Below are 84,991 nucleotides of genomic sequence, written 5' to 3'. Positions count from 1 at the left end.
GTCTTGCCCATTATCAGTCTTACCAATACAGCCTAAATATTGTCTGGAAACACAAGCTGACATTTTTCCTTTTTTACGAAAACCTACCTCATCTATCAGTAAACCAGTAGGTTGTTTATTATTAACAAACATCTTTGAAGATTCTAAGGCTACTTGGTCCATTAAATTTCTAAACGACCAACAATCGCTATTGATAAAATGATTAATGCTTTGTTGATCCAAACAAGACAAGTGATCTGCTATATTCTGGCAGTTTACAGTCTTCTTTTCTAGTTTGAAAAGCGATTGAAAGTAATCAAAGGCGTGTTGCCTATAAGAAAACTTGACAATCTTAAAGTGCGTACTAAAATCTGAAAAGAAGGAAGTAAAACTAGAACGGACAGATTCCAAAAATTCAGGGGTTTTGGAATCATTTTTTTTGGCGGATACTATCTATTATAGCACGCTTTTGTTTAATTTGTGAAACATTTATTTTGAAGGAGCAAAATAGTGTGTTTACTATCATTCACAAAACGTTTTGCTCCTTTTTTCTAAGATGACAAAGTAGGAATAAGTCACTTTTTAAATTTTGATATAAACTTTTCTAAAATTATCAATTTACAAGAATATAAAGTAATAGAATTCAGATTTGTAGTCAAATAATCTATATTTGATCAGTTTTTATTAAACTGAGCATAATTGCTGTTCCAAGCAGAAAACTCTTTAACAGAAAGGTTTGATTTATGATACTTATTTTTCAATTCTTTGTGTGTGATTATCAAATCATCCCAGAAATAATATCCATATTTATCTTTTGCATAAGGTCCTGCCCCTTTTTGAGAGGTAAATGTGCTATAATCTACTTTTTCTAAAATACCTGCTCGTTCTCCATAGATATTATTTTTATCTTTTGCATAATGATCTCCCAATACTCTAAAAGTGGCATGATCAGCGATATCATACATATAAAAACGCCCACCATATGCCATATCATAATAATGGTAAATATGATTTTTGTCTTTATAAAAAGTACTGCCTATATGTTTAAAACTAAGTGTATCTACTAGATCTGTTAATAATCTATCGCTTTCATTGTTTTCGATATGATTTATATAATTTACAGTCCTACCAATTTCTGTAGCAAATGGAATTTGTAAAGCAATTTCTTTGTTTTTATTTATATAGAGTCCGCATCTAAGTTTTTTCCATTCTAGAGATGCATTTATACTATCTAGTCGATCTACAATATTTTGCATTCTTTCTTCTCGATTTATAGTATTGACTTGTATATTTTCTTTGGTTTCTATACTATCTACAGTTTTCGTATTATGTATTATGGGATCTTCTGTAGTATTTTGCTTGATATTACAACTAATCATAAGTATAAAGCCTAGTAGTAAACACATCGTTATTTTTATAAATTTCAGCATTTTATACTTATTTATGTATTGTTGTAACTAAATTTAAGAACGTAGCAATTGCATTCTGTTTTTCATAGGTTACCAATTTCATATTAGGCTTCCAAGTGGTGGTATCTTTTTTTACCATAAATCGTTTTTCTATATTTTGCTGTTGCAATACTGTATTGAATAAGGCTGATATGGCTACATGATTTTCATCTAATAATTTGTTTTTGTCTAACTTAATTACATAACCTTTTGTATCATTACCTAAAAACAATGTAAAATCAGTATCAGATCTTAAATATTCCTGTCTATAAAAATTTGGAAGATCTCTCTCAACCCCTTCCATAAACTTTCTCATAATTGTACTATACCCTCTAGATTTATCTAAAAAATGACCAGATCCTGCATACGGATTTGCGTTGTATGTAAATTTTACCTTTATGGTTTCTAAAAAATCTTTTTGATCCAAAAAATAATGATTGTTACAATAACTCAGTGTAATTAGATATTCTAACCGTTTAGGTATTTCTTTAGGCAACAAGCCACTGTTTTGTGCTTTTTTGATAATTGTATTTATACATTCTTTGTCTGAAACGATCTTGTTCGGGTTATCTTTAAATTCATATAGATAGAACATAATACCACTTTGTCTTGTTTGTTTTATGATATCTTTTATTGTTTGCTTGTCTATATCATGATACTGTTCTAATCGCTCTAGGATTATTGCCATATGATTAATAACACTATTTAAGTTTAAAGTTGTTTTTCGCTCTGTTCTAAAACATTCAAAAATAAATGGGATCGCTTTTTTACCCCCAACCCTAGCTAATTCTGGTAAAACAGAATAATAATAATCTGTTCGCATAAAATCATTCTCTTTAACATTACTATACATCTGCAATAATGCATTGTAATAGGCATCCGATTTTTCATCTAGTAATAAAGGAGCTATGTATGAAAAATCATTAGGTGTTCCGTCATACAGTTTTTTAATTAATGTATGTTTTATTTTTTGCTGAATTTCAGCTGTGCCATTTATCATTAAATGATCAAATACACACTCTGATTCTGATAGGGCAACAAAATTAGATATCCATATGTTTTTTCCTTTGGTAAGCAGGGATTGTATTTTTGGCAATCTTTCTTCTATATTTCCTTGCTTGCTATATTGTAATAAATCATTAGGAAAAGATAAATATTCACGACTACTTAAATTATCAAGAGATTGAAGGTTGTTTATTTTTTGTTCAAATTCTTGTATCTGAGAGGTTGTCCAGGATTCTGTGTTTTGATTTATTTCTGCTTTTTTAAGTTGAAAACGATATCCCAATGTATCCAGATGTTCTTGTTTGGTGTATTTGTATACCAGAAATCCATCTTTGGTTATGATAGGAAGTGTTTTTTTCTGTGCTTTTGTATTACAATTCCATAAGAATAAAGACAATAGTATGATTCTTGTAGTTTTCATGTTCGTTTGATATATTAATCGCAACATATATTTAATTTAGATAACTGAAATGGTCCGTGATGTAATAGCACACCAAAAACTCCAGAATCTGTATAGAGTATCTCATCAAAAATAGTTATCTCGGTTTTGGTAGTTGTTTGACAAATAAAAAAATTACCTCCATCGATACAATCCATCTTACCTTGTTTATGTAGATCTGTCCAGCCAAATTCTTCGTATCCATTATTATCTTTGTTAAACAAAAACCTTCGGATTTCTTCTTTATCATCATTTGGCTGACTTTCTAATTTGATAGTCCACCGTGTAGTATCATCTCTATATTTAACAGCTAGATTTTCTGGGTTTTCATCTTTAATTCGTTCTATTACAAAATACTGTGGTTTATATGTTGTAATACTATCATTGCTAAATGGTATTACTTTATATCTTCCTGACCATATATCAATATCTGCATTAGGGCTCTCTTGTTGTTGACCAAACGAAGTAATAGACCTGAGACAAATAATAATTAATAACAGTGTGTTTTTTGTTTTAAAAACCGATCCGTATTGCATATATCTTTGGGTTAAATTGTTGTATTAGTTTGTGAGATGAATTGATTTCGGTATCCCCTATAAATTCGTCAGGAAGTACCTCTGTATAAGATTCAGGTTCTAATCTAAGATATACTCTCTGATATTTTGCGAAATAATTTTCTAACTTCCCTTTGTTCCAATTAATAATAGCTCCCGAAAAACCCCATTCAAAACCTAGAAAGCAGAATGGCACTTTGTTTATTTTTTCTAATTGTTTAAGACTTGTAGCTATCCCGATACCATTTTTAAATTTCCATTCTGATTTTGGATGAGATACTAATATATATTTTGGGTTAGAGTGTTTATCTTGATTTTTCCATAAGATAGATAACTCGTTTTTAGTGTTAGGGAAAATTTTGGTTCCTATTTCATAATATTCTTCTTCAAAAAATATGGTATCCTGTAATATCTTTTTTTTTTCCATAACGTTTAATAAGGTCTTTTTTGGTTGTTTTTTGTGTAAAAACCTCAAGGTTTTATGGGTTTTCATCAGGCAATAGCTTGTAGTGTATTATCTGATAATTACAGTAAAACAGAAAGATAATAGAAAGTAGCCGCATATTTTTAATTTCTTAAAATTCGATTGATTATATCTGATTTACCTTCACTATACTTTTTGGTTTCTTTTATTCCTAATTCCTTCAAATAAGTAACAACATCATTATTATGGGTAGACTCTGCATAATACAGCGCATTTTCATCATCTTTATTTTTAAAATGTAGGATTGCTTTGTTTGCTACTAAGAATTTTACTGCTTCCAAGCTATTCTCTTTATTCTTTTCTTTACTCATCCCAAATTGATCATAAAAAAATTCATTGATACTAACTTGCATACCTCCGATTTCTCTATTTAAAGAATTAAAATTTTCATAAAGCTGTGCGGCATGCATTAGAGGTGTCAGTTGGGATTTTTTAGAAAGCTGATTGACATCGGCACCTTGTTTAATTAAGTAATCAAGCATAATAACATCACCTCGTATGGCAGCATAGTGAATAGCTCCATAATCATAATCTGGATCTTTATAATTAATTTTTGCTCCTCTTTTTAATAATGATTGGGATGTAACAGTATCCTTAGAAAAAATAAAAGCGTGGTTTATTAGTTTTTTTGACATCCATTTCTCTTCTAAGAGTTTGTTTAGAAATATGGTGTCATTAGAACTTCTTATTGTATTTATAAATAGTTCTTCCTTATTTTGTTTGGTCATTTTATCATAAAACAATTTCATAATCTCTGTATTACCAGATTCAATTGCTATATCAACAACCATATTCTCATTAATATCTTTTATAGTATCTGATGCATTGTTATCTATAAGAAGTTGAGCAATATTAGTATAGCCTTTATCAATGGCAAGATGAAGTGGAGTAGATTTCATAACTGATGTACTCTTAATATTGGGATTCGCTTTTTTGTCTAGTATCTTTTTTACCAAAGCAATATCATTATAATGAACAGCATAATGAAGTGCCGAATACCCATTATAATTTTCTATAGTATTAATGTTTGCTGTTTTGTCTAACAGACTGTTAATAAAAATACTAGTATTATTATTAGATTCCATTGCTGCTAACAGTGGAGTAAAATTAAGTGAGTCTAGTATGTTTAAAAGATGATTTTTTTCTATTAAATGATTGCTTATCTTTTCTGCATTAAATCTTAAAGCCTGGTGTAAAACAGTAGATCTATGTTGAAATCTAAGAGTATCTATATCAATTTTACTAGATAGTTTTACAAAGCTTTTTAGATCATCTTGCTCAATAATAAAATCGATATTTGTAGTAGTGGGTTTTGTACATGAAGAGACAAAAAATAGTATCATAAAAATGTTGCAAATATGTTTCATATAAAAAGTTTTATAAAGAACTAAAGGTGAGTTCTAAGTAAATATAAGTAACGTTACATAGTGTCTGTTACTAACAACCTTTATTTGCAATGCTTTAGTTTATATTCGCATTTTTTGTAATACAAATATTCTTTACCTATATCATCTAATAAATAGATACAATTATCATTAATAGCCATTAGTATAAACTGTTTCCTTGTCAATAAGAATACTCTGGTTCTAGAAACAATTTGTATGGCGCTCTCATGATTTACATCTTTATGGTAAAGCTTTACTCCTTAATCATAGATTGTTTTCTAAAAGCATCTACCACTGGTTACACAATTCTAGAAGTCTGTTATATTTAAATCATAGGTGCTATATATTTAGCAACAAGTAAAAAACACTTACCGATTTTGATAAAGAAGTCAATATTTGTTGATTTTTCAGGTGATATCTACACTATTTTTTGTCTTTTATTTGTGTCTTTACATTATAATGACTTGATAAGCAATACATATCTTTTGTAGTGAATTTAAAGTGTAAATGGTATTATTGTTTTGAATAAGAAATAGAGTCTCCTTTTTTTAGGTTCCATGTATCTGTAAGATTTGCATTTACTTCTAGTGTATATAAAGCAGGGCCTTCAGAAGGTAATGAAGATTCGTCTAGAGGTTTGGCATTTTTTTGTATGCTCACTACTTTGTATGCATCATCTATGTATATAATGTCTAAAGGGATTAAAGTGTTTTTCATATAAAAATATTGTACTTTTTTTTCTTCAGAAATAAACAACATAGCTTGGTTAGGTTGCATAGACTTGCGGTACATTAATCCAGTTTGAGTTTGATAGTCATCATCAGCAATTTCAATATCCAATTGGGTGATCAGTTTGGGTACAGAATCTTGCAAACTAAATAATGAGAGTTCGCCTTCTTTGGTAAATGTAATCTCTTTTGTGTCGATCTTTTTGACTTTATTATCTGTTTTGCATGAAAAAATGCTTAGTGCAGTACATGCGATGATGGAAACATAAATCCTCTTTTTCATTTGTGTATGATATAATTTTATAAGATAGTTGCGATTTGTTTATAATTATTTTACCTATCCTTTTTTGCGCGAACTAAAGTAGATAAAAAAGCCGCACTTCAAAAATATGAAGCACGACTTTTCTCAACTAACTAACCGAACCAAATTCTATAACTGTTATTTTCTATTCATTTTTCCAATCAATCTTGCGTGATATCATCATTATAGTACCTAGAATTAAGAATAAACCAATACTACCTACAAGTAATGCGTAGTTTTCTAATTGTATAATCACAAAAATAAATAAGTATAATGCGGCTAGAGAAGTAGCTACAAAAATCATAAACTTAAAACTTTTGAGTATTGCTTTTGAGTAAATAGATATTAGGGCAACCACAGCAGTACCTGCGATACTGTATGCTTGTAAAAAGCTTGCATGTTCTGAGATAGAGATAAGAAGCGTGTAGAACATGGTGAGCGCCAGTCCAATCATCAAATATTGAAAAGGATGAATATGAATTTTACTAATTGCCTGTATTAAGAAAAATACTAGAAAAGTAAGTGCAATTACAAGATAACCATATTTGGCTGCACGTTCACTTTTTTGATACTCATCAACTGGAATCAGCAACTTTACTCCAAAGGCAGAAGAATTGATCTCAGGTAACTCTCCAAAAAACTCTTGCTCGAATTCTCTGTTTATCTGTAGAACTTTCCAGTTAGCTTTAAATCCATTCTCTGTAATTGCTTTTGTCTTAGTATCTGGCAGGTAATTACCATTAAAACTAGGAGAAGCCCAATTGGAAGTCATAGATACATTGGTTTCTCTACCAACAGGTATAAATCGTAGTTGCTCACTTCCGTTTATGATTAAATCTAAGCTAAAATCAATAGTGTTTTCTTTGGGCAAGGCTGTTTCTTTTAGAAACTTGGTCTCCATAGTATTGGTATACGAATTTTGAGTATACTTTGAGCGAAGTGGGTAGTTTTCTTCTCCTATTTCTAATTCAAGATTACTTCGTATACCTTTTAGATTGGTAGAATTTACCACTATAGTAGCTTTGTTCCATAAAATATCTTTTTCTGCTACGTCCTGTGTTTCAAAATTCGGAGTAGTAAAAGACCCTTTTATTTTAATATCAGCAGTATATACCACAGATTCATAAATACTTCTACCTAAAGTTTCAGATTCTATATCTGTTTTGATGTCTAGCGTATTTGGAAAGAAAAAGGCATAGTTTATAGTGATGATATCATCTTTATGATAAGATTTTGTTTTCTCATCCCATCTTTTATGTATGTTATGAATTTGGTAAGGTACTTTTAGTACAGGACCGTATAGTAATACCTCATTACCCCATTTTTGATTAATCTCGTTTACTACTTCCTTTTGCCTGTGGGAACGTTCTTGTATTAAACTTTGAACATAAGAAAGAGGAATTAGAAGAAATAAGATGAGTACCCCCACCATTAACATTCGTACTGTAATTGATGTTTTTAGCCATTGTCCAAAGGACTTTTTTTGTTTTTGGGTTTCCATAATGATAAAAGTTTATTGTATATGTTTTTTAATAGTTTTCTTTTTTGATTTGATATTGCTGTGAAATTCTATAAATGATAATCAAGAAACAGCCAAATCCTAGTGTAAATGCCCATGTGTTGATATGTTCTATGGGAAATAAGATCCTTTTTGATATATCAGATACTATTTTCATCGGATTTTGAAGTATATCCCAACTATTCCAGCGTAAGACTCTCCCTAAATAGATGCCAAAGCCGCATAGCATTAAAATAGAATAAGAAATAAGGTTCGTGTTTTTTTTAGAAAATCGTTGTAATAGTAATGAGTGTATTAAGTTTAATGATGCAAGTCCAATGATAAGGCCGTTGATAGCAAAAGATAGAATGAGTAAAACATCAAACCATATCGATTCTAAAGTGCTTAATCGTAAATGTTGTAAATCAGTTAATATATATGGTGAGTTAGGTAGGAATACTAGCCATATAGTAAAACCAGCCCAAAAGATAAAATGATTTGTTTTTCTAATACTTAACAAAAGAGCAATTACATAAGGGATACATGCTAAGAAAAGATTCCAGATTAGAAATAAATAAAATAAAGAATCAGTTTTTAAGGCTCTTACTAGTAGTAGCAAAAAGCTAAATGCTGTAGCGAATATAAAACCTTTGATAAAAGGTATTTGGTTATAGATAGTGTTCATTATTTAAAAAATATTTTAAAAAGAATTAGTAAGAACGATATTAATATACCCTATGGTTATTGGGATATTGATAACGACCACTGCGATAGTGGTTAAATTTTCTTTGTAATGCTTATAGTTGATAATTGAATTAGCAATGAGCCCTACAAAGGTGATTACATTCAAGGTAAAAGCGACCATAACATAAAAGATACCTATGTCGATCATAGCTCGATATTGAGAAATTAGAAAAAATAATAACAAAGATGTTCCGAGTACAAAACTTATAGTAGCAATAAAAAGTGCTGTTTTGTTAATAGGTTGTATGATTTTCATAATGATGATATTAAAAATGTTGTTTGTAGCGTTTGTATAGGGTAATGAAGTAGTTTTTTATAATCTAATTGATGAAATGAGTAAGCAGCTTTCCCTTTTTGATATGCATTTTTGAAAAGGTTAATTTTATTAGGATACAACAAAGTACCTAGAAAGATCACAGAGAATAAATAAGTACTGTATTTACCATTTCCTAGAAGGTAATATTGCATAGCAATCTCCTCAGGAACTGTTATACCTGTATTGGTTAATACATGAAAAACATCATGATTCTCTAGTTTAGGTTGTGGACTAAAATCATGTTGTAGCAAAAATGATCCCAAATGAAACCCAAGACTGTCTTTAGGGTATTCTATTAAAGTTTTTACAGGAATGTCCCAAGAAGGTTGTTTTTTAAACCATTTTTGATATGGTTTTTTACTCCATTCGTATATGATCTCTAATAATAATGCTCTCATGTTGGTTGTTTAAAGTACTTTGAAATTCAAAGTAAATTGATAAAAAAATATAATTACTGTTTTAGTAATTTTTCAATAGCCTCTACGTGCTTTTTAAAAGCTTCTCGCCCTTTTTTTGTAGCGTTATATCTAGTGTTCGGTTTTCGCCCAATAAATGACTTTTCTACTTTTATATATTCTTCTTTTTCCAGAGCTTTGGTATGACTAGCAAGGTTGCCATCTGTTGCTCCTAGTAATTCTTTTAGCATTTTGAAATCAGCATATTCATTAACCATTAATATAGACATGATTCCTAGTCGGATACGGTGATCAAAGGCTTTGTTTATATTATTGATTATACTGCTCATTCGCTATTCTTTTTTGGTCAAATATAAAAATCAATTGGCTATCTGTCGTGATTTAGATATATAAGACTGCCATATATAATGTGCATTACTCCAAACCCTGCTACCCAAAACCAAAAACCATAACCAGGAAAGATAGCACAAATCAATCCTAATACAATTTCTGCATACCCTAGATATCTAACATTACCAATTGTATATTTTGAAGCATTGATTAATGCTAAACCATAAAAAATGAGCATCAATGAACCAGTAAGCCCATAGTGGTGACTTGTGATTTTTATTATAATATAGATACCACCAGTTACTAGTGGGGTCAAGAAAGCAACAAGTAATCTTCTTGAAGCACTATTCCATAATGTTTCGTTATTTCTACTAGCTTTTCTAGTGCTTAGTATAACTGCAGATATAATACTTAATAAAGCAACAACTACTAGATCAATTAATATAAATCTAAATATTTTACCATTAAGTAATAGATAGTCTCTACCACTAGTACTAACTAGATAGTAAGCTATTGCTGCACCTATAATAGCATAAATACCTGCCAATATACCAGATAGGCCACTTAATGAGAAAAAGCGAGATGATTTATTCATCATATCCTTGATCTCGGTAATGTCTTTTAAGTATTCTTCTTTGCTCATTGTTAAAGTACTTTGAAATGCAAAGTAAATGTAAAATTTTGAATTACACAAATTTCATTTCTCCAAATAGGAATTATTTGTCAAATAAAAATGTAAGAAAGTACTTTCTTGTGTTAATGTATTGATAACACATTTATGACCTTTATAGGATCGATTGGTGATGTTGTGATGTCTAGCTTTATGATATCAATAGTTTACTAAAATAAAGTGTTGCTTTTGCTTAAATATATTTTGATTTCTTTAACAAATTAGTCAAAAGTAATTTAACAAGATGTTGGTGTAAAGAGGAGTGTGAGGATTATACATTTGCGCGAAGAATAAATAACAAACTCAACTTATTACGAATTATTCAAAAACAGGTGTAATTACATAGGTAATTTTGTTAATCTGTTAACTATAATGATGAAAACCAGATAACTTTTTAAATTTTATCTAGTAAAAGAAGCACCAATTCGACCCCAAGGAATCTGGTGCTTTTTATTTAATAGAAAATGATATATAGTTATCAATTTCTTTAATTGTTTAAAAGATAGCTCTGTCAAAATGTTTTATAGATTTATATTAAAAAAAAATAGATATCTTGTTGATCAGATTATTGATCAAATGAATCCAGCAGAAGAATATATTTTAAGACAAGAGGAACCTTATAAAAGTATACTATTAGAATTACAACTTTTGATTGAATCTACGATTCCTTCTGCAGAATTATTATTTAGGTACAAGATACCTTTTTATTATATAGAAAACAGACCGTTTTGTTATCTCAATGCAACCAAAGGATATGTAGATGTAGGGTTTTGGAATGCCCAACGTATTACTGAGCATATAGAACATATGACGACAGCTGGACGTAAAGTTATGAAATCTCTGCGCTACAAGAAGGTTGAGGATGTAAACTCAACCATGTTGATAGAAGTATTACAAGATGCCTATAGCGTAAAGGATAAGAAGTTTAAAAAAAAAAACCTTCTTTGTTTACAAAGTATTTACCGTTTGTCTAATGGTAACTAGGTTACTTAATAGTTTTTCCAGATGATCAATATGCAACATATTAGCACCATCACTCTTGGCATTGGCAGGGTCAAAATGAGTTTCCATAAATAGGCCATCTACTCCAGTAACAATACCTGCGCGAGCAATAGTTTCTATCATATCAGGTCTACCTCCAGTAACACCACTAGATTGGTTGGGTTGTTGTAATGAATGTGTCACATCAAGAACAGTAGTTCCATATTGTTTCATGGTAGGAATACCTCTAAAATCAACAATCATATCTTGATACCCAAACATAGTTCCTCTATCAGTAATCATAGCCTTGGTATTACCGCTATCTGTTACTTTTTTTACAGCATGTTGCATTGCCTCTGGACTCATAAATTGCCCTTTTTTTAGATTGACAGTTTTACCAGTTTTTGCAGCAGCAACAACTAAGTCTGTCTGGCGTACTAAAAATGCAGGAATCTGTAAGATATCTACATATTCAGCAGCAAGTGCAGCATCTTCATTTTCGTGGATATCGGTAACCGTAGGAATGTCAAAAGTTTCTCCTACTTTGCGAAGAATTTTTAAAGCCTTTTCATTTCCAATTCCAGTAAAACTATCAATTCGGCTACGATTTGCTTTTTTGAAAGAACCTTTAAAAACATAAGGTATTTTAAGTTTAGAAGTAATAGTAACTACTTTTTCAGCAATACGTAGCGCCATTTCTTCACCCTCTATAGCACAAGGCCCAGCTAATAAGAAAAAGTTATTAGCATCAAGATTTTTTATGTTTTTGATTTCAGAAAGATTCATATAATTTATTTAAAGATGCAAAGATAACTAACTCTTTTATGTTTTGTGCAAAGAATTATTTATAAAAGTAGTGTATGGCAAGAAGTTTGATAAAAGTCAACCCAACGAAACAAAAAAAGGAATTAATGAAAAAAATCATTACAACGATTTTTGTTCTGAGTTGTATGTTTATTAATGCTCAGGATATGAATCATCATGTAGAAAACCACATGTTTAAAGCCAATCTATTACTAACCCCTGGAATAGAGTATGAAGTAGGGCTTACCAAAAATACCACTTCAGATTTTAGAATAGGGACGGGATTACGCTATGTAAGAACTACAAGAGATAGTGATTATGGCATATTTCTTACATTTGAGGGAGCATATAGGTATTATTACAATTTTGAAAAACGACTGAGGAAAGGAAGAAATATCACAGGAAATTCGGGGAACTATATAGCAATGACTACATATTTTGCGCACGCAGAGCCTATAATAGGTAATCTAGATACAAATATAAATTTTGTAGGACAAGTTGGTCCAGTCTGGGGTTTTCAGCGTACGTATCGATATGGGCTTAATTTAGGTTTAGAACTGGGGCTAGGGTATGCTTTTAGTGATATCGATGAATCGATGGTGGCTATAATCAATTTTAGATTAGGTTGGACGTTTGGTAAATAATGGTTATTAAGTGGTTAGTTACCAGTATCAAAGGGCTTGATGTGTTGTGTGGATAAAACAAGAGATAAAGCTTTTTTAATATTTAACTTTTCATACATAACGTGTCAAAAATATCTCGTACATTTGCACCCTTAAAAATGAGGCGTTTATGACAGCTATAAAAAACATTGCAATAATTGCACACGTAGACCACGGGAAAACTACGTTGGTAGATAAAATTATGTACCATTGCCAATTATTTCGTGAAAATGAAAATACAGGTGATTTAATTCTTGATAATAATGATCTGGAACGTGAAAGAGGAATTACAATTACTTCAAAAAATGTTTCTGTATTATACAAAGGAACCAAAATCAATATTATTGATACTCCTGGTCACGCCGATTTTGGAGGTGAAGTAGAGCGTGTATTAAATATGGCAGATGGAGTGTTACTATTGGTTGATGCTTTTGAAGGACCTATGCCACAAACACGTTTTGTATTGCAAAAGGCAATTGATCTTGGATTGAAGCCTTGTGTTGTTGTAAACAAAGTAGATAAAGAAAACTGTACACCAGATGAAGTACATGAAAAAGTATTTGATCTGATGTTTGAACTAGGAGCAGAAGAATGGCAATTAGATTTCCCAACAGTATATGGTTCAGCCAAGAATAATTGGATGAGTGATGACTGGAAGAATGAAACAGATAATATCGAGCCATTATTAGATATGGTAATTGAGCATATTCCTTTTCCAAAAATAGAAGAAGGTACTACGCAAATGTTGATTACATCATTAGATTTTTCATCATTTACAGGGCGTATTGCAATAGGACGTTTACAAAGAGGAGTCTTGACAGAAGGAATGCAAGTTTCTTTGGTTAAACGTGATGGTACTATAAAAAAATCAAGAATAAAAGAGCTTCATACTTTCGAAGGATTAGGAAGAATGAAAGTAGAAAAAGTAGAAGCTGGTGATATTTGTGCATTGGTAGGATTAGAAGGTTTTGAGATAGGAGATACTGTAGCAGATATAGAAAACCCAGAAGCCTTGAAGACAATAGCTATAGATGAGCCTACTATGAGTATGTTATTTACAATTAATGACTCACCTTTCTTTGGTAAAGATGGAAAATTTGTAACCTCAAGGCATATTAAAGAAAGACTGGCAAAAGAACTTGAGAAAAATTTAGCACTTAGAGTGAATGATACTGATAGTGCAGATAAGTTTTTGGTATTTGGTCGAGGTGTATTGCATTTATCAGTATTGATAGAAACGATGCGTCGTGAAGGGTATGAATTGCAAATTGGGCAACCACAGGTTATCATTAAAGAGGTTGATGGCGTAAAATGTGAGCCAATAGAAGAACTTACCATTGATTTACCTGAAAATGTTTCTGGTAAAGCGGTAGAAATGGTAACAATGCGTAAAGGAGAAATGCTTAGTATGGAAGCCAAAGGTGATCGTATGGTATGTGAGTTTATGATACCTTCTAGAGGAATTATAGGATTGCGTAATCAACTATTGACTGCAACTGCGGGAGAGGCGATTATGGCACACCGTTTTAAAGAGTATCAGCCACTTAAAGGTGATATCCCTGGACGTATAAATGGATCATTGGTATCTATGGAAAAAGGATCAGCAATTCCATATTCTATTGATAAATTACAAGATAGAGGTAAGTTTTTTGTAGACCCAGGAGAGGATATTTATGAAGGACAAGTAATTGGTGAAAACTCTAGAGGAGATGATATGTCAGTAAATATCACTAAAACCAAAAAACTATCAAATGTACGTTCTTCTGGAGCAGATGATAAAGCTAAGATTGTACCAGCAATCAAGTTTTCATTAGAAGAAGCTTTAGAATACATTCAAAAAGACGAATATGTAGAAGTAACACCAAATCATTTGAGGTTACGTAAGGTATATCTTACCGAAGTTGAGCGTAAGCGAAATAAGATTGTGTAAGAAAAAACTTAGTTATATATAATAAAGTGACCCCTTGTGAGATAAAACCCTCAAGGGGTTTTTTAATAAAAAAAAGTATACTACTAAAAATCAAATAAAAAAATCCCGAGTTAACTCGGGATTTTGCGTCGATATTTTGGGTATTATTTGGGGCTAATTCAATATTTTGGGGCGAATTGCCATATAAGCTATTAGTAGTTGTTTGATACAAATGTAAGGAAAATTCTGGTAACAAAACTTGTAAAAAGTGTTAAATTATCGATAAAATACATTAAAATCAGGTAAAATACGTAAAAAGCCTTGCTTTAATACGGTTTTTGTATTACTTGTTTTTTAATAAATGCGAGAAAAATGATTTTTAATACATTTCGTTATTTTTGGAAATCACTTTATGTAATTCTTAAGCAAAGTCAAAATAGATTTTAGATAGGAGATATCTAATTTTTTTTAAAAAATCAAATAATGGAAAAGAACTTACAATGGAAAGAGTTTATGAATGTAGATATGAGGGTGGGCACCATATTACATGCAGAGGTATTTGAAGAGGCAAGAAACCCTGCATATAAAATAATTGTTGATTTTGGAGACTTGGGAGAACGAAAAACATCTGCACAAATCACAACCCTATATCAACTAGAAGACCTTATAGGTAAGCAGGTAATAGCTGTTGTTAATTTTCCACCAAAACAGATAGCTAACATGATGAGTGAATGTTTGATTATGGGAGCAATAGGAGAGGGTAAAGAAGTAACTTTATTAACTCCTGATTTACAAGTGAAAAATGGATTGAGAATAGGTTGATGTAGTTCTAGCCTTTTCTTTGTACTACTTCAAAAACTTTATTTCCATCACATTTTAATGTTTTAGAAGGATATTTAAGTAACAATGCATAATCATGTGTTGCCATAAGGATAGTATTACCATTTTTATTAATATCCCGTAACACCTCCATAACTTCAACAGAAGTTTGTGGATCCAGATTTCCTGTAGGCTCATCAGCTAATATTAGTTCAGGGTCATTAAGTAGTGCTCTAGCAATAGCTACACGCTGTTGTTCTCCCCCAGATAGTTGATAAGGATATTTAAAATCTTTGGTTTTCATGCCAACCTTGTCTAATACATCGTCAATTTTACTATCCATAGCTTTTTCATCAGTCCATCCTGTAGCTTTTAGAACAAAAAGAAGATTTGCTTTTACAGTTCTATCATTTAATAATTTAAAATCTTGAAATACGATTCCTAATTTTCTGCGTAAATATGGAATTTGCTTTTCTTGTAATGTAGGAAGATCAAAATTTACAATACTACCTTCTCCCTCTAATAAAGGTAGGTCTCCGTAAAGAGTTTTCATAAAACTACTCTTTCCTGTACCAGTTTTACCAATAAGGTATACAAAATCGCCTTTATTTACTTCAACATTGACATCAGATAAAATAAGATTTTCTCGTTGATAGATAGAAGCATCTTTAAGGTTTAATACCGTGTTGGACATAGTTTATGATTCAGAAATTAATAGATGTTGTAAAAGTAAAAAGTTTCGGTTAATAAAATAAGGTACAGAAATAGTTTTTAAGTAAATAACAGGTTTTTGGGTTATATATTTTTATTCTTTAAAAAATAAAATAAAATATGATCAGTAAGTTTTTTATAATCAAGTACTTGAATTGAAGTAGTGTTCCCTTATGTTTATTTAGTGAAACATAAAGAAATCATAATTCTCGATTTATGATGTAATTAACTAGCAAATCTTTCGTTATTAGATTGAAGATTAAGCTATCTTTAACGCAAAATTTATTCACGGGAAACGATATTTACTTTTTTTAAGAATCAAGACGTATAGAATCTAGAGACTAGACCTTGATGGTATGTGTTTTTGATGATTTTATCAAATTATATTGCCAGTATTGGTCAATATAGGTTTAATACACTAAAGTTTGTTTTATGAAATACATCACTTCGATGCTTTTTGTGATTGGGATGTCTGCATATGTATCTGCACAACAATCGGCAATTTATACCAATGAATTAGTACTGTATAATCAGGCATTGGAGCTATACAATAACAAACAGTTTTTGGCAGCACAAAACCTATTTGATAAAGTCAAAGATGTTTCATACGATGAGAATATTGATGCCAATTGCACCTATTATATTGCTAATTGTGCTGTTTGGTTAAATCAAAAAGAAGCCAATCAGCTTTTAGAAGATTTTGTAGTTCAGTATCCAACCAGTATAAAACGAAATGCAGCGTATCTTGATGCAGCTACCTATTATTTTGATAATGGAAAATATGCATATGCTCGTAAATGGTATGATAAGGTTGATGAACGAAGTCTTCCACAAAGAGAAATAGATAAGTATAATTTTAATAATGGATATGCGTATTTTAAAATTCAACGATTTAATGAAGCAAAGAAATTTTTAAACAAAGTAGAAGATTCTCCTGAGTATAGTGCCAAAGCAAAGTATTATTTAGGATTTATAGCGTATGAAGGAGATAATTATAAAGAAGCAGATAAATTATTTGATGAAGTAAAAGATCTGGATCAATATAATAAAAACCTGTCTTATTTTCAGAGTGATATGAATTTTAAGTCAGGTAATTTTCAAGAAGCGATCAATGAAGGGTTGGTACAATTACCAAAATCTAAGCCCTCAGAAAAATCAGAGCTGAATAAAATTATAGGAGAAAGTTATTTTAACCTAGGAGAATATAAAAAAGCAATACCATATCTCAAAGAATATAAAGGTAGAAAAGGAAAATGGAATAATACTGATTATTACTTGCTGGGATATGCTTACTATAAGCAAGGAGAATATCAAAACGCCATTTCAGAGTTTAATAAAATTGTAGATGGCCGTAATGCAACTGCACAAAATGCATATTATCATCTTGCAGAATCATACCTTAAAACAGATCAAAAACAACAAGCATTAAATGCTTTTAAAAATGCATCGGAAATGGATTTTGAATCAAAAATCAAAGAAGATGCAACTTACAATTACGCAAAATTGAGTTATGAGATAGGGAATTCTTTTGAGAGTACTCCGAAGATTTTGCTATCCTATCTCGATCAATACCCTAATACGGAGTTTGAGGACGAAATAAAAGAGTTGCTGATAAGTTCTTATATTACCTCTAAAGCATATAAAGAAGCTATGGATTTGCTAGAGGGAAGCAGAAATTTTGCTGACAAAGAAGTATATCAAAAAGTAGCTTTTTATCGTGGTGTTGAGTTATATACACAAGGTAATTACTCAGAAGCAATCGTATATTTTGATAAATCACTAAAAGGACAGGTAGTGCCTGATTTTACAGCAAGGGCAATTTATTGGAAAGCAGAAAGTGACTACTTGCTTACTAATTTTGATGACGCTTTGATAGGGTTTAAACAGTTTGAAGGGAGCACAGGAGCATCATCTACTAATGAATATAATCATATAGACTATAATTTGGGGTATACCTATTTTAAACTAAAACAATATCCATCAGCAGCAGCACATTTTGATGCCTACTCCAAACTAAATAGAGAAGATGAGGCAAGACAAACAGATACGTATCTTAGATTGGGAGATAGTCATTTTATATCCAGAAAATATTGGCCTGCTATGGAAGCGTATAATTTGGCAATCAAAAAAAATGGCCCAGATTCTGATTATGCACATTATCAAAAAGCAATAAGCTATGGATTTGTAAAAAAGTATAACAAGAAGATTAGTGATCTTGAGATGTTTTTGAAAAAATATCCAAAATCAACCTATAGAGATGACGCTATGTTTGCATTAGGAGATGTATATGTATCCCAAAATAAGATACAGAAAGGGGTTGCTTCATATGACCGTCTTATTAGCGATATTCCTAGAAGTTCATATGTGCCAAAAGCATTGCTAAAACAAGGTTTGGTGTATTATAATAGAAATGAAGGGGATAGAGCATTGTCTAAATTCAAGAAAGTAGTAGCAGAATATCCAGGAACAGAAGAAGCAATTCAGGCAGTGAATACAGCACGATTGATCTATGTAGACCTTGGTAAAACAGATGAATATGCATCTTGGGTAAAAGGATTAAGTTTTGTAGAGGTAAGTGATGCAGATCTGGATAACACTTCTTTTGAAGCAGCAGAGAAGCAGTTTTTAGAAAACAATGATACAGGAGCAATAAATGGTTTTCAGAAATACCTTACTCAATTTCCTAATGGATTACATGCTTTAAAAAGTCATTTTCACCTAGCACAGCTATACTTTAAAAAAGGAGAAAGAGAAACAACAATTCCACATTATGAATATGTGCTTAAACAAGAGCGTACAGAATTTACCGAGCAAGCATTGGCAAGACTATCTCAAGTATATCTCGAAAATAGAGCATATGAAAAAGCACTTCCTGTGTTAGAACGATTAGAAACTGATGCAGATTACCCACAAAATGTCATATTTGCGCAATCTAATTTGATGAAATCATATTATCAATTACTTAATTATCAAAAAACGATTGAATATGCAGATAAAGTTCTGGCCAATCCAAAAATCCAGAATGATGTAAAAAGTGATGCCACTATTTTTACTGCTAGAGCAGCATTTAAAACTGTGGATATGCAACGTGCCAAAAGAGCTTACGCAGAAGTGCAAAAAATAGCAACAGGAGAGCTAGCAGCAGAAGCCTTGTATTATGAAGCTTATTTCAAAAATATAGAAGACGATTATAAAAACTCTAATCAAACGATACAACGATTATCCAAAGATTATTCAGGATATAGGTTATATGGGGCAAAAGGGCTTGTATTGATGGCTAAAAACTTCTACGGTCTCAATGATGCATATCAAGCCACTTACATATTAGAGAGTGTGATCAAAAATTTTACCGATTACCCTGAGGTAATTGATGAGGCAAAAACCGAGCTTAGAAAAATTAAAGCCGAAGAAGCAAAAACAAATTCATCTATCCAAACCGAACAGTAATCAGTTATCAAATGTTGTATTGTATGTCTATGTATTTTAAGAAGATCAATCCTTTTTTTATCAAAGAACCTTATAGATTCGGTTCAAGAATGTCACTTTTTGCTAGTGCTTTTGTTTTACTAGGTCAGATTGGTTTTGCACAGGAAACAGAAAATCTAGAAACTGAGCGTGTCGTAATTGTAAAAGCATATACACCAACTATCAGTGATGCTTTTAAAATTAAATCCACACCTACTCTTAATGATTCTATTACGCAACAAAAAAAGAAACTACGATATAGCATTTTTTCGGTTCCTGTAGCTTCTACCTATACGCCTGCAAAAGGACGAGCAGCAAATATTGATAGACCAAAACCAATAGATATCTATGATAACTATGCAACATTAGGGTTTGGTAATTTTACTTCTGTTTTAGCAGAGTTTTATAGTAATTTCCAGTTAAACAGATCAGATAATATGGGGGTATACTTACATCATAACTCCTCACAAGGAGGAATTGATGAGGTACAATTAGACGATAAATTTTATAATACATTTTTAGATCTTAATTATACATCTCGTACAAGAGATTATACATTTGGGATAGAAGCGGGAGTAGAGCATCAGTTATATAACTGGTATGGATTACCAGAATCTCCGCAACTTACACAAGAACAGATAGGAGCTATTGATCCTCAACAAAGTTATTTTGGTGTAAAACTTGGAGGAAAACTACAGTTTGATGATTTGTATTTCAAAAAAGCAACTTTGAAATATCGTTTTTTTGGCGATGCCATGAGTTCTGTAGAACATCATGTAATTGCAAAACCTACTTTTGAGTTTGAAATGGGGGATAACCTGATCGCAACCAATTTCATAGTAGATTATGTAAGCGGAAACTTTGATCGTATTCTTGATTTTAGTACACAAACACCTAATGAATATGGAGTGTTAAACTTAGGAGTGAACCCCAGTTTGGTAATATTAAGAGATAACCTTACGGTTAATCTTGGAGCTGCTGTATATTATAGTATAGATACAAAAAATAGTGATAATAATTTGTTTATATACCCTAAGGTAACAGCCTCTTATAGATTACTAGAAGAAGCTGTGATTGCATATGGAGGACTAGAGGGCGATTTGAAACAAAATACTTATCGCAATGCGGTACAAAAAAATCCATTTGTATCACCTACATTGATTATAGAACCTACCAGTATGTTATATGATGCATATATAGGATTAAAAGGACAGTTATCAGATATAGTAAGTTATAATTTTAGAGGAAGCTATATTTCAGAATCAGAAAAACCCTTGTTTGTCAATAATACCAGACCCATATTACAATTAGAAGGATACGAGTATGGTAACTCATTCTCCTACCGTTATGATGATATCAATACCCTGATAGGATATGGGGAACTTAATTTTGAAATTAATAAAAAGTTTAAACTAGGAACTTCTATAGAATACTTTAATTACAATACAGAAGATGAGCAAGAAGCATGGAATCTTCCTGAGATTAAAGCTTCTGCACTAATAGACTATCAGATCAATAGCCAATGGTATGCTGGAGCACAATTGTTTTATGTGGGAGAGCGAAAAGATATTAATACTGCGATTGCTTCATTACCAACACAGCCAGAAGCAGTAGTTACTTTAGATTCTTATTTTGATGCCAATGTAAACTTAGGATATAGGCTCAACGATCAATTATCTTTCTTTATTAAAGGAAACAATCTTGCAGGAGAAAGCTATCAACGCTGGGTGAATTTTCCAGTTCAAGGAGTACAAGTATTAGGAGGAGTTACCTATAAATTTGATTACTAGTAAGAGTTGATATCAGGTGATTTTATTGTTTATTTAGAGATAGGAACTCTATAACCTTATTGTAATTGCATAAACTTATATGGATTTTCTATAGGATTGATTTGTTGTTTCAAGGTAGGTTGAATATCCATTATAGATTCCAAATTGATTGAGGTTCAGTTTTTTTTGGTAACTTATAAACTTCAATAAGAATTAAAAGTTCAAATGACTTCTAAATAAAAACAGATGAAAACAACTCTACGATTCTTTTTTTTTATTTCTTCTATTACCATCTTCTCTCAAGATAATTTTAAACTTTATTATGAAGAGACAGAAAATGGGTTTATGATTTTGGCAGATAATAATGAATATAGTCCAGTTTCTGCAAAAATGGATTTCAGGTTAGAAAACCTTACTTCTACCAATGGTAACAATAAGGTTTTTATAGTACCAGCAAGAACTACTAGGCATATAATTACCGACTTACAAGTAGTTGATAGAAAAAATCAAATAAAACTAGGGTATGAGTCAACGTATAATTATGGGGATCATACTCAAAAGGAGTATGATAATGATTTCAATTATTACCTGCCATTTCAAAGAGGAAGTGAGTATTGGTTGTCTCAGGGATACAATGGTAAGATTTCTCATCAAAATGAGAATGCATTAGACTTTAAAATGCCAGTGGGAACCAAAATTTATGCAGCTAGAGGAGGTGTAGTTGTTGATGTAGAAGAGAGCTATAGTAAAAGTTGTACCACAGCAGAATGTGCCAAATACAATAATTATATATTGATTTATCATGAGGATGGTACTTTTGCAGAGTATACCCATATTAAGAAGAATGGAGCATCGGTAGTAATAGGGGATCAGATAAAGATAGGCCAATTTATAGGATACAGTGGAGATGTAGGTTGGGCTACTGGACCACATTTACATTTTATTGTGTTTTTTCAAAGGTTGACAGATAGAGTTACTTTAAAAACAAAATTCTTAACAGGAAAAGGAAAACAGGCAATTTCTCTTATAGAAAGAGAGAAATATATACGTGAGTATTGATAGATTTATAGGGTGCTTAAAAAAAATCAATAGCTTCAAATATTAGTCTACCTTGTGTATACTTCTGATTACAAGGTGTTTTTGTGAGATGTGAAAAATGATTTACTTCTGCTTTTTTACTGTATCCCTGTTTTCAGTGTACTAATTTTCATCGTTTACCGTGTTTTGTAGGTGTCAAAACCACTATATCTTGCGCAGTATTAGAGATCATTTTATTTACAACTTTTAATACTCACATACAGATGAAAAAGATTAACATACACACTTACTTTATCACATTTATTTTACTTTTTGTTTTGGCAGCAATATGCAGTTTGATAGGATATGCCAATGATCAAGGAACTCTGGTTTTTACTCCAGTAACAGAGTTTTTGATGAAGGTGCATTCTGTTTTTAGATTTCCAACAGATGCTATCGGGTATTCAGGATTAGTAAAAGGTATGTATGGCCTTCTAGGAGGAGTAATTTTGAACGTACTATTGTATTCTCTTGCTTTTGAACGTTTCATTTCTTGTTTAAAAAGCTTGACAAGAATAGTAATCAAAGCATAATTAAAAACTAAAACAACCTTCTGTAAGTAGGTGATTAATTTAAAATACTGAAGTAGTACATCAATAGATATCGTGTAGTTATCTAATAAGAGAAATATATTGGGGAATATATCTTATAAAGAGCACGATATGTACTATACATCGAAACCTCACATGTTTATCATAAACATGTGGGGTTTTATTTTTTTTATGAATTTCTTATTAATTTTTTAGACAATAATTAATAAGATAAGCAGTTTAGTTAGTTGGAAAAATGAATACAAGTAAATTTACAATCTAACAATTAAACTATGAAAAGATTTTTTTTTATCATAAACAGCCTATGTTTATGTATGATCCTTTTTACCACTTCATGCAGTAGTGATGATGCAGGGAATGATAAGGACCCTATTGATACTGTTGGAGGAGATGGAAATGGTGGTGATCCAGACACAGGAGGGGATACAGGAGGGGATGGCAATGAAGCAAAAAAACCTATTATTTTGGGGTATTTTCCTTCTTGGTCAGAAAATTGGGTTTCTTCTCCAGATCAAGGATCAAAATTAAGAGATATTCCATCACATGTTACCCATGTATTCTTGGCGTTTGCAAAACCTAATTTGGTGTATACAAAGGGGTCTTTGGATATTTCTAAGACAGGAATTCAAACTCCATATGATGGTCAGACTCTCAAAGAATCTGTTGCGGTATTAAAAAAGAAGGGAACCAAAGTGATATTATCGGTAGGAGGAGAAACATATTGGGGTACAGAAGAAGCTTATAATATCAATTACCAACAAATAAAAGATCTAGTAGATGATATGGGGTTTGGAGGTGTTGATTGGGATTTTGAACCCAATGGAAGTTTTCAAACCATTGGTGATGCAGTAAATGTAGAACGTTTTATTGCATTCTTTAATGAATCCAGAGCTATTATGCCTAAAGGAGAATATATATTAGCATGTGCTCCTGCTGGAGTAGGAGCTTTGGGGGGAGAAAAAAATGACGATACAAGTTCGCCATATAGTTACGCCAAAAGAAATACAGTTACAGGAGAATCAGACACAAATCTGTATAAAGCTACAGAACCTAATGAAGGAATTAGTTTATACGGTTTTTCTACAACAGGACATATGATCCCTGTGCTAGAAGCCGTAGGTGATAAAATTGACCTAATTGCTTATCAAGGATATAATACAGGAGCGGCATCAAACAGAAAAATTATGTATGATGCATATAAGTATTACGGAGATCGTTATGGATTTGATATTGCTGCGGGAATACATTTTCCTGATGAACCTTGGGGGCCTTATTATACCTATACATATGAGAATGTAGCAACACTTTTTGAGCATATAGCATCAAAAGATAATTCAGATGGAGTAATGATATGGCAGTTACTTTTGGAAAAAGAAAATAAATCTGCATACGGGTATCTAAATGTAGCAAGTAAAGTACTTAACGGATCTTCTACAACGGAAGCTATAAATACAGCTGAAAATTTTTAATAACAAATAACGTTTTCAAAGAGAAAATAATTTCAGTAAACAAAAGATCAACTAAAATACTTTAGTTGATCTTTTGTGTTTTAATAGAGTTGTCAAAAAAATAGGTGATACAAGCATGATTTTAGAGATTAAGAAAAAATTAACCATGCTACGAATTAGATATTTTTACATTTAGGCTTCAAACAAACACAACTCTAAATGAAAAAATCATTCTTACTTATAGTTTTATTCTTTTTTTTATATTCATGTCAACAGCCAATAGAGGTTGATGTGTTGGTTATTAATGCGAATGTGTACACTGTAGAAGATACAAAACCAAAAGCAGAAGCATTTGCAATAAAAGATGGTAAGTTTATAGCTGTAGGTAGTACTACTACTTTGCTACAGGAGTATACAGCACATACTACTATTGATGCAGAAGGAAAAACAATAGTGCCAGGATTGATCGATGCACATTGTCATTTTTATGGATTGGGGTTGCAACAGCAAAAAGTAGATCTTACAGGAACAAAAAGTTATGATGAAGTGTTAGCGCGTATTGTAGCATTTCAAAAAGAAAAAAAGGTATCTTTTATTACAGGTAGGGGGTGGGATCAAAATGATTGGAGTATCAAAGAGTTTCCTACAAAGGAGAAACTAGATAGCCTTTTTCCTAATACTCCAGTAGCAGTAACACGAGTGGATGGTCATGCCATGATAGCCAATCAAAAAGCATTAGATCTTGCAAAAATTACTATAGAAACCCAAGTAGAAGGAGGAGAGATTCTACAAAAAAACGGGCAACTCACAGGGGTGCTTATTGATAATCCTATGGAGTTGATACAGAGTATTATCCCTGAGCCAACAAAGGAAGAGCAGATACAGGCTTTGAAAGATGCAGAGAAGATCAATTTTGGGTATGGATTAACTACTGTTGATGATGCAGGATTGAGCCCTCGTGTAATTGACTTAGTAGATAGTTTACAAAAAATAGATGAACTCAAAATAAGGATGTATGCTATGGTAAGCAATACGCCAGAATATGTAGATCATTATCTAAAAAAAGGAGTTTATAAAACTGATAAGTTACATGTGTCTTCTTTCAAAATATATGCAGATGGAGCGTTGGGGTCAAGAGGGGCAGTATTAAAACAACCTTATTCTGATCAAGAAAATCATTTTGGAGCTATGGTAATAGGTACGGATGCATTTAAAAAATTGGCTAAACGATTAGCGGCATCTCCATTTCAAATGAATACACATGCAATCGGAGATTCTGCCAATGCAGTAGTTATAAAAACGTATTATAAGGTTTTAGAAGGTAAATCAGACAGAAGATGGCGAGTAGAACATGCTCAGGTTGTAGCGCCTGAAGAGTTTGATATACTTGATGATAATTTGGTAATGAGTGTACAGCCAACACATGCCACTAGTGATATGTATTGGGCAGATGAGCGATTGGGTACTAAGCGTATAAAAGGAGCATATGCATATAAAACACTATTGCAAAAAACAGGAAAGATAGCTTTGGGTACTGACTATCCAGTAGAGCATGTAAGTCCGTTTTATACATTTTATGCTGCAATAGCCAGAAAAGATTTAAAGCAATATCCCAAAGGAGGGTTTCAGAAAAAAGATGCACTTACCAGAGAAGAAACCCTAAAAGGAATGACACTATGGGCAGCGTATAGTAATTTTGAAGAGCATGAGAAGGGAAGTATTGCAATGGGAAAATTTGCAGACTTTGTAATTCTAGAAGACAATATTATGGAGATTCATGAAGATCAAATTCCAAATATAAAAGTAAAAGCTACCTATATCAATGGTAAAAAAGTATATTAGATACGATTCATTACTTTATTGACAAGAAGATCACATTTACTATAACCAAATTCAAATATATCAGGATGTTTTGATAGTTCATAAAGCTCTGTTTTCATCATACCTTTAGTACGATGTAACCGTACTTTTACATTAGATATAGTTAATCCCATAAGATCAGCAATCTCTGCAATACTCATACCTTCAACTTCTCGCATAATATAAACAGTGCGGTATTTTACATCCAATAGATCAATGGTTTTTTCTAGGATTTGTTTTGCTTCTTGCCGAATCATTTTTTTTCGGGGTTTAATAGATGATTGTCAGGTATCTCAATAATTTGTTTATGATTACTATCGTTTTCAGAAACATAAAGGTTTTGGTATTTTCCTTTGGTTCTTAATCGAGCCAATGTTTCGTTGATGCCAATCCGTATTAACCAAGTTGAGAATTGTGAGTTGTTTTTAAACTGGTGTAATTTTTCATATGCTTTGAGGTATGTGTTTTGCATAATATCTTGAATCTCTTCATAATCATTGATATAGCTTCTGATTACTCGAAATAGCTTTTGATTATTTCGTCTTAATAAAATCTCATATAATTCTTTTTCTCCAGCATTGATTCTGTAAATGACATCTGCATCAGATATTTTATGAGTTTTGTATTCATTAATTTTTATAGGCTCCATAGCATCTTGTTTAGTACTTAGATCAAAAGCAGTAGAAAAAGTTACAAAACTTTGTAACTAAATGAACTGTTTTTTTATCTAAAAATCAAATAATAAAATAAATGAAGTTATGAATTTACAGATTAGACAAGTTGTTACGGTATTAAAATACACCTATGGTTTGATACCTATAGTAGCAGGACTAGATAAATTTATGAACATACTTACAAACTGGAAGCAATATGTAGCTATTGGAATGGTTGAGATCTTGCCTTTTGAGATAGGAGTTTTTATGGCAATAATTGGAGTTGTAGAAGTTGTTGCTGGTATTTTGGTGCTTTATCGCCCTCAAGTGGGAGGATATGTAGTGATGGGGTGGTTATTAGTTATTGCTTTGTTGCTTATAGGAAATGGACATTATATTGATGTAGCAGTGCGAGATATAGTAATGGCTATAGGAGCATTTTCATTAGTGAAATTAGTACCTTTTGTAGATCAAAAAAATCATTAGAGAAGAGTGAAAGAGAGAGAGAGAGAGATTTTTTCTCAAAAAAGCATCATCAAAAAAAACATTTTAAATAAGAAATGGTAGAAGATGGTGCTTTTTTATTTTCCACCATTGGCTCTTAAATCAGCAATGCACTGTGAATCTAATTGAGGGATCATATCGCCAATACTCATCATTCCCATTCCAAATTTTATAGCAGACTCCATAAGGCATCCAGATACATTACAATGATTATGCTCTTCACTATCTTCATGTTGAGATTGTAAAGGGGTTCCTAAATTCACAAGTCCCATTAAATGGGCGAATTCATGATTTAAAGTGGCAGTTTCTATTGCGCTTAGTGCAGGAGAACCCGTTCTAGTACTTAGTTGAAGTAATGTTTCTTTATAAATTACGATAGAAGTGTTTAAGTAAGCAGACCCCAATGTAACCTGCTCACTAGTATCCGCTTCTCTGCGACCATCGGCAAAATAGATATATACTGTAATATCATCTTCTTTATTAAATAAAGTTCTGTTGGTATTTTCTATCTCTGCAATTTCCTCAATTGCAAACGGAGCTTTACCAGAAGATGGTATAGAACGTTGTGTTATAGTAATTCCGTTGGGTTTAAATAATCGGTCTTGCAAAAAATCTCTAAATCCTTCAATTGCATCTCTGGTGGGTTCAAAACCTTGTACTGCAACAATCTCTATAGTAAGACTATTATAATTTGTATCACTTAAGAGATCATTTGCTGAACTTCCTAGAGGTTGTCTATTACTAGCTTGTAATACGCTATTGGTAATGGTGTTATCATCATCTGAACATCCAATAAGGATGAAAGAAGAAATGAATATATACCCCAAAAGTTTTATTAGTTGCACACGATTTATTTTTTAAATAATTTCTAGCACAAAAATTATACCACCTCTGTAATAAAAAATTAGATTAATCGATAGCCAAAGTAAGTTTGGCTAGATAATCGTTATTTTCTCCTTCAAATACTAATTCAGAGATTAAACCATTGGTATTTGCAGCATTTTGTAATGTATTATAGTCTATATATAACCAATCAAACTGTTCTGATTCTTGATTTTTGTATTTGAGTTTATATTGCATTTCGCCATAATATCCAGCAGAAATATCTACCCAGAAACTACCATCGTCATCCTGAAAAAGATAAGAAATATCTGATGAGTCTATTAAAACCTGTCCATTTTTAGAAAGTAATGTCTTGATATGTGTAAAAAATAAGTCAATACGATCTAGAGAGCCAATAATACCACTACCATTCATTAAAAAAAGTATCGTATCATAGGTAGTAGAGGAATGATTAAATATATCCTGAACTATTGTTTGTTTTATTCCTCGTTCTTTACAAATCTGGATTGCACCATCAGAGATATCTAAAGCTGTTACATCTAATTTTTTTTCATTTTGAAGAAATAGGCTATGACTACCAGCACCACTACCAACATCAAGTACTTTTCCATAGGAGAGATCCAATGCTTTTTGTTCTATTTTTGGCATCTCAGTATACGTTCTGAATAAGTACGGAATAGGAATGTGATCATCATCAAAATCATCAGCAAGTACAGTGATATCTTCTGTGTATTTTTTATTGTAAAAATCTTTGATTGCAGTTCCAAAAATGTCTTTATTCATGATATATAAAATATATTCAGGTATTATTTAAAATGTTTAATAATGCTGGATTAATCTCAATTAAAACGGAATATATAGGTAATTACTATTCATAACTATCAAAAGTTTTATTTTTGCAGTATGCAAGAATTCATAGATCAATTACCACAACTGGCCAAAGATAAACATAACGAGAACAAAAAGTTCTTTGCCAAGCTCAAAAAAAAGCCTCCCAAGAAGCTAGATAATATGATGCAAGAACTACATGATGATGAATTTGCTACTACTGATTGTTTGCAATGCGCAAATTGTTGTAAAACAACAGGCCCATTATTTACAGATAAAGACGTAGAGCGTATAGCAAAATTTTTTAGGATAAAACCTAGGCAGTTTGAAGCACAATATTTACAAACAGATGAAGATGGGGATTTGGTTTTACAGCAAACACCATGTACTTTTCTTGGAGCAGATAATTATTGTTCAATTTATGAGGTTAGGCCCAAAGCTTGTCGAGAATACCCTCATACAGATCGTAAAAAATTTCAGAAAATATCTAGTTTGACTATTAAAAATGTGGCAATTTGCCCTGCTGCTTATAATATCGTAGAAAAAATGAAAGCTCAAATTCTTTGACACAAAATATGTTGTAAAATAAAAATTCCTACACTTCTTTTTATAGAAAGTGTAGGAATAATTATAAATGTGTGCTTATTGTGAATTGTGGTTAAATATTATAAACCTTTTTTTAAGTTTTCAATAGTTTTAGCCATTACAACTCCTGGTAATTTGATAGGAGCTGCTACTTGAGCTAAGAAAGTACCTTTTACTTCACCAGTTTTATAAGTAGTAAAACCGATACGGTATAATCCAACAGTTAACGCTTTTGTAGGGTTACCAATGTCACTCTTATATCTTAATAAAGAGTTATAGCTGCTACCACTTGGTTGCTTAGGCATTTCACTACTGTCATCATTACGTTCTAGTGTAACCCATTTTGCAGACTTTACACCTTCTTCTGTAATTTTGTCTTTGCTTATTATATTAGAACGCTCTAAAGTAATGTAAGTGTCAAAAAAGTCACTTGAGCTAGCATTGTCTTCATAAGCCTTAGACATAGTTGCTCCTTTAACTTTGTTTTTTCCCACTGGAGACATCATTCTTACTCCTAATTCTGGAGCTACTGCAGGTACCCATACATAGATGTAGTAAAATTTCTTATTATCTACTATTTCATCTTCATTACCTGGTGCTGCATATCCTAAATAGGTTACTATATCAGTATACGGTACTTTTATAGTTTTTGGCCCTATTTTTTTTTCTGTTAAACCACCAAACTTTTTTAATTTCTGTGCTTGAGAATCTACAGAAGTTCCTAAGGCGAATAAAATACTCAATAAAATTAAGATTCTTGTTTTCATAATAATTGATTTAGTTTAAATAAAAAGGCACACATTTTTATGTTCAAAATAGATTAATCTTTATATAAAATTTTCAGATTTTTTATTCTGTAAATTTGTTACAAATATGAGATTTTATTGTTGAAATAAACTAATTTAATATAAGAAGTGCTTTGGTGTTAATTTTGTTACTTGTTTTTCAGTGTGTTATGTGTGGTGGTAAATGTAAATACAGGACAAAAGATAAAGAAGCATAGTTTAATAAGTAAGATTAGTTGTTTGAAAGAGTGACAAAGTATACCCTGTGAGTATAGTATGTTAATACTATTTCTTTGAAGTAGGGTTAGGGGGATACTATCTGGTAGCGGATATTGAGGAGATATTTGATTTTTCTACTTTAGAAGAATAATTGTATTCATATAGGATGACCCGCTATCACCATACTAGTTCTATAGTGTTATGGGATTTCTGGTGAGTCCTGGGTCATCCGCAATCATGAATGGTTTTTTTAGAAATCTATATCATCTCCTACTTTTGCAGATGCAAATTCTGCATTGTATTTTTCCATATATTCTCCCATTTTTGGAGTCCAGTGTGCTCCAACCATTCCCCAATCACTTACACTAAGTCCATATTCTTGTAGGATTGAAGCAGCATCTTTACCTTGAGTAGATTCCATACTTTGATGACACATAATTTTGATATGTAGAGTAGAAATTGGTTATTCCTATATTTTAAACCTAAAAAAAATATAGGAATAACCATTGGGGGTAAAACTATTCAACTACAATTTTATAGCCCTTTTTTTAATTCACTGATAGTCTTAGCCATTACTACTCCTGGTAATTTGATAGGAGCTGCAACTTCTGCTAAGAAAGTACCTTTTACCACACCTCTTTTGTATGTTGTAAAACCTATACGGTATAATCCAACAGTAAGTGCTTTGGTAGGATTACCAGCTTCACTTTTGTATCTTAATAATGAGTTATAGCTACTTCCGCTTGGTTGTTTTGGCATCTCACTACTATCATCATTACGCTCTAATGTTACCCAATTAGCACTTTTTACAGCGTCTTCGCTAATGTTATCTTTGCTGATGATATCAGAACGCTCTAATGTAATGTAAGTATCAAAGTACTCAGAAGATTTAGCATTTTCTGTATATGCAGCTGATTTTATAGCTTTTTTGATTTTAGTTTTTCCTACAGGAGACATCATTCTGATACCTAATTCTGGAGCAACAGCAGGAACCCATACATAGATGTAATAGAACTTCTTATCATCTTTTACTTCATCCTCGTTACCTGGAGATGCATATCCTAAATAAGATACTACATCTGTATAAGGTACTTTTATAGTTTTAGGTCCTATCTTTTTTTCGATAGAGCTTCCAAATTTCTTTAGCTTTTGCGCTTGGCTATTAAAACTACTTCCGAAAGCTAAGATTACGGCTAAGATTACAATTTTTGTTTTCATTATTCGAATTTATATATTAATTAATTTGTGAATAAACTGTTTTATTGTTCTAGTTTAAAAGTAACTGTTATAAGTTGTTTTTGAACCTCTTGTGGTTTATACATATTGATGTATTGCATTTTACTACTAGAATCTTCAATTTTTATGATGTCTCCTAACTTTGTGTTAAGACCTTCTGCTATTTTTTGAGCTTTTTTCTTTGCGTCTTCAATTGCAGTTTGTGTAAGAGCAACCAATTCTGTATTTGTTTTTTCTTTGGCTGTAGCTTCTACCTGTGTAATTGTCAACCCATTCATTTTTTGCCCAATAATTTTAATCATTTCTTCTTCAGAGGATGTTGAGTAATTGTAATAGGATACATCGTTTACCTGAGAATAAGAAGTGTATAGCTGATAAAGCGTGTTTTTACTAAACTTACTGAAATCAACTCCTATAGCTTTTAATTTATCTGTATATAGTTGTTCTACTTCTGATAAGCTTTTGGGCTCTAGTTGTTGATAACCATCAGCAACAATTTGTTTTAGCGAAATGGTAAGGAAATAATTCTCAATTTCTACCTGTTTGCCTGCTTCTCCTACAATAGTTAGCGTTTTGCTATTTTCTTGAGAAAATACAGAAGTGACTGTAAGTAAGAGTATAAAAACTAGCTTTTTCATTGTTTTATTTTTAGTAAGGTAAGAATGATAATACAATCATTAATGCTCCTATGATTAATCCTAGAACTCCTAATTTCCCTTGTTTTGGAGCTATTTTTTCTCTTAGAGCGATTGCTTTTTCTTTAGCAGCTTCGTTTTTAGATAATACAAGCTTGTTGATCATTCCAAAACCTAGCATAAATCCTAATATTGCTTCTATTGCGTTTCCAGCTAAATAAACAGTCCATCGTATAGGAAATGAAGCAAACCAACCTAGGCCTAAAATAGAACTGATTACTCCCCATATACCCCAGAAACAGAAAACTAGTCCGATCCATCCTTGGTAAGGCTCGATTTTTTCAAGAAGTTCTTTTGCGTTTGGTTTTTTTGATAACAATAAAGATGGTACTGCTATAATACTTAATAAAATTAATGTGATTCCCCAAGTCATGATTTTTGGTTTTTAAGGGTTAGTATTTATTTTTTGCAATTTTATAGTCTTCATATATCTGTTTTTTTTGATACTTGTTTTGATGACTAATAATCACAGTGCAAAGATGAGAGAGAAGTAACCTGAGTAAAACACCTTTTATAGTGAAATGTACTACCCTGAAAACAGGGGGGTGTTTGATGAATTAAATGTGAGTAATAGAGTTATTATGTTGGTTGTTATTTGTTTAGAGTTTTTTAGAGAGGCGTTGTATTCCTATCTATAAAAAAGATTATTTATAGCAAGTTTATATTGCAATTTTGTAATAAAAGGATATTAAAATTTTTAAACAGGATTATTTATTGAAATAAAGAGATTGTAAGATTAAAAAAAAGGAAGGCTTATGATGTGTTAATTATATAATGCTCATCTTGATTATATAATTAACACATCATTTGTTATTTGATCATTTGCATAAATCACTGTTTTCAGTGGTTTTTATTAATGGAATGCAATATAGTTTTGCCCCAAAATATAAATAACATGACTTGGTTGATATGTAATTTCGGGATTAATTCAAAGATACAAGCGATATGTATTCTATTGTTTTGTAGTTCTTTTGTGTCATTTGGGCAGGGGTGTCCAGATGTACAAATATCAGATACAAACGATACTCACCATTTTAGTCAAGAAGGGAAAAATGAAACAGATGATATGGGAGAATCTGTTAGTGAGTTAGGAGATGTAAACGGAGATGGGATCTCAGATATTATTGTAGGAGCCCCTGGAGTTGATGATGGTACTGTAGAAAATATAGGTGAGGCTTATGTTGTTTTTGGAGGTACTGGTATTACTTCTGCTTCTGTCGATATTAATACGCTAGATGGTACGAATGGTTTTGTGGTAAGGGGTATTGTTACTGGTGAACGATTAGGATATAGTGTAAGTAGGGCGGGAGATATTAACAATGATGGATTGGAAGATGTTTTAATAGGTACCTACTCTAATGATGTGATCATTATATTTGGTAGCACTACTGGTTTTTTGCCACTTTACACAAGATCAGATATTGATGGTGTAAATGGTATTCTTATAGAAGATACTAATTCACATCAAAATGTAAGTAATGCAGGAGATGTAAATAGGGATGGAATTGATGATATTATAATTGGAGGTGCTTTATCTACTTCTGGTAAAGCTTATGTTGTGTATGGAAATCCTACTATTGGGAGCATAAATAGTGCAGATTTAGATGGTACAAATGGATTTGTTATACAGGGATTTTCTGGAAGTTTTAGATGGGATGGTATACAGGTAAGTAATGCAGGAGATATAAATAATGATGGGGTAGAAGATTTGGTTTTGGGGTTTCCAAGGTATAATGAAGGTGCAACTAGGGCAGCAGGAAGAGTAGCCGTTATTTTTGGGAGAAACACCAATTTTGCAGCAACTTTTGAGTTGTCTACTTTAAATGGAACTAATGGCTTTTATATAACAGAAGATATAGAATATGAGTCCTTAGGTAATTCTGTAGCTCCAGCAAAAGATTTTAATAATGATGGGGTTGATGATCTTGCTATTGCAAGTTCTAGAAAAGCATATGTGCTATACGGTAAAAATACTACTTTCTCTACTTCGTTTAGAGTATCGGATTTGCCTGATGGAGACAAATTTGTTTTTGAAGCAGGGTGGTATTTGTATCCATATAGAATTTCTGATTTAGATGGATTATCAGATGTTAATAGTGATGGGATTACAGATTTAATAGTGTCTGTTCCTCATTGGGATGGGTATGCAAGAAGCGGAGGAGCTTATATATTATACGGGGGGACTGCGCTTCCTAATAAATTACAAAGTTTAGAGCTTAAGGGAACCAACGGATATCAGATTTTTGACGATCAAAGGTATAGTTATAAGGGGTTTGGCCACTCTGTAAGTAATGCAGGAGATTTTAATAATGATGGATTCAATGATTTTATTGTAGGAGAAAAACTAAATAATAGCGATACATATAGAACAAAAGGTGCATTTCATGTTTTTTTTGGCAATACACTAGATGTTATTGATACAGAAGATCCAATAATAAACTGCCCCAATGGTGTTCAAGAATTATATACAAATACGCCTTTACCTAATTATATACAGTTTTTAGCATCAGCAACAGATAATTGTAGCTATAATACAGATATGGTATATACGCAAACTCCTCCAGAAGGAACTTTATTTACCTCAAATACAAGTGTTACCATAACAGCAACAGACAGATCTGGTAATACAGGCTTTTGCTCATTTACAGTAAATCTAGAAACCAGTTCAGAAGAAATAGATTGTAGCACCACAAATTTTTCTATCAGTAACCTTAATGGTACAAATGGTTTTACGTTATATGGAGAAGAACCTCATAGTGAGACTGGTTATGATGTGAATACTGCGGGAGATGTTAATAACGATGGGATTGATGATTTTATAGTAGTAGCAAAAGGAGATGTTGTTAATTTTACTGGCCCATATAGAGGATATCATATTAATGTTATTGGAGGTGTTTATATAGTATATGGAACAACTTCTGGGTTTCCTTCAAACATATTTTTAAAGGATTTGAGTGGTTCAGATGGTTTTAAAATAAGTAATGAATTAATCCCTTATGTTAAAACAGGTAGTGATAATCATTTTTATAAAGCAGATACTGCAGGAGATGTTAATAATGATGGTATAGACGATATTATATTGAGTGAGCCCTTTCGTAGAAGTGATAGTGGTGGGTATAGAGCAGGAGCTGTATATGTTATTTTTGGCTCGTCATCAGGGTTTACACCAATAGTAGATTTATCAACTATTGATGGTACAAATGGTTTTGTGATAAAAGGGATAAGTCAAGAATTTTTAGGAATTGATCTAGATAATTTAGGAGATATAAATGGGGATGGGATTGATGATATAATTATAGCAAATAGCTCTAATGATTCACGTAATATAAAAGGAAAATGTTTTATTGTATATGGATCAGGATCAGGTTTTCCTGCTAGTATTAAAACAGATGAAATTAATGGAGTTAATGGGTGCGTTATTACAAATAGTGGAACGTCTTTGCATGTAGTAAGCCGTTCTGTAGCTAATGTAGGAGATACAAATGGAGATGGGATCAATGATATAGTGATTGGAGGAAATACTGATAGAAAGCATGTTGTGTTTGGAAGATCATCAAATTACCCTGCAACACTAAATGTGGAAGATTTAAATGGTGCTAATGGTTTTGCAGTGACACATTCTGTTGTTGATATAACCTATGCAGAAGTAGGTGCAACAGATGATATAAATAATGATGGTTTTAAAGATATATCTTTTAGAAATCAATTTGTTTTGTTTGGGAAAAATACTTTTTCTGCTGAGGTAGATTTAGCAACTCTTGATGGCACTAACGGTTTTTCATTTTCTTCAAATTTAAGTATGCTTAATCATATAGGAGATTTTAATAATGATGGGTATCAAGATGTAATTATTAAGGGTAGCTCTTCTACAGGAGGAGTCCTTTATGGTAAAGCTACTTGGGAAGCTACTGTTCCTACAAGTTTTGGAGTTCATACGTATGGATTTAGGGTAGATGAATTTTCAAGTTATTCTATAAAAGGGGTTGGAGCCTATGCTGGAGATGTTAATAATGATGGAATCGATGATCTTATTATAGGGAGATACCGCCGATATGCGTATAACTATTTAGTGAATAGTGACCCTGGGTTTGCTCATGTTATTTTTGGAAAAAATATTCCTGATATAGAGGCTCCACAGATTACAACATGTCCAAGTAATCAAATATTAGCTTCTGGGTCTAATTTACCTGATTATAGAGGCTCTGTAGTCGCGACAGATGATTGTGATACGAATCTTGAGATTACACAAAGCCCAGATATAGGAACTTCATTTACAGCAAATACAACAATTACAATTACTGTTAGAGATAATAGCGGAAAAGAAACTCGATGTAATTTTGAGGTAACAATTCCTGGTGTCGATACCGAAGATCCAACAGCTAGTAATCCCTTACCAATTAATATACAATGTTCGACAGATATTCCAACAGCAGATCCATTGGTCGTTACAGATGAGGCAGATAATAGTGGTGATACCCCAACTGTTGCTTTTGTGAGTGATGTGAGCGATGGGGGTAGTAACCCAGAGGTTGTCACAAGAACCTATAGCGTAACAGATGGTGCTGGTAACAGTATAAATGTTACTCAAACAATCACTATTAACGATACTAGTAACCCTACAGCAAGTAACCCATCCGCAATTACAGTAAGTTGTGCTACAGATGTACCTACTCCTGATATTGCAGTAGTTACTGATGCGGCTGATAATTGCGGTACACCTGTAGTTGCATTTGTTGATGATACCCCAATTGGAACTACAATTTCACGAAGATATAGTGTAACAGATGGTGCGGGAAATAGTATAAATGTTACTCAAACAATCACTATTAACGATACTAGTAATCCTACAGCAAGTAACCCACCTACAATTACGGTAAATTGTGCTACAGATGTACTTACTCCTGATATTGCAGTAGTTACTGATGCGGCTGATAATTGCGGTACACCTGTAGTTGCATTTGTTGATGATACTCCAATTGGCACTACAATTTCACGAAGATATAGTGTAACAGATGGTGCGGGAAATAGTATAAATGTTACTCAAACAATCACTATTAACGATACTAGTAATCCTACAGCAAGTAACCCGTCTGCAATTACAGTAAGTTGTGTTACAGATGTACCTACTCCTGATATTGCAGTAGTTACTGATGCGGCTGATAATTGCGGTACGCCTGTAATTGCATTTGTTGATGATACCCCAACTGGAACTACAATTTCACGAAGATATAGTGTAACAGATGGTGCGAGAAATAGTATTGATGTGGTGCAAACTATTACTATTTCAGATACAGAACGACCAACAATAGATTGTTTGAGTAATCAATCTCTGGATAGTGGAACTGTATTGCCTGATTACACTAGCCTAGTAACTGTTTTGGATAATTGTGATAATTCTCCAGTATTAACTCAGTTACCAGTAGCTGGATCACCTTTTGTAGATGGAATGACAGTTGAAATGACTGTAACCGATACATCTGGAAATAGTAATCAATGTAGTTTTATAATTACGACAACGATTGTAGATACCGATGGCCCTGTAATATCAGGATGCCTTATAGATCAGGAGCTTTCTTGTGATGCATCTTCTGTTCTTGATTACCGTGGATTACTTACTGTGATAGATAATATAGATACTAATCCGATAATTATACAAAATCCCCCTGCAGGAAGCCCTATTATAGATGGGATGCAGATAACCATTACAGCAACCGATGCAAGTGATAATAGTTCAGATTGTGTGTTTAGAGTATATCAACAAGAAGAAACCGTAGAAGCAGGAGAAGATCAGGATATTAGAGAGGGAGAAATAGTACAACTACATGCAGAGGGAACTTCTGCAGGGACATATAGTTGGAGCCCATCTATAGGATTAAGTGCTTCTGATATAGTAAACCCAATGGCAAATCCAAATCAGACGGTTACTTATACTGTAGTGTTTACCAGTAATCAAGGGTGTATTACAGAGGATTCTATTACGGTTTATGTGGTGCCTCGACTAGAAGATCAGACAAGGTATGGGTTTTCTCCAGATGGTGATGGGGTTAATGAATACTGGGAGATCCATGGTATTGAAGAATATCCAAATAATAAGGTATCGATTTATAACCGATGGGGAGATTTGGTTTATGAAGCAGAAGGATATGATAATAACGCAAAAACCTTTAAAGGAATAGCAAATAGAAAAAGAAGTTTAGGGGGAGATGAACTGCCAGAAGGGACCTATTTCTTCAATATAAAAATAAATGGACCTCATAACTTGAAAAAAGAAACAGGGTTTCTGGTTTTAAAACGATAACTGATGAAAAAAGTGTATGTAATAATAGCAGTAACGCTATTAATGGGATTCTTATGTCCAATCTTAGGGCAGCAAACACCTGTCTTTGCAAATTATAATTACAATACGGTCGTGATAAATCCAGCTCATGCAGGGTTTTATCCAGATGCTGATGTTACTATAACCAATAGAGGGTATTTAAACCATATAGAAGGTAGCCCTAGAAATATAGGATTGACATTTAATTCATCGTTAAACTCTAGGAATATGGGGTTAGGAGTAGGAGTTATTAGTGATCAAGTAGGAGTTACTACGGCAACAAATTTATTTGCATCATATTCTTATAAGTTGGTTTTTGATCATAATTATAATAAAGCAAGATGGTGGTCTTACAATCCTAATGTCCTTTCTTTTGGGATTACGGGAGGAGTGATGCTTTATGATGAGAATTTACTAGAATTAGGTATTCAGAATGATCCTAATTTTGCAAATAATATTAATACAGTTGTTCCTACTTTGGGAGCTGGTATTTTATATAATAGAGAGCATCTCTATGCAGGTATTTCTGCTCCTAATTTATTGGGAGGTTCATTATCTTCAGAAAATAATATTAATATCAAAAGCCCTTTTTATGCATATGCGGGATATCGTTTTTTTGCGACTCGTTTTGAAGAGATTTTGATCACTCCAAGTATCTTGATCAAACATGTATCAGGAGCTCCTGTTCAAGCTGATTTTAATACAACGATAAATTACAAAAATAAAATAGAAGTTGGAGCTGGGTACAGAACGAGTACATCAATGAATTTTCTAGCAGGGTTTTATGTGTCAAACCATTTGCGACTACTTTATAATTACAATCGTACGCTACGAGATACTCCTATTAATAATACACATGGTATTGTTTTGAGTTATCGTATGGGAGACGGATTTGGAAGAAGATAAATAAGATATAAAGCATATGTATCTACGCTTTTTCTTACATCCTGACGATAAGAGTATGAATATTAATTTTTGTAAGTGAAAAAATATTAATCTCTAATATCTTTTTGAATAACACCAGTTCTTATACAAAATTACTTTGATCTCAATTGAATTATTTTTGGTTCGGTTAAGAAATAAAACTCAGGGATAGCATCGCTTGCTATCCGTGTATTTTATCTAGAAGTATGGAATAAAAAGAAACCTCTAATTATTTAATGATAAAAATAGGTTTCCTGATCCTGAAAAAACTATGCCTTTTTAGGAGTTATTTTATAGTTTGTTAACTTAAGAAAAGTGCAGTAATGTACCACAATAAGTAACTTTTTTATGACTTTATGTACTTCATTTTTATTGCATATTTCGTCAATCCTGCAAGGTTTCTTACATTGAGTTTGGCTATTAGATTTTTTCTATAACTTTCTATTGTATGTTTACTTAAGAATAACTGATCAGCAATTTCTTGTGTAGTAAACTCTTGAGCTATAAGTGTAATAACATCTATTTCTCGTTGTGTTAATTTGATTTCTTCTTGTTTCTTCTTAGAAAATTTATTTTCGAGATATATGTTTTTTATTTCTTTAGAAAAATATTTCTCTCCACCCAATATCGTCTTTATAGCTTTTAAGAGTTCTTCTTTTTCTGCATTTTTAGGTACATAACCATCAACATCATGCTCAATAAGATTGTCAATCATTTCAGCATCAGTGTGCATGCTAACTACCAGAGTTTTTGTGCTCTTGTTTCTTTCTTTTACTATCTTATTTAGAGATATTCCATCCATTTCAGGCATAGAGATGTCTGTTATGATAAGATCTATCTTTTCATCAGGGTTGATCTCTAGATATTTTGCAATATGTTTACCATCTTTGGCAGTTAGTAAGATATTGTAATCTTTTTCAGAGTTTAGAATACTTAGGAGACCATCTAAAAACATTTTATGGTCATCGGCTATTATCAGGTTATATTTCATTATTATTAATTGTTATTAATGTTGGTATTTCTATATCTATTATAGTGCCTCTATGGATTCTAGAATCAATATGTAAGGATCCAGATACTTTTTCTAATCTACTCTTTATGTTTTCAAAACCAATTCCAGAGCCATTGTTTTTTATATTAAAACCTACTCCATTATCTTCAAATAATACATTTAATACATTTTCAACCAAATTTAATTGTAATTCTATAGAAGATGCTTTAGCATGTTTGATTGTATTGGTAATTAATTCTTGGATAATTTTAAAAATTTCACTTTGCAAAACTTCATTCAAAATATCTACCTTTTTTCTTGGGTATGCATTAAACGAAGTAGTTAGGCTAGTTGCTCCGCCTATATTATTTAAATATTCTTCTAGAACATCACAAAAATTATTTTTACTAAATTTTTTAGGGACTAAGTTATGAGATAAATTTCGAACCTGTTGATACGTATCATCAATTTGAGAGTTAATAATTTTTAGAGGTTGTTTGTTGCTATTGATTAGAGTGTTATTGAGCTGTAGTTTTATAGCAGCTAGATTTCCTCCAATACTATCATGTAACTCTAGCGCAATACGTTTTCTCTCTTTGTCTTGCCCTTTTATAGAAGCCTTTATAAGTTTTAATTCTTGATCTTTTAGTAAGCTCGAAATTTTTTGTTTGCTTATTTCTTCTTGCTTTTTATTCAGTTCACTTTGAGCCTGTAATTTTTGATAGTAAGTAAATAATAGTCCAATAACAGGTACAAGTAGAATTAAAAAAGAATAAAGGAAAATATTTTTAATACTTTTTTGTCTTTCTAGTTTAGATTCTTGAATCTCTTGATCTTTTTTTAATAAAGTAATTTCATTATGTTTTTTTTCTGTAGCATTATGATATGACAAAATCCTATTTTCATTTTCTTTTTTTTGCACTTCTTGCTGTAATTGTAGGTTTTTGATCGTTTCTTGTTGATGTTTTACATCTAGAGAGCGATTGGTATTTTCAATCTGCAAAAATTTAATTTCTTTTTCTTTTTGAAGGGTTTGATATCTTACCTCTAGCTCATTAATTTCTTTATCTTTTTGTAGTTTATTAATAGAATCTTTGATACTAAAATTTTTGGTAGCAAAATATAAAGCACTTTTATAATTTTCCTGTAGTCTTGAGATTCTTTGAAGATTTTCATAAATAGTAGACAAATGCCCCAAATAACCAAGTTTGATAGCATCATTTAATGCAGTGGTAAATATAATTTCAGCTTCTTTGTATTTTTTGGAAGAGATTAATAAGTTTCCGATATCAATTTTTGCGGTTAAACCGAGTTGGTTAAGGTTAAGCTCTTTTGCAGCTTCAATGGTTTGATTGTAAAGAGATATTGCTAAATCAAGCTTGTCTTGTTCTCTTGCATTTGATGCCAGGCCATGAGTAATATAAGCATATGCATTGATATCATTATTTTTTTTTGCGAGATCAAGCCCTTTTTTTAAGTACTTATCAGAAGATTCAAAATCTTTAATCTCTGAATAAATAGTGGCTATATTGATGTAACTGCCATATGTTATTTCTTTATCACCTTTGTATTGAAGACATTTTTTAAAAAGTTCTAGAGATTTTTTTAAATCACCTAGTTTAGTATATGTATGTGCAAGCCCGTGAGTATGGGTGTAGTATAGGTTTTTTTCGTTGAATTTGTCTGCGGATTCTATTCCTTTTAGATGCCATTTTTTACTCTCTTGTAATAGCCCTTTATTTTTGTAATTAATAGCTAATATGTTGTAAGCGAGGGATAGTTTTCTGGCTTGTAAAGAATCATTACTTAATTTATATTGTAATGATTTATTTACAAAGTATATAGAAGAATCTATTAAGGTTTTTCTTTTAAAGTGATATGCTAATAACAGATTCACATTAATTAATGACTTTTTTGTTTTTAAGGTTCGAAGAAGCTTTTTAGCTGTTTTATAGGTTTTGTTACTCCTTTGATTATATAAAGTAAACGCTTCGGCTACAATTTTTTTTTCTTGCTCTTCTATAGAAGTAATTTTTACTGATTGAGATGGGGTTACCTTATTTACTTGTGCTTTTATAGTAAAAGGAAGTACTAGTAATCCATAAGTAAAAAGAATATGTAAAAATTTTAGCATAAGCAAATGTATTAATTATAAGATATACCAACATCCCTGAAAATAGGGGTTTTGTATGCTATGACTATATTATGGGTATATTAAATATTGCTTTCTTTTCAGATTAAATCTCTTAAGATCTTCTGTCCAGGTACTTCGTATTTCATCAGAGGATAGCCCTTGTTTGATTTGTTGTTGCAATTTTTTTGTTCCTGCGTGAATGGTAAATGATTCGGTTTTAAAAAACTGTGTTTTATTTGTGCTATTTTTATAAGCATTAATTAACCAATCTAGATGAACAGCATTTAATCGCTTATTTTTTCTTAGATCTTTACCATAGCATATTTTTTCATTATGCTTGGGGTGCTTAGAACCAAAATTAGGATGTGGAGTGTAAGCATAGTCATATTTTTCTTTTGTTAAGTCAGGAGAACCAAAGATTTGAAATTGTGTTTCTGTACCTCGACCCGCATTGATGGTAGTACCTTCAAAAAAACCAAGACTAGGGTATAAATTAATAGATATGTCATTAGGTAAATTAGGAGAAGGCCTTATTGGTAAGCTATATAAAGAATCATGGGTATAGTTTTTGACAGGAATTATAGTAATATCACAAGTCATATTTTTTCCTAACCACCCTTCACCATTGGCCATTTTTGCATATTCTCCTATAGTCATACCGTGAACTAGAGGTATAGGGTGCATGCCTACAAAACTAGCATGTTCTGGTTCTAGGGTAGGGCCATCAATGTAGTGTGCATTAGGATTAGGTCGATCCAGTATTAAAACAGGGATATCATTTTCTGCACATGCTTGCATTACATAATGTAATGTAGAAATATAGGTGTAAAATCGAGCACCAACATCTTGAATATCAAAAACAACAATATCTATATCAGATAACGCCTCTTTAGATGGTTTTTTGTCCTTACCATAAAGCGAAACAATAGGGATTCCTGTTTTAATATCTTTACCGTCAGCTACTAATTCTCCAGCATCAACTTTACCTCTAAAACCATGCTCTGGTGCAAATACTTTTTTAATATTGATATTTCTTGATACTAATGAGTCAACAAGATGTGTGTAGTTCTCATTAGTTACACTGTCTTTAAAAATAACTGATGTTTGATTACCTACGATAGCTACTTTTTTGTTTTTTAAAAAAGGAAGGTAACTATCTGTTTGATTAGCACCAATAAGAATAATTTTTTTGCTTTTTATTAAATTTTGAGCAATATCAGTTGTAGATAATGAGTTTTCTGTTTCTTGAGAAGAAGAGGAAGAAGTAGTTTTTATTCTATTTACACAAGAAATAAAAATTATGCAAAGGAATAAAAATGTATTTTTGAATGCATTTCTAATAAAAACCATAGGTAAGCTTGAATTTCGAGTATTTTATTGCTAAACGCCTTGTCAAAGGTAAGGAAGATAAGAGTAGTATTTCGACTCCAATAGTAAAAATTGCAATTTTTGCAATTGCTATTGGTATGGTCATGATGTTAATTACAGTAGCTACAAGTGTAGGGTTACAACGTAAGATTAGAGAAAAAGTAGCGGCTTTTAATGGTCATGTACTAATTTCTAGTTTTGATAATAATAGTAGTGTAGAGTCTCTTGTGCCGATATCTCTAGGTCAGAACTTTTTTTCTGATATAGAAGAACTGGAAGGAGTAGAACATATACAAGGTGTTGCTACCAAAATGGGGCTTATACGTACCGAATTAGATTTTGAAGGAATCGTAGTCAAAGGCGTAGATAAAGATTATAATTGGAACTATTTTAAAGAATACCTTGTAGAAGGAAGATTGCCTAATTATGAAGGAAAGCTTAATGAAGAAATCTTATTGTCTTCTCATATAGCAAATCGTTTGGGATTAACAATAGGAGATAAGGCAATCACTTATTTTTTGAAAAAAAATGCAGTCTCTAATTCTAAGCCTTTTATCAGGGCTTTTAAAATTGTAGGGATCTATAATTCTGGATTTTTAGAATTTGATAAAACTTTTCTTTTTGCAGATATCAGACATGTGATAAAAATGAATAAATGGGCTCCTGATGAAGTCGGTAGTTTTGAGGTGTTTATTGATAATTTTGATGAGATCGATCAACAAGGGCAAATAATTTATGAAAGAATCCCTTCTACATTAGATAGTCAAACGATTACATTAAAATATATGACTATTTTTGAGTGGTTGAAACTATTTGATCTTAATGTTATTGGTATTATTGGTATTATTATTCTGGTAGCAGGTATTAATATGATTACAGCTCTATTGGTTTTGATTTTAGAAAAAACACCAATGATTGGTATTTTAAAAGCTTTAGGGACCAATGATTGGAGCATTAGAAAAGTGTTTTTGTATAATGCCGCGTATCTAATTTTGATAGGTTTATTTTGGGGTAACCTTATAGGCATAGGAGTACTTTTTGTACAACAGAAATATGGGCTGTTAGAGCTTAATCCTGAAACATATTATGTGAGTACGGCTCCTGTATATATAGATATCAGTTTTGTGTTATTGCTTAATCTGGGAACTATGATGCTGTGTTTGCTAATGCTATTGATCCCATCATATATTATATCAAAAATTGCACCTACAAAATCTATCCGTTTTCAATAGTACCAAGTTATTCTCTCTTTAAAAAATTGCCAATCGATAATCTAGATTGTATCTTTACAATAATAAAACGCATGTCAAATTAGGTTGTTAAAAATATACTTGTGAAATACGCAAAAAATATACTTGAAACCATTGGTGATACACCTTTGGTAAAGATGAATACTCTAGTGAAAGATATAGATGCTTTGGTATTAGCTAAATATGAGACATTTAACCCCGGTAATTCGGTAAAAGATAGAATGGCCTTAAAAATGATTGAAGATGCAGAAGCAGATGGCCGTCTAAAACCAGGAGGAACAATCATAGAAGGTACTTCAGGAAATACAGGAATGGGACTTGCTCTGGTAGCTATTATAAAAGGATATAAGCTAATTTGTGTGATGGCAGATAAGCAATCCAAAGAGAAGATGGATATCCTTAGAGCAGTAGGAGCAAAAGTTATGGTGTGTCCTACAAATGTAGAACCAGAAGATCCTAGATCTTATTATTCTGTATCTAAACGATTAGCAGAAGAGACACCAAACTCTTGGTATGTAAATCAATATGATAACCCTTCAAATGCACAGGCTCATTATGAAAGTACTGGGCCAGAAATATGGGAACAAACAGATGGTAAGATTACGCATTTTATTGTTGGTGTAGGAACAGGAGGTACTATATCTGGAGTAGGGAAATATCTAAAAGAAAAGAATCCAAACATCAAAATTTGGGGAGTAGACACCTATGGATCTGTATTTAAAAAATATCATGAAACTGGGATTTTTGATGAAAATGAAATTTATTCATATATCACAGAAGGTATAGGAGAAGATATTCTCCCTAAAAATGTAGATTTTTCTGTTATTGATGGGTTTACCAAAGTGACCGATAAAGATGCAGCGGTTTATACCCAGAAATTAGCCAAAGAAGAAGGAATGTTTTTAGGTAATAGTGCTGGTGCTGCAATAAAAGGGCTGCTTCAACTACAACAACACTTTACCAAAGATGATGTTGTAGTAGTGTTATATCATGACCATGGTAGTAGATATGTTGGTAAAATGTTTAATGATGATTGGATGAGAGAACGTGGTTTTCTTGAAGAAGAAGCATATACTGCAGATGATCTGGTAAAAAGTCATATAGATCAGCCTTTGATTACTGTGAAAACTGAAGAATTGGTCTCTCATGCAATAGAGCGTATGCGTAAATTTAAGATTTCGCAAATACCTGTAATTGATAGCGAAGGATTTGTAGGGTCGATAGACGAAAGCGCTCTTTTTACTGCATTTATTGATGACAAGGATATGAATAGTACTCCTATTAAGAATGTAATGAAAGAACCTTTTCCTGTTGTAAATGTAAAAACATCGCTTGATGAAATATCAAAACTCATCAAAAATGGTAATCCAGCAGTTTTAGTAGCTTTAGAAAATGGAAAACATCACATTATTACAAAATATGATGTAATAAGTCATATTAAATAAATTCTTTATATTTAAGTAATAATTACCACCCCCTCTATTGACTTTGTGAAAAGTTGATAAAGGGGTTTTTATATGTTATTAATTTTCTTTTATTTATTTCTATTATATAAGAGATGGTTGTAAAAACAATACTAGTATATGCGTAAATATCTGTTTGATTTTGCTGATATTGATAGACTAAGGGATTATTTTAGGTCACAATTAAACCCAGGTAGTTCCTCTGATCGAATTTATTTTCCACCAGAAGTGGGAGAAGGGTATTTGTTGTATTATAAAATATCTCCAGAAGTTTTTTTATTGATCAATAATTACAGAGCCAATGTAGATATAGAGTATTTTAGGAAACCCATAGAAGAAAAGGATATTATCCTTCATTTCCGTAAATATGCTTTGAACCATCAGTTAGAAAAAAACCAGATAATAAGTAGGTATTCTGATTGTTATACCCCTGGAAATATGAGGTGCTTGGACGCAAGAATAGGAGAGCATGTTTTTATACCCAAAGGCGCAATGATAAGATCTACTATGGTTGTGTTGAAAAGCTCATATACAGAGCCTTTTTTTATCAAAAAGAGGGATATGGCAGAACGATTAGATTATTATGTTCGCTATTCTCATCAACATATGCATAAATTCTACCTTTCTTATAAACAGTCCAATCTTTTTGATCAAATTGTGCAACCAGATGCAGACAAAATAGAAAACCATTTATATTTTGTTTCTCGTGGAATTAGACTATTAGAAACATTTTGGAAAGATGTCTTAAAATGGGAAACAGAAAATGATCCTTTTAATATTAATAGTGGACAAGTAGGAGGTATATATAAAGTAAGTGATTATCTCAGAAACAATCTTAAGGAACCTTTTATTGGTGTAGACCAGTTAGCGGCTATGGCACATATGAGTCGTACCAATTTTTTTAATATGTTTAAGGAGATTCACAATCAGACTCCTTTAGAGTTTTTTAATAATAAAAGACTCGAGGTATCGTATAATATGATCATAGGAGAAGGGATATCTATAAAAGAAGTAATGGATACACTAAATTATTCTAATTCTTCAAAATTCAGAAAAGCATTTTATAATAAATTCGATATGTATCCAGATGTAAACTCGTAGATGCTACTGTAAATTAAGATATAGTCTGAAAAAAGTAAAAGAGGCATAAAATAAAGATGGTTGCCAATTGGCAACCATCAATAACCTAACACAAACTCAACTTAGCTTAGGGTTTTGCAATCTTTATATTGTAAAAAGAATTAGTTTTCCCTTTAATTCTTTAACAAAGAAAAGAAATGAATTCGTTGTTGAGTTTTCCATTAATACATAAAATATTACCAATAGTACATTTTTGTGTCAAATTAACAAGTTTTTAGAAGTAAAGAGTATTAATCATACTATAAATCGATTAGTAGTTCGTTTTAAGTGCCTTAAGTAATTTTTTTTTGTTAATAATTCATAAAGAATAGGTTGTTTTTTAACTAGAAAAGTTGGTCGTCAATAATTTTTATGAATATTTCTGGTTCTGGTCTTACTCTATAGTTATCTGTAAGGTCTACATAAATTAATTTACCATCTTTATCAGTAATGATCACTGTGGGAATAACGGTATCTTTATTGTAGCCCAGTGTTTGTAATCCCATGGGTAATCCATTTTTAGACAGGATTTGTAGCTGATTTGCTACTTTGTTGTTTTGATCAATGAGATAATTAAAATTTAAAGAAAACTTTTTTGCAAGAGCTTTAGTGTTTTGGTGAGGTTGAGGACTGATTAGTATTACATTTATTTTTCTTTATATAATGAAGCGATCTCTTTAACCTGAGCGATACATAAAGGGCACCAGTTTCCCCGATAAAATAAAAAAATAGAAGGTTACCCTATAAAACTAGATGTGTTGATATTGTTTTTTTTTGCCATCTTGCAGCTCTAGTTCAGGCAATAGATTTCCAACTCTAAGTATCGAATTGTTTTTTCTGTTATTAAAAACAGAATACCATTTTAGATATAATACCCACCCTAGAAATAAACCAATAGAGGGGAGTGATCCGTTGATGTTTTTTTCTGTAAAAACTCCTGTGGTAATACTTATCAAAAAACCAATAGCAATAATTAGAGTATGAGTTTTTAAACCAGCACTAGTTCGAGCAATTGGTTTTATGAAGAATGAAACAAAAAGTATTCCAATATGCCAGAAATAAGCAACCTACCTATATAACGGTAGGATATGCCATAATTGCTTAAATAGATAATGCTATCAACCGCAAAATAAATAGAAATTACAGGTAGAGCAGATATAAAAATGGATTTAATGATTGAATTCATCTATAGGTTTATTTTTTATTTGGTCAATATTAATTTATGTGACTTAGAAAAGTTGTATAAAATTTTAGTACATTCATAACCTGATTTTTAACAATGTTATTGCCATTTTCTATCCTACCCAAAATGTATAGTAGCATATTTCATCTGTTTTGTGTAAAACAGATAGGTCAATCTAAAACAATAGTAAAAAATATTTGAAATAACATGACTGAGGATTTTCTTCAGTATCTCTGGAAATATAAAAAGCTAGAGCTTACTGATCTTAAAACAACAAAAGGGGAAGAATTAATACTTCAACAGGTAGGATTACATAATACAAGACAATCAGGGCCAGATTTTTTTAATGCCAGACTTATTATTAAAGAGCAAAAATGGGCAGGTAATGTTGAAGTTCATATCAAATCCAGTGATTGGTATGTGCATAACCATGAGTGCGATCCTATGTATGATAATGTAATTCTTCATGTGGTTTGGGAAGATGATATGGATATTTACAGAAAAGATAACTCAATCATACCTACATTACAGCTTAAGGACTACATAGATCAGAAGGTGTTAATTCGTTATAAAAAAATTATCCAAACAAATAATGGACAATGGATCAAATGCGATAAGCAGTTACCTACCGTATCTGATTTCATGATAACCAATTGGCAAGAAAGGTTGTTTGTAGAACGGCTAGAGAAGAAATCTATTTTGATTTTAGAGCTTCTTAAAAACTCTGAGAATAATTGGGAGGCAGTTTTTTTTAAACTTCTAGCAAAAAATTTTGGACTTCAAATAAACGGAGAAGCTTTTTTGAGTTTGGCTAATTCAGTAGATTTTTCGATAGTAAGAAAATGTGCAAATCGCCTTAGTAATATTGAAGCTTTGTTTTTTGGGCAAGCAGGTCTTTTGGAGAATGATTCAGAAGAAGAATATGTGCAAATACTAAGAAGAGAATATTTGTTCTTGCAAAATAAATTTAAAATCAAGAGAGAAGGGGTGTTACCATTTCATTTTTTTAGATTGAGGCCAGCAAATTTTCCTACCATACGGTTAGCACAACTAGCAATGTTATATTTTAGAAATCATCACTTTTTTGATACAGTAATTCGTGTACAGACGATAAAAGAATTCTATGATTTTTTTAATGTAAGCCTTAATGGATTTTGGCAAAACCATTATACTTTTGAGAAAAAATCAAAATCAAAAACCAAAAGACTAACCAAGTCTTTTGTTGACTTACTATTGATAAACACAATTATTCCCATCAAGTTTGTATATGCTAAGAGTCTCGGGAAACCCTCAGAGGAAGAAGTTTTTAAATTAATCTCTCAGGTATCTTATGAAAAAAATAGGATCATAGATAACTTTATAGCACTAAAAGTACCAGTAGAAAACGCAATGCATTCTCAGGCTATGATTCAGCTTAAGACTATGTATTGTGATCAAAAAGCATGTTTAAAATGTGCAATAGGTAATTATTTACTAAATGGTGGATAGAATTTAGGATAATATATTTATTTTGCAATATGCTTTATAACCTAAGACAATTTTTAGAACGCAATGGGTTTTATGTCTCATCAAGGCTAGCAGATAGACTTGGTATGAGAGCCAAAAACGTGCGTTTATTTTTTATTTACCTCACATTTGCAACAGTTGGATTAGGCTTTGTCTTATACCTTAATTTAGCTTTTTGGTTAAAATTAAAGGACTTGGTGTATACTAAACGAACCTCAGTATTTGATCTATGATAGGGATTTACAAAGGAAAAATACCCAAAATATACATTGCTTTGATCCTATTAATAATAGTAGTCGCTATTGGAGTGTTAGGATTTCGTTTTTTTTCTAATTATTCATGGGTAGATGCATTATATATGACTGTCATTACTTTATCTACCGTTGGGTTTGGAGAAGTAGCGCCTCTAGATGATAATGCAAAGTTGTTTACAGTATTTTTGATTTCAACTAGTGTAGCAATATTTGCATATTCCGTATCTGTAATCACAGAATATATTGTAAGTAAAAATGATCCCAGAAGAGTTCAATATCGAAAAATACAAAAAATGATACATAAGATAGAAGACCATATTATAATAATAGGATATGGTCGTAATGGAAGACAAGCAGCAGCCAAACTACTTGCCTATAACAAACCATTTATTATTATCGAAAAAGATGAAGAAGTAATAGAAAGGTATCAGGATGAAAAATTATTTTTTCTTAAAGGAAATGCAACAGAAGATGATGTACTAATAAAAGCGGGCGTAAAGAAAGCTGTTTGTTTGATATGTACACTTCCAGAAGATGCAGATAACTTATTTATTGTACTATCTGCAAGGCAAATTAATAAGAAACTTAAAATAATTAGTAGGGCTTCTCAGGATGCATCTTATAAAAAAATACGATTGGCAGGGGCAGATAATGTTATTATGCCAGACCGTATAGGCGGTGATCATATGGCATCATTGGTAGTTGTTCCTGATTTAATAGAGTTTTTGGATAACCTTTCTATTGTAGGGAGAAAATCAATAAATATTGAAGAAATTTCTTTCGAAGATATGTTTGATGATAAAAAAGATAGAACAATTCGAACAATAGATATGAGATCTAGGACAGGATGTACCATTATTGGGTACAAATCACCAGAAGGTGAGTATATAGTAAACCCTGAAGCAGACACTCTATTGCGACCAGGCTCTAAAGTTGTAGTTTTAGGTCGTCCAGAACAAATTAACCTATTGAATAAAGAGTTCGATATTTAGGAGATAGGAAACATTTAACCTTTTAAAAATTGTAAACGAGTGTTTTTTTTAGCATCTTGCTCACTTCTTAACAATTTTAAATTCAATTAACTCAAAACATCATGAAGAGAATTCTTCTTTCATTTTTAGCACTTATAACCCCATTATTAACATTCGCACAAGAGACAACAGAAAAAGGTCTTGATCAGAAAATAGACGAAGCTTTTAAGCCGATTTCTAAATTTTTCTCTGATATAATCTTCTTTGAAGTTTTTAAAGGAGCACCATTTGTTATTATCTTGTTGGTGTTAAGTGCTTTATTTTTTACAATCTATTTTGGTTTTCCTAATATTAGATATTTTGCCAAAGCAATTAATGTGGTAAGGGGGAAATATGATGATGTAGAAGGGCATGGTATAGAAGGAAAGCCAGAGGTTAATATAGTAGATGGAGATATAAGAGATACTATAAGAGACGAGTCTAAAGAAGGAGAGGTTTCTCATTTTCAAGCATTGGCAACTGCGGTTTCTGGTACTGTTGGTAATGGTAATATAGCAGGAGTAGCTCTAGCAATTGCATTAGGAGGACCAGGAGCAACATTTTGGATGATTGTCTGCGGATTATTAGGGATGTCAACCAAGTTTGTAGAGTGTACTTTAGGAGTTCAGTATAGAGATGTAGGAGAAGATGGTACTATATATGGAGGACCAATGTATTATCTAAGCAAAGGATTAAAAGAAAAAGGATTTAAGGTTCTGGGGAAAATTACAGCAGTAGTATTTGCTGTATTTTGTATAGGAGGTTCTTTTGGAGGAGGAAATGCAGCACAGTCCAATCAAGCGACTGTAGTTTTAAAAGAACTTTTACAGATTGAAAGTACAGGAGCAGGTTTTTGGATAGGCATAATCTTGGCAATTCTTGTAGGAATTATTATTATAGGAGGAATTAAACGTATTGCTTCTGTAACAGAGAAAGTAGTTCCTTTTATGGCAGTAATGTATATAATTGCTTGTCTATATATAATCTTTGGTAATTTCTCATTAGTAGACGATGCAATAGGATTGATTATTTCTGAAGCTTTTAATCCAACAGCAATCGGAGTAGGAAGTATTATAGGAGTTTTATTAGTAGGTTTTAAGAGAGCCGCATTTTCTAACGAGGCAGGAGCTGGTTCTGCATCGATAGCACACTCTGCGGTAAAAACCAAATATTCAGCTAGTGAAGGATTGGTGGCATTACTTGAGCCTTTTATTGATACTGTAGTAATTTGTACCATGACAGCATTGGTGATTATTATCTTTAATTTCGGAGGCTATTTTGAGTACGGAGCAGATGTTAGTGCGGATGGTAGTGGTGCTGTATTGATAGGAAATGAGATTGTACAAGGAGCAGGGATCACTTCAAAAGCATTTGCGCAATATATCCCTTATTCAAATATATTTTTAACAATAGCAGTAGTGCTATTTGCAGTATCAACTATGATTTCATGGTCATACTACGGTTTACAATCATGGAAATTCTTATTTGGTAGAGGTAAAGCAGCTGATTTAGTTTATAAATTATTGTTTCTAACCTTTGTCGTAATAGGGGCAGCTGCCAGTATGGGGTCTATTTGGGCTTTTTCTGATGCGATGATATTTGCAATGGTGTTTCCTAATATGGTAGGATTAATTTTCCTTTTCCCTGTAGTAAAGAAACAATTAGGACGATATTTTGATGCAATAAAAGCATCTGAAAAATAAGAATTGTATTTTTTATGAATTCTCAGAGATTCCATTTCGAAATACATTCACGATTTCGAAATGGAATTTTTGCTTTAGCCCTGGTACTACTAGTAAGTGTATCAGGGTATTGTTTTTATACAAATGTCTTTAGTGCGAAACATAATTTTACTGAGTTAGGAGTATATAGATTACAAGTGGAATCTCTGAGATGTAAGGTCGCTCAACAAAAAAAGGAATATCAAGCATATCCTTTTAATCCTAATTTTATTTCAGATTACAAAGGATACATGCTTGGGCTTTCGACAATAGAAATAGATAAGCTTCATGCATACAGAAATAAAAATAAATGGATTAATTCTATTTCTGATTTTAAAAAAGTAACATCAATTCCAGATTCGATACTCGTTGCCATTGCTCCATTATTTAAATTTCCTGAAAAGAAGATTAATGGTAGATTTAAGAATACTAAAAAGAAATATAAGAGCCTTTCATATAGGCAAAAAAAGGATTTAAATAGTGTTTCTGTAGAAGAGCTCGTAGAGAATATTAGGTTGCCTGATTTTGTAGCAATAAAAATTATTCGATATAGAGATAGATTAGGAAAATTTATTGATGATGTACAATTACAAGATGTTGAAGGGGTGTATGCTTCACAAAAGAATAAGATTTTATCTATGTATACAGTCAAAACGCCACAAAAGATAAAAAAGATAAATATTAATAAAGCATCAGTAAAAGAACTAGTAGCTGTGCCATATTTTGATTTTGAGATGGTGTTGGATATCAGAGACTTTATAAAAAAGAGGGGTGGGATTTTAAATTTTGAGGAATTAGGAAAAATCAAAGGTTTTTCTTTAGAAAAGATAAATAGAATAGAGTTATATTTGACATTAAATTAAGAATCGGAAAAAATTGCTGTGAATTCTGATAAGCCTCTGATTAATAATTCTTGCTTTAATTAGAAGTAGATTTGTTAAGTGGTTTGGATAATCATTGTACACAGTGATATGTTAACTAAAAAACGTTAAGTTATCATATGAATAGTATGTATTTTACAGAAGAACACGAATTATTTAGACAAAGCCTTAGAGAGTTCCTGAAAAAAGAAGTCACGCCACATATAGATAAATGGGAGAAGACAGGAGACATTGACCGATTTATTTGGAAGAAGTTTGGCGAAATGGGGTATTTTGGGATAGCATATCCCGAAGCATATGGGGGGCTTGAATTAGATCTTTTTTATACCGTTATATTTCTTGAAGAATTACAGAGGATTAATTCAGGTGGTTTTGCAGCTGCGATGTGGGCACATGCATATTTAGCAATGACTCATCTTAATAAAGAAGGAGATCACAGGATTAAAGAAGAATATTTACGACCGAGTATATCTGGAGATAAAATAGGTTGTTTAGGGATAACAGAACCTTTTGGAGGTTCTGATGTTGCAGGAATGAGAACTACAGCAGTAAAAGAAGGAGAGTACTACATAATTAATGGGTCAAAAACATTTATAACCAATGGGGTGTATAGTGATTATTTAGTCATTGCAGCAAAAACAACCCCAGAACTAGGGAATAAGGGAATAAGTATCTTTGTAATAGATAGAGATACCCCAGGAGTTTCTGCTACCAAATTAGAAAAACTTGGGTGGAAAGCTTCTGATACAGGAGAAATTGCTTTTGATAATGTGAAAATTCCTGCCGATAATTTGATGGGAGAAGAAAATAAAGGCTTTTCATATATTATGCAACATTTTGCTCTCGAGAGGTTGATAATGGGGGTCAATGCACATGCTCGTACTGAATATGCATTAGAATATGCAATACAATATATCTCAGAAAGAGAAGCATTTGGGAAAACCATAAACAAATTTCAAGTATTAAGACATACCGTTGCAGATATAGCAAGTGAAGTAGAAATGTGTAAAGAATTTAATTATTCAGTTGCAAAACGTCTTGATGAAGGACAATATGTAGTTAAAGAAGCAAGTATGTCAAAATTACTTTCTACTAAAATTGCGGATGAAGCTATATATAAATGCCTTCAGTTGCTTGGAGGTTATGGTTATATGGAGGAATATCCTATGGCAAGATTACTTAGAGATAGTAGGCTTGGACCAATAGGAGGAGGTACTTCAGAAATATTAAGAGAGATTATTGCCAAAATAATAATAGACAAAAAAGAATACAGAGCAGCGACCAAATAATATGTTTTTTAATTTCTTGCTAATACAATGATTGATGAATCTATGTGAGATTTTACTAGTAAAAAACAATAATGTTTACAGTTTTATTAACACGCAAACGTTTGCGTGTTGTTTTAGGTATTTTGGATATTTTCAAAATACCTAATTTGTTATAGAAATAATGTAAACATTAATTATGAGAAGTAGCACAAATTTTTATAGATTACTTGTGATTGTTTTTTTACTAACAAGTTGTAGTAGAGATGAGGTAGTAGATCAAGGGGTAAGCGATCAGCAAGGAAAAATTTCTTCAAAAGCATTAAAACAAATAGGTACAGGAGTGATGATGCAAGCTTTTTATTGGGATGTTCCAGCAGGAGGTACATGGTGGAATGTCGTAAAAGAAAAAGTTGATGGTTGGAGTAATGTAGGTATTGATGCAATCTGGTTACCTCCAGTTAGTAAAGCACAAAACGGGCCCTTTTCTATGGGGTATGATCCATTTGATTATTATGATTTTGGAGAATATGATCAAATGGGAAGTATTGAAACCCGATTTGGTTCAAAATTAGAATTAGAGGCATTAATTACTGCTGCTCATAATAATAGATTGAGTGTAATTGCAGATATTGTAATTAATCATAATAGCGGTGGTGATTTAGAAATGAATCTTTTTACAGGAACCAATACCTATACAGATTATAACCCAATGTCAGGATTATTTGAAAGAACTCAATACGATTTTCATCCAAATGATCTTTATGCCAATGATACTGGTGTTTTTGGAGGATTTGCAGATTTGTCTCATCGTAAGAGCTATGTGCAGGATTGGTTATGGAAAAAGCCAAACTCTGTAGCTAAGTATTATAAAAACATAATGAAGTTTGATGGTTGGAGATTTGATTATGTTAAAGGCTTCGAGCCCTGGGTAGCAAAAGAGTTTAATCAGGCAGTTGGAGGGTTTGCCGTTGGAGAGTATTGGGATAGTAATGTAAATACATTAGCATGGTGGACAGATCAAGCTCAAATGTCAGCATTTGATTTTGCATGCTATTATAGAATGAAAGATGCATTTATAGGGAATAACCTAAATGCGCTTAGTGATGATATGTTGTGGAAAAGAAATGCAACCAGAGCCGTAACTTTTGTGGCAAATCATGATACAGATGAAATAATCAATAACAAAATCTTAGCATACGCTTATATTCTTACTCATGAAGGGTATCCAGCAATTTTTTATAGAGATTATGAGCATTGGTTGGATAAAAGTAAGATGAATAACCTAATTTGGATTCATAATAATTTAGCGGAGGGAAATACAACAAATCTGTGGACAGATAATGATGAATATATAGCAAGAAGAAATGGATCAGGAGATAGTAATGGGCTTGTAGTGTATATAAATAATTCAGATTCATGGCAAGAAAGATGGATTCAAACGAATTGGTCTAGCAAGGTTATCAAAGATTATACGGGGCATTCTAGCTGGCAGCCAACAACACAAGCAGGTAAGTGGGTTAAGATTCAAGCACCACCAAGAGGGTATTCTGTATGGTCTCTCAAATAAAAATAAATATTATTAAGGGAAAGCTTTGTGGGTAATAGTTTTGTACTATATTTGCACCCTAATTATTTCTAAAGAAAGGAGGTGGCACTATGTTAATTATACCAGTTAAAGACGGAGAAAATATAGATAGAGCGTTAAAACGCTTTAAACGTAAATTTGATCGAACAGGAACGATGCGTCAGTTGCGTAAGCGACAAGCGTTTTCAAAACCTTCTGTTGAAAGAAGAGCTCAAGTTCAAAAAGCACAATATATTCAGCACTTAAGAGATCAAGAAGAAATTTAAAGGTAAATAACGATGTCTTTTTAGAGTTTCTTTATGTAGATAAAGTGACGAGATGCCGTTTTTCAATATAAATTTTAACCGTTAGGATAGTAAAAGTTTTATACTTTTGTTTTCTAACGGTTTTTTTATGTTTATATCTGAGTTTATTGAATACTTACTTTTAGAAAAAAAATACTCCATACATACTGTCACTGCGTATAAGGCTGATTTGTTATCTTTTTTAAGCTTTTATGAAAAGGAATATGGTGTTTCTGATATAGCAAAAGCTACTTATGTTCAGATTAGGCCTTGGATTGTTGATCTTGTTGATAAGGGCGTTTCGAATAGAACGATCAATAGGAAAGTGTCTTCGCTTAAGACTTATTATAAGTTTCTGTTAAAAGCAGAGCAGGTAGAGAAAAACCCTTTGGCAAAACATCAGGCGTTAAAGGTGTCAAAAAAACTTCAAATACCTTTTTCAGAAGAAGAAGTAGAAAATGTTTTAGATGCATTGACTGATTACCAAGATTATGAAAGTGTAAGAGATAGATTGATTGTTGAGCTTTTTTATGCTACAGGTATTCGTAGAATAGAGTTGGTGAATCTTAAGGTTGGTGATGTTGATGTAGTCGAAAAGCGAATAAAAGTTTTAGGAAAACGTAATAAAGAGAGGTATTTACCGCTTTTATCTACGGTTTGCGATACCTTAAAGATGTATTTATCGGTGAGGTCTAGTGTTGTTAATAGTGAAGATACTTGTTTTTTGCTTTTGACAAAAAAAGGAGTTAAAATCTATGAAACACTTGTGTATCGCATCGTAAATGGTTATTTTAGTAAGGCATCTTCCAAAGTAAAAAAGAGTCCGCATATACTAAGGCATTCTTTTGCAACACATTTGCTTAATGAAGGTGCAAATCTTAATGCTGTAAAAGAATTGCTTGGTCATTCTAGTTTAGCTGCTACGCAAATATATACGCATCATAGTATGGCGAAACTAACAAAGGTGTATAAGCAATCGCATCCAAGGAATAAAAAGTAAATCTATAGATTAGAATTATTTGTCTTTTATAGCTTAAAATTTTGTTCAACAAATTAAAATGACAACCTATGAAAGTGAACTTGCAATCCGTAAATTTTAATGTAGACCAAAAGTTGGTAAGTTTTATCCAGACTAAATTGGATAAGTTGGAAAACCATTTTGATCGAATAATTCATGCTGACGTATTTTTAAAAGTTATGAATACAAGTGGTAAAGAGAATAAAATTACAGAAATTTTATTAAGCGTGCCTGGGGATGAGTTTATGATTAAAAAAATCAATAAATCTTTTGAAGAAGGTGTGGATGAGTGTGTTAGTTCATTGGAGAGGCAGTTGAGGAAACGTAAAGAAAAATTAAATGCACATTTTTGATTATTTTTTTTCAAAAATAGTTTTGTGAAACAAATAAGATTATATACATTTGCAGTCCGTTAGAAATAGCGGACTTTTTTATGTTCTAAAACATGATGAAAAGCCGATGTAGCTCAGCTGGCTAGAGCAGCTGATTTGTAATCAGCAGGTCGTGGGTTCGAGTCCCTCCATCGGCTCTTAAAAAGTTTTAAAAATGAAATAATTTTAAAACTTTTTAGGTAGAATTTTGAATTGTAAAATAAATGACTATTTTTGCGGTCTCAAATTCAAAAATGTTCGTCAAGTAAAATATTGAATTTATCATTTTGGGGAGATACTCAAGCGGCCAACGAGGGCAGACTGTAAATCTGCTGACTACGTCTTCGCAGGTTCGAATCCTGCTCTCCCCACTAAAAGTTTTGAAGTTAAAATGTATTAGAGATAAGCATGTTTTTAAGCTTTAAAATGCGGGAGTAGCTCAGTTGGTAGAGCGTCAGCCTTCCAAGCTGAATGTCGCCGGTTCGAACCCGGTCTCCCGCTCTATGAATTTTCTTTAGAGTGTCATATAATGTATTTTTATAAATTATATGATAAGTTTAAGGAACAGGTATAAAACTTGTGTTAAATGAATTCTTATATGGATTCATTTTTCGATTCTAAAAGATAGAGCAAATCTTGATTATTTCTGGTTGAGATTGGGTTTTTAACATAGATGTAATGATTGATCAGATTTCTTTCTTCACAAACAACGAAGGTACTCTGATTTTTCATTGTACTCATTAAAAAGCCGGTGTAGCTCAGGGGTAGAGCGTTTCCTTGGTAAGGAAGAGGTCACGAGTTCAAATCTCGTCATTGGCTCTAGGTTCAGGATTTTATAAATTGAACACTAATATATAACTAAGATTAAATAAATTAATTATGGCAAAGGAAACTTTTGATCGTTCCAAACCGCACTTAAATATTGGTACTATTGGACACGTTGATCACGGTAAAACAACTTTAACTGCTGCAATTACAAAAGTATTAGCAGATGCTGGTCTATCTGAAGCGAGAGATTTCGATACTATCGATAATGCTCCTGAAGAAAAAGAAAGAGGTATTACAATTAATACATCTCATGTTGAGTATCAAACGGAGAATCGTCACTATGCGCACGTTGACTGTCCAGGTCACGCGGATTACGTAAAGAACATGGTAACTGGTGCTGCTCAAATGGACGGTGCGATCTTGGTAGTTGCTGCTACAGATGGTCCGATGCCACAAACACGTGAGCATATCCTTTTAGGACGTCAGGTAGGTATTCCTAGAATCGTTGTATTCCTTAATAAAGTGGATATGGTTGATGATGAGGAGTTATTGGAGCTTGTAGAGATGGAAGTAAGAGATCTTCTTTCTTTTTATGAGTATGATGGAGATAATGGTCCTGTGGTTTCTGGTTCAGCTCTTGGTGCTCTTAACGGAGAACAAAAGTGGGTTGATACTGTGTTAGAATTAATGAAAGAAGTTGATGCTTGGATTGAAGAGCCATTACGTGAGATCGATAAAGATTTCTTAATGCCAATCGAAGATGTATTCTCTATTACAGGTCGTGGTACTGTTGCAACTGGTCGTATTGAGACTGGTATTGCAAACACTGGAGATCCAGTAGAGATTATCGGTATGGGAGCTGAGAAATTAACTTCTACTATTACTGGTATTGAAATGTTCCGTCAGATTCTTGATAGAGGTGAGGCTGGAGATAACGCAGGTATTCTATTAAGAGGTATTGAGAAAACTCAAATCTCTCGTGGAATGGTAATCACTAAGCCAGGATCTGTAACTCCACATAAAAAATTCAAAGCTGAGGTTTATATTCTTAAGAAAGAAGAAGGTGGACGTCACACTCCATTTCATAATAACTACCGTCCACAGTTTTATGTACGTACAACTGATGTAACTGGTAATATTGCTTTACCTGATGGAGTAGAGATGGTAATGCCTGGAGATAACTTAACAATTACTGTAGATTTGATCCAAACAATTGCAATGAATGTAGGTCTTCGTTTTGCGATCCGTGAAGGTGGTAGAACAGTAGGTGCTGGTCAGGTAACTGAAATTTTAGACTAATACAACTAAATATAAAGTCAAGGTGTTTATAAAACAAATGCCTTGACTTATGTTACGGGTTTAGCTCAGTTGGTAGAGCACTGGTCTCCAAAACCAGGTGTCGGGAGTTCGAGTCTCTCAACCCGTGCTTATTAAGTGTTTTCTTTTTTTAAGAAAACACTTTTGAAGGAAATATAAGCGATGTGTTCTTTTGTATAGGATATAAAAATCGCAAAACCAGTAAATGTTTTTTAGCATTATACTGGTTATTCGTGTAAAGGTTTTATAACAATTTCAAAGTTTAGTTTTGAATTTTGAAGTGTTTAAAAAATAAATAAGATGGCTGGATTAATAAATTACATTGCAGAATCATATAATGAGTTAAAGAATCATGTGACTTGGACCCCTTGGGCAGAAGCACAAAAGCTTACTTTGGTTGTGATCATTTTTTCGGTCGTTTTTTCTTTGGTGATCTGGGGTATTGATACTGTATTTAGTAATATGATAGAGTATTACTTTGCTTTAGTTAAATCTTAAATAATTAAAATGGCTGAAGTAGATAATACCAAAAAGTGGTACGTAGTAAGAGCAGTAAGTGGTCAGGAAAATAAAATAAAAGACTATATAGAACGAGAAATCGCTCATATGGGATTAGAAGATTATGTTTCTCAAATCCTTGTTCCTACAGAAAAAGTAATACAGATTCGTAACGGAAAAAAAATAAACAAAGAAAGAGTGTATTTTCCTGGTTATGTAATGATTGAAGCAAACCTGTCAGGAGAAATTCCTCATATAATTAAGTCTATTAATGGAGTTATTGGGTTTCTTGGAGAAGTAAAAGGAGGAGATCCTGTACCGTTAAGGAAATCTGAAATTAATAGGATGTTAGGTAAAGTAGATGAGTTAGCAGTGAAAACTGATAATGTAGCTATACCATACACAGTTGGAGAAACAGTAAAAGTTATTGATGGTCCATTTAATGGATTCAATGGCTCTGTAGAAAAAGTTAATGAAGAGAAGCGTAAACTAGAAGTGATGGTGAAGATTTTCGGAAGAAAAACACCATTAGAGCTTAGTTATATGCAAGTAGAAAAGATATAATAATTGTTACATTATAGATCCAGAATTGTTCTTTTTGCTTCCACATAACAGAACAGTTCTAATTTAAAATTAGAAAAATGGCTAAAGAGATAGGTAAAGTAGTAAAATTACAAGTGCGTGGAGGAGCGGCAAACCCGTCCCCACCAGTTGGACCTGCTTTAGGTGCTGCCGGAGTAAATATCATGGAATTCTGTAAGCAATTCAATGGTAGAACACAGGATAAGGCTGGTAAAGTATTACCAGTTGTAATAAATGTGTACACAGACAAGTCTTTTGACTTTGTTATTAAAACTCCACCAGCAGCGGTTCAAATACTGGAAGCAGCAAAACAGAAAAAAGGTTCTGGAGAGCCTAATCGTAAAAAAGTAGCAAGTGTTACTTGGGATCAAGTTCGTGCTATTGCAGAAGATAAAATGCAGGATTTAAATGCATTTACTATAGAATCTGCAATGAAGATGATTGCCGGGACTGCTCGTTCAATGGGTGTAACTGTAAAAGGACAAGCTCCTTTTTAATCCAAAAAAGTTTACAAAATGGCAAAAGTAACCAAAAAGCAAAAAGAAGCTAACGCAAAAGTTGATAAGAACAAAGCGTATTCATTAGATGAAGCTTCTGCTTTAGTAAAAGAAATAACAAACGTAAATTTTGATGCTTCTATAGATATAGCTGTTCGTTTGAACGTAGATCCTCGTAAAGCAAATCAAATGGTACGTGGTGTGGTAACATTACCTCACGGAACAGGAAAAGATGTAAAAGTATTAGCATTAGTAACACCAGATAAAGAAGCTGAAGCAAAAGAAGCTGGAGCTGATTATGTTGGTCTTGATGAATACCTTGATAAAATCAAAGGTGGTTGGACAGATGTTGATGTGATTATTACAATGCCAAGTGTTATGGGTAAATTAGGACCATTAGGTAGAGTATTAGGACCTCGTGGATTAATGCCTAACCCAAAAACTGGAACTGTAACAATGGATGTAGCAAAAGCTGTTTCTGATGTAAAAGCTGGTAAGATTGATTTTAAAGTTGATAAAACAGGAATCGTTCACGCGGCAATAGGTAAGTCTTCTTTCGATGCCGACAAAATTGAAGGTAATGCAAAAGAATTATTAACAACATTAGTAAAGTTAAAACCACAAGCGGCAAAGGGAATATATATAAAGTCTATTTATATGTCTTCAACTATGAGTCCAGGAATTGAGGTTGATTCTAAAAACTACGCAGGTAATTAAGATAAACGATTATGACAAGAGAAGAAAAATCACTAGTAATTGAAGACTTAACTGCTCAGTTGGCTGAAAATGCTAATATCTATTTAGCTGATATTTCAGGATTGGATGCAGGAACAACTTCAAACTTACGTAGAGCTTGTTTTAAAGCTAATGTATCATTAAAAGTAGTTAAGAATACACTCCTTGCAAAAGCAATGGAGAAGTCTGATAAAGATTTTGGAGAATTACCAAATACATTAAAAGGTAATACTTCAATTATGTTCGCAGAAACTGGTAATGCACCAGCAAAGGTTATCAAAGAATTTCGTAAGAAATCTGAAAAACCTTTATTGAAAGGAGCATTTATAGCAGAAGCAGTTTTTGTTGGAGATGAAAGCCTTGAAACTTTAGTTAATATCAAATCTAAAGAAGAGGTTATCGGAGATATTATTGGTCTATTACAATCACCTGCTAAGAATGTAGTTTCTGCATTAAAGTCAGGAGGAGGAACAATAGCCGGTATTCTTAAAACATTATCTGAGAAAGAAGGATAATAATCAGTAGTGTACGCACTTTTTAACAATTATATTTTCATTAAAAAAAAATTATTTAAAACGATAGAAAATGGCAGATTTAAAAGATTTCGCAGAGCAATTAGTTAACTTAACAGTAAAAGAAGTTAATGAATTAGCAGATATATTAAAAGAAGAGTATGGCATTGAGCCTGCTGCTGCTGCTGTAGCAGTTGCTGGAGCTGCTGCTGGTGGTGGAGACGCTGCTGAAGAGCAAACTGAATTTGATGTAATTCTTAAAGCTGCAGGTGGTTCTAAATTAGCAGTTGTAAAACTAGTTAAAGAACTTACTGGTCTTGGTCTTAAGGATGCTAAAGGATTAGTAGATGAAGCTCCTAAAGCAATCAAAGAAGGAATTGCTAAAGATGAAGCAGAAGCTCTTAAAGCTCAATTAGAAGAGGCTGGAGCAGAGGTTGAGCTTAAATAAGCTTACCGTATACTGAAATATAGGTTTAGACCCGGAGAATGTTCTCTGAGGTCTAAACCATTTTTGCGTATATAAACAATAAGTGTTAAAATATGCGTTTTTTTAAAATTTTAATTTAATTCCGTCCATTGATGTTAGCAACACAAACTGAAAGATTAAATTTCTCTTCTGTAAAGAATAGACCTGATTACCCTGATTTTTTGGATATTCAGATCAAATCCTTTCAGGATTTCTTTCAACTAGAAACAAAATCTGATGAAAGAGGAAACGAAGGTTTATACAATACCTTCATGGAAAACTTCCCGATTACGGATACACGTAATCAATTTGTACTAGAATTTTTAGATTACTTTGTTGATCCTCCCAGATATGATCTTCAGGAGTGTATAGAAAGAGGTCTTACGTACAGCGTACCTTTAAAAGCACGTCTTAAATTATTCTGTACAGATCCGGAACACGAAGATTTTGAGACAATTGTTCAGGACGTATATTTAGGTACAATCCCTTATATGACGCCTAGTGGTACGTTTTGTATCAATGGTGCAGAACGAGTTGTTGTATCTCAATTACACCGATCACCTGGTGTATTCTTTGGGCAATCATTCCATGCCAATGGAACCAAACTATATTCTGCAAGAGTAATACCTTTTAAAGGATCTTGGATAGAATTTGCTACCGATATTAATAGCGTAATGTACGCATATATCGATAGAAAGAAAAAATTACCGGTAACAACACTTTTCCGTGCAATTGGATTTGAACGTGATAAAGATATTTTAGAAATATTTGATCTTGCAGAAGAAGTAAAAGTTTCTAAATCCGGCTTGAAAAAAGTTTTAGGACGTAAGTTAGCCGCTCGTGTATTAAACACATGGCATGAAGACTTCGTGGATGAAGATACAGGAGAAGTAGTATCTATCGAGCGTAACGAAATCGTTTTGGATCGTGATACTATTTTAGATAAAGATCATCTTGATGAGATTATAGATTCTGGTGCAAAAACAATTTTATTGCACAAAGAGGATAATCAAAAAGGAGATTATGCAATTATTCATAACACGCTACAGAAAGATCCTACCAACTCAGAAAAAGAAGCAGTAGAACATATCTACCGTCAATTACGTAATGCAGAACCGCCTGATGAAGAAACAGCAAGAGGTATTATTGATAAGTTATTCTTTTCTGATCAACGTTACAATCTTGGAGAAGTAGGTCGTTATAGAATGAATAAAAAATTGGGACTTAATATTGAAATGGATAAGCAAGTGCTTACCAAAGAAGATATTATTACCATTATAAAATACTTAATCGAACTGATCAACTCTAAGGCAGAAATAGATGATATCGATCACCTTTCTAATCGTCGAGTTAGAACTGTGGGAGAACAATTATCACAGCAGTTTGGAGTAGGATTAGCTCGTATGGCCCGTACGATACGTGAGCGAATGAATGTTAGAGATAATGAGGTATTTACACCAATCGATTTGATTAATGCAAAAACCTTGTCTTCTGTAATCAATTCTTTCTTTGGAACAAACCAGTTATCTCAGTTTATGGATCAAACGAATCCATTAGCAGAGATTACACATAAACGTAGACTTTCAGCATTAGGACCTGGTGGATTGTCAAGAGAAAGAGCAGGTTTTGAGGTACGTGATGTTCACTATACACATTATGGACGTTTATGTCCTATTGAAACACCTGAAGGACCAAACATTGGTTTGATTTCTTCATTAGCAGTTTTTGCCAAGGTAAATTCAATGGGATTCTTAGAAACTCCTTACCGTAAAGTAACAGATGGTAAAGTAGATGTTAATGAATTTAGATACCTAAGTGCAGAGGAAGAAGAGGAGAAATTAATCGCTCAGGCTAATATACCACAGACAGATGAAGGGAATATTACTGCAGATAAGGTAATTGCCCGTATGGAAGGTGATTTCCCAGTGATTGATCCAACCAATGTGAATTATGCCGATGTAGCACCAAACCAGATAGCATCAATATCAGCATCATTAATTCCGTTCTTAGAACATGATGATGCCAACCGTGCATTGATGGGATCAAACATGATGCGTCAAGCTGTACCATTATTGCGAGTAGATGCACCTATTGTAGGAACTGGATTAGAGCGTCAAGTGGCTTCAGATTCTAGAGTATTGATTAACTCAGAAGGAGAAGGAGTTGTAGAATATGTAGATGCACAAAAAATTACCATTAAGTACGATAGAACAGAGGAAGAAAGAATGGTAAGCTTTGATAGTGATTCTAAAACTTATGAACTTATAAAGTTTAGAAAAACAAATCAAGGAACAAACATCAACCTTAAGCCAATTGTAAATGTTGGTGATCGTGTTAAAAAAGGTCAGGTGTTATGTCAAGGGTATGCAACAGAAAAAGGAGAACTTGCACTTGGTAGAAATATGAAAGTAGCCTTTATGCCTTGGAAAGGGTATAACTTTGAGGATGCAATCGTAATTTCTGAGAAAGTTGTAAGAGAAGATATCTTTACATCAATACATATTGATGAATACTCTTTAGAGGTAAGGGATACTAAATTAGGTAATGAAGAATTAACTAATGATATCCCGAATGTTTCTGAAGAGGCAACAAAAGATCTTGATGAGAACGGAATGATTCGCGTAGGTGCAGAAATCAAACCAGGAGATATCCTTATCGGAAAAATTACTCCAAAAGGAGAAAGTGATCCTACTCCAGAAGAAAAGCTGTTAAGAGCAATTTTTGGAGATAAAGCAGGTGATGTAAAAGATGCTTCATTAAAAGCATCTCCTTCATTACACGGTGTGGTAATTGATAAAAAATTATTTGCACGTGCTATAAAAGATAAGAGAAAACGTTCTCAAGATAAAGAAGATATAGAAGCTCTAGAGAGATCATATGATGTAAAATTTGAATTGTTAAAATCTGACTTGATAGACAAATTGTTTATTATAGTAGGAGGTAAAACATCTCAAGGAGTTATTAATGATCTAGGAGAAGAAGTACTTCCAAAGGGTAAAAAATATAGTCAGAAAATGCTAAATAGTGTTGATGATTATACACACCTAACCAAAGGAACTTGGACTACAGATGATGATCTTAATGGTATGGTTGCTGATCTTATTCACAACTATAAAATTAAAGAAAACGATCTACAAGGAAATTTAAGAAGAGAGAAGTTTACAATCTCTGTAGGAGATGAATTACCTTCTGGGATTATAAAACTAGCTAAAGTTTATATTGCTAAGAAACGTAAACTTAAAGTAGGTGATAAAATGGCAGGTCGTCACGGTAACAAAGGTATTGTTGCACGTATTGTAAGAGAAGAGGATATGCCTTTCTTAGAAGATGGAACACCAGTTGATATTGTATTGAATCCATTAGGAGTACCTTCTCGTATGAATATTGGTCAGATCTATGAAACTGTATTAGGATGGGCAGGTCAAAAACTTAATAGAAAGTTTGCTACTCCGATCTTTGATGGAGCCTCATTGGATCAGATTAACGGATTTACAGATGAAGCAGGAATCCCTAGATTTGGGCATACATATTTATTTGATGGAGGTTCAGGAGAGCGTTTTGATCAACCAGCAACAGTAGGTGTGATTTATATGCTTAAGCTTGGTCACATGGTAGATGATAAGATGCACGCACGTTCTATAGGTCCATACTCATTGATTACACAGCAACCACTTGGTGGTAAAGCACAATTTGGTGGTCAGCGTTTTGGAGAGATGGAAGTATGGGCATTAGAAGCATATGGAGCTTCTGCTACTTTGCGTGAGATATTGACGGTAAAATCTGATGATGTTATAGGAAGAGCTAAGACATACGAAAGTATTGTTAAAGGTGAACCAATGCCAGAACCTGGATTACCAGAATCGTTTAATGTATTAATGCATGAACTAAAAGGTCTGGGATTAGATATCAGATTAGAAGAATAGAATTAAAATAAGCAAACTGCCTCCTTAGATTTTATCAAAGGAAGCAGTTTGTATATCAAAATACTATTCAATTTTAAAATACAATAATTCTTTAGTAACCATATATTATGGCAAGAAATAATGATAAGAATGCAGTAAAGAGGTTTAATAAAATCTCTATAGGTTTAGCCTCTCCTGAGTCGATTTTAGCAGCGTCTAAAGGAGAAGTTCTTAAGCCCGAAACTATCAATTATCGTACACATAAACCTGAACGAGATGGTTTGTTCTGCGAGCGTATTTTTGGACCTGTAAAGGACTTTGAATGTGCTTGTGGTAAATATAAAAGAATTCGATACAAAGGAATCGTTTGTGATCGATGTGGTGTAGAAGTAACCGAGAAAAAAGTACGTAGAGACCGAGTAGGGCATATTAACCTAGTTGTACCAGTAGCACATATCTGGTATTTCCGTTCTTTACCAAATAAAATAGGATATTTATTAGGTCTTCCTTCGAAGAAACTGGATATGATTATTTACTACGAGCGTTATGTAGTAATTCAACCAGGTATTGCCAAAAATGAAGAAGGAGAACCTGTACAGAAAATGGATTTCCTTACAGAAGAAGAGTATCTTAATATATTAGATAGTCTTCCTCAAGAAAATCTGTATTTAGATGATACAGACCCTAATAAATTTATCGCTAAGATGGGGGCAGAATGCCTTATCGAAATTCTGAAAAGAATTGATTTGGATGCGCTATCTTATGAATTAAGGCATAAAGCAAATAACGAAACCTCTAAACAACGTAAAACAGAAGCTTTAAAGCGTCTTCAGGTTGTAGAGTCTTTCCGTGATGCAAATAAGAATAGAGAAAACAATCCAGAATGGATGGTTCTCAAAGTAGTACCAGTAATTCCACCAGAATTACGTCCGTTGGTACCGCTAGATGGAGGTCGTTTTGCAACTTCTGATTTAAATGATTTATACCGTAGAGTAATTATACGTAATAATCGTTTGAAAAGATTGATGGAGATCAAAGCTCCTGAAGTAATTTTACGTAATGAGAAACGTATGCTTCAGGAATCAGTAGATTCTTTATTTGATAATACAAGAAAAGCATCAGCAGTAAAAACTGATTCTAACAGACCATTAAAATCACTTTCTGATTCATTGAAAGGTAAGCAAGGACGTTTCCGTCAGAACTTACTTGGTAAACGTGTGGATTATTCAGCACGTTCTGTAATTGTTGTAGGGCCAGAATTGAAGTTATTCGAATGTGGTCTTCCAAAAAATATGGCTGCAGAGCTTTACAAGCCATTTGTGATCAGAAAACTGATAGAACGTGGTATTGTAAAAACTGTAAAATCAGCAAAGAAAATAATAGATAGAAAAGAGCCTGTTGTATGGGATATCTTAGAGAATGTCTTAAAAGGACATCCTGTATTATTAAACCGTGCTCCTACGCTTCACCGTCTTGGTATTCAGGCATTCCAGCCAAAACTTATAGAGGGTAAAGCAATACAATTACATCCATTGGTATGTACAGCATTTAATGCCGATTTTGATGGAGATCAAATGGCAGTACACTTACCATTAGGGCCAGAAGCAATTTTAGAGTCTCAGTTATTGATGCTAGCATCACATAACATTCTAAACCCTGCAAATGGATCACCAGTAACTGTACCTTCTCAGGATATGGTATTGGGGCTGTATTATATGACTAAATCACGTAGATCAACTCCAGAATTAGTAATCAAAGGAGAAGATCTTACTTTCTATTCACCAGAAGAAGTTATCATTGCGTATAATGAAAAACAATTAGATATTAATGCAAATATCAAAGTACGTACAAAAGATATTAATGAAGAGGGTGAGATAGTTACTAAAATAATTGAAACTACTACAGGAAGAGTTTTGTTTAACGAAAAAGTTCCTGAAAGAGCTGGATATATCAACGAGGTATTGACAAAAAAATCCCTTAGAGATATTATTGGAGGGATTTTGAAAGTTACTAGCGTGCCAGAAACGGCTGCTTTCCTTGATGAGATTAAGACATTAGGATATAATTTTGCATTTCAAGGAGGATTATCTTTTAGTTTAGGAGATATAATTATTCCTGCTGAGAAACATACCATGATTGCTGATGCCAATGCGCAAGTAGATACCATTGTAGCAAATTATAACATGGGATTGATTACCAATAACGAACGTTATAATCAGGTGATTGATATTTGGACTTCAACTAATGCAGAGTTGACTGAATTGTCAATGAAACGTATTAGAGAAGATCAGCAAGGATTTAACTCGGTGTATATGATGCTTGATTCTGGAGCAAGGGGATCAAAAGAGCAGATTAGACAGTTGACAGGTATGCGAGGATTGATGGCAAAACCTAAAAAAGCAAGTTCTGCTGGTGGAGAAATTATCGAAAACCCGATTCTTTCTAACTTTAAAGAAGGACTTTCTATCTTAGAATACTTTATATCAACTCACGGAGCCCGTAAAGGTCTTGCCGATACGGCACTTAAAACAGCAGATGCAGGGTACTTAACAAGACGTTTGGTAGATGTGGCTCAAGATGTAATAGTAAACATAGAAGACTGTGGTACATTAAGAGGTGTTGAAGTAACTCCGTTAAAGAAAAATGAAGAAATAATAGAAGGACTAGCTGCAAGAATAGCAGGTAGAACCTCATTGGTAGATGTAATAAATCCATTGACTCAAGAAGTGCTTGTAGAAGCAGGAATTGAGATAGATGATGCAACTGCTAAGATTATTGAGAATTCTCCTGTAGAATCTGTAGAAGTACGTTCTGCACTTACTTGTGAAGCTAAAAAAGGAATTTGTGTAAAATGTTACGGACGTAACCTAGCTACAGGAAAAACTGTTCAGATAGGTGAAGCTGTAGGTGTTGTGGCGGCTCAGTCTATTGGAGAACCAGGGACACAGCTTACACTACGTACATTCCACGTGGGAGGTATTGCAGGTAACATTTCTGAGGAAAATCAATTAAAATCTAAATTTGCAGGTAAAGCTGAGATAGAAGAGCTTAAAACTGTAAAAGGAGAAGATAACGAAGGAAATGAAATTGATGTAGTAATTTCTCGTACATCTGAGGTGAAAATTATAGATCCAAAAACTAAAATTGTCTTAAGTACAAACTTAATTCCTTATGGATCTCAATTATTTATTTCTGATGGAGATAAATTAGATGCAGATCAAGTAATTTGTCAATGGGATCCTTATAATGGTGTTATTATTTCTGAATTTGCAGGTAAAGTAAGATATGAAAATATCGAACAAGGTATTACCTATCAAGTAGAAATAGATGAACAAACAGGATTCCAGGAAAAAGTAATTTCTGAATCTCGTGATAAGAAAAAGATTCCAACTTTACATATATTAGGAAAAGGAGACGAAGTACTACGTTCATACAACTTGCCAGTTGGAGCTCACCTTATGGTAGATGATAGTGATAAGATTAAAGTAGGGAAAATTCTTGTAAAGATTCCACGTAAATCTGCAAAAGCAGGTGATATTACAGGGGGTCTTCCAAGGGTAACTGAATTATTCGAAGCACGTAACCCATCAAACCCAGCTGTAGTTAGTGAAATTGATGGTGTAGTATCCTTTGGAAAAATCAAGCGTGGTAACCGTGAAATTATTGTTGAATCACGAATCGGAGAGATAAAGAAATATCTTGTAAAACTTTCTAATCAGATTCTTGTTCAAGAAAATGATTATGTACGTGCAGGGATGCCATTATCTGATGGTTCTACAACACCAGAAGATATCCTTAAGATCAAAGGACCTTCTGCAGTACAACAATATTTGGTTAATGAAGTACAGGAAGTATACCGATTACAGGGTGTGAAAATTAATGATAAACACTTTGAGGTTGTTGTACGACAGATGATGCGTAAAGTAAGAATTCAAGATCCAGGAGATACTATTTTCTTAGAAAATCAATTGGTTCATAAGTCTGATTTTATCGAAGAAAATGATGAGATTTTCGGAATGAAAGTAGTTGAAGATGCAGGAGATAGTGAAAAACTTAAAGCAGGTCAGATTATTTCTCCTAGAGAATTGAGAGACGAGAACTCTTCATTGCGTAGAGATGACAAGAATTTGGTAACAGGAAGAGAAGTTTCTCCTGCTACGGCTACGCCAATACTGCAAGGTATTACAAGAGCCTCACTACAAACGAAGTCATTTATTTCTGCAGCATCATTCCAGGAAACAACAAAAGTATTGAACGAAGCTGCTGTAAGCGGTAAAATTGATACACTAGAAGGCCTTAAAGAAAATGTAATTGTTGGACATAGAATACCAGCAGGAACAGGAATGAGAGACTACGAAAGTATCATTGTTGGTTCAAACGATGAGTTTGAAGAAAGGATGGAACAGCGACAAGAAGTTAATTATAACTAATATAATATGAACAGCCTGCCTTTTTAGGCAGGCTTTCTTTTTTTAAGTAAAAAGAATTCTAAAATAAAATTAGATATGGCAGATAATAAAAATCAGAACCAAAATCAATTGAATATAGAATTGGATGAGGACATTGCAGATGGAACCTATAGTAACCTTGCGATTATAAATCATTCTATTTCTGAATTTGTGGTTGATTTTGTAAATATTATGCCGGGAAGACCAAAAAGCAAAGTAAAAAGTAGGATAATATTAACTCCACAACATGCCAAAAGGTTATTAAAAGCACTTAGTGACAATGTAAACCGATTTGAGAAAGCTAATGGAGAGATTAAAGATTATGATCAACCACCTATTCCTATGAATTTTGGACCTACAGGAGAAGCTTAGGATAGTTGTAAAGCTATTCACAACACTATCAAATACAAAAAAAACCTTATAAAAATTTTTATAAGGTTTTTTTGTATGTATTACCTAAAATATGGGTACTAAAATTCTGATGTAAAATGAAATTGGATAGATAGATATTTTTGTTGGGTCATTTGTAAACTAAAAGATGAATCTGCAAAAAACACTAATTGGTCTTGCTTATCTTTTGCGAGAAACTTGCTCTTTACTCGTTTAAAATCTTTAAACTCATCACTATTTTCATCTTCTGTTTCTATCCAACATGCCTTATGTACATTTAGGTTTTCATACGTACATTTTGCCCCGTATTCATGCTCTAGCCTGTATTGAATTACTTCGTATTGTAATGCTCCTACGGTACCAATAACTTTTCTTCCGTTCATTTCCAGAGTAAAAAGCTGTGCAACCCCTTCATCCATCAATTGATCAATTCCTTTTGCCAATTGTTTAGATTTCATAGGATCTGCATTGTTAATATACCTAAAATGTTCAGGTGAAAAACTTGGGATTCCTTTGTAATTAAGGACCTCACCTTTGGTAAGGGTATCTCCAATTTTAAAATTCCCAGTATCATGTAACCCTACAATATCACCAGGGTATGATATATCTACAATCTCCTTTTTTTCAGCAAAAAATGCATTAGGACTGGAAAATTTTAATTTTTTATTATGTCTGGTGTGTAAGTAAGGTACGTTTCTTTCAAAAGTTCCAGAAACGATTTTTATAAAAGCCAGTCGATCTCTGTGTTTGGGATCCATATTGGCATGAATTTTAAATACAAAACCAGTAAAATCTTTTTCCTCAGGATGTACAACACGGATATCACTTTCTTTAGGTCGCGGAGGAGGAGCAATAGTAATAAAACAATCCAGTAACTCTCTAACACCAAAATTATTTAATGCAGAACCAAAAAATACTGGTTGTAAACTACCATTTTGATACTCACTTTGTTCAAATTTTGGATATATACCTTCAACCAGTTCTAATTCTTCACGCAATGTATCTGCAGCATCATCTCCTATAGTATCATTAAGTTCACTCGATGATAGATCTGATATCTTTATAGTTTCTTCTATGTTTTTTCTACTATCTCCGCTAAAGAGATTAATGTTTTTTTCCCAGATATTATAAATACCTTTAAAATCATACCCCATTCCTATAGGAAAACTGAGAGGAGTAACCTTAAGCCCCAGTTTTTGTTCGATTTCATCCAATAATTCAAAAGCATCTTTTCCTTCTCGATCCAGTTTGTTTATAAACACAATCATAGGAATATTTCTCATTCTACATACAGAAACCAATTTTTCTGTTTGTTCCTCAACCCCTTTTGCAACATCGATTACTACAATTACACTATCTACAGCTGTCAAGGTTCTGAATGTATCTTCTGCAAAATCTTTATGCCCTGGAGTATCCAAAATATTAATTTTGATACCTTCATATTCAAAGGCTAAAACAGAAGTAGCTACAGAGATACCTCTTTGACGCTCAATTTCCATAAAGTCACTAGTAGCGCCCTTTTTTATTTTATTAGATTTTACAGCTCCAGCTTCTTGAATAGCTCCCCCAAAAAGTAACAATTTCTCTGTTAATGTTGTCTTACCTGCATCGGGATGAGAGATAATTCCAAAAGTTCTTCTTCTTCCTATTTCATCTGTAAATTTCATCTGGTACTACTTTAGTATTCTATAAATATGGTGCATAATCATCATTTAGACTTAGTTATAAAGAATATTAATGAAATAGCTAAGCCTATCAAAACCTATTAACTATAGTAGTTATTAGATTATTAAATAAGGATGCAAATATAGTATTAAAATAACATAGTTATATGCGCAATTATAATTGCTTGTTAGAAATTATAAATACTCATGTACTAAGCATAATTATAAAGAAGAGTACCATTTCTGATCTTAATTTCTTTAATAAAATTGCATCATTTTGCCTTACTCTTGATAATGAAAGTTAACTGTCACTATGGTTGTTTTGTACAACTTTATGAGAATGATCCCACTTTATATATTAATGAGCTAATCAAAAAGATCAGAATATGGAGATAATGTAGGAAATGATGTGTTTTTTGTCTAAAAATTATGTTTGTTAACGAAAAACATAATTTTTGCAAGAATATTTTATTAAATACTGAAAAAATATCCTAACATTTGCACTCCCCTATATTTATGGTTTTCACGTAACGATACAATGGTTTTTGTTGCGGGTTGTTTTGTATTATTTTAAAAGATAGAACAGTATGAGAAAAAACACATTTCTTAAAAAAGGGGCAAAATACAAGTATAGTAACTTCTGGAAGCAATTTCTTTTGACGGTACTCTTATTATTTTCTACACTACATGTCGAAATTCTAAAAGGAGCAAATATAAATGAAGAAGCCTTTATTAAAGCACATAGTAAGAATGGTTCAGGGATTGAGATAAAAGCTTATGAAGCGCCATTGGTAATGTGTTCTATACAACAATCTGGTTTTTGGAGTATTTCTGGTGCCACAGCACTATATGATTTTGGAGATGGAGTAATAGCAAGAATAACTACTACAACAGCAAGCCCTTTTATTTCTGGTAATTTTAACCCTGCAGGAACTGGTTTTTGGTCTAATGGAATAGAAGGAGATGTATCTATAGAAAATATATTTACTTGGGATTCGACACTAACAGTAAGTTTTGAAGATGGTTTTGGTAATCCAGTAAATATTGAGGATCCTATATTGCATATTGATCGTTTAGGAGGGTTATTTGGAACACAACAAAACTCTGCAGAAGTTACACTGCAAGGCGGATTGACATGGGATTTTTTAGGAGGGACCAATGATTTTCAAGCTACAACTACAACAGTTAGAGATGCTGGAGCAGGAACCCCTGTTGGTAGTACGCCAGGTTTAGAAAGTAGTTTGAATGATGATGATGGCTCAGCGGCAGGTTCTTTAAGGATTAACGGTGTAATAACATCGTTTACATTACAATTTGTACAAGCTGGTGTAGCTGGATTTGGTAATGATGATATAGAATTCATGTTAGAAGTATGTACTACAGCTGATACAGACAATGATGGTATACCAGATGTGTCAGATATATGTATGGGGTATGAAGATGATATTGATATAGATAATGATAATGTTGCCGATGGTTGTGATCTTGATGATGATAATGATGGGATTTTAGATATAGATGAAGGAGCATGCCAACTTATTGAATCTGGCAGTTGGACGATTGCTGGAACTACAGCAACCTATGATTTTGGAAATGGTGTAATTGCCAAGCTAACAACCACAAACCCTGATCCATTTGTGTTGGCAGATTTTAACCCTTTAGGAACTGGTTTTTGGTCAGAAAACTTAGGGGGTAATGTATCATTAGAAAATGAGTATCATTGGGATTCGATATTGACTATTAATTTTGAAGATGCCTTAGGTAATCCGATTCAAGTTACAAATCCTATTTTACATTTTGATCGTATAGGAGGAGTATTTGGGACACATCAAAACTCTGCAGAGATAACATTATTAGATGGGTTAACCTGGGCTCCATTAGAAGGAACATCAGATTTTAGAACAAGACCAACTACAGTAAGAGATGGGGGAGTAGAAATTATACCTCCTACAGGAGCTACAGGAGAAAGTACAGAAAATGATGCAGACGGTAGTGCGGCAGGTTCTTTGCGAGTACACGGAAATGTATCTACAGTGAGACTACAGTTTGTACAATCAGGTATAAATGCTTTTGGAAAAGATAAAGTAGAGATCATATTATCTGTTTGTAATAACTTAGATAGTGATAATGATGGAGTTCCTAATTATCTGGATTTAGATAGTGATAATGATGGTATTTATGATGCAGAAGAAGCAGGGCATATGCAACCACATACAAATGGTGTTGTAGATGGAACTTTTGGAACAGATGGTATTCCTGATCTGGTACAAGGCACCAGTGGAGCAAATAGTGGAGTTGTAGATTATAGTATTGCGGATTCAGAAGTTACTCCCGATGGAATTCCTGATTTTATTGATTCAGATAGTGATGATGATGGTTGTGATGATGTAATTGAAGCTGGATATACAGATGGAGATACCAATGGATATTTAGGGATTGGTACATTTGGAGTTGGGCTTACCGTTGATGCAAATGGAAGAGTGACCTCTAGAAGCGATGGGTATACGGGTACGAATACTAATGTTACCACCGCAGGAGCACCTCCTGTAATAACAGTACAACCATCAAACTCAATAATTTGTGCAAATACAGATACAACATTTGAAGTAACAGCTACAGATGTCAATACTTATCAATGGCAATTGTTTAATGGTACTACATGGGATGATCTTACAGATACAGGTATCTATAGCACTACAACCACAAATGTGTTAACGATTACGAACGCCTCGATAACCGATAATGGTAATCAATATAGAGTAGTTTTATCTAACTCATCATATTTGTGTGCAACTCAGATTTCTGATGTAAAGATACTTACAGTAAATGCTTTGCCTACTATTTCTGTAACTAGTTTACCATCGTGCTCTATAGATATGATGACATATTCATTAGAAGTAACTGTAAGCGCAGGAGTAGTTACCAGCACCTCTGGTATAGTAACGAATGTTTCTGGTAATTTATGGAGCATAGCAGAAATCCCTTTGGGAGCTGATACAGATATTACAGTTAATATTGTGACAACTTGTGAAAAAACAATTACTGTAAACACACCAATATGTAGTATAGAGGCCAATGATGATCATTTGGTGATAGATGGTGAAACAGGAGGTAATTCTATTAATATAGTAGATGATAATGATACTATTAATGGAAACGGAGCTATCTTGGGAACAGATGTAACTATGACTGTAACTGATTCAGACCTTGGAGATGGAGTTAGTATAGACCCCATTACAGGAGAAGTGATTGTACTTCCAAATACTGCCCCAGGTGATTATACATTCACTTACACCTTGTGTAGTGTCGTTGATCCATTGATATGTGATGATGCTACTGTAACGGTTGAAGTAATAGGAATAGCTAATATGGAGCTCATTAAAACTGGAGTGTATGTAGATGCTAATAATGATGACGCTATTAATGCAGGGGATGAAATACATTACAGTTTTATCATAGAGAATACTGGGAATATGGTTATTACAGGTATATTTCTTACCGATCCGTTACCTGGAATTGAGGTAATAGGAGGTCCCATCGATCTGGAAGTAGGGGAACAAGACACAGATAGTTTTACAGCTACTTATGTTTTGACAGAAGAAGACTTACTTAGAGGGAGTGTGTCTAATCAAGCAACTGTTACAGGCCTGGACTCAGATGGGAATGATATAACTGATATATCAGATGATCCCTTTGATAATACCAATGTTGATATTGATGGAGATGGGGATTTTGAAGATATTACCGTATTGCTTATTGAGCCAAGTGATGAGGTAGAGATTTATACAGGAATTTCGCCAAATGGAGATGGGGTTAATGATCAGTTTAGAATCATAGGATTACATAATTTTTCTAATAATACTTTGAGGATATTTAATCGTTGGGGAGTCATGGTTTTTGAAGAAGATGGATATGAACAACCAGGAGCTAGATTTTTTGAAGGAGTTAGTAATGGAAGGGCTACAATAAATAGTGAAAAAAGATTACCTGTAGGAACATACTATTATGTACTGGAATATGAAAATACCAGTGGAATCGGTAGGTCTAAAGCGGGTTACCTGTATATAAATAGATAAATGTATTTGGAATATTATATATTTGTTATTCCCTAAATCGAATTAAAATACTTATGGATAAACTATTGAAAATATTTGTAATAGCCATTGTAGGTTTTACTACTACTTTTGTCAATGCTCAGCAAGATGCTCAGTATACTCAATATATGTATAACACAATAAGTGTAAACCCTGCTTATGCGGGTAGTCGTGGTGTTTTGAGTATTATGGGACTACATCGTAGCCAATGGGTAGGATTAGATGGAGCACCCCGTACTCAAACCTTAACACTTAATACTCCTATCGGAGATAATGAAAGAATTGGTCTGGGAGTATCAATTGTTAATGATCAAATAGGACCAACAGATGAAACTTATTTTGATATTGATTTTTCATACACCATTCCTACGTCTGAACAAGGGAAATTAAGCTTTGGACTAAAAGCAGGAGGACATTTATTAAATGTTGATCTTAATGAATTATCAAAATTTACCAGTAATGATCGCTTATTCGAAAGTAATATAGATAATAAATTCAGTCCTAATGTTGGAGTAGGGTTTTACTATCATACCGATCGTTTTTATGTAGGATTAAGTACTCCTAATCTATTAGAAACAGATCATTTTGATGAGAGTTCTACAGATGATAGTAGTACAGCAACAACTTTTCTGGCAGAAGAACGTATCAATTACTATTTGATTGCAGGACATGTATTTGATTTGAGTGATGATGTAAAATTTAAACCAGCATTACTGAGTAAATTAGTATTTGGGGCGCCTTTACAAGTAGATTTGTCAGCAAACTTTTTATTGTATGATCGCTTGACTTTAGGGGTGGGTTATCGTTGGGATGCTGCGGTAAGTGCAATGGTAGGTTTTCAGGTGTCAGATTCTATGATGATTGGTTTTGCCTATGATAGAGAGACTACAGAATTGGGACAAACACAGTTTAATGATGGTAGTTACGAGGTCATGTTGAGGTTTGAGCTCTTTAAAAAATATAACAGAATGCTAACACCTCGTTTCTTTTAATCAAAATTTTAATACAACAGTAAATTATGAAGAAATATTTACTTATATCACTTTTAGCTTTTATATCATTATTCTTTGCAAATGATACTCTTTTTGCACAAGAGAAGAAGATGCAAAAAGCAAAAAATCAATATGATAAGTATCAATATATAGATGCGCAAGAGACATATCTTAAAATTGTAAAAAAAGGGTATAAAAGCGCTGACCTTTTTATGAACTTAGGTGATAGTTATTATTTTAATAGTCAGTTTAAAGATGCCTTAAAATGGTATGGAGAGTTAGTGAATTCTTATCCAGATGAAGTGAAACCTGAATATTATTTTAGATATGCACAAACATTAAAATCTGTAGAAAAATATGAGGAAGCAGATAAGTATATGCAAAAATTTGCAGACCTTAGTAATAATGATCAACGAGCAAAATTATTTGCAGAAGGGGCTGATTATTTGAAACAAATCGATTTTCAATCAGGGAGATATGAAGTAGAAAACTTAGCTGTAAATTCGATCTTTGCCGATTTTGGCGCTGCTTTTTACGGAAAAAAGATTGTTTTTAGCTCCTCGCGAGATACTTTAAGATTAAACAAAAATGTTCATCAATGGAATGATGAAGCTTTTTTAAATATTTTTGAAACAGAGTATGACTCTGTAAATAATAGTTTTTCAAAAGTAAAGAGACTGAGTGGTAAAATAAATTCAAAGTTTCATGAATCTACACCTGTGTTTACTAAAGATGAGCAGACAGTTTATTTTACAAGGAATAATTTTAACGATGGAAAAATTGGTCGTGATCAAAAAGGGACTAATAAACTAAAAATATATCGTTCTTATAAAACTGATCAAGGAGGGTGGACAACCCCTCAAGGTTTACCATTTAATAGTGATGAATATTCTGTAGCACATCCTACATTAAGTGACGATGAGAAAACATTATATTTTTCATCAGATATGCCTGGAGGAAAAGGCTTGTCTGATATATATGAGGTGAGTATAGATGAAGAAGGGAATTTTGGAGAACCAAAAAACCTTGGAGATAGAATTAATACAGAAAGTAAAGAAACATTTCCTTTTATAAGTGATGATAATACACTGTATTTCTCATCTGACGGTCATATGGGACTAGGTGGTTTGGATGTATTTGTTACATCGCTGAATCCACAAACTAAACAAGAAAAAAAGGTAATCAATGTAGGGCGCCCAATTAATGGAGCAAAAGATGATTTTGCATTCATAATAAACCATGGTTCTAAAAGAGGATATTTCTCATCAAATAGATTAGGAGGAAAAGGAAGTGATGATGTATATGGATTTATTGAAATTGAAGAGTTGAGAAATCCTTGTGAAATTACAATTGCAGGATTGGTTACAGATAAAGATACAGGAGAATTACTTCCTGGAACCAAGATTTCTGTTTATGATAGTAGTAATACTCTTATACAAAGTTCGGTGGTAGGAGAAGAAGCTACATATACTCAATTGGTAGATTGTGAGTCCAAATATTTTGTAAGAGCTGAAAAAGATGAATATATAACATTAGAAAAACTAGTGAATACTTTGGCAGAGACTCAGGTACAAGACACTCCACTTAGTTTAGAAAAGAAAATAAAATCAGCTGATATCGGAGATGATTTGGCAAAAGTATTATCTCTTAATCCTATCTACTTTAGTTTTGATGGATTTGAGATACGTTCTGATGCTAAGGTAGAATTGGCAAAAGTAATCGAGGTAATGAACCAGCATCCTAAAATGAAAATAGATATACGATCACATACAGATAGTCATGGTGATAATGCGTATAATTTATATCTCTCAGAGAAGAGGGCAGAAGCCACCGTAAATTATATTGTAGATAAAGGAATATCTAAAGATAGATTAACTGGAAAAGGGTATGGAGAAACCAAACCAGTTAATGATTGTGTAGATAATACCAACTGTACAAAAGAAGCACATCAATTAAATAGAAGAAGTGAGTTTATAATTGTAAAATAATTGTGTGCGATAATAAATAAATTATTGATATAAAACAAAGTGCCTTACTTTTCTAGTAAGGCACTTTGTTTTATAGTTTTATATGATGAAAATAATTAATCTTTTATAGTGGTAATTATTTTGGTAGTAGTATAAGAAATTGTTGCTTAGTGACCTGAATAAATTACAAAATTGCGAGGAGTTTCATATAAAGTAATTTCAAGATCAAATTTGGGTAGTATCTTATTTCTTAATCTATTCCATATGACTATTGCAATATTTTCTACAGTAGGGTTTAGATCAGAAAATTCTATAACTTCTTCATTTAGGTTTTTGTGATCCATATACTCTTCTACTTCTGTTTTTATATAGTCTTTTAGGATTTTGAGATCCATTAGAAAACCAGTTTCAGGATCAATTTCTCCTATGACCGCAACTATAAGTTCATAGTTATGGCCATGATATTTTGGGTTGCTACATTTGCCAAATACCTCAAAGTTTTTTTCATCACTCCAGTCTTTCCTGTATAATCTATGTGCCGCATTAAAATGCGCTTTTCTACAAGCTTTAATCCTCATAAGGTTATGTGTGAATAAAATTTTTCAAAAATGATTTTAAACCATTCAGTATACGTTTCAGGATGTTTTAGGATGTCTTCTTTTACAACTTCTATTGGCATCCATTTCCAATTAGCTACTTCTTCAGGGTTGATAACAGGAGCATTCTCATAGGTGCCCAATAATACATGATCAAACTCATGTTCTGTAAGTCCGTTGTCAAAAGGAGCTTTGTATATAAACGAGACCGATTCTTTGAGAGGAGTAGTAAAACCCATTTCTTCCTGTAATCGTCGCATTCCTGCTTCAATATTACTTTCTCCTTCTCTTTGGTGGCTACAGCATGTATTTGTCCATAAACCAGGAGAATGATATTTATGAAGAGCTCTTTGCTGAAGCATCAATTCGTTTTTGCTATTAATAACAAATACAGAAAAAGCTCTATGTAATACAGCTTTTTGGTGTGCTTCTAGCTTAGGCATTAATCCTATTTGCTCATCATTTTTGTTAACCAGAATAACTTTTTCTTCTTCTTCCATTGTTTTGAATTGCGTCAAAATTACAAAATCGTGCGAGTAATTCATAATCTATATGACATGTCAGTATAATATTTACTAGCATAAATTATAAAAGGCTTTGGGAATATAAGTAAATAGTAATTCTGTACTGAATAAAAGTTAATGTGAATCTGTGTGTAAATTAATATTACATGAGTATTATTGAATTGAAAACACTAATTTTGCATAAAATAAATTTGATTATGGCAAACAAGAGAGACCTTAAGAAAGATATAAACTACGTTTTAGGAGATATTATAGAAGCAGTTTATCTATGGGAGTTAGAGAATCCCAATAAGGATAATAAATCAGGAGAGGCAATTATTGATGAGGCAATAACATCATTTGATGGATTTATGGCTAGAGCTAATGAGCGTTCACTAGAAAATACTAAGAAACATTTTAGATCTTTACGTGATGATTTGGAGAAAACAGCTACAGAATTAGTGAAAAAAGTAAATGCACTATAATTTTTTTCAAAAAATATTTGTAAAAATGGTTGTAGGGATTATATTTGCAACCGCTTTTGCCGATATAGCTCAGCTGGCTAGAGCAGCTGATTTGTAATCAGCAGGTCGTGGGTTCGAGTCCCTCTATCGGCTCTTAAAAGGTTCTGAATATTAATTCAGAACCTTTTTTATTTTTTAAAAGTGTCATTTCCCTAAAATAGTAGTGTATAATAATTCAATTTTATTTGAAAAATAAAACTACATATCGGGATATATCGATATAATAATGTATATTTATAAAATGAACATTATAGAAATAAATAAGGTACTGTCTAATAAAGTAAGGGTAGATATTCTTGATTGGTTAAAAGATATGGAGTCTAATTTTCCTCCTCAGATTAATGTTCCTGATTTTGGTAATGGAGTTTGTGTATGTCATATTCAAGATAAAACAGGGCTATCTCAATCAACAGTTTCTCACTATCTCACTATGATGCATAAAGTAGATTTAATTATAGCAACAAGGATTGGTAAATGGACATATTATAGGCGTAATGAAAAAATGATAGGAGAGTATATAGATTTACTTAAAAATAGTTTGTAAAACTCTTATGGTATCTGGCGGTTAAACTTTACTAGCTTGTCAATATGTTCTTTTATCAAAAAATAAAAGTATGATGGAAAAAGATTTATTATTAATGGGTTCTGATGCATTACGAAAATCTGCTATGAACAAAGAAGTAAAAGAATATGTATTAAGTAATCCTATTCTTTTTAAAACACTAAAAAAAGCTGCCGAAAGATATATTGGAGGTGAAAATCTTGATGAAACAATTCTCAAAGTCATTAAGGAAAATAAAGAAGGGTTTAAATGTTCTATTGAGTTTATGGGAGAAAATACTTCAACGGTTAAAGAAGCAAATGACGCAACAAAAGAATTTATAAGGGTAATTCGAGAAATTAAGAGTCAACATTTGAATTCTACAATCTCTCTAGATCTTTCTCATATAGGTCTAGCTATATCAAAAGAAATATGTTTTGAAAACTTAAGTGAAATTTGCAAAGAATCTCAAGGTATTGAAGTTATCATAAGTGCAGAGGGTGTAGATAGAACCGATGATGTAATAGAAATATATAAAAAAGGTACAAAGGAGTTTGATGACCTCTCTATCTGGATATTCTATGGATACTGACCCCCATTCTGGTCATATTGACCCCTCTGTAGCTTTTGGTCTTAAAAAGATATGTT

75 protein-coding genes and 6 tRNA genes are annotated in these 84,991 nt (G+C 32.6%); 49 read left to right on the top strand and 32 right to left on the bottom strand.

Annotated elements, in window-relative coordinates; all coding sequences use genetic code 11:
* From CVD18_RS22315 to CVD18_RS02015, 13 genes are all read right to left on the bottom strand, one after another.
* Nucleotides 1-390, bottom strand: a 390-nt coding sequence (locus CVD18_RS22315) for a transposase (RefSeq protein WP_146052680.1), incomplete at its 3' end; no start/stop codon positions are given.
* 263 nt (nt 391-653) lie between these two features.
* Nucleotides 654-1,409: a DKNYY domain-containing protein gene (locus tag CVD18_RS02070; RefSeq protein ID WP_103863783.1), complete on the bottom strand. Its 756-nt coding sequence runs from the start codon at nt 1,407-1,409 to the stop codon at nt 654-656.
* 7 nt (nt 1,410-1,416) lie between these two features.
* The gene (locus CVD18_RS02065) at nt 1,417-2,853 is read right to left on the bottom strand and encodes a hypothetical protein (RefSeq protein ID WP_103863782.1); all 1,437 of its coding nucleotides are present in this window, start codon (nt 2,851-2,853) and stop codon (nt 1,417-1,419) included.
* 14 nt (nt 2,854-2,867) lie between these two features.
* Nucleotides 2,868-3,407 (bottom strand): phosphate ABC transporter permease, encoded by a 540-nt coding sequence (locus tag CVD18_RS02060; protein ID WP_103863781.1) that lies wholly within the window; start codon nt 3,405-3,407, stop codon nt 2,868-2,870.
* Complete coding sequence (locus CVD18_RS02055; RefSeq protein WP_146052679.1) at nt 3,385-3,852, bottom strand: hypothetical protein; 468 nt, start codon at nt 3,850-3,852, stop codon at nt 3,385-3,387. The genes CVD18_RS02060 and CVD18_RS02055 overlap by 23 nt, the downstream gene beginning before the upstream one ends.
* 140 nt (nt 3,853-3,992) lie before the next feature.
* Complete coding sequence (locus CVD18_RS02050) at nt 3,993-5,276, bottom strand: ankyrin repeat domain-containing protein (protein ID WP_103863779.1); 1,284 nt, start codon at nt 5,274-5,276, stop codon at nt 3,993-3,995.
* Between the two features lie 531 nt (nt 5,277-5,807).
* Nucleotides 5,808-6,305 carry a DUF192 domain-containing protein gene (locus CVD18_RS02045; protein ID WP_103863778.1) on the bottom strand — a complete coding sequence of 166 codons (498 nt, stop codon included), beginning with the start codon at nt 6,303-6,305 and terminating at the stop codon, nt 5,808-5,810.
* 163 nt (nt 6,306-6,468) lie between these two features.
* Complete coding sequence (gene creD, locus CVD18_RS02040) at nt 6,469-7,824, bottom strand: cell envelope integrity protein CreD (protein WP_103863777.1); 1,356 nt, start codon at nt 7,822-7,824, stop codon at nt 6,469-6,471.
* A 28-nt stretch (nt 7,825-7,852) separates the two neighbouring features.
* Nucleotides 7,853-8,506, bottom strand: a complete 654-nt coding sequence (locus tag CVD18_RS02035) for a DUF1361 domain-containing protein (RefSeq protein WP_103863776.1) — start codon at nt 8,504-8,506, stop codon at nt 7,853-7,855.
* Between the two features lie 15 nt (nt 8,507-8,521).
* Nucleotides 8,522-8,821: a hypothetical protein gene (locus CVD18_RS02030; protein WP_103863775.1), complete on the bottom strand. Its 300-nt coding sequence runs from the start codon at nt 8,819-8,821 to the stop codon at nt 8,522-8,524.
* Nucleotides 8,818-9,279 (bottom strand): Coq4 family protein, encoded by a 462-nt coding sequence (locus CVD18_RS02025; RefSeq protein ID WP_103863774.1) that lies wholly within the window; start codon nt 9,277-9,279, stop codon nt 8,818-8,820. The genes CVD18_RS02030 and CVD18_RS02025 overlap by 4 nt, the downstream gene beginning before the upstream one ends.
* Nucleotides 9,280-9,332: 53 nt before the next feature.
* Nucleotides 9,333-9,626, bottom strand: coding sequence for a transcriptional regulator (locus CVD18_RS02020; RefSeq protein ID WP_103863773.1), 294 nt, complete (start codon nt 9,624-9,626; stop codon nt 9,333-9,335).
* A gap of 38 nt (nt 9,627-9,664) precedes the next feature.
* A complete protein-coding gene (locus tag CVD18_RS02015) occupies nt 9,665-10,270 on the bottom strand; it encodes a hypothetical protein (protein ID WP_103863772.1) in 606 nt (201 codons plus the stop codon).
* A 543-nt stretch (nt 10,271-10,813) separates the two neighbouring features.
* Here CVD18_RS02015 and CVD18_RS02010 point away from each other — a divergent pair.
* Nucleotides 10,814-11,281, top strand: coding sequence for a DUF1801 domain-containing protein (locus CVD18_RS02010; protein WP_369858573.1), 468 nt, complete (start codon nt 10,814-10,816; stop codon nt 11,279-11,281).
* On the opposite strand, the gene kdsA is transcribed toward CVD18_RS02010, so the two are convergent.
* The gene (gene kdsA / locus CVD18_RS02005; RefSeq protein WP_103863771.1) at nt 11,246-12,064 is read right to left on the bottom strand and encodes a 3-deoxy-8-phosphooctulonate synthase; all 819 of its coding nucleotides are present in this window, start codon (nt 12,062-12,064) and stop codon (nt 11,246-11,248) included. The genes CVD18_RS02010 and kdsA overlap by 36 nt on opposite strands.
* A gap of 125 nt (nt 12,065-12,189) precedes the next feature.
* On the opposite strand from kdsA, the gene CVD18_RS02000 reads away from it, so the two are divergent.
* The 3 genes from CVD18_RS02000 to CVD18_RS01990 all read left to right on the top strand — a co-directional run bounded on the left by CVD18_RS02000 (nt 12,190) and on the right by CVD18_RS01990 (nt 15,475).
* Complete coding sequence (locus tag CVD18_RS02000) at nt 12,190-12,726, top strand: hypothetical protein (RefSeq protein WP_146052678.1); 537 nt, start codon at nt 12,190-12,192, stop codon at nt 12,724-12,726.
* A gap of 148 nt (nt 12,727-12,874) precedes the next feature.
* Entirely contained in the window at nt 12,875-14,674 is a 1,800-nt protein-coding gene (typA, locus tag CVD18_RS01995; protein ID WP_103863769.1) for a translational GTPase TypA, read from the top strand.
* A gap of 462 nt (nt 14,675-15,136) precedes the next feature.
* Complete coding sequence (locus tag CVD18_RS01990; RefSeq protein ID WP_103863768.1) at nt 15,137-15,475, top strand: tRNA-binding protein; 339 nt, start codon at nt 15,137-15,139, stop codon at nt 15,473-15,475.
* A gap of 7 nt (nt 15,476-15,482) precedes the next feature.
* Here the strand turns inward: CVD18_RS01990 and CVD18_RS01985 are convergent, their stop codons facing one another.
* A complete protein-coding gene (locus CVD18_RS01985; RefSeq protein ID WP_103863767.1) occupies nt 15,483-16,166 on the bottom strand; it encodes a cell division ATP-binding protein FtsE in 684 nt (227 codons plus the stop codon).
* A 449-nt stretch (nt 16,167-16,615) separates the two neighbouring features.
* On the opposite strand from CVD18_RS01985, the gene CVD18_RS01980 reads away from it, so the two are divergent.
* The 6 genes from CVD18_RS01980 (at nt 16,616) to CVD18_RS01955 (ending at nt 26,335) form a co-directional block, all read left to right on the top strand.
* Nucleotides 16,616-19,630, top strand: a complete 3,015-nt coding sequence (locus CVD18_RS01980; protein ID WP_103863766.1) for a tetratricopeptide repeat protein — start codon at nt 16,616-16,618, stop codon at nt 19,628-19,630.
* 23 nt (nt 19,631-19,653) lie between these two features.
* Entirely contained in the window at nt 19,654-21,438 is a 1,785-nt protein-coding gene (locus tag CVD18_RS01975) for a TonB-dependent receptor (RefSeq protein ID WP_369858572.1), read from the top strand.
* Between the two features lie 225 nt (nt 21,439-21,663).
* On the top strand, nt 21,664-22,476 hold the full coding sequence (locus CVD18_RS01970; protein ID WP_103863765.1) for a M23 family metallopeptidase: 813 nt from the start codon (nt 21,664-21,666) through the stop codon (nt 22,474-22,476).
* 242 nt (nt 22,477-22,718) lie between these two features.
* A complete protein-coding gene (locus tag CVD18_RS01965; protein ID WP_103863764.1) occupies nt 22,719-23,027 on the top strand; it encodes a hypothetical protein in 309 nt (102 codons plus the stop codon).
* Nucleotides 23,028-23,359: 332 nt separating this feature from the next.
* Complete coding sequence (locus CVD18_RS01960) at nt 23,360-24,514, top strand: glycosyl hydrolase family 18 protein (protein ID WP_158250371.1); 1,155 nt, start codon at nt 23,360-23,362, stop codon at nt 24,512-24,514.
* Nucleotides 24,515-24,712: 198 nt separating this feature from the next.
* Nucleotides 24,713-26,335, top strand: a complete 1,623-nt coding sequence (locus CVD18_RS01955) for an amidohydrolase (RefSeq protein WP_103863762.1) — start codon at nt 24,713-24,715, stop codon at nt 26,333-26,335.
* Here CVD18_RS01955 and CVD18_RS23315 read toward each other — a convergent pair.
* Together CVD18_RS23315 and CVD18_RS23310 are read right to left on the bottom strand one after the other, a co-directional pair.
* Nucleotides 26,332-26,610: a sigma-70 family RNA polymerase sigma factor gene (locus CVD18_RS23315; RefSeq protein ID WP_255409407.1), complete on the bottom strand. Its 279-nt coding sequence runs from the start codon at nt 26,608-26,610 to the stop codon at nt 26,332-26,334. The two genes, CVD18_RS01955 and CVD18_RS23315, sit on opposite strands and share 4 nt — an antisense overlap.
* On the bottom strand, nt 26,607-27,002 hold the full coding sequence (locus CVD18_RS23310; protein WP_255409406.1) for a sigma-70 family RNA polymerase sigma factor: 396 nt from the start codon (nt 27,000-27,002) through the stop codon (nt 26,607-26,609). Before CVD18_RS23310 ends, CVD18_RS23315 begins: the two co-directional genes overlap by 4 nt.
* 109 nt (nt 27,003-27,111) lie before the next feature.
* On the opposite strand from CVD18_RS23310, the gene CVD18_RS01945 reads away from it, so the two are divergent.
* The gene (locus CVD18_RS01945; RefSeq protein ID WP_103863761.1) at nt 27,112-27,492 is read left to right on the top strand and encodes a hypothetical protein; all 381 of its coding nucleotides are present in this window, start codon (nt 27,112-27,114) and stop codon (nt 27,490-27,492) included.
* A 95-nt stretch (nt 27,493-27,587) separates the two neighbouring features.
* Here CVD18_RS01945 and CVD18_RS01940 read toward each other — a convergent pair whose 3' ends face one another.
* The gene (locus CVD18_RS01940) at nt 27,588-28,355 is read right to left on the bottom strand and encodes a hypothetical protein (RefSeq protein ID WP_103863760.1); all 768 of its coding nucleotides are present in this window, start codon (nt 28,353-28,355) and stop codon (nt 27,588-27,590) included.
* A 64-nt stretch (nt 28,356-28,419) separates the two neighbouring features.
* The gene (locus CVD18_RS01935) at nt 28,420-29,136 is read right to left on the bottom strand and encodes a bifunctional 2-polyprenyl-6-hydroxyphenol methylase/3-demethylubiquinol 3-O-methyltransferase UbiG (protein WP_103863759.1); all 717 of its coding nucleotides are present in this window, start codon (nt 29,134-29,136) and stop codon (nt 28,420-28,422) included.
* Nucleotides 29,137-29,256: 120 nt separating this feature from the next.
* On the opposite strand from CVD18_RS01935, the gene CVD18_RS01930 reads away from it, so the two are divergent.
* Complete coding sequence (locus CVD18_RS01930; RefSeq protein ID WP_103863758.1) at nt 29,257-29,748, top strand: YkgJ family cysteine cluster protein; 492 nt, start codon at nt 29,257-29,259, stop codon at nt 29,746-29,748.
* 98 nt (nt 29,749-29,846) lie between these two features.
* On the opposite strand, the gene CVD18_RS01925 is transcribed toward CVD18_RS01930, so the two are convergent.
* The 5 genes from CVD18_RS01925 to CVD18_RS01910 form a co-directional block, all read right to left on the bottom strand.
* Nucleotides 29,847-30,533 carry a Lipl32 family lipoprotein gene (locus tag CVD18_RS01925; RefSeq protein WP_103863757.1) on the bottom strand — a complete coding sequence of 229 codons (687 nt, stop codon included), beginning with the start codon at nt 30,531-30,533 and terminating at the stop codon, nt 29,847-29,849.
* 487 nt (nt 30,534-31,020) lie between these two features.
* Nucleotides 31,021-31,191 (bottom strand): hypothetical protein, encoded by a 171-nt coding sequence (locus CVD18_RS22310; RefSeq protein WP_158250370.1) that lies wholly within the window; start codon nt 31,189-31,191, stop codon nt 31,021-31,023.
* A 113-nt stretch (nt 31,192-31,304) separates the two neighbouring features.
* The gene (locus CVD18_RS01920; RefSeq protein ID WP_103863756.1) at nt 31,305-31,988 is read right to left on the bottom strand and encodes a Lipl32 family lipoprotein; all 684 of its coding nucleotides are present in this window, start codon (nt 31,986-31,988) and stop codon (nt 31,305-31,307) included.
* A gap of 41 nt (nt 31,989-32,029) precedes the next feature.
* Nucleotides 32,030-32,644 (bottom strand): SIMPL domain-containing protein, encoded by a 615-nt coding sequence (locus tag CVD18_RS01915; RefSeq protein WP_103863755.1) that lies wholly within the window; start codon nt 32,642-32,644, stop codon nt 32,030-32,032.
* 10 nt (nt 32,645-32,654) lie between these two features.
* Entirely contained in the window at nt 32,655-33,074 is a 420-nt protein-coding gene (locus CVD18_RS01910; RefSeq protein WP_103863754.1) for a hypothetical protein, read from the bottom strand.
* Nucleotides 33,075-33,596: 522 nt separating this feature from the next.
* Between CVD18_RS01910 and CVD18_RS01905 the strand changes: the two genes are divergently transcribed.
* Both CVD18_RS01905 and CVD18_RS01900 read left to right on the top strand, forming a co-directional pair.
* Entirely contained in the window at nt 33,597-38,999 is a 5,403-nt protein-coding gene (locus tag CVD18_RS01905) for a gliding motility-associated C-terminal domain-containing protein (protein ID WP_158250369.1), read from the top strand.
* A 3-nt stretch (nt 39,000-39,002) separates the two neighbouring features.
* Nucleotides 39,003-39,923: a type IX secretion system membrane protein PorP/SprF gene (locus CVD18_RS01900; protein ID WP_103863752.1), complete on the top strand. Its 921-nt coding sequence runs from the start codon at nt 39,003-39,005 to the stop codon at nt 39,921-39,923.
* Between the two features lie 364 nt (nt 39,924-40,287).
* Here CVD18_RS01900 and CVD18_RS01895 read toward each other — a convergent pair whose 3' ends face one another.
* The 3 genes from CVD18_RS01895 to CVD18_RS01885 all read right to left on the bottom strand — a co-directional run bounded on the left by CVD18_RS01895 (nt 40,288) and on the right by CVD18_RS01885 (nt 44,416).
* The gene (locus tag CVD18_RS01895; protein WP_103863751.1) at nt 40,288-40,932 is read right to left on the bottom strand and encodes a response regulator transcription factor; all 645 of its coding nucleotides are present in this window, start codon (nt 40,930-40,932) and stop codon (nt 40,288-40,290) included.
* On the bottom strand, nt 40,922-43,066 hold the full coding sequence (locus tag CVD18_RS01890; protein ID WP_103863750.1) for a tetratricopeptide repeat-containing sensor histidine kinase: 2,145 nt from the start codon (nt 43,064-43,066) through the stop codon (nt 40,922-40,924). The genes CVD18_RS01895 and CVD18_RS01890 overlap by 11 nt, the downstream gene beginning before the upstream one ends.
* Before the next feature lie 69 nt (nt 43,067-43,135).
* The gene (locus tag CVD18_RS01885) at nt 43,136-44,416 is read right to left on the bottom strand and encodes an exo-beta-N-acetylmuramidase NamZ domain-containing protein (RefSeq protein WP_103863749.1); all 1,281 of its coding nucleotides are present in this window, start codon (nt 44,414-44,416) and stop codon (nt 43,136-43,138) included.
* An 8-nt stretch (nt 44,417-44,424) separates the two neighbouring features.
* On the opposite strand from CVD18_RS01885, the gene CVD18_RS01880 reads away from it, so the two are divergent.
* The 3 genes from CVD18_RS01880 to CVD18_RS01870 all read left to right on the top strand — a co-directional run bounded on the left by CVD18_RS01880 (nt 44,425) and on the right by CVD18_RS01870 (nt 48,248).
* Nucleotides 44,425-45,666: an FtsX-like permease family protein gene (locus CVD18_RS01880; RefSeq protein ID WP_103863748.1), complete on the top strand. Its 1,242-nt coding sequence runs from the start codon at nt 44,425-44,427 to the stop codon at nt 45,664-45,666.
* A gap of 101 nt (nt 45,667-45,767) precedes the next feature.
* Nucleotides 45,768-47,129 (top strand): pyridoxal-phosphate dependent enzyme, encoded by a 1,362-nt coding sequence (locus CVD18_RS01875; protein ID WP_103863747.1) that lies wholly within the window; start codon nt 45,768-45,770, stop codon nt 47,127-47,129.
* Nucleotides 47,130-47,267: 138 nt separating this feature from the next.
* Nucleotides 47,268-48,248 (top strand): AraC family transcriptional regulator, encoded by a 981-nt coding sequence (locus CVD18_RS01870; protein ID WP_103863746.1) that lies wholly within the window; start codon nt 47,268-47,270, stop codon nt 48,246-48,248.
* A gap of 362 nt (nt 48,249-48,610) precedes the next feature.
* On the opposite strand, the gene CVD18_RS01865 is transcribed toward CVD18_RS01870, so the two are convergent.
* Together CVD18_RS01865 and CVD18_RS01860 are read right to left on the bottom strand one after the other, a co-directional pair.
* Nucleotides 48,611-48,907 (bottom strand): redoxin domain-containing protein, encoded by a 297-nt coding sequence (locus tag CVD18_RS01865; RefSeq protein ID WP_255409408.1) that lies wholly within the window; start codon nt 48,905-48,907, stop codon nt 48,611-48,613.
* Nucleotides 48,908-49,015: 108 nt separating this feature from the next.
* On the bottom strand, nt 49,016-49,222 hold the full coding sequence (locus tag CVD18_RS01860) for a hypothetical protein (RefSeq protein WP_103863744.1): 207 nt from the start codon (nt 49,220-49,222) through the stop codon (nt 49,016-49,018).
* A 434-nt stretch (nt 49,223-49,656) separates the two neighbouring features.
* Here CVD18_RS01860 and CVD18_RS01855 point away from each other — a divergent pair, with 434 nt between their 5' ends.
* The 25 genes from CVD18_RS01855 (at nt 49,657) to CVD18_RS01735 (ending at nt 73,444) form a co-directional block, all read left to right on the top strand.
* A complete protein-coding gene (locus CVD18_RS01855) occupies nt 49,657-50,937 on the top strand; it encodes a DUF2851 family protein (protein WP_103863743.1) in 1,281 nt (426 codons plus the stop codon).
* A gap of 29 nt (nt 50,938-50,966) precedes the next feature.
* Nucleotides 50,967-51,188 carry a PspC family transcriptional regulator gene (locus tag CVD18_RS23035; RefSeq protein WP_103863742.1) on the top strand — a complete coding sequence of 74 codons (222 nt, stop codon included), beginning with the start codon at nt 50,967-50,969 and terminating at the stop codon, nt 51,186-51,188.
* Nucleotides 51,185-52,201 (top strand): TrkA family potassium uptake protein, encoded by a 1,017-nt coding sequence (locus tag CVD18_RS01845; RefSeq protein ID WP_103863741.1) that lies wholly within the window; start codon nt 51,185-51,187, stop codon nt 52,199-52,201. The genes CVD18_RS23035 and CVD18_RS01845 overlap by 4 nt, the downstream gene beginning before the upstream one ends.
* A gap of 101 nt (nt 52,202-52,302) precedes the next feature.
* Complete coding sequence (locus CVD18_RS01840; protein WP_103863740.1) at nt 52,303-53,922, top strand: sodium:alanine symporter family protein; 1,620 nt, start codon at nt 52,303-52,305, stop codon at nt 53,920-53,922.
* A gap of 176 nt (nt 53,923-54,098) precedes the next feature.
* Nucleotides 54,099-54,803 (top strand): helix-hairpin-helix domain-containing protein, encoded by a 705-nt coding sequence (locus CVD18_RS01835; protein ID WP_158250368.1) that lies wholly within the window; start codon nt 54,099-54,101, stop codon nt 54,801-54,803.
* A 137-nt stretch (nt 54,804-54,940) separates the two neighbouring features.
* Nucleotides 54,941-56,110 (top strand): acyl-CoA dehydrogenase family protein, encoded by a 1,170-nt coding sequence (locus tag CVD18_RS01830; protein ID WP_103863738.1) that lies wholly within the window; start codon nt 54,941-54,943, stop codon nt 56,108-56,110.
* Between the two features lie 175 nt (nt 56,111-56,285).
* Complete coding sequence (locus tag CVD18_RS01825; RefSeq protein ID WP_103863737.1) at nt 56,286-57,656, top strand: alpha-amylase; 1,371 nt, start codon at nt 56,286-56,288, stop codon at nt 57,654-57,656.
* 89 nt (nt 57,657-57,745) lie between these two features.
* Entirely contained in the window at nt 57,746-57,940 is a 195-nt protein-coding gene (gene rpsU, locus CVD18_RS01820) for a 30S ribosomal protein S21 (RefSeq protein ID WP_103863736.1), read from the top strand.
* Nucleotides 57,941-58,067: 127 nt separating this feature from the next.
* Nucleotides 58,068-58,958, top strand: a complete 891-nt coding sequence (locus CVD18_RS01815) for a tyrosine-type recombinase/integrase (RefSeq protein WP_103863735.1) — start codon at nt 58,068-58,070, stop codon at nt 58,956-58,958.
* A gap of 68 nt (nt 58,959-59,026) precedes the next feature.
* Complete coding sequence (gene hpf, locus CVD18_RS01810) at nt 59,027-59,329, top strand: ribosome hibernation-promoting factor, HPF/YfiA family (RefSeq protein ID WP_103863734.1); 303 nt, start codon at nt 59,027-59,029, stop codon at nt 59,327-59,329.
* Between the two features lie 102 nt (nt 59,330-59,431).
* A tRNA-Thr gene (locus CVD18_RS01805) sits at nt 59,432-59,505 on the top strand.
* A 131-nt stretch (nt 59,506-59,636) separates the two neighbouring features.
* Nucleotides 59,637-59,718: transfer RNA gene (locus CVD18_RS01800), tRNA-Tyr, on the top strand.
* A gap of 57 nt (nt 59,719-59,775) precedes the next feature.
* Nucleotides 59,776-59,848: transfer RNA gene (locus CVD18_RS01795), tRNA-Gly, on the top strand.
* Between the two features lie 246 nt (nt 59,849-60,094).
* Nucleotides 60,095-60,166 (top strand) — tRNA-Thr (locus tag CVD18_RS01790).
* A gap of 60 nt (nt 60,167-60,226) precedes the next feature.
* The gene (gene tuf / locus CVD18_RS01785) at nt 60,227-61,414 is read left to right on the top strand and encodes an elongation factor Tu (RefSeq protein WP_103863733.1); all 1,188 of its coding nucleotides are present in this window, start codon (nt 60,227-60,229) and stop codon (nt 61,412-61,414) included.
* Between the two features lie 54 nt (nt 61,415-61,468).
* Nucleotides 61,469-61,541, top strand: a tRNA-Trp gene (locus tag CVD18_RS01780).
* Nucleotides 61,542-61,732: 191 nt separating this feature from the next.
* Nucleotides 61,733-61,930: a preprotein translocase subunit SecE gene (secE, locus tag CVD18_RS01775; RefSeq protein WP_103863732.1), complete on the top strand. Its 198-nt coding sequence runs from the start codon at nt 61,733-61,735 to the stop codon at nt 61,928-61,930.
* A 9-nt stretch (nt 61,931-61,939) separates the two neighbouring features.
* Nucleotides 61,940-62,494: a transcription termination/antitermination protein NusG gene (nusG, locus tag CVD18_RS01770; RefSeq protein WP_103863731.1), complete on the top strand. Its 555-nt coding sequence runs from the start codon at nt 61,940-61,942 to the stop codon at nt 62,492-62,494.
* Between the two features lie 77 nt (nt 62,495-62,571).
* Nucleotides 62,572-63,009: a 50S ribosomal protein L11 gene (gene rplK / locus CVD18_RS01765; RefSeq protein ID WP_103863730.1), complete on the top strand. Its 438-nt coding sequence runs from the start codon at nt 62,572-62,574 to the stop codon at nt 63,007-63,009.
* Nucleotides 63,010-63,027: 18 nt separating this feature from the next.
* Nucleotides 63,028-63,726, top strand: a complete 699-nt coding sequence (gene rplA / locus CVD18_RS01760) for a 50S ribosomal protein L1 (protein ID WP_103863729.1) — start codon at nt 63,028-63,030, stop codon at nt 63,724-63,726.
* An 11-nt stretch (nt 63,727-63,737) separates the two neighbouring features.
* Nucleotides 63,738-64,259: a 50S ribosomal protein L10 gene (gene rplJ / locus CVD18_RS01755; RefSeq protein WP_103863728.1), complete on the top strand. Its 522-nt coding sequence runs from the start codon at nt 63,738-63,740 to the stop codon at nt 64,257-64,259.
* 70 nt (nt 64,260-64,329) lie between these two features.
* A complete protein-coding gene (gene rplL / locus CVD18_RS01750) occupies nt 64,330-64,704 on the top strand; it encodes a 50S ribosomal protein L7/L12 (RefSeq protein WP_103863727.1) in 375 nt (124 codons plus the stop codon).
* Between the two features lie 131 nt (nt 64,705-64,835).
* A complete protein-coding gene (gene rpoB / locus CVD18_RS01745) occupies nt 64,836-68,645 on the top strand; it encodes a DNA-directed RNA polymerase subunit beta (RefSeq protein WP_103863726.1) in 3,810 nt (1,269 codons plus the stop codon).
* 107 nt (nt 68,646-68,752) lie between these two features.
* Nucleotides 68,753-73,054 carry a DNA-directed RNA polymerase subunit beta' gene (gene rpoC, locus CVD18_RS01740; protein WP_103863725.1) on the top strand — a complete coding sequence of 1,434 codons (4,302 nt, stop codon included), beginning with the start codon at nt 68,753-68,755 and terminating at the stop codon, nt 73,052-73,054.
* 75 nt (nt 73,055-73,129) lie between these two features.
* Complete coding sequence (locus CVD18_RS01735) at nt 73,130-73,444, top strand: DUF3467 domain-containing protein (protein WP_103863724.1); 315 nt, start codon at nt 73,130-73,132, stop codon at nt 73,442-73,444.
* A gap of 98 nt (nt 73,445-73,542) precedes the next feature.
* On the opposite strand, the gene CVD18_RS01730 is transcribed toward CVD18_RS01735, so the two are convergent.
* Nucleotides 73,543-75,129, bottom strand: a complete 1,587-nt coding sequence (locus CVD18_RS01730) for a peptide chain release factor 3 (RefSeq protein WP_103863723.1) — start codon at nt 75,127-75,129, stop codon at nt 73,543-73,545.
* 584 nt (nt 75,130-75,713) lie between these two features.
* Between CVD18_RS01730 and CVD18_RS01725 the strand changes: the two genes are divergently transcribed.
* From CVD18_RS01725 to CVD18_RS01715, 3 genes are read left to right on the top strand one after another with little or no spacing between them, the layout of a single operon-like run.
* On the top strand, nt 75,714-79,202 hold the full coding sequence (locus CVD18_RS01725; RefSeq protein WP_103863722.1) for a gliding motility-associated C-terminal domain-containing protein: 3,489 nt from the start codon (nt 75,714-75,716) through the stop codon (nt 79,200-79,202).
* 53 nt (nt 79,203-79,255) lie between these two features.
* Entirely contained in the window at nt 79,256-80,212 is a 957-nt protein-coding gene (locus CVD18_RS01720) for a type IX secretion system membrane protein PorP/SprF (protein WP_103863721.1), read from the top strand.
* Between the two features lie 26 nt (nt 80,213-80,238).
* Nucleotides 80,239-82,200, top strand: coding sequence for an OmpA family protein (locus CVD18_RS01715; protein WP_103863720.1), 1,962 nt, complete (start codon nt 80,239-80,241; stop codon nt 82,198-82,200).
* 146 nt (nt 82,201-82,346) lie between these two features.
* On the opposite strand, the gene CVD18_RS01710 is transcribed toward CVD18_RS01715, so the two are convergent.
* On the bottom strand, nt 82,347-82,757 hold the full coding sequence (locus tag CVD18_RS01710; protein WP_103863719.1) for a 6-carboxytetrahydropterin synthase: 411 nt from the start codon (nt 82,755-82,757) through the stop codon (nt 82,347-82,349).
* Entirely contained in the window at nt 82,754-83,275 is a 522-nt protein-coding gene (idi, locus tag CVD18_RS01705; RefSeq protein ID WP_103863718.1) for an isopentenyl-diphosphate Delta-isomerase, read from the bottom strand. The genes CVD18_RS01710 and idi overlap by 4 nt, the downstream gene beginning before the upstream one ends.
* Before the next feature lie 221 nt (nt 83,276-83,496).
* Here idi and CVD18_RS01700 point away from each other — a divergent pair, with 221 nt between their 5' ends.
* The 4 genes from CVD18_RS01700 (at nt 83,497) to CVD18_RS01685 (ending at nt 84,935) form a co-directional block, all read left to right on the top strand.
* Nucleotides 83,497-83,763, top strand: coding sequence for a hypothetical protein (locus CVD18_RS01700; RefSeq protein WP_103863784.1), 267 nt, complete (start codon nt 83,497-83,499; stop codon nt 83,761-83,763).
* Between the two features lie 58 nt (nt 83,764-83,821).
* A tRNA-Thr gene (locus CVD18_RS01695) sits at nt 83,822-83,895 on the top strand.
* 148 nt (nt 83,896-84,043) lie between these two features.
* Nucleotides 84,044-84,346, top strand: a complete 303-nt coding sequence (locus tag CVD18_RS01690) for a helix-turn-helix transcriptional regulator (RefSeq protein ID WP_103863717.1) — start codon at nt 84,044-84,046, stop codon at nt 84,344-84,346.
* A 70-nt stretch (nt 84,347-84,416) separates the two neighbouring features.
* Nucleotides 84,417-84,935 carry a hypothetical protein gene (locus tag CVD18_RS01685; protein ID WP_146052676.1) on the top strand — a complete coding sequence of 173 codons (519 nt, stop codon included), beginning with the start codon at nt 84,417-84,419 and terminating at the stop codon, nt 84,933-84,935.
* The last annotated feature ends 56 nt before the right edge of the window (nt 84,936-84,991 follow it).

This window comes from Aquimarina sp. I32.4, from assembly GCF_002924285.1.
Taxonomy (GTDB): Bacteria; Bacteroidota; Bacteroidia; order Flavobacteriales; family Flavobacteriaceae; genus Aquimarina.
Note: the sequence above shows the minus strand (reverse complement) of the source record. Positions and strands in the feature narration are given on the sequence as shown.

What these genes read in the sequence shown, in the direction of transcription:
- CVD18_RS02070 (WP_103863783.1), bottom strand. Translation starts at nt 1,409, where the DNA reads ATGCTGAAATTTATAAAAATAACGATGTGTTTACTACTAGGCTTTATA.
- CVD18_RS02065 (WP_103863782.1), bottom strand. Translation starts at nt 2,853, where the DNA reads ATGAAAACTACAAGAATCATACTATTGTCTTTATTCTTATGGAATTGT.
- CVD18_RS02060 (WP_103863781.1), bottom strand. Translation starts at nt 3,407, where the DNA reads ATGCAATACGGATCGGTTTTTAAAACAAAAAACACACTGTTATTAATT.
- CVD18_RS02055 (WP_146052679.1), bottom strand. Translation starts at nt 3,852, where the DNA reads ATGGAAAAAAAAAAGATATTACAGGATACCATATTTTTTGAAGAAGAA.
- CVD18_RS02050 (WP_103863779.1), bottom strand. Translation starts at nt 5,276, where the DNA reads ATGAAACATATTTGCAACATTTTTATGATACTATTTTTTGTCTCTTCA.
- CVD18_RS02045 (WP_103863778.1), bottom strand. Translation starts at nt 6,305, where the DNA reads ATGAAAAAGAGGATTTATGTTTCCATCATCGCATGTACTGCACTAAGC.
- creD (WP_103863777.1), bottom strand. Translation starts at nt 7,824, where the DNA reads ATGGAAACCCAAAAACAAAAAAAGTCCTTTGGACAATGGCTAAAAACA.
- CVD18_RS02035 (WP_103863776.1), bottom strand. Translation starts at nt 8,506, where the DNA reads ATGAACACTATCTATAACCAAATACCTTTTATCAAAGGTTTTATATTC.
- CVD18_RS02030 (WP_103863775.1), bottom strand. Translation starts at nt 8,821, where the DNA reads ATGAAAATCATACAACCTATTAACAAAACAGCACTTTTTATTGCTACT.
- CVD18_RS02025 (WP_103863774.1), bottom strand. Translation starts at nt 9,279, where the DNA reads ATGAGAGCATTATTATTAGAGATCATATACGAATGGAGTAAAAAACCA.
- CVD18_RS02020 (WP_103863773.1), bottom strand. Translation starts at nt 9,626, where the DNA reads ATGAGCAGTATAATCAATAATATAAACAAAGCCTTTGATCACCGTATC.
- CVD18_RS02015 (WP_103863772.1), bottom strand. Translation starts at nt 10,270, where the DNA reads ATGAGCAAAGAAGAATACTTAAAAGACATTACCGAGATCAAGGATATG.
- CVD18_RS02010 (WP_369858573.1), top strand. Translation starts at nt 10,814, where the DNA reads ATGTTTTATAGATTTATATTAAAAAAAAATAGATATCTTGTTGATCAG.
- kdsA (WP_103863771.1), bottom strand. Translation starts at nt 12,064, where the DNA reads ATGAATCTTTCTGAAATCAAAAACATAAAAAATCTTGATGCTAATAAC.
- CVD18_RS02000 (WP_146052678.1), top strand. Translation starts at nt 12,190, where the DNA reads ATGAAAAAAATCATTACAACGATTTTTGTTCTGAGTTGTATGTTTATT.
- typA (WP_103863769.1), top strand. Translation starts at nt 12,875, where the DNA reads ATGACAGCTATAAAAAACATTGCAATAATTGCACACGTAGACCACGGG.
- CVD18_RS01990 (WP_103863768.1), top strand. Translation starts at nt 15,137, where the DNA reads ATGGAAAAGAACTTACAATGGAAAGAGTTTATGAATGTAGATATGAGG.
- CVD18_RS01985 (WP_103863767.1), bottom strand. Translation starts at nt 16,166, where the DNA reads ATGTCCAACACGGTATTAAACCTTAAAGATGCTTCTATCTATCAACGA.
- CVD18_RS01980 (WP_103863766.1), top strand. Translation starts at nt 16,616, where the DNA reads ATGAAATACATCACTTCGATGCTTTTTGTGATTGGGATGTCTGCATAT.
- CVD18_RS01975 (WP_369858572.1), top strand. Translation starts at nt 19,654, where the DNA reads ATGTCTATGTATTTTAAGAAGATCAATCCTTTTTTTATCAAAGAACCT.
- CVD18_RS01970 (WP_103863765.1), top strand. Translation starts at nt 21,664, where the DNA reads ATGAAAACAACTCTACGATTCTTTTTTTTTATTTCTTCTATTACCATC.
- CVD18_RS01965 (WP_103863764.1), top strand. Translation starts at nt 22,719, where the DNA reads ATGAAAAAGATTAACATACACACTTACTTTATCACATTTATTTTACTT.
- CVD18_RS01960 (WP_158250371.1), top strand. Translation starts at nt 23,360, where the DNA reads ATGATCCTTTTTACCACTTCATGCAGTAGTGATGATGCAGGGAATGAT.
- CVD18_RS01955 (WP_103863762.1), top strand. Translation starts at nt 24,713, where the DNA reads ATGAAAAAATCATTCTTACTTATAGTTTTATTCTTTTTTTTATATTCA.
- CVD18_RS23315 (WP_255409407.1), bottom strand. Translation starts at nt 26,610, where the DNA reads ATGATTCGGCAAGAAGCAAAACAAATCCTAGAAAAAACCATTGATCTA.
- CVD18_RS23310 (WP_255409406.1), bottom strand. Translation starts at nt 27,002, where the DNA reads ATGGAGCCTATAAAAATTAATGAATACAAAACTCATAAAATATCTGAT.
- CVD18_RS01945 (WP_103863761.1), top strand. Translation starts at nt 27,112, where the DNA reads ATGAATTTACAGATTAGACAAGTTGTTACGGTATTAAAATACACCTAT.
- CVD18_RS01935 (WP_103863759.1), bottom strand. Translation starts at nt 29,136, where the DNA reads ATGAATAAAGACATTTTTGGAACTGCAATCAAAGATTTTTACAATAAA.
- CVD18_RS01930 (WP_103863758.1), top strand. Translation starts at nt 29,257, where the DNA reads ATGCAAGAATTCATAGATCAATTACCACAACTGGCCAAAGATAAACAT.
- CVD18_RS01925 (WP_103863757.1), bottom strand. Translation starts at nt 30,533, where the DNA reads ATGAAAACAAGAATCTTAATTTTATTGAGTATTTTATTCGCCTTAGGA.
- CVD18_RS22310 (WP_158250370.1), bottom strand. Translation starts at nt 31,191, where the DNA reads ATGGAATCTACTCAAGGTAAAGATGCTGCTTCAATCCTACAAGAATAT.
- CVD18_RS01920 (WP_103863756.1), bottom strand. Translation starts at nt 31,988, where the DNA reads ATGAAAACAAAAATTGTAATCTTAGCCGTAATCTTAGCTTTCGGAAGT.
- CVD18_RS01915 (WP_103863755.1), bottom strand. Translation starts at nt 32,644, where the DNA reads ATGAAAAAGCTAGTTTTTATACTCTTACTTACAGTCACTTCTGTATTT.
- CVD18_RS01910 (WP_103863754.1), bottom strand. Translation starts at nt 33,074, where the DNA reads ATGACTTGGGGAATCACATTAATTTTATTAAGTATTATAGCAGTACCA.
- CVD18_RS01905 (WP_158250369.1), top strand. Translation starts at nt 33,597, where the DNA reads ATGACTTGGTTGATATGTAATTTCGGGATTAATTCAAAGATACAAGCG.
- CVD18_RS01900 (WP_103863752.1), top strand. Translation starts at nt 39,003, where the DNA reads ATGAAAAAAGTGTATGTAATAATAGCAGTAACGCTATTAATGGGATTC.
- CVD18_RS01895 (WP_103863751.1), bottom strand. Translation starts at nt 40,932, where the DNA reads ATGAAATATAACCTGATAATAGCCGATGACCATAAAATGTTTTTAGAT.
- CVD18_RS01890 (WP_103863750.1), bottom strand. Translation starts at nt 43,066, where the DNA reads ATGCTAAAATTTTTACATATTCTTTTTACTTATGGATTACTAGTACTT.
- CVD18_RS01885 (WP_103863749.1), bottom strand. Translation starts at nt 44,416, where the DNA reads ATGGTTTTTATTAGAAATGCATTCAAAAATACATTTTTATTCCTTTGC.
- CVD18_RS01870 (WP_103863746.1), top strand. Translation starts at nt 47,268, where the DNA reads ATGCGTAAATATCTGTTTGATTTTGCTGATATTGATAGACTAAGGGAT.
- CVD18_RS01855 (WP_103863743.1), top strand. Translation starts at nt 49,657, where the DNA reads ATGACTGAGGATTTTCTTCAGTATCTCTGGAAATATAAAAAGCTAGAG.
- CVD18_RS23035 (WP_103863742.1), top strand. Translation starts at nt 50,967, where the DNA reads ATGCTTTATAACCTAAGACAATTTTTAGAACGCAATGGGTTTTATGTC.
- CVD18_RS01845 (WP_103863741.1), top strand. Translation starts at nt 51,185, where the DNA reads ATGATAGGGATTTACAAAGGAAAAATACCCAAAATATACATTGCTTTG.
- CVD18_RS01840 (WP_103863740.1), top strand. Translation starts at nt 52,303, where the DNA reads ATGAAGAGAATTCTTCTTTCATTTTTAGCACTTATAACCCCATTATTA.
- CVD18_RS01830 (WP_103863738.1), top strand. Translation starts at nt 54,941, where the DNA reads ATGAATAGTATGTATTTTACAGAAGAACACGAATTATTTAGACAAAGC.
- CVD18_RS01825 (WP_103863737.1), top strand. Translation starts at nt 56,286, where the DNA reads ATGAGAAGTAGCACAAATTTTTATAGATTACTTGTGATTGTTTTTTTA.
- rpsU (WP_103863736.1), top strand. Translation starts at nt 57,746, where the DNA reads ATGTTAATTATACCAGTTAAAGACGGAGAAAATATAGATAGAGCGTTA.
- CVD18_RS01815 (WP_103863735.1), top strand. Translation starts at nt 58,068, where the DNA reads ATGTTTATATCTGAGTTTATTGAATACTTACTTTTAGAAAAAAAATAC.
- hpf (WP_103863734.1), top strand. Translation starts at nt 59,027, where the DNA reads ATGAAAGTGAACTTGCAATCCGTAAATTTTAATGTAGACCAAAAGTTG.
- tuf (WP_103863733.1), top strand. Translation starts at nt 60,227, where the DNA reads ATGGCAAAGGAAACTTTTGATCGTTCCAAACCGCACTTAAATATTGGT.
- secE (WP_103863732.1), top strand. Translation starts at nt 61,733, where the DNA reads ATGGCTGGATTAATAAATTACATTGCAGAATCATATAATGAGTTAAAG.
- nusG (WP_103863731.1), top strand. Translation starts at nt 61,940, where the DNA reads ATGGCTGAAGTAGATAATACCAAAAAGTGGTACGTAGTAAGAGCAGTA.
- rplK (WP_103863730.1), top strand. Translation starts at nt 62,572, where the DNA reads ATGGCTAAAGAGATAGGTAAAGTAGTAAAATTACAAGTGCGTGGAGGA.
- rplA (WP_103863729.1), top strand. Translation starts at nt 63,028, where the DNA reads ATGGCAAAAGTAACCAAAAAGCAAAAAGAAGCTAACGCAAAAGTTGAT.
- rplJ (WP_103863728.1), top strand. Translation starts at nt 63,738, where the DNA reads ATGACAAGAGAAGAAAAATCACTAGTAATTGAAGACTTAACTGCTCAG.
- rplL (WP_103863727.1), top strand. Translation starts at nt 64,330, where the DNA reads ATGGCAGATTTAAAAGATTTCGCAGAGCAATTAGTTAACTTAACAGTA.
- rpoB (WP_103863726.1), top strand. Translation starts at nt 64,836, where the DNA reads ATGTTAGCAACACAAACTGAAAGATTAAATTTCTCTTCTGTAAAGAAT.
- rpoC (WP_103863725.1), top strand. Translation starts at nt 68,753, where the DNA reads ATGGCAAGAAATAATGATAAGAATGCAGTAAAGAGGTTTAATAAAATC.
- CVD18_RS01735 (WP_103863724.1), top strand. Translation starts at nt 73,130, where the DNA reads ATGGCAGATAATAAAAATCAGAACCAAAATCAATTGAATATAGAATTG.
- CVD18_RS01730 (WP_103863723.1), bottom strand. Translation starts at nt 75,129, where the DNA reads ATGAAATTTACAGATGAAATAGGAAGAAGAAGAACTTTTGGAATTATC.
- CVD18_RS01725 (WP_103863722.1), top strand. Translation starts at nt 75,714, where the DNA reads ATGAGAAAAAACACATTTCTTAAAAAAGGGGCAAAATACAAGTATAGT.
- CVD18_RS01720 (WP_103863721.1), top strand. Translation starts at nt 79,256, where the DNA reads ATGGATAAACTATTGAAAATATTTGTAATAGCCATTGTAGGTTTTACT.
- CVD18_RS01715 (WP_103863720.1), top strand. Translation starts at nt 80,239, where the DNA reads ATGAAGAAATATTTACTTATATCACTTTTAGCTTTTATATCATTATTC.
- CVD18_RS01710 (WP_103863719.1), bottom strand. Translation starts at nt 82,757, where the DNA reads ATGAGGATTAAAGCTTGTAGAAAAGCGCATTTTAATGCGGCACATAGA.
- idi (WP_103863718.1), bottom strand. Translation starts at nt 83,275, where the DNA reads ATGGAAGAAGAAGAAAAAGTTATTCTGGTTAACAAAAATGATGAGCAA.
- CVD18_RS01700 (WP_103863784.1), top strand. Translation starts at nt 83,497, where the DNA reads ATGGCAAACAAGAGAGACCTTAAGAAAGATATAAACTACGTTTTAGGA.
- CVD18_RS01690 (WP_103863717.1), top strand. Translation starts at nt 84,044, where the DNA reads ATGAACATTATAGAAATAAATAAGGTACTGTCTAATAAAGTAAGGGTA.
- CVD18_RS01685 (WP_146052676.1), top strand. Translation starts at nt 84,417, where the DNA reads ATGATGGAAAAAGATTTATTATTAATGGGTTCTGATGCATTACGAAAA.